The sequence below is a fragment of the Nonomuraea sp. NPDC005983 genome (assembly GCF_040614375.1).
Classification (GTDB): Bacteria; Actinomycetota; Actinomycetes; order Streptosporangiales; family Streptosporangiaceae; genus Nonomuraea.
In genome coordinates this window covers 1-115343 of record NZ_JBEXUP010000008.1, presented here as the reverse complement: position 1 = coordinate 115343, position 115343 = coordinate 1, and the positions used below count along the sequence as shown (strand labels likewise).

The window sequence follows — 115343 nt, the reverse complement described above, 5'->3', positions numbered from 1 at the left end:
ACGGCGAACGCGGCGAGATCCGCACGGTGCAGATCCCTCCCAGCGACGCGGAGGTGCACTGACAGAAGATGTCAGTGAACCTCCGGACACTGGTGCCATGATCCTCAGCCGCCACCCCCGCCGGGCCGAGGGGCTGCTCGTGTCCGCTGCCTTCGCGACCGCCCTTGGGAACAATGTCCAGCTCATCGTCGGTGCGCTGCTCATGATCAGGGAGCAGCAGACCATGATGGCCGTCGGCTGGCTCTTCATCGCCGTCGCAGGTCCGCAGGCGCTGCTGTCGCCCTTCTTCGGACGGCTGGCCGACCGCTTCGACCGGCGGACCCTGTGGATCGGCTGCGATGTCACCAGTGCGGCGCTGGCCCTCGGGCTGCCGCTGTGGCTGGCCTTCGGTGGTGCCCCGGGGCCCGGGATCTACAGCGCCAATCTGGGGCTGGCCATCGTCAGCGCCCTGTTCTTTCCGGCCAGCTCCGCGCTGATCAAGGAACGGGTTCCGGCGGACCGGCTGCGGCGGTTCAACGCCCGCTACGAGATGGGGACCCAGGCGGGGATGCTGCTGTCGGCGACGGTCGGCGGGCTGTCCGCCCAGGCGTTCGGCGCCGTGCCGCTGCTGGTGTTCAACGCCGGGACCTTCATGGTCTCGGCGCTCTGCGTCGCCGCGATGGGGCGCCGCCCGTACCGGGCGCCGGCCGCCGCCGGGGAGCAGGCGCCGGTCCCGGCAGCGCCGCGCGGGCCGCTGCGTGTGCGCCGCTTCATCCTGCTCTACGCCCAGGGGAGCGTGGTCGTCACGGTCTTCAACGCGCTGCTGCCCACTGCCGTCATCGGCGAACTCCACCTGGGTGCGGCAACGTTCGGCGCCGTGGACGCCCTCGGGTGCCTCGGCTTCCTGGCGGCCACCGGCGCCTACCGGATCGTCAGCAGACGCAATCCGGACCTTCGCATCGCCGTCGTGGGCTTTCTGCTGTGCAATGTGGGCCTGGTGCTGCAGAGCCAGTTCGGGATCGCCGGCTACCTCGTCGGGGTGCCGCTGGGTGCGTTCTTCTTCGGGCAGGCCAGGATCGCCTCCCGCACCATGCTGATGGCCTCGGTCGACGATGCCTCGGTGGGCAGGGCCTTCGGGCTCGCGAACGGTGGCGGGCTGGCGGCCACGGTCGGGGGGATGTTCCTGGTCGCGACGGTCACCGACCACAGTGACACGCGCTACGGCTTCGCGGTCCTCGCCGCCCTTGCGCTGCTGGCGACCCTGTCCGCCGGGCTGCTGCTGAGGGCGCCGGCCTCCGCCCGGCCGTACGCATCCGCCGGCGCTGCAGAGGCTTCGAGGACGCGGACCCGTGCCGCGTCCAGGCGATCTGGCAGCGCGGACAGCAGCGCCGGAGCAGTCCGGACGGAGGCTTGAAGCCGCGGCCTGCGGGCGTCGTGGGCGGTGAGGTGGTTCCGCCAGTGGGCCGCCAGGTCGAAGCCGTCCTCCCCGACGACCGAGCGGAGGATCGACGAGGCCCGGTGAGCCGGTCATTCCAGGGCCGGGTTCGGGCTTCGGGACCCTATCGGCGTTCCTGATTGACGCAGTCCACGAACACCGTCGTCAGGCCTCGGGAATGCCGAACTCGGCACGGTCGGCTTCGATCAGGTCGTCCAGAAGTGCGACGGTGGCGGCGGCCAGATCGCCGACGGCGGCGTCGGAGGCTTGGGACTCGCCCTCGAACGCGCGCTGGACGGTTCGCGCGAGAAGGTCCGCCCGCTGCTCGGCGCCGTCCACGGGCGAAGCGTCCTCGGCCCCCAGGAAGCCCTCGAAGGTCGCCTGGTAGGCGTAGCCGACCTCATCGACGCTCAGGTCGTCGCGCAGCAGACCGTGCTGGGCGAGCAACCGGAGGTATCCGTTCAGCATCGTGCTGTGCCGGTCATCGCGGCCGGTGTCGGGCGAGCTGGTCAGCTTGCCGAGCAGATCGGGGTCACCCAGCAGGAAGCTGCGCAGCAGCGGTCGGTTCGCGATCGCCAGGAAGTAGGCGTGCGCGAAGCGATGCAGCAGGCACACCCGCGGATCCTGTCGCAATGCCTGGCGTAGCTCGTCCATCGCGTAGAGGACCTCGCGCGCGAACACCACGCTGAACAGCTGCTCGCGGGTCCTCCAGTGCAGGTAGACGGTGCCCTTGCCGATGCCGGCCCCGGCGGCCACGTCGTCGATGGTCACCCGCCGGTAGCCGTGGCCCTTCCGGGCGCGTTCGCGCCGCGCTTGGCGGCGCTCGTCGCGTGCCGGTGCGGACCCACGGGACGTTCAGGCGCCGCCCAGGTAGTCCTCGATCCGGTCGCGTCCCCAGGCTCCGGTGGCGATGACGAGCCGGTAGCTGCGCGAGATGCTCTCCCCGCGGCCGAGGGTGAACTCCCGGTGGAAGGCCCACGACGGGTTCACCGCAGCGAACTGGTTGCTGCGGACGAACCAGTCGCAGTCCTCCGTGGGCACGAACACCAGCGTCGAGTCCCGGTCCACCTCGTCGTGCCGGCCGTGGAAGGCCAGCCACCGCGCCTTGGCGCCCATCAGATCCTCCCCGCCGCGCCCATCGGGCGCCAGGACCTCGCCCCCGGTGAACGAGCGCGGGCCGCGCCAGAACAGCCCGCTGTACCCGGCCAGCGGGCGCCCGTGCGTGGTCGGGCTGCCGAAGGCCAGCGGCTCCTCCCGCAGGCCGGTCAGCTCGGTGTGCCAGTGCAGCTCCCACGAACCGTTCTCCGGGTCAACCGCGCGGACGGCGATCTCCCGCAGCTCCCGCACCCACTCCTCGCCGCCGGAGCTGCGCCAGGTCAGCGTGCCCCGCAGCCCGTCGGAGCGCACCGACAGGTCGTCGTGGCGCATCGTGCCGTTGTTGTCGAGTTGCACGTACCCCTGCTCGTGCAGGTAGGTGCCGCCGCCCCAGAAGTTCTGCCCCGACACGTGCGAGGCGGTCATCTGCAGCCCCTTGTGCCAGCGGTGGTCGTGCGGCCGGTAGACCGTCACCACGTCGCCGGCCAGCGTCCGCAGCGGGTGGATGTAGGGCTTGGGCGACTCGGTGGGTTCGGGGTCCGGCTCGTCGACGTAGCGCAGCAGCTCGACGCCGTACCGGTCAAAGGAGATCACTGCGGCCTCCGTGCATGCTCTCGTAGAAGGGGTCGCCAGGGCCGATCTCCCCAGACCGTACGCTCTGCCCGGTCAGCGCCGCCTTGTACATCGCGGTGATCAGCTCCAGCGACCGGCGGCCGTCCTGTCCGCTCGCCCGCGGCCGCCGCCCGGCCCGCAGGTCCGCCACCAGCCCGCGTAGCTGTACCAGGTGTGAACTGGGCACGTCCTCGGCCGGCGGTACCCACGCCTTCTCGCTCGCGTGCGGCGCCGGGGTGAACGTCCAGTCCGCGTTGGCGTAGCCGTACAGGTGCGACAGCTCCAGCGTGCCGTCGGCCAGGTCGATGCGGATGTGGCTGACCTGGCGCGGCGCCAGCGAGGTGTTGACCACGGTGGCCATCGCCCCGCTCGCGAAGCGCACCAGCGCTGTGGTCACGTCGTCGGTGTCGATGTCGCGCGCGAGCCTGCCCGCCATCGCGCGCACCTCGGTCCACTCGCCCAGCAGCTCCAGCATCAGATCCATCTGATGGATGCCGAGCCCCATGGCCGGCCCGCCGCCCTCGGTGGCCCACTTGCCGCGCCAGGGCACCGCGTAGTAGTCCGGGTCGCGGTACCAGGTCGTCTGGCAGTGCGCCACGTACGGCGTGCCGAGCGCCCCCGTGGAGATCAGCTGCCGCGCGTGCCGCGCCGCCGAGCCGAAGCGCTGCTGGAAGACGATCGCCGCGTACGGCCCGCCGTCCCGCTCGCCCGCGGTCATCGCGTCGTACTCGGCCAGCGACAGGCACGGCGGCTTCTCGCACCACACCCACGCCCCGCTCCGCAGCGCCGCCGCCACCTGCGTGGCGTGCAGCGCCGGCGGGCTGGCGATCGCCACCAGATCCGGCCTGACCTCGGCCAGTGCCCCCTCCAGGTCGGCCGAGTGGTACGGCAGGCCCCAGCTCTCCGCGAACGCGGCGGCGAGCTCGGCCGTGGCGTCGACCACGGCCACCACCTCCATCTGGCCGGACAGCTGGCGGAAGGCGGGCATGTGGGCGACGCGGGCGATCTGTCCGCCGCCGACGATGGCGACGCGCAGGGGAGATGACACACTGCCTCCAGTGACGGAAAGCGCTTACCGGGCACGTTAACCCGTCAGGGGAAGGGTGGGCAAGGGAGGGCTCAGGCGGACTCGGCCGCGACCACGCGAAGGTAGGCCGAGGCGCTCTCCCGCGTCCTGATCTCGATGGGGAGCACCACGTGCTCGACCTCGAGGGGCTGCCCCGCCCGGTCGATGCGCTCAGCCAGCAGGCGCATCGCCCGCTCGCCCATCTCCCTGGACGGCAGGTGGGCGGCGGCCACGGTCAGGGGGAGCAGGTCGAAGGGGCCGGCGTCGTCCATGCCGGCCAGCTCGACCTGCCCGGGCACCTCGACGCCCATCGCGGTCAGGTCCGTCGCCGCGTGCGCCAGCACGTAACCGTTGGCGCACAGCAGCACGGTCGGCGGCTGCGCCCGGTCGAGCAGCCCGGCCAGCATCTCGCGGCGGCGCTCGTCGGGCAGGCGCAGGTAGGTGGTCAACGCGGTCAGCTCGGGCGCGATCGGGATACCGTGCTCGCGCAGCGACTGCACGTGCCCGGTGAGGCGCTCCTGCACGCTGGTGCAGTCGGTGGCGTCCCACAGCGCGGTGATCCGCCGGTGCCCCTGCCCGATCAGGTACTCCGTCAGCCGGTAGCCGACCGCGTAGTTGTCGAACAGGACCGCGTCGCTGGGGACCTCCGGGTAGTAGCGGTCGAGCATGACCACCGGCACCCCGCGCGACCTCAGCTCGGACAGCGCCGGGGAGTCGGGGTGGGAGTCCACCGGGTAGAGGGCGACGCCGCCGGCATGGGTGTCGAGCGCCTGGCGCAGCGCCTTCTCCTGCAGGGCGGCAGAGCCCTTGGTGTTCGACAGGAACATCCGGTAGCCCAGCTCGGCGCAGACCGACTCGATGCCGTCGATGATGTCGGAGTTGTGCGGGCCGTGACCGTGCATGATGTAGGCGATCGAGCGCTCCCTGGCCGCCGGAGGGGAAGCCTGCCGCTCGGCCACGAACGTGCCGCGGCCGCGCTGCCGTACCAGATAGCCCTCGGTGACGAGCTCGTTGAGCGCGCGGACCGCGGTCGTGGTGCTCACGCCGAAGCGCTCGCAGACCTCGCGCTGGCTGATGAACGGCTCGTCGGGGACGTACTCCCCGCGCGAGATCGCGGCGACCAGATCCCGCTTCACCTGCTGGTAGAGCGGCTCCTGGATGTCGCCCGTCTCGGTCATCGCGCCCCCTGTGTCCAAGTGTGTAATCGTTGACACGTTAACACGCTAAGACTAACGTCGGGCGACATTCGGCGAAAGGAACCGTTCAGGTGAACCTTGAGACGTTCTTGAGAACGCAGGACGAGCGCTACGACCTTGACGTGGGGCTGCCCTGGCGCCTCTCGCGAACCAACGGATACCACACCAGGCTCCCGGCGGGCACCCGCGTCCACGACACGCGCGAGTCGACCGACTACGCGCTCGCGCTGCTGCAGGCCGGGCGCGAGGATCGGGCCAGGCAGGTGCTGGGCGCGATCGTCGACCTCCAGGTGGCCGACCCGCTCGACGAGCACTACGGCCTGTGGGGCTATTTCCTGGAGGAGCCCCCCGCGCACATGGGCCCCGCCGACTGGAACTGGGCCGACTTCATCGGCGTACGGCTGGCCCAGGTGCTGGCCGTGCACGGTGACGTGCTGGAGGGCCGGGTGGCCGAGGCGCTGCGGCACGCGGCGATGTCGATCTTCCGGCGGAACGTGGGTCCCCGTTACACCAACATCGCCATGCTCGGTGCGGTGACCGCGGCGGCGGCGGGGGAGCTGCTGGGCGAGGAGTTCCTGCTGGACTACGCGCGGCGCAGGCTGGTGGCGCTGGAGGGGCAGGGCCGCTTCGCCGAGTACAACTCGCCCGCCTACAGCCCCTTCCTGCTGGAGATCGCCGAGCGGGCGGCGCTGATCGTGCGGGATCCCGAGGTGCGGGCGATCGTCGAGCGGCTGCGCGTGCGAGTGTGGGAAACGCTGGCCGAGCGCTTCCACCCGGGCACCGGGCAGCTGGCCGGGCCGCACGCCAGGGCCTACGACGACTGGTTGCGCCCGGCGCTGGTGTCCTACCTGGCGCAGCAGACCGGGGCGCCGCTGGCCGTCAGGCCGGGGGTGGCGGACTCCGACGAGACGCCGAGGCTGTTTCCGCCGCTGCCCTGCCCGCCGGAGATCGCCGCGCGGTTCAACACGCTGAGGTCGGATCCGGCCGAGGTGGTGACCACCTTCGACGACGGCGTCACCGGGACCACGTGGCTCACCCGGGAGGCCTGCCTGGGCAGCGTGAACGAGGAGTTCGCGTGGACGCAGCGGCGACCCCTGCTGGGGTACTGGCGCACGGCCGAGGATCCGGCCGTGGTGCTGCGCGTCCGGATGCTGCACAACGGGCACGACCTGTCGGCCGCCTGGTGCCGCCAGGCCCAGGACGGGCCGCGGGCGCTGTCGGGGTGGTGGCTCAGCTACGACTCCGGCGACTTCCATCCAAACCTGGACAAGCCCGTCGACTCCCTCTTTGAGATGGAGGAGCTGCGGCTGCGGGTGTCGTTGAAGGGGGTCGGCGTGACCGGCAAGTCCCTGGGCGACGGGGCCTTCGCGCTGTCGGCGGGGGAGCGGAGCGCGCTCGTGCACACCGCGCCCGCGTCGTTTCTGGGCGTCGAGGCCGAGTGGAACCTGGTCGAGGAGGTCGGCGAGGTCGCCGCCGAGGCGGTGCTCTACCGCGGGCCGCGCCGGCCGGTCGACTTCCACGAGGCAGTGCTGAAGGCCGCCCTGGCGGTCGAGCTCGTCACCGGCCCCGCAGCCGCCCGGAGCCGCCTGACGGCCGAGCCGGTGCCCGGCGGCATCCGCTGGAGCTGGGACGGTCTGGCCGTGACAACCCCCGACCACCCGACGAGGTTCCCCGCATGACCGCTCTCACGACACCGCGTGAGCCGTACGCCGTGATGCTCGAGACCCAGGCCCCCTGGGCCGCGCGGGACGGGCTGCGCATCACCCGGGTACGGCCTGTCGTCACGGCCCCGGAGGGCATCCCGCTGGTGGTCGTGCGGGTCGACACCTCCGACGACGGCCTCTACGGGCTGGGGTGCGCCACGTTCACCCAGCGCTTCCACGCCGTGGCCGCCGCCGTCGAACACCACGTGGCGCCCATGCTGGTCGGCAGGCACCCGGCCGACATCGAGGACATCACCCGGATGATCCACCTGTCGTCCTACTGGCGCGGCGGCCCGGTACTCAACAACGCGCTGTCCGGCGTGGACATGGCGCTGTGGGACATCGCGGGCAAGCGCGCGGGTATGCCGGTCTACGAGCTGCTCGGCGGCCAGGTGAGAGCCGCCGCCCCGCTCTACATCCACGCCGGCCAGGCCACGGTCGAGGAGACCCTCGACCAGGCCGGGCAGTTGATGCGGGAGGGGTACCGCAACATCCGGCTCCAGGTCGGCCAGCCGGGCATCGGCACGTACGGCGCGCCGGGGAGACGCGGGGGTTACCCGGAGTCCCCCCACCCCGACGGGTGGGACGTCGGGCACTACCTCCGCACGACGCCCGAGCTGTTCGCCCGGGCCAGGCAGGAGCTCGGCGGCGAGGTCGGCCTGTTGCACGACGTGCACAGCCGCCTCACGCCCAAGGAGGCGATCCTGCTGGCGAGGTCGCTCGAGGAGCACCGGCTGTTCTTCCTGGAGGACGTGGTCGCCCCCGAGCACTACGACCGCCTGCCCGAGGTGCGGGCCGCCTCGCCGGTGCCTATCGCGGTCGGTGAGCTGCTCGTCAGCGTCCAGGACGCGGCCAGGCTCGTCCTCAACCAGAGCGTGGACCTGCTGCGCTGCCACATCTCGGCCATCGGGGGCCTCACCCCGGCCCGCAAGCTGGCGGCCCTGTGCGAGCTGACCGGCGTACGCACCGCCTGGCACTCCCCGGGCGACGTCTCGCCCGTGGGCGTGGCGGCCAACCTCGCCCTGGACCTCACCACGCCCGCCTTCGGCATTCAGGAGGCGCACGTGTACCCGGACGCGGTGTGCGAGGTGTTCCCCGGTACGCCCAACCCGGTCAACGGGCACCTCCACCCCTCCGGCGCCCCCGGCTGGGGCGTCGACCTCGACGAGCGCCTGGCGGCGAAGTATCCGCCTGTCACGCACCTGCACGAGCGCTGGGCCGCCGGCGTCCGGCGCCCCGACGGCGGCCTGGAGGCACCATAGTTGACGCGTTAACTCGGCGGATTTCATCCACGTTACCGATCCGTGCTTTACACGTTAACGCGTTATATATAGCGTTCGTTTCGACTCGCATGGACCCCCCGGCATGAATGGAGTCCCGATGAAGGCAACCCTGGCGAAAGGCACCGCGGGACTGCTCCTGCTGGCAGCCGCGGCCTGCGGCGCAGACGCCAAGAGTGGCGACGGCAAGATCGAGATCACCGTCTCCGGCATGCCGCCGAGTACCCAGGCGGCAAGCCAGAAGGACTTCCTGAAGTACGTGGCCGAGTTCGAGAAGGCCAACCCCAACATCAAGCTCAAGCCGACCGACGCGCAGTACGACGTCAAGACGTTCGCCGCGCGCCTGGCCGCCGGGCAGCTGGAGACGGTCTTCCGCGTCCCGCTCACCGACCCGCAGGCGCTGCTCAAGCGCCGCCAGATCGCGGACATCACCGGCGAGATGAACTCCGTCCAGCACGGCTCGGACTTCGACAAGCGCATCCTGGCCCCCGCGACAGGCCCCGACGGCAAGATCTACGGCCTGCCGACCGAGGCCTACGCCGCAGGGCTGGTCTACAACCGCAAGCTGTTCGACGAGGCCGGGCTCGACCCCGACAAGCCGCCCACCACCTGGGACGAGGTCAGGAAGGACGCCAAGATCATCGCCGAGAAGACCGGCGTGCCCGGCTTCGGCATGCACTCCACGACCAACACCGGCGGCTGGATGCTCACCACGCTCACCTACGCCTTCGGCGGCCGGATGGAGAAGCCCGAAGGCGACAGGCAGGTGGTGGCCTTCCAGGAAGGGCCCACGCTGCAGGCGCTCAGCCTGCTCAAGGCCATGCGCTGGGAAGACGACTCGATGGGCGCCCAGCAGCTGCGCAACCAGGACGACCTGCTGCGCGACTTCGCGGGCGGCAAGGTCGCGATGATGATGGGCGCGCCCAACCTGTTCTCCAGCTTCAAGACCAAGTTCGGCGGCGACGCCGAGATCTATGGCCAGGCCGCGCTCCCGCTCGGCCCCGGCGGCGGCACGCTGCTCGGCGGCACCGTGGCCGTCGTCAGCCCGAAGGCCACCCCGGAGCAGCGGGCGGCCGCGGTCAAGTGGATCGACTACTACTACCTGCGGCCCAAGTACGATCCGGCGCCGGCCTCCGAGCGGACCAAGAAGAAGGCGGCCGACAATCTGCCCGCGGGCGTGCCCCAGCTGCCCTTCTACGACGAGGCCATCTCCGGCCCCGTCATCCAGGCCGAGCGCGCCGACTCCAACGTGCCGCTGAAGAACTTCGACTCCTACGTCACCACCGTCGGCAAGCAGGAGTTCGTCGTCGAGCCGCCGGTCGCCGGGCAGGAGCTCTACGCCGCGCTGGACTCCGTGGTGCAGGCCGTACTGACCAGGAAGGACGCCGACCCGGCGACGGAGCTGAAGGCGGCGGCGGAGAAGGTGACGCCGATCCTCGACAGGTCCCAGCGGTGACGGCGGTCCTGGAACGACCTGCCACGAGCAGCAGGAGCAGCAGGAGCAAGGCGAGGAGGAAGCGGTCGTTCGCCACGGCGTTCTTCCTGGCGCCGATGGTGCTCGTGTTCGCCTGCTTCTCCTGGTGGCCGATCATCAAGAGCGCACTCCTGGCCTTTCAGCAGACGAACCTGGTCGACCCGGCGCAGTTCGTGGCGCTGGAGAACTTCTCCAACCTGTTCGCCGACCCGCTGCTGGGCATCGCGGTGCGCAACACGATCTGGTTCACCGCGCTGGCGCTGATCTTCGGTTTCCCCGTGCCGGTGTTCCTGGCGGTGGTGATGTCGGAACTGCGCCGCGGCGGCGGGCTCTTCCGGGTACTGGTCTACCTGCCGGTCGCGGTGCCGCCCGTGGTGGCGGTGCTGCTGTGGAAGTGGTTCTACAACGCCGACTACGGCCTGTTCAACAGCGTCCTCGGCGTGAAGCTGCCCTGGCTGCAGGACACGAACTGGGCGATGCCGTCGCTGGTGCTCGAAGCCACCTGGGCGGGTGCCGGCGGCACCGTGCTGATCTACATCGCGGCACTCACCGCGGTGCCGAACGAGCTGTACGAGGCGGCCGAGAGCGACGGCGCGTCCATCTGGCGGCGCATCTGGCACATCACGCTGCCACAGCTGCGCGGGGTGCTGCTGCTCATGCTGCTGCTGCAGATCATCGGCACCTTCCAGGTGTTCACCGAGCCGTTCGTGATGACCGACGGCGGCCCGGAGGACTCTACGGTGACCGTTCTGCTGCTGATCTACCGCTACGCGTTCGTCTACGGCGACTACGGCATGGCAGCCGCGCTGTCGGTGCTGCTGGCCGTTGTGCTGGGCGTGCTGTCGGCGGTGTACCTGCGGGCGACGAGGACCTGGAGCGCGTCATGAGCCTGATCTCGGAGTTCGACCGCAAGCGTCCCGTGGTCCGGGCCGCGCTGGGCTCGACCCAGTTCGCGGTCTTCGTCGGCGTCGTCATCGTCGGCCTCGGGCCGATCCTGTGGACGATCAAGGGCGCGCTGTCGCCCACCCAGGAGCTGATCAAGGACCCGCTCCGGCCGTGGCCCTCGAACCCGGCCTGGCCGGTGCTCGGCAAGGCCTGGAGCGAGCTGCGCATCGGCCACTTCCTGCTCAACACCGTGATCCTGGCCGGCGGGTCGTGGCTGGTACAGCTCGTGGTCTGCCTCATGGGCGCCTACGCGCTGTCGGTGCTGCGGCCCAGGGCGGGCCGGATCATCTACGGCGCGGTGCTGGCCACGCTGTTCCTGCCGGGCAGCGTGTCGCTGGTCGCGCTCTACCTGACCGTGCTCGACCTGCACATCGACAACACCTTGTGGTCCGTGTGGCTGCCCGCCGGCGCCCACGCCTTCACCGTGCTGCTGATGAAGCGCTTCTTCGACGGCATCCCGCGCGAGCTGTTCGGGGCGGCCCAGGTCGACGGCGCAGGACCGTGGCGGCTGTTCTGGCAGATCCTGCTGCCCATGTCCAAGCCGATCATCGCGGTCGTGTCGCTGCTGACGCTGATGGGTGCGTGGAAGGAGTTCCTGTGGCCGATGGTGGCCCTCTCCGACACCGAAGCCCATCCCATATCCGTGGCGCTGCCCAGGCTGGCCGAGTTCGCCGAGGAGAACACGGTCATCGCCGGGATGTTCATGGCGCTGATGCCACCCGTGCTGGTGTTCATCGTCTTCCAGAAGTACATCGTGCGCGGCGTGGGATTCACAGGAGTCAAGGGTTGAAACGCATTCTCGTCACCGGCGCGAGCGGGCTCATCGGCCGGGCGGTCCTCGCCCACTGCGCGCAGCAGGGCGTGCCCGTCACGGCGCTGGTCATGGACGACCCCGGCGACCTCAAGGCCGACAGGGTCGTGGTGGGCGACGCCGGGGATCCCCAGGTCGTACGGCTGGCGCTGCGCGACGTGGAGGCCGTCATCCACCTGGCCGCCATCCCGAGCCCCACCGACCACCCACCCCTGGAGGTGTACGGCAACAACACCCGCGCCACGTTCACCGTCCTGCAGGAGGCCGGCAGGGCCGGCGTCCGGCGGGCCGTCACGGCCAGCAGCCTGTGCGTCCTCGGCCTGCCGTTCTCCCCGCACCCGGTGGCCCCCGTCTACGTCCCGGTCGACGAGCTCCATCCGCTGCAGATCGCCGACCCCTACGGGCTGTCGAAGGAGGCCGACGAGGCCACCGCCCGGATGGCGGCCAGGCTGTTCGGGATGACCGTGGTGGCGCTGCGGCTGCCGTTCGTGGGCGATCCCGGCGACCGGCTGCACGACCGCGCCGCCGAGTTCGCCGCCGACCCGTCCGACGGCGCCAGGGAGCTGTGGGCCTACCTCGACTCTCGCGACGCCGCCCGCGCCTTCTGGCTGTCGATCACCCGCCCGCTGACCGGCGCCTCCGTGATGTTCGTGGCGGCGCCCGACACCCTGGCCCTCCAGCCCACCGAAGATCTGCTGGACCGCTACTTTCCCGGCCTTCCCCGGCGCTCCGTGCTGCCGGGCCGTGCCGTACCGCTCGATCTGACATTCGCCCGGCTGGTGCTGGGCTTCGAGGCGGCACACCCTTACCCGGTCTGATGACCTCCGGCAGAGAGGATCACCGCCCATGCGATCCCGCCTGTTACTACTCTTCGCAATCTTCGCATCACTGTTCGTCGCGACGCCCGCGCGTGCCACCGATCTGGTCATCGACCAGACGGCGGCTCCCGCCTCGGCCGTCGCCGTCTTCGGCAAGACCCTGGAGAAGTCCGGCATCGCGGCCGTCGACGCCAGCCCCGGCAGCGACGACCCCGCCGTCAACGTCAAGACATACGGCGGGCGGGACTGCTGGGAGATCGGCCCCGGCCGCCCGAGCCAGTACATCTACCTCACCCTCGATCCCGCCTTCAAGAAGCCGTACGCCGCCGTGGACATCGACTACTTCGACGGCCCGAGCGGCAAGTTCGCCCTCGTCTACGACGCCGGTGGGTCCGACATCTGGCGCGAGACCAACAGCGTCCCGCTGACCGGCAGCAACACCTGGAAGACCGCGCACTTCTTCATCACCGACGGCGCCTTCGCCGGCGGGCAGTACGGCCGGGACATGCGGATCGCCACCTGGGCCAACGGCATGGGCGGCAGCCCGGCGCCGATCTGCGCGGCCCGCCTGGCCTTCACCCCTTCGCCCTTCGCCACCGAGGACACCCAGGTCAAGGTCACCACCACGGGCAACCTGTTCAAGCCCGGCACCCGGGCCACCTTCGGCGTGCTCAGCGCCAAGGACGACACGGTGCCTTGGACCGTACGCGGCTACGACGGTGCGAGGGTCGCCGACGGGGAGGTCACCGTGGACGCCGCCACCCGCGAAGGCGCGATCGACGCGGGCACGCTGCCCGCCGGCTACTACACGATCGCCGTCGGCCGGCGCACCACGGGCTTCGCCGTCGCCGGCGACGTCGAGGCCGACGCGGGATCGATGTTCGGCGTCAACCACCACCCCAGGCTCGCCGCCGGCGTCGCCTGGGATGACACCGCCTCCCTGGCCGCCCGCGCGGGCATCGGGAACGTCCGCGTCGACCTGGTCTACTGGAACACCGTCGAGAGGCCCAAGGGCGAGTACCACTTCAACGAGACCCACGACCGCTACATCGCCGACCTGAACACCCGTGGCCAGCGCCCGCTGCTCTTCCTCGGCCTCGGCAACGGCGACTACGGCGGCATCCCCAGCCGGTCCGAGCACTACGAAGCCTTCCGCAAGTACGCCGAGGCCGTCGCCGAGCACGTCAAGGGCAAGGTCAGCGCGCTGGAGCTGTGGAACGAGTACTACGGCGGCTTCAGCAGCGGCGTCTGCTCCCAGAGCGCCAAGTGCTACGCCAAGCTCCTGGAGGCCGCCTGGAACGGCGTACGCGTCGCCGACCCCGACGTGCCCGTCATCGGCGGATCCTCCTTCAAGGTGCCGCTCGACTGGTGGGAGGAGCTCTTCCAGCTCGGGGGGCTCAAGCACATGAACGCCGTCGCCGTCCACCCCTACCGGGCGCCCGGCGCCCCCGAGGGGCTCGGCCTCGACCTCGACGGGCTCAAGGCGCTGATGCGCAAGTACAACGACGGCAAGGAGATCCCGATCTGGGTCACCGAGCAGGGCTGGAGCTCGGCCACCGCCAAGGGCGTCGGCGTCAGCGAGAACACCCAGGCCGAGTCCGTCGCCCGCGCCCTCATCGAGGCCAAGGCCAACGGGGTCGCCAAGTACTTCCTCTACGACCTGGTCAACGACGGCACCTCGTCCGATAACAGCGAGCACAACTTCGGCCTGCTGCGCGCCCCCGACCCCGCGGCCACCGGACTGACCGTCAAGCCGTCCTACCTGGCCTACGCCACCGCGGCCCGCGAGCTGGCCGGCGCCTACCGCGACGCGCTCGACACCGGCGACCCGGCCCTGCACGCGGCCCGCTTCGACGCCAGCACGGCGCTGTGGACCAGCGACCGCACGGCCAGGCAGGTCAAGCTGCGCGCCGACGGCCCGGTCACGGTCGCCGACATGCTCGGCGCCGAGCACACGCTGACGCCCGTGGGCGGCTGGATCCACCTCACGCTCACCGGCGCGCCGCTCTACGTCCGCGCCGACGTCCGCAAGGTCCACCCCGACCCCCTTGTACGGCTCTCCGCCCCCGCCCGGGTCGCCGCGGGCACCACGATCCCGGTCGAGGTCACCGCCGACGGGGGCGCCAAGGTGTCCTTCGACGGCGGCACCCTCGCGGAGGTCCCGGGCACCCGTACCCTGACCGGAAAGATCACGATCCGCGGGGTCGTGGCCGGTCTGGCGACCGTCCAGGTCGAGGTGGTCCCCGCGCCCGTCGAGGTCAACGTCCGGCCCGGCGACGGCACCCTGCGCATCGAGGTCGCCAACCGCTCCGGACGGCCTGCCACGGTGTCGGCCGTGGACTGGACGTTCGGCGACGCCCGCGGCACCGTGGACGCGGACGCACCCCTGGACCCGCTGACCTCGAAGACCTTCGAAGCCGACGTGCCCGGCCAGACGCCCTTCGCGGTCAAGCCGGTCACCGTCACCGCCCGCCTCGGCGACGGCACCACCGCCCAGGACGCCGACGCCTTCGGCATCAGCCCGATCAAGCGCGCCACGCCGCGCCTGCGCGGCGGCAGGCTCGAAGGCCTCGACGACGTCCCGGTCGTCGACCTGGCCACGGTCGGCACGTACAACAAGATCAACGCGGACGTGGCCGACGGCGACCTGTGGGCCACGTGGGACCGGCGCAACCTCTACGTCTCGGCCGTGGTCCACGAGCCCACCCACAAGGTGGCGGCCCGCAACGAGTGGCTGCCCGCGGGAGACAGCATCGGCATCGGCCTGCAACCCGGGCAGCCCGGCGAGGGCCTGGGCAGGTGGGGCGCCGAGTGGTACATGCTCTACGCCGGTGAGCAGGGCGTGTTCGTCGAGTCGCTGCCCCGCGAGTACGGCGTCGGGCCGATGCCGGGCGCCAAGGTCGAGGTGGCCCGCGACGAGGCCGCCAAGACCACCACGTACCTGATCGCCATCCCGTGGGACAAGGTCAGGCCGCTCTCACCCGACCGGCCCGACTTCTCCCTCACTCTTACGGTCAACAAGAACGACGGGCAGCCCAGGGACAACTACCGCTCGCTCGGCCTGGCGGGATGGCAGAGCTGGGGCGACGGCCTCAACAACTGGAAGCTCGTCCAGTACCAGCAGGTGAGGCTGGTCCGGTGATCCGCGTCCTGGCGGCCCTGCTGCCCCTCGTGCTCTGTTCCGCTCCTGCGCCCTACCTCTCGTATCCCGAAATGTCCGGAGATGTTCGGCATGCCATGCCGGACATCTCCGGACGGCACGCCGCCTCCAGCGGCTACCTGGGGGCGGCGGGTACGGGGCGCATGGCGGCCGGGCCGTTCACCCTCGTGGTGACGTCGCCGAGCCTGGTGTTCACACGCGGGACGGGGCCGATAGCGATCGGCTCCACCGCGGCCTCGATCAGCTACCGCATCGCCGACGAGAAGAACGCCACCGTCCGGACCGGCACCCGATGGATGTCGTCCAGCAGCTCCACAATCCCCATCGACGACCTCGAACCCGGCTACTACACCTTGTCCATGCACGCGGGCGCCGCCGACCCGACCGACATGACCACGTCGTTCGCGGTGATCGAGCCGGTGCCCGCCATGGGCGCGGAGGCGCCCTACGGAGCGTCCGTGCACATCGGCCGGGCCGGCTGGCCGTTGGCCGTACTCGAGGACGCCCGCAAGGCGGGGATCAGCCACATCAGGGAGGACGCTTGGTGGAACAGGTTCGAGACCGGCAAGGGCGTCTACACCTTCCCGGCGAGCTTCACCGCAGAGGTGGAGCGGGCGCAGGCGCTCGGGCTGACGCCGCTGTTCATCGCCGACGGCGCCAACCCCCTCTACGACGCAGGGCGCACCCCCAGCAGCCCGGAGGGCATCGCGGCGTTCGGCAAGTTCGCCGCCGCGCTGCTGGCCCGCTACGGTGAGGACAACGTCGAGGTGCTCAACGAGTACAACGCCCGCACGTTCAACACCAGCGCGTGCGGCACCACCCCGGTCTGCTACCTCGACGTGCTCAAAGGCGTCGCGGCAGCGGTCGGGCCGGAGGCCAACGTGGTCGCCCCTGCCACGATCGGCATCTCCAACTGCTCGGGCTGCTTCGCGCCGACCCTGGCCGGGCTCGGCGGCCTCGACAACCTCGACGCCTACAGTGTCCACCCCTACCACTACCCCGGCGGGCCGGAGTGGATGGCCGGGTCAGGCGACACGATCGCCGGGCTCCGACAGACCGTCCAGGGCAAGCCGATCTACCTCACCGAGATGGGCTGGCCCACCGACACCGGCCACGGCACCACCGAGCTGCAGCAGGCAGACAACCTCATCCGGTTGTACGCGGTGACCGGGGCCCTCGGCGTCACACGCATCTACTGGTACGACCTGGTCAACGACGGATCCGACCCGGCCAACCCCGAGCACAACTTCGGCATGATGCGCCAGCCGGTCGCCACCGACCTGGTCACCGTCACGGCCAACGCCCCGAAACCGGCGCTGGTCGCCCAGGCGGTGACCGCCCGGATGATCGGCGCCAAACCCTACCTCGGCAACGACGGTGTCGCGCTGCCGGTCCGGTCGGCCCGCTTCGGCGACACCCGGGTGCTGTGGTCCACCACCTCGGCCACGATCACGCTCACCGGGGACGGTCCGATCACCGTGGTCGACGCCTACGGCAGGGCGTCCACGCACGCCTCGCCGTACACGCTGACGCTCGGCCCTACACCCGTCTTCGTCCGCACCTAGAGGAGCCCCGTGCTGCGTCTCAAACGCTGGAACACCCCGACCGTCTACAACGGCTGGGAACAGATCACCGGCCACGACATCGCCTTCCACCAGGAGGAGAGCCGCGACTTCATGCCTCAGATGGGCTCCATGGTGGGGCGGGCCGTGACGGTGGTCGTCGAGCCGAGCAACCCGGCGCACCCGGCGGGAGTGTGGACCGAGTACCGCCGGTACGTGGCCTCCGTCGACGGACCCAAGATCGTGGTCGTCCAGGACCTGGACAAGCCCCGCACGGTCGGCTCCTTCTGGGGGGAGGTCAACAGCAACGCCCACCGCGCGCTCGGCTGCGTCGGCACGATCACCGACGGCGCGATCCGCGACCTCGACGAGATGACCGACGCCGGGTTCAAGGCCCTGGCCAGGCGGCTGTGCGTCGGCCACGCCCACGTCAGGCCCGTCCGCTGGGGTGTGCCCGTCGAGGTGTTCGGCCAGACGATCCGGCCGGGTCAGCTGGTCCACGCCGACAAGCATGGCTTCCTCGCGATCCCGTCCGAGGACGAGGAGCGCCTACTGGAGGCGGCCGCCTTCATGGACGCCAACGAGTGCCAGACCGTCATCCCCGCTGCCCGGCGGGCCGGCAGGTCGATCGAGGAGGTGATCGAGGACCTGGACAGGGCCGGCAAGGCCTTCGCCGAGGCCGCCCGCGAGCGGTTCGGCGGGACGGGCGAATGGTGACACGGACACCGCGGGCCGCCCGCGCGACGACGAAGAGGGCGGGCGGCCCGCGCACGAGAAGGGATCTCGTATGAGCAACACTGTAAAACGGGCACTGGCCGGTGGGTTACGCCGGATCGTCGTGCTCGCCGCGATCGCGCTGACGAGCGGGCTGGTGAGCGCGGTACCCGCGTACGCCGCCGCCCCGGCGGCCAGCGCCACGCTCGGCGCCGACCCCGTCTACACGGGCATCGTCAAGGCCTGGCCGGGCGACGCCGACAAGAGCCCCGCCACGGTCACGACCGAGAAGGCCGGCGTGTCGTGCTGGCAGACCATGGGCACGCCGTACGACCGCTATGTCTACGTGGACGTGGCCGACGCCTCGATCCCGGCGGGCGCGACTACGGCCTGGGTCGTGGTCCGCTACTACGACGCCGGACCCGTCGGCGTGGACATTCACTACGACGCGACCAACGGCGCCTTCCAGGGCAGCGCCAACCTCGCGCTGACCGGGACGAACGCCTGGAAGACCGGCGAGTTCCAGCTCAACAACATCAACTTCAAGAACCGGACCAACGGCGCCGACCTCCGCCTCAACGTCAAGGCGGACGCCACGGCCATGCCCAGCATCTGCTTCTCCAAGGTCGAGGTCTACTTCACCGACCCCGGCCAGCTCACCGTGACCAACCAGTCGCTGGTGTTCACCCAGGGGCAGAACGCCCTGACCTTCGCCTCCGGGGCCGACCAGATCGCCTGGACGATCGGCGACCCGGCCGGGGTGCCGATCCGCTCCGGCACGCTGCCCGTCAACGACGGCAAGGCGAGCCTGGACATCTCCACGCTCAGTCCGGGCTACTACACGCTGACCGCCTCGACCGAGCTGACCACCAGGACGACCTCCTTCGGCGTGGTCACGCCGCTGGCAGCCAAGGACCCCTGGTTCGCCGTCGCCATGCACTACGGCTGGCAGGCCGCCACCGAGGCCGCCATGCTCGAGACCGCGAGCCGCATCGGGTGGAGCGAGACCCGCTCCGACTCCGGCTGGAGCGCGGTGGAGAAGCAGCCGGGGGTCTACGACTTCACGGCCTACGCCTTCGACAAGGGGCACGCCACGGCCGCGCGGTACGGGATAACCTCGATGCCGATCCTCGGCTACCGCAACACGCTCTACGACGGCGGCAAGACGCCGAGCACCCCCGAGGGCCTGGCGGCCTTCGGCAGGTACGGCGCGGCCACGTCGCAGAAGTACGGCGGCGACATCTCCGTCTACAACGAGTTCAACTCCACCGGGTTCAACGACGGGGCCTGCGGCATCACCGCGCAGTGCTACTACAACATGGTCAAGGCCGTCTATCCGCTCATCCACCAGGCCAACCCGTCCGCCAACGTGGTCGGTCCCACCTCGGCCGGTACCCAGCCGGCCTGGCACGACGACTTCATCGCCAAGGGAGGGCTGGACTACCTCGACACCTTCAGCGTGAACTTCTACGGCTACACCAACAACGGGCCGGGCACGCCGCCGGAGCAGACCGTCCTGGTCACCGAGTTCCCGCAGCTCGTGCAGAAGGTCAAGGCCAAGAAGAACATGCCGGTGTGGGTGAGCGAGAACGGCTGGCCCACCCACACCGCCGGGTCCACCGAGGCCCAGCAGGCCGACTTCGTCATCAGGGCGCAGGTCCTGGCAAGGATCGCGGGCGCGTCGAAGTACTTCTGGTACGACATCCTCGACGACGGCGACAACCCTGGCGAGCGCGAGCACCGCTTCGGCCAGTTCCGGCGGCCCGTCTCCGGCGTCGCGGCCCCGTCGCCCAAGCCCGCGGCGATCTCCCAGGCCGTGCTCATCCGCCAGCTGGCCGGCCACACCCTGGGCGCCCGGCAGGACCTGGGCGACGCCGAGGTGTACTCCTACCCGATCAGCGGCGGCAGCCGCGTGCTGTGGGCCACCCAGGCGCGCTCGGTCACGCTGAACGCCACTGGCAACATCACGCTCACCGACCAGTTCGGCGCGGCGACCACGCTCAGCCCGCAGGCCGGCAAGGTCCGCCTCGACCTCGACGGCAGCCCCGTCTTCGTCGCCGGGCCTGTCACGTCGGTCAAGGTCGAGGCTTCGCCGCTGTCGGTGGGCACGCCCGAGCAGTCGGTCACGGGCGAGAAGCTGTCGGTCACCGTCACCGCCGACCGCACCACGGGCGCCAAGCTGCCCGGCACCGTGGACGTCGCGGCCGGTGACGTCCATGCCATACTCACCACGCGGAAGGGGCAGAAGACCTCCGTCACGCTGGAGCTCCCGGCCGCCCCCGTAACCGGCAAGCGGGCGGTGACCGCCACCGTGGCCTCCGACGGGGGCAAGCTGGCCCGGCTCAGAACCGAGACCAGCGTGGTCAGGCCGTACACCGTCAAGGGCCGCCCGGCCATCGAGGGCAAGAAGCTCAAGATCACGATCACCAACAACAGCCCGGCCACGGCCTTCAAGCCGGGCCCGGTGGGCTGGCGGCTCGGCTCCTGGCAGGGCACGATCGCCGATCCGCCCGAGGTCGCCCCGAAGTCCTCGGCCGATGTGGAGGCTGCGGTGCCGGACGTCAAGCCGTACGTCTCCTACGCCTACACCGTCGCGACCGGGAACGCGCTGGAGAGCGGGTCGATGAGCTACACCCAGATCGAGCCCGCGAACGCCGCCACTCTCGACCCCGTCGACCTCAGCACGCTGGGGAACTGGGTGAGCCTGCGCGGTGGCACCCGCACAGGCCCGGACGACCTGTCGGGCACCGTCCGCTTCACCCACACGCCAGAGGCGCTGGTGCTGGACGCCGTGATCATCGACGACGTCCACAACGCCAACCGCACCGACCCGGCGCTGGCCTGGCAGGTGGACTCGATCCAGTTCGACATCTATTCGGCCTTCCCCAGCGAGCTGACCGGCACCCGTGTGGAGGTCGGCGCCGCCCTACTGCCGAGCGGCCCTATCGCCTACACCTGGAGTCCGCCGCCGGGCCAGCAGACGGGCTCCACCCCCGGTGCCAACATCGCGATAAATCGCGATGAAACAGCGAAAACTACGAAATATCACCTAGCGGTGCCGTGGCGGTCGCTCGGCTTCGACGCCCCGCCCAAGCAGGTCATCGGCCTGTCGTTCCTGGTGAACGACGCCGACGCGGCGACCGGCAGCGACGCCCGCGACGGCTACCTGGAGTGGGGGAGCGGCGTCGGCGGCGCCCCCAAGAACCCTGCCCTGTTCCGCTCGGCCCAGCTGATAGGAGTCTGATGTCCACGGGCACGCACCTGACCTACCCGCACGCCAACGGCTTCCACGACGGCCGCCTCGTGCTCTCGCGCTACCGGACGGGCGCGGGCGCCACCGCCATCGTGGTCCGGGAGGGAACTGGCGAGCACCTCGTCGCGGAGGTCGCGCCGCGCCGGGACGGTCAGGTGCGGCCCGTCTACCCCGACGTGGCCCGCCACACCGGCCGCGTGGCGTGGATCTGGGACGACGCCCTGTACGTCGCCGACGAGCCGGGCTGCGCCGAGCGCGTCTTCACACCGGACACGCTCGGGCTCGTCACGCGAGGGCCGGGTCTTGCCTTGCAAGACCTCACGAGCATCAGCGCCGACGGCGCTCACGTCCTGCTCATGGTCGAGCACGGTGACCAGCGCACCTGCCTGCGTTTCGACCTGGCGACCGGCACCACCACCGAGCTGTTCACCAAGCCCTGGTTCGCCAACCACCCGCACCACAGCCCCTTCGACGAATCCTGGGTGGCTTTCGCCCACGAGGGCCCGGCGACCGCGACGCCCGACCGGGTGTGGGCGTGGCACGACGGCCAGACCAGGCAGATCCTGGACCAGCACGAGATCTCCGACCTGCCAGGACAGTTCGTCGCCGTCGGCCACGAACGCTGGCTCCACCACGACCTCGGCGCCGCCGTGATCGCCTACGGCGAGAGCAAGGCCGGCCCCCGCGGCCTCTACCTGGTCTATCCCGACAGGCCGCCCCGGCTGGTCGCCCGGGGCGAGCGGCACTGGCACTGCGACGTCAGTCGCGACGGCCGCTGGGCGGTCGTGGACACCACCGGCCCCGCCGACCGCCCCGGCCGGGGCTGGCAGGACGCGGGCGACGTCTCCGACGTGCTGCTGATCGCGGTTGCCACCGGCGAGCAGGTACGGCTGGCCAGGACACGAGCCGCCTCCCACCCCTTCCATCCGCATCCCGTCTTCACCCCCGAGGGTGACGCCGTCCTGTTCAACCACCTGGACGCGGACGGCACGATCTCCGTTTCGAGGAGCCCCGTCCCATGAAACGCCGCACGTTCCAGTGATCACCAGGTCAGGCGTGCCCGGCTACTCCAGCGTCGAGCTCGTCAAAGCCCCGGCAGGGGAGGCCGAGCTCGGCAGCCTGAGCCAGGATCGCCTCCACTCGCGCGGGCGCGGTGTGGTTGGCCTCATGGCGGTCCGCAACGGCGTGGCCGTACAGCGTCAGGCACTCCTGCCGGTCGGCCGCGCGCCGCAGGGCGGCCGAGACGGAGGCGTCGCCGACACCGGCGGGCCGGAAGGCCTTGCCGGTGTCGATCGAGGCGCCCAGCAGCACCCGCCGGGAGGGGACCTCCGCGAGTGGGACGAACAGGTCGTCCAGCGTCGACAGGTCAACGGCCGGCTTCACCGGGACTCCGCCGCGCAACCGGCTGAACACGCCGCCCAGCACCTGGTCGCTCTTCTCGCAGTGGCGGCTGACCGGGTAGGCGAAGGAGCGCGGCGCGAACCCCTGGGCGCGCAGCAGCTCCACGCAGGGGGTGACGTCCTCGGCCAAGTAGCCGTCGCCGCCCAGTTCGGCGATGCGGTCGGGCGCCCAGCGGTGACGCCAGCCGTGCGCGCCCACCGTGTGGCCGTCGGCGGCCAGGTCGCGCAGCATCCGCCACTCCTCGGCGTCGAGGCGGTCCGGCTCGCTGATGAAGAACGACACCCGCGCGTCGTAGGCGGTGAACAGCCCGCGGACCGCGCTCCACGTGCGGACGAAGTAGTCGTCGAAGGTGAGCAGCAGCATCCGGCCAGCGTAGCGGAAAGCGCTTTCCCTGAGTAGTGTCACGCTCATCACCTGATCGGCGGTGTCGGCCGGCAGCGCGTCGATCTCGAGGGGCAGCCCGCCGACAAGACCTGGCAAACCCCGGCAATCCCGCAGACCGGCTGGCTCTCAGCCGCCCTCTGTGACTGAGAGCCGCAAGCATCTGTTCAGTCGAGGATCGCGGTGGCTTCGATCTCGACCAGATGGTCGGGGAGGTCCAGTGCCGCAACGCCCAGCAGTGTGGCCGGTGGGACCGGAGTGACCCCCAGCTTCGCGGCCGCCCGGGAGATCCCCTCCAGGAGTGAGGGCATCTTGTCAGGGGTCCAGTCGACGACGTGGACGGTCAGTTTCGCCACGTCGTCGAAGGAGCCGCCGACCTCGGCCAGCGCGGTGCCGATGTTGAGGTAGCACTGCTCGACCTGCGCGGCGAGGTCACCTTCGCCGACCGTGACTCCATCGGCGTCCCAGGCGACCTGCCCGGCGATGAAGACCAGCTTCGACCCTGATGCGATCGACACCTGCCGGTAGACATCGATTTTGGGCAGTTCTTTGGGGTTTACCAGGGTGATGGCCATGCTGTCTGCCTCCTTGTCCGGGCTCCGGTGAGCCCGCGTCCGTCAAACCAGGACGCTCGTAGTCTCTTGTGGTTACTCAGGAACTGTAGGAGAGTGTTCGCTGACATGGAAGAACGCACTTTTCAGCGACTGGGGAACCTGATGGTGACCAAGCAGTTCAAGGGCTCACTCGAGGAAGCGGACCTGAGGCGCGCGGACTCCTTGGCGCGGGAGATCTTCTCGGACGTCGCCAACAAGTGGGCGTTCCTGATCATCGAGTCCATCGGTGACCGCACCCTGCGCTTCAGCGAGTTGCGGAACGAGATCGAGGGCATCAGCCACAAGATGCTCACCCAGAACCTGCGCATGCTGGAGCGCAACGGCCTGGTCGAGCGAGAGGTGTACCCCACCGTGCCGCCGCGGGTCGAGTACACCCTCACCGAGCCGGGCCAAGGCCTGCGGGCAACGGTCGATGGCATGTGCGGCTGGACCCACCAGTACCTCGGTCACATCGAGGCCTCCCGCCGCCGCTTCGACGCCTGAAGGCTGGAGCACGCGCACGCGCCGCCTGCGTCGCCTGGGCGACGGCGAGAGAAGTCATCGATGTCGATCACAGGGTGCCGGTTGAGTGACGGACGTGGAACTAGACTCCCGCCGTGTTCGATTCGCCTGACTTCGATGTGGCGCCCTATGCCGATATCGACATGGCACAGTACGTGCGGCGCAGCTACTGCAGCTGGGATGACGCCAACTGGCGTTCGCTGCTCGTGCAACGTTTTGTGCACGCACGCCAGGTCGAGCATCTGCTGCTGCCCGGAACGTCCGACCTGCATCTCGTGCTGTGCACGGCCGGAGAGGCCACAATGCAGGTCAGCTCTGACGGGTCATCGGCCAAGCGCCGTTGGACGGCCGGCCGGCTGGAACTCATGGTGCCGGGTCGGTCAACAGTGCGCAGCTACAAAGCGACATCGGCCCTGTCCACCATCCAGGTGCATATTCCGCAGGCTGTCATCAAGCGGACTGCAGCTCAACTGGGCGGTGCCGAGCCGGACTTCGAGGCGCTGTCCGCCAGACTGGGCACGGGCGACCCGGTCGTCGAACACCTCGTCCGGTCCCTGCCGGCCAACCGGGAGGTGGGTGACTTGTATGCCGAATCAGCTGCGGCGTTCCTCGCGGTCCACCTCCTGTCTCAGGGCCGGGAACCGCGCGTGCCGAAGAGTGAGCACGCTGCCGTCCGCAAAGGCATCGCCGTCATGCAGGACCGCCTGGCCGAGCCGCTCACTCTCGCCGACATCGCAGCTGAGGCGCACTTGAGTGTCTACCACTTCGTGCGTGTCTTCCGAGACGCCACTGGTGAGACACCGCATCGGTTTCTCACCCGGCTTCGGATCGAGCTGGCACAACGACTGCTGTCGGGTACCACCCTCACCGTCGAGCAGATCGCCGAGCGCTGCGGCTTCTCCGGACCCGGCGCCTTGTCGTCGGCGTTCCTGCGCCACGTCGGTGTGCGGCCGTCGGTCTACCGCAAGATCTGATCGCCATGTGGGCAATCTGCCGCATGCCCTCGGATAACAACGCAGCCCTACGTTTGACGGATGACGTACACCTATACCGTGACGGCGCACTCACAAGCCAACCCCGACGTCGTCTTCTCAGCCCTGATCCGCGCGGGTACTTGGCCCCTGTGGTCGCGGATCGACGTCGCAGAGGTTGAAGTCGGCGATCCGGGTGATCCCCAGCGGGTGGGTGACACCAGAGTCTTTCGTACTGGCGGAGCCGTCTCACATGAGCGAATCGTCGAGCTGATCAACGACAGGCGGTTCGTGTACGAGAATCTGAACGGACCGTTCCTGTTTTACCAAGGTGCCGTCGAACTGGCACAGCCACGTGATGGCGGCACGGACATAGTCTGGTCCGCACGCTTTGCACCTAAGTTGCCGCTGTCTGGCCCCTTTTGGCGTTGGTACCTGACCCGTTTCATGCAACGCATGGTCGATGGGCTCGCCAGGCATGCGGAGGACAGCAGATACTGACGCGCCGACCTGCGTCCCGGCACGCCGCACAGGCGTCCTGTAGATCTCCATCCCACAGGGCCACGTCGCTGGCTGGTAGAGCGGAGGTTCGCCTGGCTGGGACGGTGCCACCGTCTGTCCAGGGGCTACGAACACCTCCGCATCAACGCGGAGAACGTCGTCTACCTCGCCGTGGCCATGCTGTTCCTACGTCGACTCCCAAGAACGCCCCGCGTCATAAGGGTGTGGCGTGGCGGTGCCGGCCCGGGGCCATGAGGGTCAGGGAGTCAGGACGACCTTGCCGGTGACGGTGCCGGACTCCGCCAGGCGCAGGGCTTCGGCGGCCCTGGTGAGCGGCAGCTGGGTGGCGATGCGGGCGGTGACGTCGCCGCGGCGGACTGCGGTGAAGACCTCGGTCAGGTCGTTGCGCAGCCGGGCGCGGAAGCGGTCCTTGTTCAGCGTCCGGCCGGCCCAGATGTTGTAGAAGTGGGCGCGGCGGCCGTTGGGCAGGATGTTCCAGAGCCAGGTGCGGGCGAGGATCTTCAGCACGGGCCACTGCTTGGAGCCGGTGTCGTCGCGGGTGGAGGCGCTGCCGTAGGCGACGAGGGTGCCGCCGGGGGCGAGCAGGTGCCAGGAGTCGATGACGCTGCGTCCGCCGACGTGGTCGAAGACGGCGTCCACTCCGCCGGGGGCCAGCTTGCGGACCTGGGTCGGCACGTTTCCGGTGCGGTAGTCGACCGGGGTGACGCCCAACTCCCGCAGAGCGTCATGGTGCCGGGTGGAGGCCGTGCCGATCACCTTCACGCCGGCTGCGCGGGCGAGTTGGACCAGTACCAGGCCCACGCCGCCGCCGGCGCCGTGCACCAGGACGGTCTGCCCGGCGCGCACGCGGGCCTTGCGGTGCAGCATCTGCCAGGCGGTGACGCCGTTGACCACGACGGTCTCGGCCGTGGCCGCGGTCAGGCCGTCGGGGACCTCGACCGCGTCCTTCGCGTCGACGAGCACGTGGCTGGCCCAGCCGCCGACCTTGACCAGCGCAGCCACTCGCCGTCCGGCCAGGCCTGGGTCGACTCCCTGGCCGGTCGACAGCACCCGGCCCACCAGGTCGTAGCCGGGCACGAACGGGAACGGCGGCTGGTCGTAGTACCGCCCGCGGCGCATCTGCTGCTCGGCGAAGGAGACACCGGTCGCCTCCATGGCGATCACGATCTGTCCCGGGCCGGGGTCCGGCACGGTCGTGTGTCGGATCTGCAGGCCTTCCGGGGCCACGATGCCCGGCAGAACGACCTGGACGAGGGGATGACTGTTCACGGCTGCTTTCTTTCTCTATGAGTTATCGCGTTCGTTAGAAGTTATAACCCAACGAAGCGTGATGGTCAATCGCGCACGTGATACCTTCTAACTGAATGATCGGGTAAGAGAGCGATAGGTGCAGGTCAGGGACCCTCTTCCAAGCTGTTCTCGAAGGTCCTCGCGGAGGCTCTGACCTGCATGTCCGTTGAGAATTTCGCCGATGCCACCGAGACCCCCTGAAGGCGCGGTTCGGGCCGAAGGCGTCCGGAGATTTGGGCATTTCCGAGATCGTGTTGATCGCCCGGTCGTGGGACGCGGCTCTATCGTGAGGGCATGTTGACGGTCGGCATCGACCTGGCCGCGGAGGCGGTGCGGACCGCGGTGGCGTGGCTGGACTGGTCGGCCGGCCGTGTCCGGCTGGTCAGGGTGGTGGTCGGGGCGGACGATGATCTGATCGTTGAGGCGGTGATGGGCGCCGGCAAGGCGGGGATCGACTGCCCGCTCGGCTGGCCCGACAAGTTCGTGGACTTCGTCACAGCCCATCGCGCCGGGCATGTTGAGGTGCCGAAGGAGGTGGCGGGCCGGGCGTGGCGGCGGGATCTGGCGTTGCGGGTCACCGATCAGGCGGTGTACGAGCAGACGGGGCTGACGCCGTTGAGCGTGTCGGCCGACCGTATCGGGCATGCCACCATGCGCTGCGCCGCTGTGCTGGCCGAGCTCGCACGGCGGGGGCGGCCGGTGGATCGGCGTGGTGGAGGGGCTGTTGTGGAGGTGTATCCGGCCGCTTGCTTGAAGGGGTGGGGGTTGCCGTACCGGGGGTACAAGCGCACGGCCAACCTCACCGAGTTGGGGCGGCTTGTGGACCGGATGCTGGAGGTGGCGCCGTGGCTGGAGCTGGGAGAGTACGAGCCGCTCTGCCGGGCCTCTGACGACGCCACGGATGCTGTCGTGTCCGCGCTCGCCGCACGCGCGTCGGCCCTCGGCCTCGTGACCGTGCCGACGAGCGAGCAGGAAGGTGTGGCGGGCACAGAAGGCTGGATCGCGCTGCCCACCGCGCCTCTGGACCGCCTCCTCACGGGCGGGTGAGGTTGTCGCAAGCGTCACCGCGACTCGCCCGGCGCCGCCCTGGGGCTGCCGAAAACCGATGGGAATCTGTCGGTGGCCGATGGTAGAAACCAGGTTCGACGATCGCAGCTCGCGGCCAGGGGAGGGTCTGCCTGTGACCACCAGCAGTTCGGAGTTCTCCACCTCCGGCCCGCGCTACAACCGGCGTGGCCCGGTGCGCTGGCTCTGGTCCCATCTGCGCCGCCATCCGGTCCACCTCGTCGGGTTCCTCGGCGGGTCGCTGGTCATGGTGGTGCTCAACGCCATGGTGCCGCAGTTCACCGGTGACGCCTTCGACGCCGTGCTCGGCCACCGGGGCGAGCCGCTCGACGCGCTCGGGCTGATCGCGCTGGCGTTGCTGGCGATCGTGCTGGCCAGGGGGGTGTTCGACCTCGTGGCCCGGCTGTCGAGCGAGGTGCTGGCCAAGCGGCTGGAGCGGGATACGCGCGACGAGCTGTACGTGAGCCTGCTCGGCAAGAGCCAGACCTTCCACAACCGGCAGCGGGTCGGCGACCTGATGGCCAGGGCCGCCAACGACGTCCGGCAGCTTTCCATCATGATCACACCCGGCGTCGACCTGATCGTCGACTCGGGGCTCAGCGGGCTGGTGCCGCTCTTCTTCATCGCTGCTATCGACCCGCGGCTGCTGCTGGCGCCGGGGGTGTTCGCGGTCGTGTTCGCGATCGCGCTCTGGCACTACATGAAGCAGCTCAACCCCGTGGCGACGCGCATGCGCGAGCAGTTCGGCGACCTCAACGCGGGGCTCAACCAGGCCGTGCGCGGCATCGAGGTAATCAAGGTGACCGCGCAGGAGGGGCAGGAGCGGCGGCGGTTCCGGGCCAACGCGCGGCGCTATCGTGACTCGTTCGTACATAACGGGCTGGTCCAGGCACGCTACCTGCCCACCCTGCTGTTCTCCTTCGCCATGGCGGGGGCGCTGTGGCACGGCCTCTATCTCCAGAGCGTCGGGGCGATCACCATCGGTGAGCTCGTGGCGTTCATGGGGCTCATGGGCATGCTCGCGTTCCCGACGCAGATGTCGATCTTCACGTTCTCGCTGATCCAGATCGGCATCGTGTCCTCGCGGAGGATCCTCGGCGTCATGACCTCAGACAGCGAGATCGAGCAGCGGGCGGACGGGCACGCCGCGCCGATCAGCGGGGAGATCGTCTTCGACGACGTGACGTTCGGCTACGAGGACGACGAGGGGCCGGTGCTGCGCGGGATGACGTTCACCGTGCAGCCGGGGGAGACGGTGGCGATCGTCGGCGAGACCGGGTCGGGCAAGAGCACGCTGACCAAGCTGGTGCCGCGGATCTACGACGTCACGTCCGGGCGGATCCTCGTCGACGGAGTCGACGTGCGCGAGTGGGACCTCGACTCGTTGCGGTCGCAGATCTCCACCATCGAACAGGACATCGTGCTGTTCTCCCGGTCCGTAACCGAGAACATCGCCTTCAGCCTGGGGCAGCGGGCCGACCACGAGGCCGTGGTGCAGGCAGCGGAGGACGCCCAGGCCGCCGAGTTCATCGCCGAGATGGACGACGGCTACGACACCGTGATCGGGGAGCGCGGCGTCACGCTCTCCGGAGGGCAGCGGCAGCGTCTGGCCATCGCGCGGGCGTTGCTGACCGACCCGGCGATCCTCGTGCTCGACGACTCGACCAGCGCCATCGACTCCGCGACCGAAGACCTGATCCAGCAGGCGATCGGGCGCATCCTCGAAGGGCGCACCACCTTGTTGATCACTCACCGCCTGTCCCAGATCCGGTGGGCGGACAAGGTCCTGCTGCTGCGGCGGGGCGAGCTGGTCGACTTCGGCACGCACGACGAGCTGATCGCGCGTAGCCGCCTCTACCGCCGGATCTTCGCGCACTACGACGAGGTGGAGACGGGCGCGGGCAGCGCCGAAGGCGGCGTGCTGAGAGGGGTGCGCTGATGGGCTTCATCATGGACGGTCTCGACGCCGAGGACTACGACCGCACCTACAGCGACCGTGACCTGCTACGCAGGATCGTCTCGTACTTTCGGCCGAAGCTGGGGGCGATGCTCCTGGTCGCCACCATGATCGTGCTGATGTCGGCGAGCCAGGCGGCGATCCCGACGCTGGGCAGCCTGGCCGTCGACGCGATCGCCGACGGGACGATCGGCCAGGTGGGCTGGTTGATCACGGCGGGCATTCTGGTCACCGGCGGGCTGTCGTGGGTGTTCAACTTCATCCGGCAGAAATACAGCGCCCGGGTCACCGGCGACGTGGTGCTGCGGCTGCGGGAGGACGCGTTCGACGCAGTGCTGGAGCGCGACCTGTCGTTCTACGACGAGACGCCGTCCGGCAAGATCGTCAGCCGGGTGACGTCCGACACCGACGACTTCGCCACCGTGTCCTCGCTGACCATGGACCTGATCAGCCAGGTGTTGATGGTCGGTTTCGTCACGGTCCTGCTGTTCCTGCGCAGTGTCGAGCTGGCCCTGCTGACCCTGCTGGTGGTGCCGATCGTGGTGGGGCTCGCGCTGCTCTTCCGGCGGCTGGCCAGGGTCAGCACGCGCAGGGCGCAGCGCTCGCTCAGCCGGGTCAACGCCAACCTGCAGGAGACCATCGGCGGCATCGCGGTGGCGAAGAACTTCCGCCAGGAACAGCAAGTCCACGACGAGTTCCGGCCTGTCAATCGGCAGAGCTACCAGGTGACACTCCGGCAGGGGTTCGTCTTCTCCACCATCTTCCCCGTGCTGTTCCTCGTGGCCGGGCTCGCGACGGTGGGCCTCGTCCAGCTGGGCGGCGTGGCGGTGCTCGACGGCGGCCTGTCCGCGGGCGACTGGTATCTGTTCCTGCAAGGGGTGTCGCTGTTCTGGTTCCCGCTGACGTCCATCGCCGCGTTCTGGTCGCAGTTCCAGCAGGGGCTGTCCGCGTCCGAGCGGGTCTTCGCGCTGATCGACGCCCCGCCGCGGGTGGTGCAGAGCGCGGCCGAGCCTCCGGGGCGGCTGGCCGGCCGCATCGAGTTCCAGAGCGTCACGTTCGGGTACGTCCCCGACCACCCCGTGCTGCGCGACTTCGACCTGTGCATCGAGGCGGGGGAGACCGTGGCGCTCGTCGGCCACACCGGCGCCGGGAAGTCGACGCTCAGCAAGCTGATCACCCGGTTCTACGAGTTCCAGGAGGGGCGGCTGCTGATCGACGGCCGTGACATCCGCACTCTGGAGCTGGGCGCGTACCGCAGCCAGATCGGCGCCGTGCCGCAGGCCCCGTTCCTGTTCAGCGGCACGGTCGCCGACAACATCCGCTATCCGAGACCGGAGGCGGGCGACGACGAGGTGCTCGCGGCGGCGGCCGCGGTCGGCGGCGGCGACTGGATCGACGCCCTGCCCCACGGGCTGGAGACGGACGTGGGCGAGCACGGCCGCGCGCTGTCGATGGGCCAGCGGCAGTTGGTCGCGCTGGCCCGGCTGCTGATCCAGGATCCGGCGATCGTGGTCCTGGACGAGGCGACGGCGAGCGTCGACCCGCTGACCGAGGCGCAGATCCAGGAAGGCCTGGATGTGGTGTTGGCCGGGCGGACCTCGATCGTCATCGCGCACCGGCTGTCCACGATCGAGCACGTCGACCGCATCATCGTGTTGGATCACGGGCGGATCGTGGAGGAAGGCGACCACCCGACCCTGCTGGCCCGCGGGGGTCGCTACTGCGAGGTGTACAACACCTACTTCCGGCACCAGTCCCCGAACTACCGGGCCGGGACGGGGTTCGTCTCCGTCGGAGGCGCCGGGACAGTGCCGGGGCTCGGCGACGGACCAATCAGCGGGTGAACCGGCCAGAAGGCCGCGCGCATGGTGGGCGCTGCGCGCGGCCTTTGGCGGAGCGCGCTGTGGGTGCCGGATATTCGTCCGCGCAGGTCACGGGGTGAGGGTGATCGTGTGCTCCCGTCCTGAGAGTCGCGAGGGCTTCGCCGGAACGGCATGGTGATCGATTCACGGCGTCCTCACGCTCAGTGTGATCCTCGCCGCCGCTCTGCGCCGCACTCCGATGCGCCGCACACGGCATTCGATCAGGTGCCGACCTCGAAGACGACGTCGTAGAAGTCGCCACGGTAGACGGAGCGTCCCCACTCGACCACGGTGCCGAGCCGGTCCCAGGCCTGCCTGACCACCAGGAAGGAGGGCAGGGCCGGCGCGGCGCCGAGCAGGCTCGCCTCCTCCTCGCCCAGGGCGATGGCGGAGACCTGATGCACGGCACGCTCGACCTGAACGTTCCAGCGCTCGCTCAGCGTCGCGTACAACGACATGTCATCGCGAAGCACGCGCGTCAGGTCGGGGAAGCGCCGCGCGGACAGGTAGGTGTGCTCGATGGCGATCGGCGTGCCGTCCGCCGAACGAAGCCTGCGCAGCTCGATGACGCGTCCTCCCGCGTCGATGCAGAGCCGCTCGGCGAGTGCGGCGCCGGCCCTGTGGGTGCGCGCCGACAGGATGTGGGCCGCCGGCCTCTTCCCCCGGGCCCGCATCTCCTCGCTGAAGGAGGCCATGGTGGTGCCCTGCTGCAACTTCGGCTCGGCGACGAACGTGCCCGACCCGCTGGAGCGCCGGATCAGCCCCAGCATGACCAGCTCAGAGACCTTCTGCCTGACCGTTCCCCGGGCCACCTGGTAGCGCTCGGCGATCGACCGCTCGGACGGCAGCAGTGCGCCGGGCGGCAGGGCGCGCACCATGAGTTCCAGGATCTCCCTGATCTGGTCACCCTTGTTTCGGTCTGCTTCGAGCGACTCCGGCAACGCGAGATCGTGGAAGCTGTCATGAGGCGTGCGCGCCATGGCCCGACTCTAGCCTCAGCTGGTCAGGTCCGGGACGGTCAGCGGAAGTCGGTGATGCGGAGCACCGCCATCATGTCCGCCGCACGCGAACCGGTCGAGAACGAGGCTTCGGCGCCGACCCACCCCCGGAAGACGCCCTTGTCGTCGATGATCTGCATGAGCGGTTTGACGTGGGAGTTGCCGGTGTAGCAGAACTCGCCGCGCTCCATCGCCAGGCAGGTGCACCAGTGCCACAGCGTGTCGCGGCGGTCGGAGTTGGAGATCTTCGTGAGGTAGTACTGGATGGAGCTCACGTTGGAGCGCGTTCCGCCGCCGTACTTGGGGCAGCCGCCGGACTTCTGGCACGCACCGCGGGAGGACGGCTGCAGATAGGTCAGGCACGAGGTGCTGGTGGCGCAGGTTCGGAAGGCTGCATGGGCGAACGGCTGGCCGCTGGATGTGACGAGTTTGCCGCCGGCCCAGCTCGTCAGATCCTGCCTGAGTGAGCCGGGGAACGCCTTCACCGAACTCATCGCGCGCCGGGTGGCGAGCGTGGCGTTGCTGCCGTAGCCGTACCCGTGGGTGGCCAGCGTGCTGTGCTTGAGGTCCAGACGGGCCAGGCTCCCGTCGGGGGAGGGCCGTACGTACCACTGCTCCGTCCAGGTCTGGGCGATCTTCCAGCGGATGCTCACCACGTTTCCGGACACGGTGTAGGTTCCGGTGCGGCTCTCGTCGGGAGCGCCGGTGAAGCCTCCGGCGGTGAGCACCTCGCAGGTACGGGGGCGCGATCCGGAACCGCCTGCTTTGGTGGTGCAGCCCGAGTCGGGGGTGGTGCCGGTGCGCTGCCTGGCCTCGGGGTGACGTTGCCACCACAGGTACAGGGCCGCGGTGACCGTGCCGTCGGGGGCGAAGCGGTAGCTGCCCAGGCGGACCCAGTTCTGTTGGGAGGCGGCCTCGAGGTGGCCTTGTGAGACGACATAGGTGGCTTTGCCGCCCGGTAGGGCGGCAACCGAGGCGTCAGCCGGCCCGGAAGGCGCGACGGTGAGGAGGAGAAGAAGGGACAGGGCTGCCGCTGCCCCGATGGAAGGAACGGTACGCATGGAGGACTCCGATGGCTTACGGGATTCGCCGATTGTCCACGGGTCACCGTATCCGGTCTATACCAGATATGTCTCCGAAACGGGCGACCGGCCTGAACGCCGAGGTCGGGGCGTTGTGGATCTCTGTTGGCTGGGCCTGTTGCGCAAGCATGCACAGGCTCTGTTGAGGCTTGGGCAGACTGTGATCTTGGAGTTTGGCTTCTGGGCGCGTTCTGAGCGGGATGAGAAGCGTTTGGGAGCGCGCGCACTCGGCCTTCCTGTCGAACTGCACTACCTGGCTGCGCCGATCGATGAGCTGTGCCGCCGCCTCGAAGCCCGCAACGGGGTGGGGGAGCCGGGGACGGTTCCGGCCAGCCGCGAGTTGCTTGAGGAGTATGTGAAGTTCTTCCAGGCCCCCGACGATGATGAGCTTGGTCTTTTCGACGAACCGCCTCCGGGCCGACGCGGATGACTGAGTGCGCCGGCCGGGGGTCCGGCAGGTTCTGTGCGTCGGCGATGGTGAACTGGTTGACGTAGTAGCCCTGCCGGTTGGCGGGCCTGCGCGCCAGCGGGCGGCCTGGGCACTGGTCCGTAAACAGTTCAGCTGGGGCGGACGGACAAGGCGTGACGGAAGACGTTGTGCGGGTCCCAGCGGCGCTTGACCTGCTGGAGCCGCGCATAGATGTCCTTGTAGTACAGCGTGTGCCATGCGGTGTCCGAGGCGTTCCACTGGGGATCGGCCAGGTCCGTGTCCGCGTAGTTGATGAAGCTGCCGTCGTCTGCTTCACCGGCCGGAACCCCGCCGCTGTCGGCGTAGATGTCTCGGTACAGGTCTCTGATCCAGCTCAGGTGCCGGGTGTCTTCGGTCGTGCCCTGCCAGCCGACGAGGTAGCCGACGAGGAAGACCGAGTCGCGATGGGGTACGGCGGTCGCAGTCGGCGAAACGGCGTTGACCTGTCCTCCGTAGGTGTTGATGAAGAGGTTCGCGTACGGATAGTTGTAGTCGGACCGGGTCAGATGCCGATAGGCGGTGGCGATCTGCTGGTCGGTCAGGCGCCGCCGCCGATATCCCGATTTGATCTTGAAGCGGAGGTCGGATGCGCCCGACTCGTATCCGAAGGCCTGCGTGGCGGCGAGCCAGGGAAGGGTGGACGACTGGCGCGCGGGCTGTATGGGGACGCCCTGTCCGAGCGCGTTCAGCAGGTCGTCCAGCAGGGCCTGCGCGCCGGTGTCGGTGGCCACCTGCCCGGACAGGGTAATGGTCTCGCTGGGCCGGCTGGGCAGGGCCAATTCGCCGTACAGGGCGGCCGCGGGTGAGCCGGGCGCCGAGTTCCGCTCGCCCCATTCTCCGAAGTTTCGGATCAGCCGGACGAACGAGTCTTGGTCGAGCTGCGACCAGGGCCACTCCACGGAGTAGTGCAACACCGTGGACGGAGGCCGGGGCAGCAAGGTGGCGGGTTCGCCGCCGTGAGCGTCGGGGGACCGGAACCAGTACCGGGTGACGATTCCGAAGTTGCCGCCGCCGCCTCCCGTGTGAGCCCACCAGAGCTCCCGGTTGGGATCCGACGGTTCTCGGGTCGCCACCACCCTCGTGGCCTCTCCCGAGGATCCCACCACGACCACTTCCACCGCGTACAGGTGGTCGACGATCAGGCCGTGCAGCCGGCACAGGGCTCCGTATCCGCCGCCACAGACATGTCCGCCTATCCCCACGTCGGGGCAGGTTCCGCCGGGAATGGTGACACCCCAGCCCAGGAACAGCTTCCGGTACGCCTCGCCCAGCGTGGTACCCGCCTCGACCATGAAGGCGCCGCGGCGCCAGTCGTACTGGACCGCGTTCATCGTTGACAGGTCAATGAGGGTTTGCACGGACGGATCGTCCACCAAGTTCTCGAAGCCGTGACCGCCGCTGCGGACCGCGATCCGCCGACCTGTCCGTACCGCTTCGTCGACCGCCTCTAGGACGTCCTCGGTGGAGACGGCCGGGCGCACGTGTTCGGGCGCGCACCGGAATCGCTGGTTGTAGCCTCTTGACACCAGCCAGCGATAGCGAGGATCGCCCGGGGCGGGATCTGGATCAGTGGCACCAGGGCGAACGGTCCCTTCGGTGGCTTGGCTCACAGTCGGCCTTCTCACGCTCAGCCGCGGTCGGGTGAAGTCGCACAGACTTGCTATTCGACCGCGATTCGAAATATGGCACGTCCAAGCTATGGGGCGGCAGGATGCAAGCCGATCACGCTTACCCCCTAGTGACGGTAGGGTTAACAGGATTGTCAGTAGCCGTCACGGCCGCCGCGACGACGACGAGCGCCGAGACCCCCGCCGTCCGGCAGCGGGCCGGCACATAGAGCGGCGCCGCCGCGAGCAGCAGCGCCGGCGGCACGTATCCCCCCACGGCGATCCCCGTCGCAGATGCGAGGCTAAGAGACCCGCGCCCGCTCCCAGACGCCGCAGCACGGAATGACGAACCACGCCGCGAGGGCACCGGGGATCAGGTCGATGGCGATGACCGCGGGCGGCCTGCGTGGGGATAGGCCCATCGTGCTCCCCGTGAGGGGAGGTTGCCGCATTTCAGAGGACGCGGCGGACGCCGGGGAGCCGGCGGATCGGGCCGGCGAGTGCGAAACAGGCCGGGAGCACCACGACAGCCGCGATCGCGAACTTCGCCGGCGTCGGGAGGTCCAGCATGCTGAGGGCGTAACCCGCCGCCGTCACCACGAACGCGTGGATCACGTACACGGTGAACACATGACCGGACAGGTACCGGCGCAGCGGCCCCTGGGTGTTGAGCCTGCGGCGGAAGAAGGTGAGCAGCGCGAGAACGATGCCGACCGCGAAGGTGGAGTCCCACAGCGCGTAGAACAGCGAGCTCAGCGTGCCGTACCCCAACATCGCGTCGGTCCCGCCGGTCAACGCGAGCGGGAGGAGCACCAGGGTGGCGCCGATGGCCATGCCGAGCCCGACCCTGCCCATCCGAGCGGTGGTGGCGTGGAACCAGCCGCGCCGGTATGCCACCGTCCCCAGGACGAAGAAGCTGACGTACTGCGGAAGGTAGGCGCTGCTCGGGAAGTTGATGACCGGCACCTCGAAACCCAGCGGGAGCGCGATCCGCAGCACGTATGTCACCAGGGCCAGTGCCGGCACGAACCCGATCACCGTCGGGTAGGTGGGCGGCTGGGGGGTTCGGTTGCGAGAGCGGCGTTCCCCGGTCACGAGGCGGAACACGGCGTAGGACCCGTCGAGGACGAGGAGCGCGAGCACGAACCACAACGGCCCGGTGCCGATGGTGTGCAGGTAGGCGTCGAGCAGCGAGCCGCCATGGTAGGAGCCGGCGTACAGGATCGGGTTGAGCACGAAGGAGAACGTCACCAGCGGGATCCCCAGGCGGACCAGCCGGTCGCGCAGGAAGGCACGCGGGCCCTTGCGGTCGTACGACCTGGGTGTGAAGTAGCCGGAGAGCAGGAAGAACGCGCCCATGAACCATGCCTGGTCGACGAGCAGGAAGACCGTCAGTCCGACCCCGACGGCTCCGCTGGTCGGCTTCTCGGTGTAGTACCAGGCCGGGAGCCCGCTGTAGGTGCCCGCGACGTGGTGCAGGACCACCAGCGAGATCAGCAGGATCCGGAGATTGTCCACGAACCACAGCCGCGGCGGGGACGCGGTGCTCTGGCCGGGCGACGCGCCAGAAAGCACGGCTGCGGTCGTGTGATCGATGGTTGCCATGTCTTGCTCTTTCTTCGTGTCGCCGGTCGTGATGCCGACGTTAGGAAGCGAACGAGCGGCGCGGTATGGGGCAGGACGTACGAGCGGGGTGGGTCCAGACCCACTTCGGAGCCGGTCCGATGGGAATCCGGCTCCAGGTTGCAGAGCTACGTCAACCCATGGTTGACGAACATGCGATCGATAAGTCCCATCAAGAGGGGGTCCCCGACTGGCGAGCTCGCGTATTCGACTACTACAGTTTGATTGGACCTGTCGCAGCTACATCCAGGGCGTTTCCGGGATGATGAGCTTGAGAGCGTGGCATCACTGCTCCGTCAAAACCCGTGTGACCACCGTGGCGAGCGCCGTCATGGCGCTGGTCTGCGTCTCCGTCACCCTGCTGCTGTTGATGGCCGCTCCCCAGCCTCCGCTCTACGGCAGTCCGGCCGTACTTGCTGAACTCATCAGTGGTTCGCTCCTGCTGATCGCGGCCACCGCGCTCGGGACGTACTGGATGATGAGCAAGACCCTGCAGCCGGTGCGCGCCATCAGCGGGAAGCTCGCCACGATCCGGCCTTCTCATCTCAGTGAGCGGGTTCCGCTGCCAAGTCATGATGACGAGTTCAAGGAGCTCGCGCAGGCCACCAACCAGACGTTGGAGCGAGCCCAGGCGGCGATCCAGGCTCAGGTGAGGTTCGCCTCGGACGCCTCCCATGACCTGCGCAACCCGCTCGCGGCGATGCGTACCGAGATCGAGGAAGCGCTCATGCGGCGAGAGGAGACCGACTGGGCGGAAACCGCCGACAGGCTGCTGGAGTCTGTTGAGCGGCTGCAGGACTTGGTGACCAACCTGCTGGAGATCTCCCGACTTGACGCGGGTGTCATCGGCCAGTACGACCTCCTCAACCTCGCCGTCCTGGTGGACGGCGAGCTCGACCACCGGCAAAGCAAGATCCGGGTGGTCAGGAGGTTCAGTAGCGGCGTGATGGTCTACGGAGAGCGGATCGGTCTCACCCGACTGCTGCACAACCTCATGGACAACGCCGAACGCCACGCCCACTCCATGGTCATGGTCACCGTCGAGCACCGGGGCGACGCTGCGGTGCTGGAGGTCTACGACGACGGGAGCGGGGTGCCGCCCGAGCAGCGGGAGGTCATCTTCGAGCGCTTCGCCCGCCTGCCAGACGCGCGTGCCAAGGACACTGGCGGCAGCGGCCTGGGCCTGCCGATCGGCCGGCAGATCGTCGAAGACCATGGTGGCACCCTCACCATCGAAGACAGCCGATCCGGGGCACGGTTCGTCGCACGCTTCCCCCGGCCAGCCGTGTGAGCGACGCAGACGAAGCCTCGACGTCGGCCCGTGCGCCCATGGGGGCGCTGTCGTTTGACACCCTTTATAGGTAACCGCTATCTATTGGCTAACCGTTAGGGGATGGAGTGCAAGACGCAGTGCTGGCGATGCTCGCCAAGGAGCCGACGCATGGGTACGGCCTACGCGCCCGGCTACGGCAGAGTCTCGGCCCGCTGGGCGAGTCGATGAACCCCGGTCAGATCTATGTGACCTTGGCCCGGCTGGAAAAGGCGGGCCTTGTGGTCTGCGAGCGGGCCGATGGCCTGCCCGAGCGGCCGGAGCGCAAGGTCTATGCGCTGACGCCGGCCGGGCAGCAGCGGGTGGCCGCCTGGCTGGCCGAGGTGGGCTGGCCGAAACCGGACCTGGCGGAGTTCCATCTCAAGCTCGTCGCGGCCGCCGCCGCCCGGCTCGCCGACCCGGTCGAACTCGTGGCAGCGCAGCGCCGTGAGCTGCTGCGCCGCCTGCGTGAGGCGCAACACGCAGCACTGGCCGAGCCGGAGGGATCGGCCGCCGTCCTGCTGCTGGAGGGTGTCGTGCTGCGGCTGCGGGCTGATCTGCGCTGGTTGGAAGCCTGTGAGCGGGCCTGGTCCAAGATCGATGACAAATCTGAGGATGCATGAACGAGTCGAGTGCTGTGGTCCGGGCCCGCGGCTTGGTGAAGGAGCATGGTCAGGGGCAGAGCCGCATCCGCGCGGTTGACGAGGTCGACCTGGAGGTGCCCCAGGGGCAGATGCTGGCGGTGATGGGCCCAAGCGGCTGCGGAAAGTCGACCCTGCTGCACCTGCTGGGCGGCCTGGAGCGGCCCTCTGGCGGGGAGGTGTGGCTGGCCGGGCGGCGCGTCGACGCCCTCAGCGAGCGGGCTCTTGCACGGTTGCGGCGCCGGTCGCTGGGCTTCATCTTCCAGGCCTTCCATCTGGTGGAGGAGCTGTCGGCGACCGAGAACGTGGAGCTGCCCGCGCTGCTGGCCGGGCGCTCGCGGCGCGAGGCCAGGCGGCGCGCGAGCCTCCTGCTGGAACGGGTCGGGCTCGCCGGCCGCGCCCGGCATCTGCCTTCGGAGCTGTCGGGCGGGCAGCGTCAGCGGGTCGCCATCGCCCGCGCGCTGGCCAACGAGCCGCTGATCGTCCTGGCCGACGAGCCGACCGGCAACCTCGATACCGCGGCGACGCTCGACGTGCTGAGGATCTTCGAGGACCTGCGTACGGCGGGGCAGACCTTCGTGATCGTCACGCACGACGAGCGGGTCGCGGCCACCGCGGACCGGCTGGTGTCGATGCGCGACGGGATGTTCGTCGACGACATCCGGCTGGCCGGCACCGGCACCGGGCGGCTCGGCGGCCTGATCGGGCTGGAGGGCTGAACCCCATGGGCCGTACTGTGCTCATCTTCCGCCTCGTGCTGGCTGACGTCCGCCGGCACAAGGCCCAGGCCGCGATGCTCCTGCTCGCGGTGGCCGTGGCCACCGCCACGCTGGCCCTGGGCCTGTCCCTGCGCGGCGTGAGCGACGCGCTGTACGAGCAGACCCGCGCGGCCACCGCCGGGCCGGACGTGGTGGCACTCTCCGGCGACACGGGCCCCGCTGTGACCTCGGCCCTGGCCTCGCTGGCGAACGAGCCCGAAGTCATCGCCCACCATGGCCCCTATCGCATCGTCTACGCCGACCTCACCACGCGCGATTCCACCGCGTCCCCGGTGGTGGTGCAAGGCTTCGCCGAGACGCCCGGCGCGGTCAACCGGCCGCTGCTGACCTCGGGGCAGTGGGTACGCTCCGGCGGCACGGTCCTCGAACGCGGCTTCGCCACAGCGCTGGGCGTCAGCGTCGGCGACCGTGTCACCATCGCCGGCCGGTCGTACCCCGTCGTCGGGATCGCCGTCACCGCGGCCACCTCCATCTACCCCTGGGCGGCGCAGATCGGGCCGGGCGGTGGTCCCAGCGACTACAGCGGCCTGGCCTGGATGACCCGATCAGATGCCCGGGCCCTGGCGTCGTCCCAAGACCTCTCGGTGACCTTGGCCCTGGACGTCAAGCTGCGTGACCCCGCCGTGGCCGAGGCCTTCCTGGACGCCCACCGCGCCTCCACCCTCAGGGTGAACTTCCATACCTGGCAGTTCACGGCCGAGCAGGACATGGTCATCCTCAGGGACAGCCAGCCGATCCTGGTCGTCGGTAGCTGGCTGCTCAGCTTCCTGGCCATCACCGGAGCGGCGGCGCTGGCCGCGGGGCGCGCCGTCGAGCAGACGCGCCGGGCCGGGCTGCTCAAGGCCGTCGGCGCCACCCCGGGTCTGATCGCCACCGTCCTGCTCACCGAGTACCTGGCGCTGGCGCTGGTCGGCGACGCGCTGGGGCTGGTGATCGCCCGCCTGGCCGTGCCCGCCATCGCCAGCCCCACGGCCAGCCGGATCGGCGACGCGGTCGGGCCGACCGGCGCCACCGTTGCCGCGGCGACCGTCCTCGCCGTGGCGGTGGCGGTGCTGTCCACGCTGCCTCCCACGCTGCGGGCCATGCGTACGGCGACCGTCACGGCGCTGGCCACCACCGCGCACCAGCCCCGCCACCGACCCTGGCTCACCGCACTGTCCGCGCTGCTGCCCACGCCGCTGCTGCTCGGGCTGCGGCTGACCGCCCGCCGGCCGGGCCGCGCCGTGCTGCAGGCGTGCTCCACCGCCACCACGGTGATCGCGATCGTCGCCCTGCTGACCCTCTACGCCCAGCCGGAGAGGGGCTACGGCCTGAATGGCTCCTCCGCCCTGCCCAACCTGCGCGGCGAGCACGACCGTCAGCTGATGCTCGCCGTCGCCATCCTGCTCATCGCGCTCGCCGTCGTGAACACCATCACGCTCACCTGGACCACCGCCATGGAGGCCCGGGTGAACATGGCCATCGCACGTACCCTCGGGGCCACCCCCGGACAGATCACCGCAGGCCTGTCCACCGCCCAGCTCCTGCCCAGCCTGCCCGGCGCCCTCATCGGCGTCCCTCTGGGCATCGGCCTGTGCTCGCTCTTCGCCGCCGGGAATTCGACGAACCCCCCCTCCTCCTGGCTGCTCGGCGCCGCACTCGCGACTCTCCTGGCGACGGCGGCGCTCACCGCCCTGCCGGCACGCCTGGCGGCCCGGCGGCCTGTGGCACAGACCCTCAGCGCCGAAACGGCCTGACCGATCCAGCTCAGCAGGCAATGGCAGGACCCGCAGAGACCTCATCCGTCTCACGAGCGTTCGCCGACAGCCGCCCGTGCCACCTCGGCGGTGGTGAGGCCGCCGACGGCGCGCAGCGTGAGCGCCACCTGGGAGGCGGGCGTCAGCGCCGGGTGGCAGCACAGGAACAGCAGCGTGAGGGTGTTGTCGTGGTCGCCCGGGCTTTCGTCGCCGGGGGCTGGCGCGAGGCCGGCGTCCGGCGCCTCCCGTACCGCCGCGGTGGCCTCCCGGCGACGGCGGGCCCGCTCGCTGCGTACCTGGTCGATCAGGCGGCGGGAGGCGACGGTCACCAGCCAGGACCGCGGGCTTTCCGGGACGCCCTCGGCAGGCCACTGCGTCGCCGCCGCGAGCAGCGCCTCCTGCACCGCGTCCTCGCACTCCTCGAACCCGCCGTACCGGTGCAGGAGCACGCCGAGGACCTGCGGCGCCAGTTCACGCAGCAGGTCCCCGAGGCGTTCGGACGCGCTCACATCTCCATACCGGCCGAGTCCATCAGCGGCCGCACCTCCACGCCGCCGACCTGACCGCTCGATATCAGGATGGCCAGTTCCACGGCACGCTCCCGGCTCTCGCAGTCCACCACGTACTGGCCGGCGACGTGATCCGAGGTCTGTAGGTACGGGCCGTCGGTCACCGTCACCACGCCGCCCCTGACCTTTATGACGGCGCTGATGGAAGGGTCGGCGAACACGTGGGCACTGATCAGTTCGCCTGCCTGCCCGGCCGCGGCCAGGAACTCCTCGTGGTCGAACCCTTCTCCCGACAGGTCCGCCGCGCTCAGGTAGAGATTCAGCAGGAACCTCACCGCGTGCTCAGTCGTCCGCCGTGCCCGCGAAGACCACCGGACGCACCTCGATGCCCAGGCCCTCGACGCCGGCGTCCGGAATGAGCGCGGCCAGCTCCAGGGCACGCTCCCTGCTGTCGCACTCCACCAGGTAGTAGCCGCCGAGGTACTCCTTGGCCTCAAGGTAGGGCCCGTCCGTCACCGCCGGGACGCCGCCCCGGACTCTGACCACAGCGCTCTGCGACCGGTCGGCCAGCGCGACGGTACTGATCATCTCCCCGGACTTCTTGACGGTCTCCATGAACGCGCCGTGGCCCCTCATCACCTCGTTGCGCTCCTCCTCGGTCAGCGCGTCCCAGATCTGCGGGTTGTTGTGCATGATCAACAAGAATTTCATCTCGTCTCCTTCGACGGTCGGGCGCCACCCTGAGGCGCCGTTCACCATGGAGTCGACGCCGGTGCCGCATTCTTGCGGTATCGGACCGCAAGAATCTCCCCACCGTTCCGACAGCTTGCACACGATGTCGGAGACGTCCCGCGCCGGACGCCGGGCCGCCGAGTGTTCCGCGCCGTCCATGCCGAGCATCGACGACGGCCGGCTGCGGAACAGCCGCTGCTGGACGGCGAGCGGTGGAAGGCCATCGCCGAGGACGTGCTGCACGGCCTGAGCCTGGACGAACCGGTCGAGGAACACCTGGCCGGCAGGTGAGGGCGCTGAACGCGGCGGCATCACGGTACGCGGCGCGTCACCGCTTCGGGAGGAGCTCGTCCGTTCACAGCGGACGACAAAAGGCAAAGGCAAGGAGATTACCCACTCCCTGTCACTTCCAAGCTATAGCGCACCGGGGGGCTTGCGGCAAGACCCGGGTCGTGCTGCAGAATCGTCGGCCGAGGCCAGAACCTGCGGAAATCACTCGATGTATGGGCACGCGGGACGCCGAACCGCCGGTGGAACTCGCGGTGCGGTTGCGGGAACTCGGCGCGGAGGTGCGAGTGTGCGCGCCGCCGGACTGCGTGGAGCAGCTGGCCGCAGTCCAACTTGTTGAATGGGGGGTTTCATGATTGACGTGATCATTGCCGGCGGCGGACCGACCGGCTTGATGCTGGCCGGCGAGTTGCGGCTGCACGGCGTGCACACGCTCGTGCTGGAGAAGGACGCGGAGCCGACCAGGTATGTCCGCGCACTCGGCCTGCACGTGCGCAGCATCGAGGTGATGGACCAGCGCGGTCTGCTGGAGCGGTTCCTCGCCCACGGCCGGCAGTACGAGGTCGGTGGTTTCTTCGCCGGCATCACCAAGCCCTCTCCCAACAGGCTGGACACCGCGCACGGCTACGTCCTCGGCATTCCGCAGACCATCACCGAGCGCCTGCTGGCCGAGCGCGCGGCCGAGCTCGGCGCCGAGATCCGGCGCGGCTGCGAGCTGGTCGGGCTGGGCCAGGACGAGCATGGGGTGACCGCCGAGCTGGCCGACGGCACGCAGCTGCGCTCGCGCTACCTCGTCGGCTGCGACGGAGGCCGCAGCACGGTGCGCAAGCTGCTCGGCGTCGGCTTCCCCGGCGAGCCCACCAAGGTCGAGACACTGCTGGGCGAGATGGAGCTGACCGAGGATCCGGCGACGGTCGCCGCCATCGTCGCGGAGGTCCGCAAGACCCAGCTGAGATTCGGCGCCGGGCCCCTCGGGAACGGGGCGTACCGCGTCGTCGTGCCCGCCGCTGGGGTGGCTGAGGACCGCACGGTCCCGCCGACCCTGGAGGAGTTCAAACAGCAGCTGCGGGTGACCGCGGGTACCGACTTCGGTGTGCACTCGCCGCGTTGGCTGTCCCGCTTCGGCGACGCCACCCGGCTGGCCGAGCGCTACCGGGTCGGCCGGGTGCTGCTGGCCGGCGACGCGGCGCACGTCCACCCGCCGACGGGCGGGCAGGGCCTCAACCTCGGTATCCAGGACGCGTTCAACCTCGGCTGGAAACTGGCCGCCGAGGTGAACGGCTGGGCTCCGGAGGGGCTGCTGGACAGCTACCGCACCGAACGGCACCCGGTGGCCGCCGACGTGCTGGACAACACCCGCGCACAGATGGTGCTGCTGTCCACCGAGCCGGGGCCGCAGGCAGTGCGCCGGCTGCTGGCGGAGCTGATGGAGTTCGAGGAGGTGAACCGGTACCTGATCGAGAAGATCGTCGCGATCGGGGTCCGCTACGACTTCGGCGAGGGGCATGAACTGCTCGGACGGCGGATGCGGGACGTGGCGCTGAAGCGAGGGCGCCTCTACGAGCTGATGCACGGCGGCCGCGGACTGCTGCTCGACCAGACCGGCCGGCTCTCGGTGGCGGGCTGGGCAGATCGGGTCGACCACGTCGTCGGCGGCAGCGAGGAACTGGACATACCCGCGGCGCTGCTACGGCCTGACGGCCACGTGGCCTGGGTCGGTGAAGACCAGCAGGAGCTGCTCGGCCAGCTGCCCAAGTGGTTCGGCGCCGCCGTCAGCTGAGCGCGCAGCTCCTGACCGGCCCGCTCACCGGCACCTCCGACCCCAACGGCATGGGCGCGATGTTCTTCGCCGTGCTCGCCGTCGCCGGGCAGATCGAGCGCACGACATCCGGGAGAAGGGTTATCCCTACCATGAGTTGACGTGCTGACGGGATAATCCGGCCATTCTTGGACGGATAGCGTGATTACGTCTTAATTAACCACTGAAAGGGTTAATCCCGTTGTTCGGCAAAAAATCGTTCCGTCGCGCTATGTCACGTTCCACCATCGTCGCCCTGGCGGGCGTGGCCTGTCTCGCCGCCACCGCCGGCAGCGCCGGAGCGATCATCAACGGCAAGGACGCCACGCAGTCATACTCGTTCATGGCGTCGATCCCGTTGTCGGCGCCGGGCCTTGACCTCAAGGACGGCGTGTGCGGGGCGGCGTTGATCGACCCGCAGTGGGTGGTGACCGCGGCTCACTGTCTCGACATGGAGGTCGGGTCGATTCCAGCTGGAAAGGTCCGTATCGGCAGCGATCAGCGGAAGTCAGGCGGAACGGTCCGTAAGATCGCGCAGGCGGTGGTCCACCCCCGCTACGCCCAGGGGTCGCCCAACAAGAACGACATCGCGCTGGTCCGCCTGGACCGTCCCGTCTCCTACAAGCCCATCCGGATCGCCGAACGGCCAGGACGGCCCGGCACTCCGACCCGGATCATCGGCTTCGGCATCACCGAGTTCGAGCGCAACCCGGCCGACTGGAAGATGTCCAAGCGGCTTCGGCAACTCGACACCCGCCGAGGCGCGATCTCCGAGTGCGGCCCCGGCTTCGCGAGCAGCACCCGCCTGTGCACGGTCAGCCAGGTACCCAAAGCCATGGCATGCAACGGCGACTCCGGCTCACCGCAGATCCAGCGTGGCCGGGATGGCCGGTGGGAGCTCATCGGCGCCACCTCGGGCCCCGGTGCCAAGAGCCCGTCCTGCGCGGAAGGTCCCGGCCTCTACACCAATGTGCCCGCTTACGCGGACTGGATCAACAAGACGATCCGCAAGTACAGCTGACCCCTGCCCCTGACACGACCAGCGGAGGCAGGTGGGCCAGCGTCGTGACAAGGGAAGCCGGGCGGGGCGGGGGCGCGGCAGGATCCCCGCCTCCTCATAGTTGCGCACCGCCTGCATGGACAGGCCGTGCTCGCGCGCCAGATCGACGGGGCCGCAACCGTATTTTGAAGGTATAGCCTCGTCGGCACCAGGAAATGCCGCCAAAGTCTACACCGAGGGTTCAACGATACCGTTGAAGGTATGACGGCCTCGTTCCGGGACGCCGCCCGTCCCGGCCGATCCGGACCTCGTTAAGACTTCAACCCCTGTGCAGAAGGATGGCGCCATGGCGGATGACTCCACAACGATCGAACTCAGCCTGTCCGAACTCCGCGAGGTCGCCGGCTACGCGGTGGCGTGCGCGCGGCCCGCATTGGCGATCTTCGAACGTGAACGCCCTGACGATCGGCGCCCGCGAGCCGCGATCGACACTGCGCAGGCGTTCGCGGACGGAGCCAAGCGGAGCAAGGCACTACGCGACAACGCCTGGGCGGCGCACCGGGCGGCTCAGGAGACCCGCGATGCGGGGCAGGCTGCGGCGAGCGACGCTGCGCGCGCGGCCGGTCACGCGTGCGGTGCGGCGTTCCTCCACCCCCTGGCAAAAGCGACTCAGGTCAAGCACATCCTCGGATCGGCCGCTCATGCCGCACGAGCGTTCGAACTCTCCGCCGGAGACGACCCCGCCGTCGGAGCCGACCACATCGCGCAGTCGCGGATCCTTGCGCATCCCGTCGTGGTGGACGTCCTGAGCCGCTACCCGGTCGCCCCGCCTGACGGTGGACGGGTCGGAGAACTGATCCGCCAGTTGGACGCATCTCTCCGGGCCGGTGTAGCCAGCTCGAACCTTCGCATTTGCTCACCGCAGTCTGTCGACTACTGAAACGTAGGACGTGCGGGCTGGCTGTCGGAGGAAGAGCCGGCACGTCAGTACATGGGACTGCGGTGGACGGCATACCGATCTAGGATCGAGCCATGATCGGCTTTCCGGAGATGCTGCTCCTCCTCGTGGTCATCGCCGTCGTCGCCGGCGTCATCGTGGTGGCGATCGTCAGGGCGAGCACCCGAGGCAGCCGGCAGCCCGTCTTCCTGTCGCCGGACGAGCTGAACCACCAGCTACGCAGCCTGGTCGCCCAGGGCAAGCCCATTTACGCGATCAAGCTGCTGCGCCAGCACACCGGCATGCGCCTCAAGGAGGCCAAAGACGCCGTGGACGGCCTGGCGGCGGGGCGTCCCATCAACCATCCGGCACTCCACCGCCCGCCGACCGCATCTGCCGCCGTACCCCAGGCCGACCTGGCCACCGGGTCCGGCAGCTCAAGGAGACCGGACGCACCGAACAGGCCGTCCAGCTGGTGCGCGGTGAAACCGGCATGACGGAGGACGAGGCGGCGGCCACCGCGCACAGCGACGCCCGGCTGCGGACCGCGGCAAGCTGGCAGGAGGCCCGTGCCATCCTGTCGGCCGCCGAGGCCGGCGACTTCGGCACGGTAGTCAGGGAAGGCTGGTCGGCCGAGGTCGCCTTGATGAGCGGCGCCGCGTGGATGGGAGACGCGGCGCTGCTGGAGCGGGCCATGGATGGCGATCTGTCCGCCGGGGTGCGTCAGCGGCCGGTGAACGTGGCCGCCGGGCGGTCTCTGGCCGTGTGGGAGATGGACATCGTCAACCCGGCGGACAGCCCCGGCCACTGCCCGCCGTCGGTCGCATGGATCATGACGCTCAGCGGTGGCCGGGTGGCGCAGCTGCGCTTGTTCCACCCGATCCCGTTGAAGACCTCCGCCGTGCCCCCGGAGCTGCACGGCACCTGGCCCCAGTGATTCCACCCCATCCAATGTGATGCAGGTCACAGCTCTGGGATCGAACTTCGGCTCCGCTTCCACATCTTGCCGGTGTCATCCGCACCTTAAGATCGGGAGATTCGGCAGAAATGACGACGGTGGAAGCGTGGTATCAGCCGGTCAGCATGGAGCCGCCTGCAGCACGAAACGACAAGGAGCGACCCATCAGCGCCCCGTCCAGCTTCGCGGAGTTGCTGCGCCGGCATCGGCACGCGGCACGTCTGACGCTGGAGCAGCTCGCCGAAGCGTCCGGGGTCAGCGCCCGGAGCCTGTCGGACATGGAGCGCGGGCGCAGCACCGGACCGCAGCATCGGACCGTCACCGCCCTGGCGCAGGCGCTCTCGCTGGGGGAGGAGGAGCGTCAGCTGTTCATCGAGCTGGCGCGAGAGGGCCGGCTGCGCGATCACTGGACGCGTCCGGCTGGTCTGTGCGAGCTGCCGCGTTCGGTGGACGACTTCACCGGCCGTGCCGCCGAGCTGGCCTGGGCGGACGACTTCGTGCACGCCACAGATGAGCCGGGAGCCGCCGGTGTCGCCTTGATCACCGGCGCGGCCGGTCTGGGCAAGACCTCGCTCGCGGTGCGCGCCGCCCACATCCTGCGGCCGAGCTTTCCCGACGGGGTGTTCTTAATCGACCTGTTCGGCATGTCCCCCCAGCCGCTCACAGTCGACGACGCCCTGATGCAGGTGCTGCGCGCGCTCGGCGCCGCCGAGCGGCATGTGCCTCCCGACACCCTGGGGCGCGCCTCGTTGTACCGGTCGCTGCTGCGGGAGCGGCGCGTTCTGGTGGTGCTCGACAACGCCAGGTCGGAGGAGCAGGTACGCCCCCTGCTGCCGGGTGGCGGCCCGAGCAGAGCGTTCGTGACGAGCCGGCGGCTGCTGGCCGGTTTGGAGGGTGTGCACCGGCTGAGTCTGGGCCCGCTGCCGTCGCCGGAAGCCGCCGAGCTGCTGACCGGGATCTTGGGCAAGCGTGGTTCCTCCGACGGCGGAGTGGCGATCGGCGAGCTTGCCCAGTTGTGCGGTGGCCTGCCGCTGGCCTTGCGGATCATCGGCAACCGGCTCCTCAGCCGGCCCGGCTGGCAGGCCACCGAGCTCGTGGCCCGGCTGGCGGATGAGGAGCAGCGCCTCGACCAGCTCCGGGCCGGCGATATCAAGATCGCCAATGCGTTCGGGATGTCTTATGAGCAGCTCGCGACCTCCGCGCGGCGGGTCTTTCGCCGGTTGGCTCTGGTGCCCGGCCGGGACTTCGACGCCGCCCTGGCCGCGGTGGTCGGCGGGACGTCGATCGAGGACGCCTGGGACGCCCTCGACGAACTCGTCGACCTCGGCCTGCTGCAGGACGGCACATCGGGCCGCTACCGCTTCCACGACCTGGTCCGGCTGTTCGCCCGCGACCGGCTGCACGCGGAGGAGACCGCGGCCGAACGGGACGCGATCACCCAGGCGATGACGTCGTGGCTGCTGCGGACGGCGACCACAGCCGGGCGCTGGTTCGAGCCCGCCTACGGCAGGCCCGACCGGCCTGACGCCGACCTCGCCGACCTGTCCACCCCGGAAGAGGCCGACCACTGGCTCCGCGCGAATGCGGACAACTGGCTGGGTGCGTTGCGGGTCGCGGCGAGCGGCGGCGGGCATGCCGCCGTCCTCGACTGCGCCGAGTCGATGGACTGGTTCTCCGACCGGTGGATGCACGCGCCGCACTGGCACGAGGTCTTCACCCTCGGTGCCGAAGCCGCCGCCGCCCTGGGCGATCCGGCCCGGCAGGCCAGGCAGCTGAACTTGCTGGCCTGGGTCCATCTGGTGCCGCGAGACGACCCGGAGGCCGCGCTGCGGTACACAGCCCAGGCGATGGACCTCGCTACCCGCAGTGGCGACACGGCGCAGATCGCGTCGGCCCACCACAACGCGGGAGGCGCGCTTCGCAGGCTCGGACGGCTCGATGAGGCCACCGCGTCGGAGACCCGAGCAGCGGAGATGTTCAGGGCCATCGGTGACATCGATTCGTACTGCCAGTGTCTCGGCTCCCTCGGCACCTGCCTTCGCGACGCCGGAAACCACACCGAGGCACTGGAGCAGTACCTCGACTTGTGGACCCTGGTGAACGACGGCCAGTCGGGGGTGACGCCGAGCATCGCGGCGTTCACCCGGCCGATCGCGCTCGCCCGCGTCGGCGAATGTCTGGGATTGCTCGGCCGCCGGTCTGAGGCGATCACCAAGCTCACCGAGGCGATCAGCCTCATGGAGCAGGCTCAGTTGCCCGCCCCGCAGGCCCGCTCCCTGGAGACACTGGCGGCCTTGCTGGCCGACGAGGGCCGGACCGGGGAGAGCCGCCGAGCGTACGCACGTGCGGCCGAGGTGTTCGAGGCGGTCGGTGATGCCGAGGCGAGCAGCCGCTGCCGCGACCTGGCGACCGCCGCACCCTGACACGCAGAAGGCGGGTGCGCGGAACTTCTGCGTGCTGTTCTGCGTGGTCTGGCGCCCTGCGCGCGACTTGCATTGAGCGCACGGGGACAGGCGTCGGGCCTGTCCAACCAGGTCAGGAGCGACCATGACCACCATCAGGAACATCGTGCTCGTGCACGGTGGCTTCGTGGACGGATCCGGCTGGCAGGGCGTCTACGACGAGCTGACCAGAGACGGCTTCCGCGTCCACGTCGTGCAGAACCCGACGCTGTCGCTGGAAGGTGACGTCGCGGTGACCCGCCGCGTGCTGGACTCGCTCGACGGCCCGGCCGTCCTGGTCGGCCACTCCTACGGCGGGGTCGTCGTCAGCGAGGCCGGAACCCACCCCAACGTGGCGGCGCTGGCGTACATCGCCGCGTTCGCCCCCGACAAGGGCGAATCGGTCAACACCCTCATCGCCGACCCGCCGCCCGGCGCGCCGGTGCCGCCGATCCTGCCGCCCGTGGACGGGTTCCTGTTCCTCGACCGCGACAAGTTCCACGGCTCGTTCGCCGCCGACCTGCCCGACCAGGTGGCCGCGTTCATGGCCGACGCGCAGGTCCCCTGGGGCGTGGACGCGCTCGGCGGTACGGTCACCGAGCCGGCCTGGCGGCACAAGCCGAGCTGGTACCTGGTCGCCACCGAGGACCGCATGATCCCGCCGCCGGCCCAGCGGGCCATGGCCGAGCGGGCCGGGGCGACCGTGGTGGAGGTCATCGGCAGCCACGCCGTCTACGTCTCCCAGCCCGCCGCGGTCGCCGGCCTCATCCGCCAGGCCGCCGCCTAACCACCTCACGTGGAGCCGGTCCTGGCCGCCGGCTAAGGACCGGCCGACCGCGACAGGAGAACCATGGACCGTCCTGCTTACTGCCGCGCCGCATTGACCAGGCTCACCGCGTTGAAGCAGGCGACGGTGACGAGCAGATGGTGTCGATGTTCGTCCAGCCGCGACCGCCTGAGCGCTGCCCCGGCAACTCCGGGCAGCACTCTCTGCTTGAGGAGCACCTGGTGAGCCCTTCCTCCGACCCGCTGATGCCCGGTACCCACACCGTGAGCATCAGGGGAGTCCTGCAGCGTTACCATGTCGCCGGCGCCGGTCCCGTGTGCCTCGTCCATCCGGGCGGACCCGGGCTCGGCTGGGAGTACCTGCGCATCCCCGACCTGGAACGGCATCTGACGCTGGTCTATCTGGAGCCGATCGGAACCGGCGCATCCGGGCACCTGCCCCGGCCGCAGGACTACCGCATCGACACCTACGCCCAGTTCCTGCACGGCCTCGTCGACCATCTGGCCGCACCGAGCGTGTTCCTGCTCGGCCACTCCCACGGCGGATTCGTCGCTCAACGCTATGCGCTGACCCACCCCACCGCCCTGACGGGGCTCATCTTGTTCGACACCTCGCCCCGCACCGGACAGGAGTTCTGGAACGAGGCGCTGGCCAACCTCGACCGTCTCCCACAGCGCCACCCCGACCAGCCGGAAGCGGCCGGCATCCCGCTGGCGTTCCGGCAGACCTTGGCGGCCACCGACAACGAATCCTGCACCCAGGGCCTGCGTGCCGTCCTGCCCGCCTACTTCGCCGACTACTGGGCCCACGAGTCCGACCTGGGCCCGCTCCGGGCCGGCTTGCGCGCGTGGGTCGATCCCATGCGCGCCGCCGAACCACCCTTCGACGTCCGCGACAAGCTGGGCGACATCGCCACGCCCACCCTGATCATCAACGGCGCCCACGACTTCATCTGCGGACCCCACTGGGGCCAGATGCTGCACCAGAGCATCCCCAACTCCCAGTTCGTCCTCCTGCACGACAGCGGGCACATGGGACACATCGAACAGCCCGCCGCCTTCACCGCCGCGATCGCCGAATTCACCCGCGAAGCCAGCAGGGCGGCATCGAGCTGAGGAAGAAGGATCCCCGGCAAGTCCACGCTGTTCGACCGGCATGGCGTCGTAGGCATCAACGCGTATTCGCCGATCGCGTCGGGGCCGCCGTGGAGGGCGACGGCCGCCGTCACGGCGTCGGGCGCGGTGAAGAACTCGACGGGAAACCAGGGGCCATAACGGTCACTCACAGGCGATCAACGAGAGCGACCCGTCACTACGTTTCCGCTGGTGACGGGCCTCTTCCAGATCAGAGGCCGAGGGCGTCGCGAAGCTGTGCGCGGGTTCCCGGCAACATCGCGCCGATCTCATCGGTGATCTTGGCTTTGCCGCCGTAACAGAAGGACGACACGTCCCAGGTCAGCCGTTATGGCGCGTGGTCAACAGGTACCGGTGAAGCGAGGTCTTGGGAATGCCAGTCTTGGCGGCGATCTGCGCCAGCGAGTCGCCTTCGGCCTTGAGCAGGCGCGCGTAGTCGATTTTCTCGACGGGGTGCGCGATGGGGCGTCCCACGTGTTCGCCCGTGGCTTCGGCCACGCTGCGGGCGTAGGCGCCGCGCTCGGCGGTGAAGGCGGCCGTCGCCGAGGGCGACCCTCACGGGCGGCCCGGTGAGGACGGGCCTCCCGGCCGGTCGTCCGTCGCGCGGACGGCGACGGCCGCGATGTCGTCGTCGAGTCGGCCGTGGCTGTAGTGGACCAGGTCCCCGTGCAGCTGCTCGAGCAGCCGGGAAGGGGAGTCCGCGTCCCACTGGCCCGCACGCTGTGTCAGCGGGAAGAACGCGCCAGTGCGGTCGCGGGTCTCGGTGACGCCGTCGGTGTACAGCAGCAGTTGGTCGCCGGCGGCGAAGGGAAGGGGGTCGATGTGATACTCCTGCCCGAGCAGGGCGCCCATGTTGATGGGCGGCGAGGGAGCCGTGGGCGTGACCTCGCGGACCGTTCCCGCGCGGAGCAGCAGCGGCGAGGGGTGGCCGCAGTTGACGATTTCGACCACCGATCCGTCGTCGGGGAACTCGGCGAGCAGGGCCGTGGCGAAGTACTCCGGGTCGTCGCCGGACACCAGCGTGACGTAGCGGTTCATGCTCACGTCCAGTCGGCGGGCCAGCCGCGCCAGGTCCGGCTCGTCGTACGCGGCCTCCCGGAAGCATCCGACGATCGCCGAGGCCATGCCGACCGCGGGGAGTCCATTGCCGCGAACGTCTCCGATGATCAGGCGTACGCCGTGGGGCGTCTCCAGCGCTTCGTAGAAGTCACCGCCGACACGGGCCTGGGCCGCGGCAGCGAGGTAGAGCGCGTCGATGTCCAACCGGCCGAGGCGGTGGGGCATGGGGCGCAGCAGGACCTTCTGTGTCGTCTCGGCGACGGAGCGGACCTGGGCGAGGGTCTCCTCGCGCTTCTGACGCACATGGCTGGCGGAGGCGGCCGCGGCGGTCACACCCGCGATCACCGCGATGGTGAACAGGTGGGTGCGCGACTCCGACGGTTGGCCAATAGTTACGGCGATCAGGACGTCGATGGCCATGGCCAGCAGGCCGAGGGCCACCGTTTCGACCACCGGCCACATCGAGGCGGCGAAAGCGGGGGCGACCACGAGAAAGCGGCTGAAGTAGAGGTGGCTCGGAGTAAGAACGGACACCACGGTAACGACGGCGGTCAGCGCCAGGGGCGCCAGGAGCACCGGCTCCTCCCAGAGAATGTCCGCGCGACGCCACAATCGACTGGAATGGTTCACCTAAGCATCGTAGGGTGACTAACCTTTACCCTACGTGATCGAATCCGGCTGTCTGGGTCGGCTGCGGCAAGGCGTCGGTCGGCGGGGCGGTGGCCGGATCAGGCAGAGTCGCGCGGTTCGCTCTCGGCCGCATCCACCGGCGCTGTCAGGCCTGGTCATAGGCCTTGCCGGTCCCCCGTGCGGCGACGCCACGCGATGAGGAGGAACGCCTCGGCGGCCAGGGCGTCGGCGGCGGCGGACAACGGCCGGATCGCCGACGAGTTCCCGGTCGACAGCCTCGCGGGCTGATGTCGTTCACCGCGTAGACGCGACGGCCCCGACGCACTTACGTCCCATTTATCCCGGTCTGGGGTAGTTTCCGGTTAACTGCTCTGGCAGGTTCCCCCCACTGACTGGTGACGGAGGGAGAAGCATGGAGATCAAGCCACAGGCAGTCGTCATTCCCAAGGAAACCGACCATCTCGAGCAGGGGAAGTACGGCCCCGTCTTTCCGAGGACCCCGGCCTGCTACGGGTTCACTGTCATCGCCAAGGTCAAGCCCGGCCGGGCCGCGGCGATCCGCGACTACGGCCACGCGCTGGCCAAGGCGCTCGAAGCCGACCAGCATCTGCTCGCGCCGCTGAAGCTGCACTACCTGCGCTGGGTGCTCTTCGACGACGACACCCGGTTCATGTACCAGGGCATCTTCGACACCGACTTCGACAAGTACACCGAAGACGCCATCGCGCTGTTCACCAAGTCGGGCGTGAGCACCGCCTTCGAGAACCTCGAAGGGTTCCCCGAGGACTGGAGGACGAACCCCGAGGCGTTCATCAGGTTCGTCCGCGAGCACCAGTGCCCGAGCTTCATCGAGTACGGCGAGTATCCGTACGTCACCTCGGACGAGGTCAAGAAGGCGCTGAAGATCAAGCGCGCTCTGTCGGAGATGCTCGACCAACTGCAGTGAGGCCGGGCCACCGCCCGCCCGCCGCCCCGTCAATGGAGACGAGATGAGTGAGTTCAGGACCGCACGTACCTACAACCAGAACCATGTGCTGCGCGAGTACACCCCCGGACGCCGACGCGTGAGCATCTACGTCGCGTGGAGCTACCCTGCCGAGGCCGGCCGGAACCCGGCCGAGCTCGACAACCGCTTCTCCACCATGACCGAGGTCCGGCGCGTGGCCTGGCCCGCGTACGAGGACCCGAAGTGGTCCGACCCGATGCGGTTCCAGCAGGGCATCGCCGGGACACTGGAGCTGTTCTTCTGGGCCTGGGTGCCGTTCCAGCAGTTCGTCGAGGAGACCACCGGACACCCGGTACCCGTGTACCAGCGCATCGATCAGGCCGGTTTCCGCACCCCGCTCGACGAGCGGGTGCTGGCGGACACCGACACCTTGTTCGTGTTCGGGCTGGATCACCTGATCACCGGGCAGGAGGCCGCGCCCGAGGAGATCGAGGCGTTGCGGCAGTTCGTCGACCGGGAAGGAACCTGCCTGGTCCTGGGGCCGCACCACGACGTCGGGGCCTCTGACGACCTCGCCGTGCGCGACATGGAGTACCACCATCACGGCGACCTTCTGGTCCCACGCCAGCAGCAGTTCGGCAGGTACACCCGCTCCTTGATGCAGGGGCTCGGTGTGCCGGTGGAGAACCGCTACGGGCTGCGCCCCGCGACGCAGGGCCCGGGCAAGATCGCCCCGCTCTCCGTCGCCCGGGATCTGGACACCAAGGGATGGCTGGAAGGGGTGACGACCTTCAACTTCCACATGCACCTGCCGCACTACGCCGTGACGACGGACGACCCGAACGCCATCCACGTGCTGGGCAGGCAGCCGATCGACCTGTCGAAGCCGCACCCGTTCACCCAGGCCGGAAACACCGAGTTCAACATGTTCCTGTGGATGCCCCCGACCGGTGACCGGGGCGGCGACGTGCTCCTGGCGGACTCCACGATCTTCAGCTCGCTGTTCGGCGGAGACGAGAGTCTGCGCAACTTCTGGAGAAACGTCGTCTCGTCCAAGTAGTGCCGCAGGGAGGTGGTTATCCATGACCGAGCAAATCCATGCCGCGCTCGAACTCGACGACATCCAGCGCGGGGTTCTCAGCCTTCGGCCGACCCCGTACGCGGCGACCTACATCCTGTTCCGGATCGACGACCGCGCGCACGGGCGGGAGCTGATGCGGCGCGCGAGCGAGGTGGTGACCGCGGCCACCGAATCGATGAGTCCGCTGGGCGAGACCTGGGTGAGCATCGCGCTCACCTGCCAGGGCCTCAGGGCGCTGGGCGTGCCGCAGAAGTCGCTTGACACGTTCGCCTGGGAGTTCCGGCAGGGGATGGCCGCACGGGCGAACGCGCTGGGCGACACCGGCGAGAGCAGCCCCGAGAGCTGGGAAACGCCGCTGGGCACGCCCGACGTCCACGTGGTGCTGGTGGCGCTTGCGCCGGACGGCGCCCAGCTCGAAGCGGCCGTCGAACGCGCCCGCCCTGCGTTCCGGCGCCTCCCCGGTGTGGTCCCGATCTGGCGGCAGGACTGCTACACGCTGCCGACCGAGGCCGAGCCCTTCGGCTACCGTGACGGCATCAGCCATCCGGCCGTCGAAGGCAGCGGCATCGCCGGGTCGAACCCGCTGGAGGTGCCGCTCAAGGCCGGCGAGTTCGTGCTGGGCTACCGCGACGAGCTCGGCGGCGTCCAGACCCCGCGGCCCGAGGTGCTGGGCCGCAACGGCACCTACGTGGCCTTCCGCAAACTCCACCAACGGGTCGCCGCCTTCCGGCGGCACCTGAAGGACAACTCCACCGGCCCCGAGGACGAGGAACTGCTCGCGGCCAAGATCATGGGACGCTGGCGCAGCGGCGCTCCATTGGCGCTCAGCCCGCTGCGCGACGACCCCGTCCTCGGCGCCGACCCACGCCGCAACAACCGTTTCCTCTACGAGCGGGACGATCCGGCGGGGTTCACGACCCCTCCCGGCTGCCACATCCGCCGGGCCAACCCTCGCGACGCCGCGGTCGCGGGGGCGCCGAGGCTGCACCGGATGATCAGGCGCGCCACCGTGTACGGCCCGCCGCTGCCCGAGGGGGTCGTGGAGGACGACGGGGCCGACCGCGGGCTGATGTTCACCTTCATCGGAGCGCACCTCGGGCGGCAGTTCGAGTTCGTCCAGTCCGAATGGATGAACGACGGCGTCTTCTTCGGCGCCGGGGACGCCAGAGATCCGATAGTCGGGGCCGGCGACGGCACCGGCGAGTTCACGATCCCCCAGCGGCCGGTACGACGGCGCCTGAACTCGCTGCCGCGGTTCGTCGTCACACGCGGCGGCGAGTACTGCTTCATGCCCGGGCTGAGCGCCCTGCGCTGGCTCGGTGATCTCGAAGACTGACGCGCTGCGGCGGACGCCGCCCGGACACGGTCGCCATCGGGGTGCACGGTCTCATCGCTACGCCGCATCTGCTGTTCAACGCGGTCACCGTGAACACCGTGATTTCTCAACATGGTTTCAACGTGCCGGGAGGCGTGGAGGGACGGTCCGGATCCCGGGGGCGAGGTGTTGCAAAGCGAACGATTTCTACCTTGCGTTCGCCCACCCCGCCCCCGCCGTCGTGTCCTTTCGATCGATGCTCACCCGTACGTACCGGTGGCATCGGCCCAACTCATTGCGTCCGGTCGAACAGACCGTAGTCGTGGCTGCCCCGATACCACAGCGGCACCGGCGGCATCTCCGTGACGGCGTTTCGCCGCGCCCCGTGACGCGGCGCCGAAGCCGAATTCGGAGGCGACGAAGCGGCAACGGGCGGCGGAGCCGGCCACGACCAGTCGCTCCAGCTCTTTTTGGGCGTGGGGGAGCAGCCATGCGGCCAGCGACGCGAAAGCCGTGGTGCGTTTGTAGCACGCAGATGGTGGATGTGCACCCCCGGACTCGATGACGCGCTGGCATCTCTGCGGTCGTCGCAGGTCATCGCTGAAGCGTCGGCGGCGTTTCCGAAACGTTACATTCTTTGAAACGATTTTTCACTTGCCTCGATCCAGGGCAGATGCCTTTAATTTGGCCAGCCATCCAAACTAATTGGAGAGCGGTGTGAACCAGAACAGGTCCGGCGGCCGCCGCATGGACTCGACGAGTCGCACCAGATCTGCGGGAACCCCCGCGGACCAGGCCAGCGTGCGCCGCTCCAACCTCGCCCTGGTCCTGCGGCACGTGAGCGATCACGGCCCCTGCGCCCGCTCGGCCGTCGCCGTCGAGACGGGGCTGAACAAGACCACCGTCACCAGCTTGGTGAGCGAGCTGCAGGCGCGCGGACTGGTCAAGGAGACCGGGCCGCAGCACGCGGGCTCAGTCGGTCGGCCGAGCCTCGCGCTCGTCCTCGACGGCTCGCGGGTGGGCGCTCTGGGCGTGGAGGTCAACGTCGACTACATCGCCGCCTTCGTCACCGACCTGGCCGGCCGGGTCCTCATCGACCGGCGCATCGGCTTCGACGCCATGGGGTCCGGCCCGGAACGCTCGCTGGACGAGCTGACCCGGGCGGTCGAGCGCGCCGTGGCCGACCTCGACCGGCTCGGTGTCGTACTGGCGGGGATCACGGTGGCCGTCCCCGGTCTGATCGACACGACCACGGGCACCGTCGTCTTCGCCCCGAATCTAGGCTGGCGCGGGGTGGAAGTAGCCGAGCGGCTGTCGCGCGCAGGCATCCCGCAGACGGTGCCCATAACGGTGGACAACGACGCCAACCTCGCCGCGCTGGCCGAGTACACCTCCGGCGTCGCCGCTGGCACGTCCGACCTGGTCTACCTCACCGGCGAGGTGGGCGTCGGTGGCGGCGTGATCTCCGGCGGCCGACTGCTGAACGGCGCCGACGGGTTCGCGGGCGAGGTGGGCCACATGATGGTCGACCCTGAGGGGGAGCGGTGCGGCTGCGGCCGCGTCGGCTGCTGGGAGACCAAGGTGGGGCTCGCCGCGCTCGTCCGCATGGCCACCCCCGACCACGCCTACGGGACGAGCCAGCACGTCGTCCGTGATCCGGAGGAACGGCTCGCCGACATCGAGCAGCGCCGGGCAGAGGGGGATCCTCGGGTCGACGCGGCCGTCACGCACATAGGCCGGTGGCTCGGCCGCGGCTCCTCCCTGCTGGTCAACCTGTTCAACCCACGGGTGATCGTGCTGGGCGGGTATTTCGCCAGGCTCGCCGACCGGCTCATCCCCGACGCCCATGCGGAGCTGGAGCGCCTCGGCGTGACCGCAGCCACAGAGCGTTGCAGGTTCGTCCCCTCCGATCTCGGCTTCGGCGCTGCCTCGCGGGGGGCGGCAGGCGTCGTCGTCGAACGAGTGCTCGCCGACCCCACCACCATCCCTATCAGCCAGCCGTGACCCTCGCCTGTCCCATCTCTCCCTGAACGTCCTGCCTGCCTGACCACCTGTCCGGAGCCACGCCTGGCGCCCTTCCCGCCCAACACGGGTGCCGTTGCGCGGTGCGGGAAGGCAGGCGGGACCCCACCCACCCCCTCTTCCCGCCCCCGCTGAACGTCCCGTCCGTCTGTTCCGCCGTCCGGGGCCGCGCAGGCATCGCCAACGCCGACCTCGGTGCGACGCGGCAGTGCCGCCGGCGCCGCTTCAGCCGGACGGGATCCACCCCCTCGGCCTGCCCCACCCCCCAGGAGGCCCCTGTGCCGCGGTCATCTTCCGACTCGGCGTCCCTCCTCGTCATGCGAGGAATCGTCAAGCAGTTCCCCGGCAAAACGCCATTCTCGACATGATCATGGAAGGGGCCCCGGCATGAGCGAGCCTTCGGCGCCCGCGGTGAGCGGGCAGAGCATCGTCAGCGCCCAGGCGGGCGCACCCGCCCCTGCCGGCAGACTGCGGACCAGGCTGACAGCGCTTCCCCACCTGGGACTGATCGCCGCGCTGGTGCTGCTGTCCGCCGTGGGGCTGGCGACGACACCCGACACCTTCGCCACCGCTTCCAACCTGGTGAGCATCCTGTCCCTGGCCGCCACGATCGGCGTCATCACGGTCGGCGCCACCTTCGTGATCATCGGCGGCGGCATCGACCTGTCGGTCGGCGCGGTCATGGCCCTGGCCTCAGTCTGGGCGACCACGCTGGCGACCCAGTCCTACGGGCCGTTCATGATGATCGTCTGCGCCGTGCTCGTGGGCACGGGGGCCGGGCTGATCAACGGCCTGCTCATCGCGTACGGGCGGCTGGTGCCGTTCATCGCCACGCTGGCGATGCTGGTGGCCGCCCGAGGACTGGCCCAGCGGATGTCCGACCGCAAGACCCAGCTCGTACAGCAGGGCAACCAGGCGATCGTGGACCTGTCGACGACCCGGCTGCTGGGCATCCCCGTGCTGGTGTACACCTTCGCGATCGTGGTGGTGCTGGGCTGGGTGCTGCTCAACCGGACCACGTTCGGCCGCCGCACGTACGCGGTCGGCGGCAACCCCGAGGCGGCCCGCCTGGCGGGCATCGACGTCCGGCGCCACACGATGCTGCTGTACGCGCTGTCCGGCCTGTGCTGCGGCATCGCCGCGGTGCTCATCATGGCGAGGACGACCACAGGCTCTTCCACCCACGGCGACCTGTACGAACTGGACGCCATCGCTGCCGTGATCATCGGCGGCACGCTCCTCACCGGCGGGCGCGGCACGATCATCGGCTCGATCCTCGGCCTGCTGATCTTCACCGTGATCACCAATCTGTTCATCCTCAACGGGCTCAACACCAGCGATCAGCTGATCGCCAAGGGTCTGATCATCGTGGCGGCCGTGCTGCTCCAGCGGCGCTCTCTGCGATCACCTGTCTGACCCGTCACCCCCTCGCAAGGAGAAATTCTCATGTCCGATTCCGTCCCACGCCGGGGACTCCTCTTCAGCGGCGCCGTCATCGGGGCCGGCGCCTTGGTGAGCGCGTGCACCAGCAACGAGCCGGCCGCCACGCCGAGCAGCGCGCCCGCGCCCGCCCCCGCGGCCACCGCCGGCAACGACGCGCCCGGCGAGAAGGTCGTCATCGGCTTCTCGGCTCCGGCCGCCGACCACGGCTGGATCGCCGCCATCGCCAAGAACGCCGAGGACGCCGCCAAGCAGTACTCCGACGTGGAGTTCAAGCCGGTCGAGCCGACCAACGACATCAACACCCAGATCAGCGCCGTCGAGTCGCTGATCGCGGCGAAGGTGAGCGCGCTGGTGATCCTGCCCAACGACGGCCAGCAACTCAACCAGATCGCCCGCCAGGCCACAGACGCCGGCATCCCCGTGATCAACCTCGATCGGGTCTTCCCCGACAAGCTGTCGTACCGGACCTGGATCGGCGGAGACAACTACGGCATGGGCGTCGCGGCCGGACACTTCATCGGCAGGCGGCTCAAGGACAAGGGCGTGTCCGATCCGGTGATCCTGGAGATCCAGGGCATCGCCACCCTGCCCCTGACGCAGGACCGCAGCAAGGGCTTCGACGACGCGCTCAAGACCTACGGCTACAAGGTGACCGCCCGGCAGGACGCCCAGTTCACCGTCGAGTCGGGCACCAAGGTCGCCACCAACCTGCTGCAGGCTCACAAGAAGATCGACGCGATCTGGAATCACGACGACGACCAGGGCATCGGCGTGCTGGCCGCGATCAAGGAGGCGGAGCGCAGCGAGTTCTTCGTGGTGGGCGGGGCCGGCTCGGCCAACGCGATGCGTGAGATCCAGGCCGACTCCGGCGTGCTGAAGGCCACCGTCACCTACAGCCCCACGATGGCCGCGTCCGCGATCAAGCTGGCCCGCCTGATCGCCCAGGGCAGGGGCATGAGCGACCTGCTGGAGAAGCAGGTGCCGCAGTCCATCACGCTGGCGTCGGAGACGGTGACCAAGGACAACGCCCCCCAGTACCTGCCCCTCGGGTTCGAATCGTGAGCGCGCGCATCGGCGTCGGCATGGTCGGGTACGCGTTCATGGGCCGCGTCCACTCCCAGGCGTGGCGCAACGTCGCGGCCTTCGACTTCGAGTCGATGAACGAGCCGTGGTTCTGCGAGGGCACGGGCGGATTCCGGCGCATCCTCGTCACCGAGCCCGACCACCCGTACGCCGGCGCCTGGTGGCCGCCCGGTCACGGCCTCGGCTACGAGCACGCCTTCACTCACGAGGTGAAGGACTTCCTGGAAGCGATCGCCGCAGGTACCGCCCCGGAGCCGTCCTTCGACGACGGCCTGCGGGTGCAGCGTGTGCTGGGCGCGGTCGAGGATAGCGCGGCTCACGGGAGCCGGCTGACCCTTACGGAGGACGCATGACCAGGCCGATCACGCTGTTCACCGGCCAGTGGGCCGACCTGCCGTTCGAGGAGGTGTGCCGCCTGGCCGCGGAGTGGGGCTACGACGGCCTGGAGATCGCCTGCTGGGGCGACCACTTCGAGGTGGACAAGGCGCTGTCCGACGACTCGTACATCGAGCGCAAACTGGAGTTGCTGGCCAAGCACCACCTGAAGGTGTGGACGATCTCCAACCACCTGGTCGGGCAGGCCGTCTGCGACAACCCCGTCGACGAGCGGCACAAGGGCATCCTGCCCGCCCGCATCTGGGGCGACGGCGAGCCCGAGGGCGTGCGCACGCGTGCGGCCGAGGAGATGAAGGACACCGCCCGCGCGGCCGCGAAGCTCGGCGTCTCCACCGTGGTCGGGTTCACCGGATCCTCCATCTGGCACACCGTGGCGATGTTCCCGCCGGTCCCGCCGTCGATGATCGAGGCCGGATACCAGGACTTCGCCGACCGGTGGAACCCGATCCTGGACGTCTTCGACGAGGTCGGCGTACGGTTCGCCCACGAGGTGCACCCCAGTGAGATCGCCTACGACTACCACACCACGGTCCGCACCCTGGAGGCGATCGGCCACCGGCCGGCCTTCGGCCTGAACTGGGACCCCTCGCACATGGTGTGGCAGGAGATTGACCCGGTCGGCTTCATCCTCGACTTCGCCGACCGGATCTATCACGTGGACTGCAAGGACGCCAAGGTACGCGTGGGCGACGGCCGCCGCGGCCGTCTCTCGTCGCACCTGCCCTGGGCCGACCTGCGCCGGGGCTGGGACTTCGTGTCCACCGGGCGGGGGGACGTGCCGTGGGAGGACTGCTTCCGCGCGCTCAACGCGATCGGTTACGACGGCCCGATCTCCATCGAGTGGGAGGACGCGGGCATGGACCGGCTGCACGGCGCTCCGGACGCGCTGGCGCTCATCCGCGCCTACAACGCGATCACCCCGCCCTCCTCGGCGTTCGACGCCGCCTTCTCCGCCGAATGAACCCGCCGACGGGCGGCTGCCGGCAGCCGCCCGTCGCCCACAAGGGAGAGAAGTATGTACGAACCCACCCCTGACGACCGCTTCGCCTTCGGCATCTGGACGGTCGGCTGGGAGGCCCGCGACCCGTTCGGCGACGCCACCCGCGCCCCGCTCGACCCCGTCGAGACCGTGCACCGGCTGGCCGAGCTGGGCGCGTACGGCGTCACCTTCCACGACGACGACCTGCTCGCCGTCGAGGCTGACAGGGACAAGGCCATCGCGGGCTTCCGCAAGGCGCTCGACGAGACCGGCATGAAGGTGCCGATGGCCACGACGAACCTGTTCACCCACCCGGTGTTCAAGGACGGCGCGTTCACCAGCAACGACCGCGACATCCGCCGTCACGCCATCCGGAAGGTCATGCGCAACCTCGACCTCGCGGTCTCGCTCGGCGCGAAGACGTACGTGTGCTGGGGCGGCCGCGAGGGCGCTGAGTCCGACGCCGCCAAGGACATCAGGGCGGCACTGGCCCGCTACAAGGAGGCCATGGACATTCTCTGCGGGTACGTCCTCGGCCAGGGCTACGACATCCGCTTCGCCGTCGAGCCCAAGCCGAACGAGCCGCGGGGCGACATCCTGCTCCCGACGATCGGCCACGCGCTCGCCTTCATCAACGAGCTGGAGCACCCCGAGATGGTCGGCCTCAATCCCGAGGTCGGCCACGAGCAGATGGCCGGGCTCAACTATGTGCATGGCGCCGCGCAGGCGCTGTGGCATGGCAAGCTGTTCCACCTCGACCTGAACGGCCAGCACGGTCCGCGATACGACCAGGACCTGATCTTCGGCCACGGGGATCTGAAGAGCGCCTTCTTCCTGGTGGACCTGCTGGAGCACGGTGGCTACGACGGCCCGCGCCACTTCGACTACAAGCCTCTGCGCACCGAGGACGCGCAGGACGTCTGGGGCTCCGCCGCGGCGAACATGCGCACGTACCTGATCCTCAAGGAGAAGGCGCGCGCCTTCCGCGCCGACCTTGAGGTACAGGAGGCGCTGCGGGCCTCCCGGGTGGACGAGTTGGCCCAGCCCACGCTCGCGCCCGGCGAGACACCGGCCGACCTCCTGAACGACGACTTCGACCTGGAGGAGGCCTCGCTCCGCGGCTACCACTTCACCCGCCTCAACCAGCTCGCCCTCGAGCATCTGATGGGAGTACGCGGGTGAGCGCCGGCGGCGGCCGCCGAGGCTCCGGGCCAGGCGCGCTGATGGTCGGCGACCGCCCGCTGCTGGTTCCGCCCGTCCGGCCTCACCCATGTCATCGGCGATCTGGCTCCGGCAGGCACATGACGCCTGGGAGACGAGAGGAGTTGTGCCACGTCAGGTAGGGCGGCGGGCGGCACCTTCCGGCCATCACGATGACGCCCGCGCGACCGCTGTGTCGCGACGGGTGGCACGCCGACATCAGCCTGTCCCATCCACCCCGATCCGATGAGTTCGCCCTCATCTCACCCCCCAGAGGAGCTGCTTTGACAGTTCACCGATTTCGCGCCTTACGACGGGTGGCCGCGACGATGGCCCTCGGCCTTGTCCTGCCCTTACTGCCGCTGTTCGCGCCGCCGGCACAGGCGGTGACGGCGGGATCCGCCGCTGCGGCCGACTCCTTCAAGGTGCTCGTCTTCTCGAAGACCACCGGATTCCGGCACGACTCGATCCCCGACGGCATCGCCGCCATCCAGAAGCTCGGCCAGGACAACGGCTTCGCCGTCGACGCCACCGAGGACTCCGCGAAGTTCACCGACGAAGACCTGGCGCAGTACCAGGCCGTCATCTTCCTCTCCACCACCGGAGACCCGCTGGGTACGCAGGAGCAGAAGGACGCTTTCCAGCGATACATCCAGACAGGCGGCGGTTTCGTGGGCGTCCACGCCGCCGCCGACAGCGGTTACAGCTGGTCGTGGTACGGCAAACTCGTCGGGGCGTACTTCAAGTCGCACCCGGCGATCCAGCAGGCCACCGTCACGGTCGAGGACCCGGCACACCCGTCCACCGCGAATCTGCCCACGTCGTGGAGCCGTACCGACGAGTGGTACGACTACCAGGCCAACCCCCGCGACACCGTGCACGTGCTGACGTCGCTGAATGAGAAGTCCTACTCCGGCGGCACCATGGGAATCGACCACCCGAACACGTGGTGCCAGGACTACGACGGCGGCCGTTCGTGGTACACGGGCCTCGGCCACACCAAGGAGAGCTTCACCGAGCCGCAGTTCCTGAACCTGCTCCTCGGTGGCATCAAGACCGCCGCGGGCGCGGTGAAGGCCGACTGCTCGGCCTCGCAGACCGGCAGCTTCGAGAAGGTCACCCTCGACGACAACACCTCGAACCCGATGATGCTGGACGTCGCGCAGGACGGCCGGGTCTTCTACATCGACCGGATGGGCGAGATAAAGATCATCAAGTCCGCCGGCGGTACGGTGTCGGCCGGCAAGCTGAGCGTGTTCACCGCCAACGAGAGCGGGTTGCTCGGGCTGGCGCTGGACCGCGACTTCGCCACCACCAACTGGGTGTACCTCCTCTACTCGCCTTCGGGCGAGAACGTCGACCGGCTGAGCCGGTTCACCGTCAAGGGGGACACCCTCGACATGTCGAGCGAGAAGAAGATCCTCGACGTTCCGGTGCAGCGGGCCGAGTGCTGCCACCACGGCGGCGGCATGCTGATAGATCACAAGAGCGGTGACCTGTGGCTGGCCACGGGCGACAACACCAACCCGTTCGCCTCCGACGGCTACGCGCCGATCGACGAGCAGTCCGGCCGGGCGGCATGGGACGCGCAGCGCACCTCGGGCAACACCAATGACCTGAGTGGCAAGCTGCTGCGGATCCACCCCGAGGCGGACGGAACCTACACGGTGCCGCAGGGCAACCTGTTCGCGCCGGGTACGGCGAAGACCAGGCCGGAGATCTACGGCATGGGATTCCGCAATCCCTTCCGTATCGGTCTCGACCCGAAGACCGGATATCCCCTGGTGGCGGATTACGGCCCCGACGCCGGGTCCGCGAGCGCGACGCGGGGCCCGCAGAACACGGTCGAGTGGAATCTGATCAGCAAGCCGGGCAACTACGGCTGGCCGTACTGCATCGGCAACAACAGCGCGTACATCGACTACGACTTCGCCACCAAGACGTCCGGGTCGGCGTTCAACTGCGCCGCGCCGGTCAACAACTCGCCCAACAACACGGGCCTGACCAATCTGCCAGCGGCGACCGCGGCGACGGTCTGGTACCACTACGCGACCGACGCGCAGAACTTCCCCGAGCTCAGCGGCGGCGCGCCGATGGCCGGCCCGGTCTACCGCTACGACCCTGACCTGCAGTCGGACGTCAAATGGCCGGGGTACTGGGACGGCAAGGCGATCTTCGCCGAGTGGAACAGCAGCAAGATGTTCTCGTTCCAGCTCAACGAGGACGCCACCAAGCTCGCCAAGATCAATCAACTCTTCAAGACCGTGGGCTTCAAGAAGCCCATGCACTTCAGGTTCGGCCCGGACGGCGCGCTGTACCTGATCGAGTGGGGATCTGGGTTCGGCGGCGACAACGCCGACTCAGGCATCTACCGCATCGAGTACATCAAGGGCAACCGGCCGCCCATCGCCCGTGCCTCGGCGGACAAGACCGACGGGCCGGTGCCGCTGGCGGTGAAGTTCTCCAGCGAGGGAACGCGGGACCCGGACGGCAAGGCACTCACCTACGCGTGGGACTTCAACAACGACGGCACCGTCGACTCGACCGACCCCAACCCCACGTACACCTACACCAAGGCGGGCCAGTACAGCGCGGTCCTGACGGTGACCAACGCCGACAAGAAAACCGCGACGGCGAGCGTGGCGGTCGTGGCGGGCAACACCCGGCCGAAGATCACCTTCGACCTGCCGCCGAACGGCGGCTTCTTCGAGTTCGGCGACCAGGTCAAGTACAAGGTCACGGTCACCGACCCCGAGGACGGCACGATCGACTGCGACAAGGTCCAGATCCAGGCGATCCTCGGCCATGACAGCCACGGCCACCCCCTCGACCAGCACAAGGGCTGCGAGGGTGTCCTGCAGACGCTCACGGACAGCGGTCATGGCACCGACGACAACCTGTTCTACGTCATCGAGGCCAGCTACACCGACAACGGCGGCTCCGACGGTGCCCAGGCGCTGACCGGGCGCGGTCAGGTCATCCTGCAGACCAAGCGCAAGCAGGCCGAGCACTTCACCGAGACCGGCCGGGTGGCGGACGGCAAGGGCACCGACGCCGCTGGCGTGCAGACGCAGCCCACGGAGGACTCGGCGGGCGGCAACCTCAACATCGGGTGGACCCAGGACGGCGACTGGTGGTCGTTCGCCCCGGTCGACCTGACCGGCATCACCGGCATCCGGCTGCGGGCCTCATCCGGCGCCTCCGGCGGGACCGTGCAGGTCCGGCTGGGCAACCCCGAGAACGGGACGCTGATCGGCTCGGTCGACGTGCCGGGCACCGGCGGCTGGCAGACCTACCAGGATGTCACGCTGAACCTGACGAACCCGCCGGCGGACACTGGACCCCTGTACTTCGTCGTGCGCAAGCCGGCGAACGCGGCCGACAACTCCTACCTGGTCAATGTCAACTGGGTCGACTTCATCGGCACCGGAGTCACGGCGAACCAGCGCCCGAAGGTGACCCTCTCGGCGAACCCGACATCGGGTGTCGCTCCGTTGAAGGTCGACTTCACGGCAGCGGCCACCGACCCCGACGGCGACACGCCGCTCACCTACAAGTGGAACTTCGGCGTGAACGGAGCCCCGGAGCCGACGACCGCGGACGCGAGCTACACCTACGCCGCGCCGGGAACCTACACCGCCACGGTGACCGTGACCGACGCCAAGGGCGCGTCGGCCAAGGGGCAGCTCTCCATCAAGGTGGACGCGCCGAACACGGCGTGTCTGTCCGGCCGCTCCGACGACTTCCTCGGGACGGAGCTCGACCGCGGCCGCTGGTCGGTCATCAGGGAGAACCAGAACCTCAAGGTCGCGGACGGCAAGCTCGTGATCCCGACGTCGAACACCGACCTTTACGGAGCAGGCGGCAACACCTCGAACATCGTCGTACAACCGGCGCCGTCGGGAGCCTGGACGGCCACGGCCAAGGTCACCCTCGACGCCCGTGACTCCTACCAGCAGGCGGGCCTGGTCCTCTACGGCGACGACGACAACTACGCCAAGATGGTGCTGCAGGCGCGCGGCGCCAACGACCACGCCAACCGCATCTTCCAGTTCATCCGAGAGGAGAACGGCAAACCGAACGAGGTGGCGGCGAGCAACACGGCCGCGCTCGGGGACGCCTACCCCGACACCGTGTACGTCCGGTTTGTCAGCGACGGCACCAACCTGACCGCCTTCTACTCGGCCGACGGCATCACGTTCACCGCGATGCCGCAGACGAAGCCGCTCGCCGGGATCCAGACCCCGAAGATCGGACTGCTCTCCCTGTCCGGCACCGGCAGCCGCCCGGTGATCGACGCGTCCTTCGACTGGTTCCAGATCACCCCCGACGACACGGCGACCACGCCGAAGCCGGACGACGAGTTCGACGGCACGGCGCTCGACGGCTGCCGCTGGAACGCGATCGTGCGGTCCGACCCCTCGGCCGTACGGGTGACCGGCGGCAACCTGGAGATCGACACCTCGAAGGGCGACATCTTCGGGACGGGCAACACCGCGCCGAAGAACTTCATCCTGCAGAAGGCGCCGGACGGTGACTGGACGCTGGAGACCAAGATCGACGCGTCGGCGTTCAACCAGGCCTACCAGCAGGGCGGGCTCATGGTGTACGCCGGTGACGACGACTACGTGAAGTTCGACTTCATCACCGACAACGCCCCGGGTTCGGCGGTGGAGCGCAGGATCGAACTGCGCAGCGAGGTCGGCGGGGTCGTACAGCAGCCGCAACCGCAGGTCACCTCGCTCCCCGGCGGCGTGTGGTGGCTGCGGCTGAAGAAGGAGGCGGACACCTTCCACGGGTACTACTCCTCCGACGGCGCCAAGTGGACCGAGATGGCTGCGAACGGAACGTCGGCGCCGGTGAAGAACGCCAAGGTGGCCAGTGGTGCGAAGGTCGGCGTATTCGCCTTCGGCGTCAACCAGACGGAGTCGAAGACGGCCACGTTCGCCTCCTTCCACCTCTCCCAGGGCGGCACCGGAACCGACGACAAGACCGCGCCGTCGACGAGCGCCACGACCGCCCCGGCGCAGCCGGGGAGCGGCTGGTTCACCGCTCCGGTCACGGTCACGCTGACGGCCGCCGACGAGGCGAACGGCAGCGGGGTCGACCGTACCGACTACCAGCTCGACAGCGGCGCCTGGACCGGCTACACCACCCCGGTCATCGTCTCCGGCGACGGCTCGCACACGCTGGCCTACCGCTCGGCGGACAAGGCGGGCAACGTCGAGAACGCCAAGACCCTCGCGGTCAAGGTGGACGCGACAGCGCCGACGACCACCGCCCAGAACGCCGCGGGGAACGACGACGGATGGCACAACCAGGCGGTGCCGGTAAGCCTCACCGCGAAGGATGAGACGTCCGGCGTGGCGGGTATCGAGTACTCCCTGGACGGCGGCTCCTGGGCGCCGTACACGGATGTGGTCACCCTCTCGGGCGAGGGGCAGCATGAGCTGCGCTACCGCTCGACCGACAAGGCGGGGAACGTCGAGACCGTCAAGGCCGTAACCGCCAAGATCGACACCAAGGCCCCGACCGTCCTGATCTCCGGTGTGGCGGCCGGCGAGAAGTACGGCGACAGCCAGGACCTCGGCATCAGCTGGGAGGCCCTCGACTCGGGGTCCGGCGTCAAGTCGGTGAACGGCACGCTGGACGGCAAGCCGTTCGAGTCGGGCAAGGCTCTGGTGCTGTACGAGCTCCCGCTGGGCGAGCACACGCTCACCGTCACCGCCACCAACAAGGCCGACAACCAGACCGAGCAGGTGGTGACGTTCTCCGTCGTCACCTCGACGGGGGACGTCGGCAACCTGATCGACCGCTTCGAGGGGGCCGGGAAGCTCACCGACAAGAACGCGCACACGCTCCGCGGCAGGCTCGCGGGCGTCCGCGACGCGGAGGCCAAGGAGAAGGACAACGCCAAGATTGTCAAGGAGCTGGAGAAGTTCAGGGAACCCGCGGGCGACACCTCGATCGTCACGGACGACCAGGTCCGAGCCGCGCTCGTCCGCGACGCCGACGCGCTGATCGCTCAGTACGGCGGCAGCTCGAAGGCCGCACGATGAGCGAGGTCAACCCCGGCGCCACCGGACGAGCCCCGGCCGCTCGCTGATTCCCTCGCGGGTGCCCCGCGACGCTCGTCGCGGGGCACCCGCCCCACTCCGCTCTGATCAGTACGCACGTCCATCGGGAGGTGGCGGCCATCAGCCGGCACAAGACAGTGATGGTGTCCCGGTCCTCGGCGCACAGCCGGGCGGCGAGACCGCCACCAACGTGGCACGCTCGAGTCTCGCCTCCGCCGTACGTCAGATCGCCACCACCGTCGACACATACGCAAGCTCGCAGGCACTCACCGGGCCGATCCGCGAGACCGTGACGGCCCTCGCCATCCGGCAACGCGCTGACGCGATCTTCACCTGGTCGATCGGCGCCACCGCCCTCGACGCGGTGAACGTCGACGCGGGCTACGGGCACCAGCACGTGTTCCTGCCGGCCTCGCCCGGCAGTGGGGCACTCACCGCCGATCCCGAACACGAGGGGAGTAATTCGTGAACACGACACTGAGGAACACCGCAGCGGCTGTCCTGCTCGCCGTGCTCGTTCTGCTGCTCGGCGCGCCTGCGGCTTCCGCGCACGGCGGAGCGATCGTCCTGGAGGTGGCCGGAGACGGCGACCATGGCGTCAACGTGGTGGCCACCTGGAAAAAGGATCGTCACCCGGTCAGGGACACCGTCATCGGGACGATGGCCGCGACCTCCGCCGACGGCCGTTCCTTCGGGCCGGTCAAGCTCGTCTCGGCGCCCGAGGGCCAGAATCTCTACCGCGCCGCCCAGCCGCTGCCGACCGGCGTGTGGCGTGTCACGGTGACCACGACCGAACCAGCCAAGACGAAGAAGACCGTGGACGTGACCGCACGAGACCTCGTCGCACCTGAGCCGTCGCAGGCCACCAACGCGCCGCCACAGCTCGCCGGGGCACCGGCGCAGGCCGCCGCAACGGACCTGGGAAGTCCGGCCGGCACGCCGCTCACCACGATCGTCGTCATCGCGGTGGGGCTCGCTGCAGCGGCGGTGGCCGGTGTCGTGGCCGGAATGCACCTGCTCCGTCGCAAGCAGCCGGACATCCGGCTCTAGGCGCGTGATCAGGTTTCGCTGAATTCGACCAACGTTCTGGCCGCCGCAGATCCGGTCGGGATGCACCTCGTTTGTGGGGTGTGAGCAGGTTCCGCACGGCTGCCCGGCGCTTTTCCCGAGTCATACTCCTTGCGGTGCTAAGCCCTGGTGAGCCAGGTGACCTGGGCGCCGTTGTCGAAGGACTCGCGCCGGGTGGGGGTGAACAGGGTGGGGCGGAACTCCCCGGAGAACACCGGGATGCCAGTGCCCGCCACCACGGGGTAGCTCTTGAGGATGATCTCGTCGATCTCCGGGAGCAGGGCGGCGGCGAGCCTGCCGCCGCCGCAGAGGTAGATGTCCATGCCGGTGTCCTCCTCCTTCAGCCGCCGGACCAGTTCGATCGCGTCGCCGGTCTCCACCTCCACCGTCGGGTCGTCGATCGTCAGCGTGCTGGAGACGACGTACTGGCGCAGGTGGGAGTAGGGGCTGGTGGTGGGGACCCGCAGGGCCGGTTCGTAGGTGCCGCGACCCATCACCAGCGTGTCGAAGACCTTGTTGGGTACACCGTCGAGGCCGACGAGCCTGCGGATGTGGGTGGGGAGCGTCTCGGGATAGCGGGCGTTGATCCAGGCGGCCATCTCGTCCGACAGCGGGTAGAAGTCGAACTCTTCGTTGGGGCCCGCGATGTAGCCGTCGAGCGAGGCTCCGACGTAGTAGACAAGCTTTCGCATGTGAATTCACCTCGGATGTAGTACTCTAGTTGAAGTGGTTTGAACGTAGTACTACAAATGGAGTGATGTCAAGTGCGGAAGAACACCGAGCGGCGGCAGGCACTGATCGACGCGGCCATCGAGGTGCTGGCCAGGGAGGGAGCGCGAGGGCTGACCTTCAGGGCCGTCGATGCGGAGGCGGCCGTGCCCACAGGCACGGCCTCCAACTACTTCGCCAACCGCGACGACCTGTTCACCCAGGTCGGCGGGCGCATCTACGAACGACTTCTGCCCGACGAGGCCACGATCGCCCGAAGCCGGGAGGGCGTACAGGACGAAGCCCGCTATGCCGAGCTCATGCACGAGGTGGTGGACAGGGTCTCCTCCTTCAACTCCGGCTACCTGGCCCTGCTCGAACTCCGGCTGGAGGCAACCCGGCGTCCCGAGCTGCGCGCCGTGCTGACCAAACGCATCCGCGAGGACATCGACGCCAACATCGGCTACCACGCCGTTTCGGGCCTGCCGGGCGACTCGACCTCGGTGGTGCTCCTCTATCTCACGCTGAACTGGCTCATCGTGGAGCGGCTGACACTCCCCGACGTCTTCACCGAACAGGAGATCCACGGGCTGGTGGACACCGCTGTGCAAAGAATGCTGAGAGCGGACGCGGCCGGACAAGCCTGAGTACGACCGCAGGCGAAGGATCCAACCCGCCTCGTAGGGGGCGTCCAGCCACGTCAGCGGCTTGTGCTTTGTCGTTATGGCTTCAGGTCTCTGCTGCCGACGATCGGGTGGCCAGGCCAAGCGAAAGATCAAGCGTTGACGGCGCAGCTCGTGTCAAGATGCTCGGCATGTCTAGTCGCGCACTGAGCTTCGGAGTGATCGCGGAAGCATACGAACAGTTCCGGCCGGGGTATCCCGTGGAGCTTTTCCACAAAGTGATGGCGTACGCGGCTCAGCCGGTTCGGACTGCCCTCGAAATTGGCGCCGGCACAGGCAAAGCAACCCGCCTGTTCGCCCAACGAGGAGTCACGGTCACCGCGACCGAGCCTGATAGCGCCATGCTGGCCGAGCTGCGCAAGCACGTCCCGGCAAACGTCAGGACCGTGCAAGCCGCGTTCGAGGACTTGCGACCAGGCGAGAGGTACGGGCTGGTTTATGCGGCAGCGGCGTTGCATTGGACAAACCCGGAGGGTCGGTGGTCACGCATGGCGGCGCTTCTGGAGCCTGGCGGCGTGTTTGCTTCGTTCGGAGGGCCGGTCCAGCTGGCTGACCCGGCTGTGGAGGAAGCCGTTCGCGTGGCACGGTCACCGTTTTTGGCGAGCGACGAGGTTCCGTCTCCGGATGGAACGCCTCCGGAGCATGACATGCAGTGGCCGGGTACGGAGCTCCAGCGGTCGGAGTGGTTCGCTGACGTTCAGCAGTCCGTGGTCGAGCGGCGCTTGACGATGAGTGCTCGCGACTACGTTGGCCATCTCTCGACGGTCTCGGCCTATCTCATGTTGCCGGCCTTGGAGCAAGAGCAGGTGCTTGGCCGGATCATGCAGGTTCTGCCCGCGACGGTGGAGATTACCGCCGACATCACCGTCCATATCGCGCGTCGGCGCTGCGAGCAGTAGTGCCTTAGTGCCCATGTACAAAACTGATCGTTAGGTCGACTTGGGAGAGGCGGATCGCGCGAGCCGTCGTCCCATGAGGATGATCAAGCAGGTCGTTGTGGAGCACGCCTCGTCCGCCTGGATGGCGCGGGCGTGGCGGTCGACTGGATTGAAACCCCCGACGGGGTGGCTGCTCTCGGCGTGGGCGTGCCATGAGCGAGGATCTGGGCGAGGGCGGACTTGACGTCCTGAAGGCCGCCGGCTCCGACGACGACGGCCCAGTGGGCCTCCAGTTCGGCGAAGTAGGTGGCGCTGATCTCGGCGGCGCGGGTCCCCCGGTCGGCGAAGATGACGACCCTGCCCCGGCCATCGGTCGGATCGGGGACGCGTCGCACGTAGTCGTGCTGTTCCAGGTAGCCCACGAGTTCACTCATCGCTTGTGGGGTCATCCCGGCTCTACGGGCCAGCGTGGTGGGCCGGGTGCCGTCGCAGTCCATCAACCGGAACACGTTCAGGTAGTGAGTGGGGCGTAGATCCTCGTACCCGTTCTCGATGAGGTGGTGGTAGAGCCCGTCGATGATCAGGTTGAACGCCTGACCGATGAGCTGCGGCAGGAACGACTCCGCGGTTGTGTGTTGTTCGGTCACCTTATAACCTATCCTTGTAAAGCTTCCTTAATACTTTTAGTGTAGCCGAAGGTGACGCGATGCCCCAGCCCCTCCCCGAACGACCAGCACCGTACCTGCCCTCACCGGAGACGGAGGGGATGAAGCCGTGAGATGGCGTAGGGCCGCGAGGACCGTCGGCGGGACGCTCCTCATCCTGCTGGGCCTCCTGTGGATCCTCCAGGGCGCCGACGTGGTACGAATCGATCCCATCTTGTGCGTCGCCGACTGCCGGCCCATCACCGGTGGGTCGCCCGGCTGGCTGGCCGCCGGGGTGGTCGCCGCGACGGTCGGGCTCGTGCTGGTGAGTGTGCGACGGCGGCCGCGCCGGGGAGGTGGCGAATCAGGACTCGAACTCCCCGTGGATGGTCATTGAGAAGCGCATGCCGCCATCCATGTGCACTGGCAGGCCCGGGGCTCGGCCTGCTCGCCGTCGGCGCCGCTCTCGTGATCCCCTCCGCTGTGCGGGACGCCCAAGGCGGGCACCCGGCTTCGGCCCCGACGACAAAGCCCGCCGTCCCCCAGAGTGACATCCTGTGACGTCGGCCAACGAAAGGAGTAGCCAGTGAGGGTCTACATCTCCATCGACATGGAGGGCGTGACCGGCATCGCGACCATGGACCAGGTGGTCCGCGGCGGCCACGGGTATCCGCGATCGCAACGGCTGATGACCGCCGAGGCCAACGCCGCCATCGAGGGCGCGTTCGCGGCCGGAGCCGACAGCGTCCTGGTCAACGACAGCCACGGCACCATGGACAACCTGCTGCACGAGGAGCTCGATCCGCGCGCCCGGCTGATCTTCGGCACTCCCAAGCTGGACTGCATGGCCGAGGGCATCTCGGCCGAGCACGACGTGGCCATGTTCCTCGGCTACCACGCCGCCGCCGGCTCGCCAGGCGTGCTCGCCCACACCTACTCCTCGCACTTCTACGAGGTGCGGCTCAACGGCAGGCCGGTGTCGGAGGCCGAGGTCAACGCGCTGCAGGCCGCCGCGGTCGGCGTCCCGGTGGGCCTGCTCACCGGCGACGACGTCATCTGCGGCGTCGCGGAGAAGGCCTTCCCCGGCGTGCGCACGGTCGCCGTCAAGGTCGCGCACGGGCACACCGCCGCCGACAGCCTCTCGCCGGCCGAGGCCAGGCGGCTGATCCGGGAGGCGGCGGCGGAGACCGTTCGGGGGGCCGGGGAGCTGGCGCCGCTCCAGCTGCCGGAGGTGCTCGAGCTCGAGATCGACATGCCGAGCACGCCGGCGGCCGAGCTGGGGGCGCAGATCCCGGGCGTGCGCAGGATCGCCGACAAGACCCTCGCCGCCACCTTCGGCACGCCCACGGAGGTGCTGGGCTGCGTGACGGTCTGCTACCACCTCGCCGCCGACGCCATGATCAGCCGGATGGCCCTGTTCGGCCGCCGCTGACCTTCACAGGGAACCCAGGCCCGGCGCCCTCTTGTGCCCGCAGGACAAAGAACGGTCCGCATCCGTCGTCGCGCACGCCAAAGGGCGGCGCCGATCGCCTGGTGATACTGGCAACATGGATCTCGAACGAGTCAAGCGTGAGGTACTCTCGCTGGTCAGCCCGCACACTCCCGGCTTGGCCGCAGGAGTGTACGCCGACGGAGCCGCGGTGCTCACGGTCGCCCAGGGAGCGGCGTGCGTGGAGTTCGGCGTGCCGGTCGACGAGCGCACCAGGTTCGACATCGCCAGCATGAGCAAGCAGTTCACGGCGGCCTGCGTGCTCCTGCTGGAGCAGGACGGGAAACTGGCGCTCGACGACGACGTGCGCGTGCACGTGCCGGAGCTGAGTCTGGAGGCGCCGGTGACATTGCGGCAGTGCCTGCAGCACACGGGCGGCCTGCCGGAGTGGTACGCGCTGCAGGCGCTGACGGGTGTGCCGCTGGCGGAGATGACCGAGCAGCGGCTGCTGGAGATGCTCGCGGGCATCCGATGGACGACGTTCCCGCCGGGCACGGATTTCGCCTACTCCAACACCGGGTACGTGCTCGCGGCTGTTGTGGTGGGCAGGGTGGCGGGTTCGTCGCTGGCGGAGTTCGCGCGGGAATGGCTCTTCGAACCGCTGGGGATGGCCGACTCGGTGTTCCGTGACGACGCGTCAGTGCCGCTGGAGAAGCTGGCGTACGGCTATGCCAACGCGCAGGGCGAGCCGCGCAGGGCCGACACACAGGAGAGCGCGGTCGGCGACGGCGGGCTGGTGACGAGCGTGGCGGAGCTGGCGCCGTGGTTCGGGTTCCTGGCGGACGGGCGGGTGCTCGGGGCCGAGCTGCGCGAGCGGCTGCTGGAGCGCGGGGTGCTGGCCGACGGCACGGTCCAGCCGTACGCGCTGGGGATCTATCACGGCGAGGGCTGGTTCGGGCACGCGGGCGGCATGCACGGGTACCGGTCGAACCTGCTGTATCTGCCCGATCCTGGGGTCGGCATCGCGGTGCTGTCCAACCAGACGGCCGTCGATCCGGTGAGCCTGTCGCACCGGCTGGCACGGCTGCTTCTCGGAAAGGAGGAGCCGCCGAAGCCCGCGCCGGGGACCATGGCGCCGCCGGAGCGGCTGCACTGGCACGATCCTGCCGGGGACGGGACGCTGACCCTCGAACCCACTGCTGAAGGCATCGCGGTCCCGGACGTGGGAGTGTTCACCGCCGGCGCCGACGGGCGCTGGCACGGAGCGGGAGCGGCCGAGGGCGCCTGGCTGGAGATCGACGGTGACCGGCTGCTGCTCCGCACCGGCCCCCTGTCACGCCCGCCTGTCGCCTTCGACGCCGCCGAGCCGCCCTCGGACGTGCCGATGCCCGACGGTGTCTTCCGCAGCCGGGAGCTCGGCGTCGACGCCACCGTGAGCGATGGCGAGGTGCGCATCGGCCGCGAGCTGAAGCTGCCGGCGGCACCAGCCCCAGGCGGAGCATGGACGGCGGGGCCGTTCACACTCCGTCTCCACGAAGGCGACCTGCTGGTGAGCGGCGGCGGCCTGCGCCGGATGCGCTTCGAAGGCTGATCGGCCCCGTCGTACTCGCGCTCGCCACCGCCTGCTCTTCCGGAGGAGCGGGTCCGGCTCTTGACCTCCGCACCCGCCACGCCCTGAGATCTCATCTTTCCGTACCTAACGCCCGCGATGGCGGGCAAGGGAGCCTAGCGCCATGCATGACCTGCTGCTTCGCGACGGGACCGGCCACGACGGGCTCGGCGGACCACCGCGGCGCGCCGATGCCGCGATCGCCGACGTGCGCCCGACCGGCGTGGAGCACGTCTTCCTGGCCGGCCGCCAGGTGATCGCCGACGGCGAGTTCACCGGTGACAGGCACGGCAGGATGCTCAGACGGGGCGCCCGGTGACGGCGCGCGGGCGCGTCACGCTCGGCGTGCTGATCGACAGCCTCGGCCACGACGTAGTGCGCCCGCTGGCGCTGCCGCAAGGCCGGGAGCCGCTGGTGGGAACGCCGGTCATCTACGACCCCGAAGGGCCGCAGGCCGGGCTCGACGGCGCGGTCCTGCTGGTGACCGGCCGCCCGTCGGCCGAGATCCTGGCCCGCGCGGGCGAGAGCGGCGTGGCCGTCGTCGTGGCCAAGCCGGGCACCTGCGACGAGCAGGCGCTGGCCACCGCGGCCGAGGCGGCGGGCACCGCGCTGCTCGCCGCACCGCCCGAGCTGTCCTGGGGGCAGCTCTACACACTCGTCGACGCCCTGCTCGCGATGGTCGCCCCGGCCGAGGACCCGGGCGCCACCCGGGCGGCCGACCTGTTCGTGCTGGCCAACGAGGTGGCGGCCCGGGTGGGTGGCGCGGTGGCCATCGAGGATCTGGCGATGCGGGTGCTGGCCTACTCCACGGTCGAGGGCCAGCGGATCGACGAGCTGCGCAAGGAGGGCATCCTGGGCCGCCGGGTGCCCGAGCACCCGACCAACGCCGAGGAGTACGCGGCCGTGCTGCGCGCCGACGGGGTGGTCTGGAGTTACGTGCCGCGCGAGTTCTACCCCCGCCTGGCCATCGCGATCCGGGCGCATGGCGAGGCGCTCGGCACGATCTGGGCGGTGCGGGCGGAGGAGCCGCTGGCTCACGACGCCGCCGCGGTGCTCGAGGAGGCGGCCGCGGCCGCGGCGCCGCACCTGGCGCGCATCAACCTGGCCACCGACGAGGCGCGGCGACGGCGGGACGAGTGCCTGGGCTGGCTGCTGCGCGGCATCGGCGCGGTCGACGAGCTGGCCACCTCCTTCGGCCTGCTGCCGAGCGAACCGGTGACGGTCGTGACGCTGGGCTCCTACGCGGGCTCGGCCGACGCCTTCGCCGCGACGCACGCCGCCGACCTGCTGCGTACCACGTTTGTGGCCTATCGAATCAGGGCCGCGACCGGCGTGGTGAACGGCCGCGCCTACGCGATCGTCGCGGCCGAGGCGTCCGCGCCGCTGCTCCGCAGAATCACCGTCGACACCCTGGCCAGGGTGAGCGAGCGGCTCGGCGGCGGCTGGCGGGCCGGCATCGGCCGTACCGTCTCCTCCGTCGCCGCCGCGCCCGCCGGCGCGCGGCAGGCGGAAGAGGCGCTGCGCGCGGTCTGCGGGCCGTTCACCCAGGAAGTGGCCGCCTCGCACGAGGAGCTGTCGGCAGCACTGTTCCTCATGGACACGGAGGCCGGGCTGCGCGCCAAACCCTCCCTGTCCGGCGAGCCGCTGGCGCTGGTCGCCGCGCACGACGCCAGGCACGGCACGCACTACGTGCACAGCCTGACCGTCTGGATCGGCGCCCACTACGACGTGCCCCGCGCGGCCGAGCTGCTGTCGCTGCACCCCAACACGCTGCGGTATCGGCTGCGCAGGATCGGCGAGCTGATCGCGCTGGACGACCCGGACACGCGCCTGGTGCTCGCCCTTCAGCTGAGGCTGAACGGCGCCACAAAGCAGACCGGGTGAACTTCGGCGTGGACGCCAACGCCCCGGGCGGCGCGCACCGCGATGCTGAGGCCCATGGCCGAACACCTCATCATCCGATCCCTCCACGGCACCAGGGCGCTGCAGCGTGCCGACCGACTGTTGCGCGAGGTCTGGGGGACCAGACGCGGTGACGACCCGCCGATAGCCCTCGACCTGATGTGCGCGTTCGCCCACGCCGGCGGGTACGTGGGCGGCGCCTTCCTCGACGACGAACTCGTCGGGGTGGCGGCAGGCTTCCGGGCGGCGGACCACAGCCTGCACTCGCACGTCGCGGGTGTCACCGCCAGGGCGCGCGGACGCGGCGTGGGCCGGGCGCTCAAGGAACACCAGCGGGCCTGGGCGGCCGAGCACGGGCTCGTCGCCGTGTCATGGACGTTCGACCCCCTGGTCCGGCGCAACGCCTTCTTCAACCTCGCCCGCCTGGGTGCCCAGGTCGGTGCCTACCTGCCCGACTTCTACGGGCCGATGAGCGACGGCATCAACGACGGCGGGCCGTCCGACCGGCTCTTCGTCACCTGGCCGATCGAGGGCGCCGCTCCTCCGCCGGTTTCGGATCGCGACGGGGTGGTCGTGGTGGACGAGACGGGGACCGTACGGGAGGCCGAGGGCGCGCCGCTGCTGCGGTGCGCGACCCCCGCGGACGTCGAGTCGCTCCGTACAGCGGATCCGGCGGCGACCCAGCGGTGGCGGGCGGCGCTGGAGAGCGGGCTCGGCGGCGCGCTCGACCGGGGATACCGGGTCACCGGGTTCACGCGCTCCGGCTGGTACCTGCTCACCTGCGGGGATGCCGCGTGAAGCTCGACGCCGTCGAACTGCGCGAGATCACGCTGCCGCTGGTCAGTCCGTTTCGCACCTCGCTCGGCACCCAGACGGTACGCACCGCGCTGCTCGTGCGAGTGCTCAGCGACGAGGGCGAGGGCTGGGGCGAGTGCGTGGCCGACGATGAGCCGACGTACTGCCCCGAATATCTCGCAGGGGCCGCCGACGTGATCAAGCGGTTCATACTGCCTGCGCTGGCCCCGCTCGACCTGGACCCGGCGACGGTCGGCCCCGCGCTGCGGCACCTGCGCGGGCACCCGATGGCCAAGGCGGCCGTGGAGATGGCGGTGCTGGACTGCTGGTTGCGGGCACGCCGCACCAGCCTCGCCGCCCACTTGGGAGGGGTACGCCGCCGCGTGCGCGTGGGCGTCTCCGTGGGCATCACCGAGACCGTCGACGCGCTGCTGGACACGGTCGACCGGCATCTGACCGCCGGCTACGCCAGGGTCAAGCTGAAGATCGAGCCCGGCTGGGACCTCGAGCCCGTCAGGGCGGTGCGTGAGACGTTCGGCGCCGGCGTGATGCTCACCGTCGACGCCAACACCGCCTACCAGCCCGGCGACCTCAGGCACCTGGCGAAACTCGACGCCTACGAGCTCGCGCTGGTCGAGCAGCCCTTCGCCCCAGACGACCTGCGCGCACACGCCGCGCTCGCCGCCCGCATGGACACGCCCGTCTGCCTGGACGAGAGCATCACCAGCGCGCGCGACGCGGCCGAGGCCATCAGACAGGACGCCTGCTCGATCATCAACATCAAGCCCGGCCGCGTCGGCGGCTATCTGGAGGCACGCCGCATCCACGACCTGGCCCAGGCGAACGGCGTGCCGGTCTGGTGCGGCGGCATGCTGGAGACCGGCCTCGGCCGGGCCGCCAACCTGGCGCTGGCCAGCCTGCCCGGGTTCACGCTGCCGGGAGACATCTCCGCCACCGAGCGCTACTACCACCGCGACATCACCCGCCCGTTCGTGCTTGACGGCGGCGAAATGCTGGTTCCGGCCGAGCCCGGCCTCGGCGTACTGCCCGATGATGCGGGCCTGGAGGCTTGCACGACGGCGGTGGAAAGGGTGAGCCGCGAACGTTGAAGCCTCGCGGTCAGTTCCGGGATGCGATGCGGTAGGCCCGGAGCTGACCACCCTTCGCCGCAGCCCTGACGCCGGCGCCGGGTGGTGCTGTAGACAACCTCGCCACCCACAACCCGCTCGGTCCGGTCACTGCCGCAGCCCCGGCACACCTGAACCTGGTCCTGCCGAACGTCTCTGTCCAGGAGCCACTGGTGCCGTTGCAGTTCTCCACGACGTTCAGGCCGCGTAGGCAGTACTCAGGCCAGCCTTCCTGACGCGGTCACGTTCACATGGCCGATCGATTTGAGGTCACGATCACGAGTTCCGCCTGTCCGCGGGGTACTCGGCCAGTTCGTGGAAGAGCCGGTCGAGCAGCAGGCGCGCCTCGTCCACGCCCTTCCGGTCGCCGGTCAGCAGCAGGTCGAAGAGGAGGCCGCGGGTGGCGGCCAGGCTCAGTCGAGCGTACGCGGGGGCCTCCTCCCGGCTCATGCCACTCCGTAGGCAGATGTCGGTCAGTGGGGGCAGCCAGACAGCGATGAGATCGTTCCGCAGGCCCTGGGCGTACGGACGGTCCTGCATGGCGTGTGCGGAGAGTTCGAAGAAGAGATGCCCGTAGATCATGGTGGCTTTGACGAGTTTGTCCCAGAAGCGTTGCCAGCTCTCCCACAGGGGCAGAGCGTCCGCGTCCAGGTCCGCGAGGGCCGCCCGCTGCTGCGCCTCGACAGCTCGTACGACCTCGGACAGCAAGCCTTCCCGTGAGCCGAAGTGGTGAATCAGCATGCGGTGACTGGTGCCGAGGCCGGTCGCGATGGAACGGAGGCTGGCGTCCCCGACCCCGTGGGAGGCGAAGTACTCGATCGCCTGGGCCAGCCACTTCTCCTTGGGTGTCACCTCTGCTCGCTGCGCGCCTTCAGGCCCTCGGCCTCCAGCGCGAGGTAGCGGGTGGTGAGCTTGCCGGTCAGCCGTGCCATGAGTGGGCCGAGCAGCCCCTCCTGGTCTATGGTCGACCGGCAGAGCGTGCCGTCCGGGGCGGCCTCCACCCAATGCCCTCCGGTGACTCGTACGCCCGGGCTCCTGCTCGCCCAGACGAAGTACTCGCCTTCCACCAGTTCGGTCACTTCCCAGAGCGCCGTCAGCAGCCTCGGCTGCCTGATCTTCGCCCGCGACCCGACCTTCAACGGCCCCGGCTCGGCGAGTTCCACAGACGTGACTGTTTCGGTCCATTCAGGCCAGCGTTCCACGTCGCTGAACACCTCCCACACGCGCTGCGGGCTGGCGGCGATCCTGATCGCGGATTCAAAACGCATGTACCAAATGGTACATCTTGGCTATGGCATCCGTGTTGCGGAGACGCATAGGTGAAGGGCGGTCCGCAGTGCGGTTCCGCCCTTCGTGGGGGAGTGGTCAGCCGGCGCCGGCGTGCGGCCCCGGCACGTGGCCGGGACCGTCCCGGCCGTTCAAAGGGCCCGCTTCAGCAGGTGAACCTGGCCGAAGCCCAGTCGGCGGTCAGGGCGGAGCAGCCGCCTCCGGTGTAGTAGGACACGACCGACGTCGCGTGCGCCCCGAGCCCCTTCGCGTGGACCGTCCCGCCGAGGCTGATCGGGTTGCCGTCACCCGCCGCGCTGTCGTTGTTGCTGCGGTCCTTTTCCACCGGTCCCCAGCCGTTCGTGGCCGACAGCCAGGGATGGTCGGACGCCCACACCTCGCCTCTGGGCGCCGGTGGCAGGGCAGCGGACGTCACGGTGGCAGCGAACACGTGCACGGCCCCGTTGTCCGGCATGGTGACGGCCACGGCCTCCTTGGCCGGGTTGATCCGTACGCGTTGTAGAAGACGCGGTAGTCCACGGTCGGGTACTGGTTCGGACCGGCGGCGGTGTTCTTGCCCTTGGTCGAGAAGGCGACCTTCGAGCCGTAGGCGGCGGGATCGAGGCAGCACCAGTTGGCGAACCCGAGAAGCCTCTTCCCGGCGGAGCCGTCCGCATAGTGCACGGTCAGCGTGCCGGTGGCCGACCCGCTGGTGCCGGTGCCGAGGAAGGGCGAGCGTGTTGCCCTGCCCGGCCAGCGCGACGGTCTGCGCGTGGCCGGAGACGTTGTCGGGACGGCCCGGCTCGGACGGCGCACGGTGCGGGCCTGTTCGATGGCGTCGGGGTAGTGCTGGGCCTTCTAGTGTTCCGCGAGGGTGCGGTAGACGCCGGCGAGGGAGGGGTTGTGACCTAGGCGCTTGCCTTCGAGCGTCGCGGAACGGGGCTAGCGGTGTGCCGTCAGGGTGTAGGCGCCCCGAGCGCAGCCGGTGATGCGCCAACCGCCCGGTGCCTGCCGGGCGGCGACGCCCGTGAGTCCGGCACTACGGACGACCGGCCGGGCGTCGCCAGGGAACCAGACGTCCAGGCCGCACCCGGCACCCTCGCCCTGGGCCGTGAGACTCGCCTGATCGGACGTGAGGCCGGTCAGGCGGCCGGGGGCGGAGCGGGGGTAGGGGCGCGAGAGCTCGGCAACGTATTCGGGGGGCGGGGGCAGGTCCTTCCCGGTGGCACAATCCTCGATCACGAGGTTGCCGCCGGTCTTGGACTCGGCTCCGGCGTGGGCGTCGCCGCAGGACTGCTTCCAGACCCAGAATGCGCCGCCGATGCGGTGCCGATCCTCATGGTCGGTGTATTTCGTGATCGGGGCTGAGGCGGGGTCGCCGAACCAACCCCACTCTCCCGACCAGAGCCCGGCGCCGTAGTACGCCGCCGCCCGGCTCGCCAGGCCGAAGCCGCGCTCGATGCTCGTGATGGTGAGGCCGGTGCCCTGGTCGATGGTGATCGACTCGTTGTAGAGGTGGGGGGCGAAGACGAGCAGTCGGTCGTCGGTGAAGTCCTTGGGCACCGAGACGTCGAAGCCGAGACCCGACCAGAGCACGGACGGCTCGAAGAAGACCAGGTGCGGGAAGCCGCGCTTCTCGCCCGCCCTGATGGCCTTGATCGCTCGGTCGTAGTAGCGCCCGAGCAGGACGCCGGAGGTGATCGGCGGGGCCTCGCCGAAGCCGGGCTCGTTCAGCAGGTCGTATCCGGCGACCATCGGCTCGCTCGCGAACCGCTCCGCCAGCATGCCCCAGGCGGCGACCAGGCGGGTCTGGATGCCGTCCCTGTCCTGGTAGAAGTTGGTGAAGGCGCGGGCGACGGCCGGGGAGATATCGCGTCCGGTGAACTCGCACTTGGGGGCGCCGTCGAAGCGGTCGGCCCAGGTGGGGGCGCCGTCCCAGCCGTGCATCGGGGAGCCGTTCTCGCAGGTGGTGCCGGGGGCGGCGTTGACGCCCTTGCTCCAGGCGTCCTGGTGCATGTCGATGACCGTGCGCAGGCCGTGCTTGGCCGCTGTCTCGACGGCCCAGGAGATCCTGGCGAGATAGGCTGGGTCGTAGTGGCCGGGCTGGGGTTCCAGGGCTGACCAGGACAGGGCGAGGCGGATGACGTTGAAGCCCATCTGCTCCATGCCGGCGAAGTCGGTCTCGGTGAGCGGCCGCGTCACCGCCCTGTCCGGAAATTTCTGGAAGTAGTCTTCGAGCTGGTTGACGTTCACGCCGCGCAGCAGCACCTCGTCGCCGTCGGCGTCGACGATCCTGCGGTCGGCTGAGAGCGTCAGGCCCTTGGTGCGTGGTGGCTGCGCGATGGTGGTGCCGGGCTGCAGGAGCGGTACGGCGAGCGCCGCCGCGGCCACGACAGCCGCCATCCGTATCGGCGCAGAAAAGACGACGCCCTTACGCGCCGGGAGAAGGGCGGTTCTTCGCGCCGGGAGAAGGGCGGGGAGGAGGGCGACGAGGGCTGCCGTTGCGGGGGCGAGCAGGGCGCCGAGGGAGAGCGCGGGGGCGAGGCGGAGCATGATCGCCGGAGCCCAGAACGTGTCGCCACCCACCAGGTCATTGGGGAGCCCGATGGCCACCTCGACCAGGCCCAGCGTCGCGGCCGCTCCCAGCGCGGAGATCCCGGCCACGACGGCTCGCGGCGAGGTGGTGGCACTGAGCCAGCGGTTTAGTACCCAGGTCATCACGCCAAGCAGGGTGACGGCGGCGAGGCAGCCCAACGGTCCCGCCTCGGGCGCCGGGGCCAGCGGGGAGTCGCCGATGGCGTACCCGACGGGTGAGCCGCCCCACCACACCCCACCGACCAGCGCACCCAAGACCACGGCCACCCCCGCCGCCACCCACCCCGGCCCCGAAGCCCGCGGGAAAAGCGCCCCCGAGGCCGCAGTGGGTCCAGCGCCCGGCCCTGGGGAGGTCGAGCTCGAAGGGGGTGGGGTGGGGCGGCGGCGTAGGAGCTGGGGGAGCCAGGTGGCTGCCAGGACCGGCAGGCCGAAGATCGCCGCTTTGACGCCGGTGAAGCCGGTCGACCACGCCAGATAGACCACATCACCGAAGGCCGTCACCAGCGACATCATCAGCTTGGCCGCCATCGCCGACCACACCACCGCGCCCCAGACCAGCAGTGCCGTGCGCAGCGGGGCACGCCCGCGCTCGACCACCCACGCCAGCACCCCAACCCCCGCCAGCAGCAGCGGCACGTAGACGGCCAGCGCGGCCACCTGCCAGAGCCCGGCGACGGGTAGCAGGTCGGCGCCCGTCCACGTGTACGGCGCGGCCAGCCCCGACGGGTCGAACGCCGCGCCCAGCCCGATGACGGCGGCCAGCACCACGACGGCGATCGGCGACAACCAGCGGTTCCTCATAATGTCGGCGACCATACATGAGCATCGTTCATATATGAAGAGCCAGATACACAACAGTGCGGAAGACCGGCCGAACCCGCTCGCGGCCCGCTCGGCCTTGGCTGCGGGGAGCGGGTTCCCCTACTTGGAACAGGCGGGCGTTGCAGCCGGTGCTGACGCCGCTGGCGACCGCCTCCGCCAGCAGGGCAGGCCCTCCCCGTCGGGTCAGCACTCATTCACGACCTCGCCACACTTAAAAATCTACTTTGTAAAGGCGGTGGGTTCGTGGAAATCTCCGCCCTTAATCCCACAAACCAAAACCCCAGCACCAACCAGCCAGCACGGCGATACAGGCCAGCAGGCGCACGTCCGACGAGTCGGTGTTGTGGGTGGTGGTCGATGAGGACTTCGGGTTGCATGTCGAGGCGTGCGCGTATGTGGCAGGGCTGCGAGCGGCGGGCCGGGGATTCAGCACCGAGAAGACCTACGCCAGCATGGTCAGGCCGCTATCGTCGCCAGATGCCTGAAACGCCTGCGAAGTTCAACACCGCGATGACCACCTGGCAGGAGTGGCAGGACGCCCCCTGGGGCCGACTGCGCTACTCGATCGCCGAGGCAAACCTGCTCCGTCACCTCGACGGCCTGGGCGGCGAACCGCTGAGAGTACTCGACCTCGCCGGCGGCGACGGCGGAGACGCCATCCGCCTCGCGGCCCGCGGGAACCATGTCACCATCGTCGACTGTGCGCCCGCCATGCTCGCCGCGGCCACCGAGCGAGCCGTGGCAGGCGGCGTGACAGAGCTGATCAGCTGCGTCGAGGCCGACGCTACCGATCTGCCCCGCGACCTCGTCAACGGGGAGTTCGATGTCGTGCTCTGCCATAACCTCCTGCAATACATGGACGACGTCCCAGGCACTCTCGCCTCGGCACTCTCCCCGCTGAAGCCCGGGGGCCTCATCTCCGTCATGGCGATCAACCGGCATTCGGCGCCCTTGAACATCGCCGTCCGGGAGATGGACCCCGCGGCCGCGCTCGCCGCTCTCGACACCGACCAGGCACGGACGCAGATGTTCAACTCGGCGCTGACACTCCACACGGCCGACGAGATCATTTCCACCCTGCGGAAGCTCGGATGCCGGGACGTCGCCCACTACGGCATCCGCAGCTTCTGCGACTACATCACCGACGACGCCCGCAAGCATGAACCGGACTTCTACGCCGCCCTCGAACGCCTCGAACTCGCCACCACCGCCCGCCCGCCCTACATGCACACTGCCCGGCTCTTCCAGCTCACCGCCTGGAAGCCATGACAGGGGCCGTCTCTCGGATCCGCGTGGCCAGGAGGTTTCCTGGATCAACTCCAGCGGTGGGCACTGCCCACCTCCTGGGTGATGCGCTCGGCGGCTCGGGCGACCCCGTCGCGGTCTCCGACGGAGAGGGTCCAGGAGAAGTGCCCGCTCATGACTCTGAGAACAGTCAGATGGCGGAGCACGGACAGCCGGGAGGGGTCGAAGGACTTGGTCAGTTCATACCCTTCGATCACCCGGCTGACGGGTGTGGCGGGAGTCTCGAAGAAGCAGTCCCACCAGCCGATGTCCAGCTCGGGAGGCCCGCTCTTGGCCGCCTCCCAGTCGATGACCGCGGTGACGCGTCCGTCTGCGGCCAGGATGTTGTCGGGGCTGAAATCGCCGTGGGCCAGGCCTGCGGGGGAGTCGTCGAGCAGGTCCCGATGCGTGTGCAGCAAGTCCATGGCCTGGTCGAGGATCGGCCCCGCGTCGGGTTCGATGCGGCGTGCCTGCGCCAGCTTGCCGTCGAGTTCGTCGATGAACCATGCTCCGAACGTGGTCGAGGGCCCTCGCAGGTCGGCGTTGAGCGAGCCGAATCCCTGGGTGGGCACGCTGTGGATGCTCGCCAGCACCTCGCCTGCCTGGCGCAGTATCGCCGCCGTGGCCTGCGGGCCGAGCCGTCCGGTGAGACTGGACAGTGTCTGACCAGCGGCCTTGTCCTGCACCATGACCGCGACCGCTTCGTGCTCGGTCTCCTCGACGCCGACATGCCGCACCACGGGGACGGGCACGCCGGCTTCCGCGCAGGGGGCGGCCAGGGCGAGTTCGAGGTCGAAGCGAGCTCGCCGCGCGTCTGCCAGGCGGACGATGGAGAGGCGCCCGTCGGAGTCCACGCATTCGTAGACCCGGTGACTGCGGCCTGGGAGCTTGTGCATGGTCACGACGGTGGCGTCGCCGAGGCGGGCCCACGCCCTGGTGATCACGGTGGCGTCAGCCGGGGCCACCGTTGCGGAGTGCTTCATGGTTCGCCATTTTCCGATGGAAGATCGCTGGATGTTGTGATCATGGCAGCAGCCGTGATCAGGATGGCCGGCTTGCGGTCGTCCTTTACTAGGCCAAGCCCGGCAGCGAGTTCGGCGAGGGCTGCCTCGACCCGCTCCTCGTCCCCGGTGGCCGGACAGCCGTGTGGCCGGAACTACCCGGTACTACCCGGCTGGGCAGATCTCGCGATAGGTGACGTCACCCAGGTGCTGCTTCCACTCTGCCGGAGTCAGCGTGCGTCCGGCTCGTCGGCATACGGCCCTGGCGATCCGATCGCCGGAGACCGGCAGCGTGGTCACGGTGCCCTGCTGGTCGGTGACGATCAGCAGGGCGCTGTCGCCGGTGAAGCCCAGCGCGGTGACGAAGTCGACGTAGAGCGGAACCGCGGCCAGGCGGCGCTTGGTGGCGACATCCCAGAGCTGGACCAGCTTGGTGGTCTCGGACTCGGTGATGGCGGCCACGAGCGCGCCGTCCGGGGAGAAGGCGAGACGGCCCGGGGTGCCGCCCGGCGTTCCGCGCAGCATCGGAGACAACGCGGTCTGTTGCCGGGAGTCCCACAGTGCCACCGTTCCGTCGACGCCGCTGACGGCCATCAGCGGCCCGGCAGGGCTGGTGGCGATGACCGAGTTCTCGTCGGTGGTGTTGAAGCCGGTGCCTACGGGGCTGCCGGTGCGTGGATCGAGGATCCTGCCGTAGACCGAGATCAGCGACTGGCCGTCTGCGGAGAAGGCGATGGCTCCTGCGTCGGTCTCCAGTGGCGCCTTGTTGGTCTGCCGCCCGCTGGCAGCGTCCAGCGTCAGCAGGTGCTGGCCGTGGCCTGACGAGTTCGGGGCGCCGATCGCCGCGACGAACGACTTGCCGTCCGGGGTGAAGGCCATTCCGGAAACCTCGCTGTCTTTGGGGATGGGACGTTTCCACCGAAGCGTGTGCGTCGCCACCTCCCACGCGCGAAATTCGCCGTTCATCTCCTGGGTGACCAGCATGTGGCCCTGTCTGTCGAAGACCGCTTCGTCTGAGGCTTTCTCGGAGCCGGGCAGCGTCCCGGTGAACCTGCGTGCCTGGACGTCCCAGATGCGGATCGGGGAGTTCTCCCCGCCTGTGGCGATCCAGCGGCCGTCGGGGCTGATCGCCTGGCCGGAACCGCTTTTCGGCATTTTGGTCGCCAAGACGTTGGGCCGCGCGTCGAGGCTGACGACAGAGTCGTCCTGGAGGTAGCGGATCGTCCGATTGTCGGGGTCGAGCCAGGCATCGGAGGCCGTGCCTTCGGTTCGGTGGGTGAACAGCACGGCGCCCGTCGTCGCGTCCCACAGTCGGATCGACTCGTCGGCGAACCCGAGAAGCAGCCTGCCGTCTCGGCTGAACCGCATACCGGTGTGCGCCGCTTCGTCGAGCTCGGCCGGCGAGCCTGTTGCCGTCCACCGCCATTCGCCGTCGGGGGAGGTCACTCTGGTGCCGCTCGCCAGGTCGTATGTGGTGATGGTGCCTCGCACGCAGAGCAGGTGCCTGCTGTCGGGGCTGAAGGCGACGATTCTGCCGCAGGTTCTGCGAAAGCGCGTGTCCTCTGTCATGTCGGGCAGCCGCAGCACGTGGAGTCTGCCCATCCGGATTGCTGCCAGTGTGCGGCCGTCGGCGGAGATGCTCATGCTCTCCACCGACTCCAGCGGGACCTTGACCGCTCTGCCGGTGCGCACGTCCCAAAGGGACTCGATCTCGCGCTCGATCGTGATTGCGACGATCCACTCGTGATCGCCGAAGGCCACTCGGATCAGTGGCGCACCCTGGTGGACCGGGTGCTGCGCGCGCTTCCTGCCTGTCATCACGTCCCACGCGGTGACCTGGCCTTGCGTGGCCGTGATGAGCAAGCTGCCGCTCGGGCTCAGCGCGGCGCCGGTCGGGAAGCCGTCATGGCCGCCCGGCCAGGCCCAGAACGCGGTCCGTCTGCGCGTGCGTACGTCGTACACCCGGACTCCGTCCTCGCTCACGCTGGCCAGCCTGCGTCCGTCGCCGCTGACCGCCCGCAGCGTGAGGCCCTTGGCGGCCGGCTGCCGGAAGGCGGCGCTTTCCGGCCGATAGAGCGAGGCCGTCATGCTGGATCTGGTCTCGGCGTCGGGCGCGAGCCGCCATCCGGCCACGCTCAGCAGCATCGCCTTGGCCGGGTCGGCGGTGCGCAACTGGTCGGCCTCGACGGCGAGTTGTCTGCCCGTCGCTCTGTCTCGTTGCTCGGCGACGACCTCGCTCTGTCGTACAGCGAGGCCGCCGGCCACGAGGGCGACGACCAGAAGTCCCGCCAGTGCTGCGATGGTCAGCCGCCTGCGGCGGGCGCGTTTCTTGGTCAGCAGCGTGCCTGCAGTGAGGAAGTCGCGCTCCTGCGGGGTCAGCGTCAGATGCCTGCGGCCTGTCGTCGCCCAGCTCAGGGCGTGTTCCAGGCGGCTTCCCTGCAGCAGGTCGCCGATCCTGCGGCCATGGTCGGCCCAGTAGCGCGCCGCTGTGGTGATCTGATTGAGGACGGGCAGGCCGTCACGGTCGGCGTCGATCCACTGCCGGAGCCGGGGCCAGGCGCGCAGCAGGGCGGGACGGGTCAGCGCGACGTCGTCGCCCTTGCGCGTGATCAGATAGGAGAACGTCTGCAAGATGTGCTCGATTATCACGGTCTCCCGCTCGGGTCGCCCCTCGAGGAGTTCCTCGATGGACACGCGACGGCCGGACTCGCGCCCGTCCTGGTCGACGGAGACGAACCGTAGGAACACTTCGGGTACGAGCTCGCGCGTCTCAGGTGTGAGCGCGCCGTAGGCGTCCTCGGCGAGTGTGCCGAGTGCCGGGTCGACCGTCTCAGGTACGTGCAAGTCCCTGGCGGTGCGGCTTCCCTTTGTCAGCAGTCCGCGCGTGTCGGCGTCGTCGCCGCTGACCAGTGCGAGCAGCAGGTCACGCGCGGACGGGCGGGTGGCCGGGTCCTTCTCCAGTGCGGCCTCGACCAGGGGGCGCAGGTTGCGCGGCATGGTGCTCAGGTCGGGATGGACGGACAGCACGCGGTGCATGACGCCGCCGAGATTGTCGGCTTTGAACGGGTCCTCTCCGGTGGCGGCGAACACCATGATCGCGCCCCAGGCGAACACGTCGGCCTTGGTGTCGGCGCGCTGGCCGGTGAACACCTCTGGCGCCATGTAGGTCGGCGTACCTGTCACCAGTCCGGTCGCCGTCAGTGACATGTCCTGGGTACGCGCGATGCCGAAGTCGATCACGCGTGGCCCGTCGGGGGAGAGCAGGACGTTGTCGGGCTTGAGGTCGCGGTGCGTGACGCCTGCGTCGTGGATGGTGGTCAGTGCGGTCGCGATCGCGGTGCCCAGGCGGTGCAGGTCGTCACCGATGAAGATCCGCTGCGCCGCTCGGAGGCTGGGGCCGGCCACGTACTCGCTGACGATGTACGGCTTGCGCGCGTCGGTCTGTACGGCCAGCACTCTGGCGGTGCAGAACGACGCGACCCGCTGGGTGACCGCCGCCTCCTTCGCCAACTGGTCGCGCATCTTCTCCTCGGAGGAGTGAAGGACTTTGATCGCGACCCTGTGGCCCTCGCCGTCGTAGGCGTCATAGACGACCCCCTGGCCGCCCGAGCCGAGACGTCCGGCCAGCCAGTACCCGTCGATGCGCTGCGGGTCTCCCGCGATCAGTTCCTGCACAGCGGGTTTGATGCCTTGGGTGTCGCTGAAGTTCTCCGGCCGTGACGTGGTCATGATCACGGCCGGGTCGTGGACGTCCTCTGCCGGATCCCGCGGTCGTCGCCTACGTCGAAGGGGGCCAGCCGCCTGTGACTCGATCAGCTCGCGTTCTCATCAGCTGGGCCGTGGCCGGCTTCGGGGCGCTCGGAGTCGGTGACGCCTCTGTCGCCTGTGGCGAAGCAGCCGAACTCCCTGGGCGTGAGGAGGTGGTGTTCCGCCATGAACGCCATGACCTCCTCCGTTGATGCGACGCCGCCTTGCGGCCCCATGACGGTGACGGACCGTGCCGCCGCGGCGTTGGCGAACCGGGCGACCAGTTCCAGGTCACCGGTGCGGCTCAGTCCATGGATGAATGAGCTGCCGAAGGTGTCTCCGGCGCCGGTGACGTCTACGGGATCCACGGTGACGCCGGGGACCTGCAGCGACCGTGACGCCGTGTGCACGGTGCATCCGCGGGCGCGGTGGGTGACGACGAGGACGTCGATGCTGAGCGCCAGGAGGTCCGCGACGGTGTCGATGTCGGAGTTCTCGCCGCGGTGTGCTCGCCGTCGACGAGCTTGACGGATGGCTCGCCCGAGGCCGCGACCTCGCCGATGGCGTCGCCGGACGGGGGTGCGCCGACCTCGTACGGGGGCGTCGGATATCCGGATAGGCGCCGATCAGCATGAGCATGCCGGGGTCGAGTGACATGTACAGGTTGCGGATGAGGGCCTGGCCGGGGGCCGGGTCGGGGATCGCGATCTCGGCGAGTTGGGAGGCGTCGGGGCTGGGGAGACCTTGAGGGCGGGGGGCGAGGCGGATCTCTCGTGCGTTCATGGCCCCCGACCGTAGACATTGACGTATACGTGAAGGTCAAGCCCGCGGGGGAGCGGCCAGGCCCGGCGCCGACCGCTGGTGGCAGCTTCGATCGCCGCCGGCGTCGACCGCAGCGATGACCTGGACGCCAACCGGCGATCCCACCTCGAACGCCAACGCCACTGCGTTCACGGCCTGGCGCGCCTGCCCTACGGCGTGTTTCCCTGCTCGACCGCGTTCCACAGGATGGCTATTGGCGTGCCATCCGGTGTGGATCGGTTCTCGAATTCGTCGAGGAGGGCGTCGATCCGCTGGTCTAGTTCCGCGCGGGCCTCGGCGTCGAGGTGCAGGATCGCGCGCCGGGTGTGCTGGTTGGGGGTCGGGCCGTTCTCGACGAGTTCGGCGCGGTGGGCGTCGACGATAGCCAGGTCGATCTGACCGGTCAGTTGGTCGGCATCTGTGCCGAGGTCGAGACGCCAGGTTGCACCGGTGGCGCGGTAGGGGCGTTCCCATGCTCCATGTTCGCCCTGACGGGGTGGCTCGACGATGAGGAAGCCGGAGTCGGTGAGGGCTCGCACTCGGCGCAGCAGTGTGGCCGGCGAGACGCCGAGCCGCTGTGCGAGTTGCTGGTTGGTCTGTGATCTCTCCAGGCAGAGGCGCAGAATGCGCCAGCTCAGCGGGTGTGTCAGGGCGCGCAGGTCTTGCGGGGTTGCCCGCCTGCGCGGTTCCGGTTCAGCCGTCGACAGCATGGATTCAGCCATTGACAGCAGTATAACCGATGTTCATCATTGAGATCGATTTCACTTTGTGGAGGCAATGGCAAGGGGCGGTGGCATGGAATCGATCGAGGACATCAAAGAATACGTGGCGCGTAACCGGGCGCGGCACGAACAGGAGCTGGCCGACTGGATCGGGGTGCCGAGCGTCAGTGCCACCGGGCAGGGCATGCCGGAGGCAGCCGAGCACGCCAAGGGATTGCTGGCCGCGAGCGGCCTCGCGCCGCGGCTCGTCGAGACGGGCGGGTGGCCGCTGGTGGCTGGTCACGCGCCGGGTCCCGAGGGCAGCCCGCACGTGGTGATCTACGGGCACTACGACGTGCAGCCCGCCGGCCCGCTCGAGCAGTGGGACAGCCCGCCGTTCGAGGCCGCGATCCGTGATGGCCGGATGTATGGGCGCGGCACAGGTGACAACAAGGGGCAGCATTTCGCGCAGCTGCTCGCCGTGCGCGCGCTGCGCGCGAGCAAGGAGGGGCTGCCCTGCTCGGTGACGGTGCTCCTCGACGGTGAGGAGGAGATCGGCAGTCCGCATCTCGCGGCCACGCTCGCAGGGATGCGCGCGGACCTCGACGCGGACGTCGCGGTGTGGAGCGACGGGCCGGTTCACGACAGCTACGAGCCGACGGTATTGCTCGGTGTGCGCGGTGTGGTGAGTTTCGAGATCACGGTCCGGGGCGCGGATAGCGCGTTGCATTCGGGGAACTGGGGCAACGTCGCGGCCAACCCGGCGTGGGAGCTGGTGTGGCTGCTGTCAACGATGCGGGCACCCGATGGGCGCACCCTCATCGAGGGTTACGACGCCGGCACCACCGAGTTGACCGCTGCCGAGCGTGCGGCACTTGACGCGCTGCCCGTGGCCCCGCAGGAGCTGCTCGCCGGGGTCGGGCTCGACCGCATGGACGCGTGCGGCGATGCCGGGGTCAACGAGCGGTTGGCGCTGCCCACCTTCACCATCAACTCGCTCACGTGCCTGGACAATCAGGAGCACCGGTCGGTGATCCCGTCGGTCGCGATCGCCCGCTGTGACATGCGGCTCGCCTGCGGCCAACGGGCCGCCACGGTCGTCGATGCGGTGCGCAAGCACGTGGCCGCCCGGCTTCCGCGCGCCGAGGTCGTCTTCAAGGCCATGATGGAGTCTTCGCGTACCTTGCTGGACGCGCCCTATGCGCAGGCGGTGCTCGACGGGGTGAGCGCCACGGCGGACAAGTCAGCGCTGTTCGCCCCTGCGATGGGAGGCAGCCTGCCGATCGCGGGCATCACCGACGGGCTCGGACTGCCCTGCTACGGCATTCCGCTGGCCAACGTCGACGAGCGCAACCACGCTCCGAACGAGAACTTCGAACTCGCCCGGTTCCATGACGGCATCGTGACCGCGGCCGCGGTCCTGCGCAGCATCGGTGGTGCAATATGACCGGCATGTGGCGGCCCGTGGCCGCAGCATCGGTCGGGAACGCGCTGGAATGGCTCAGCTTCACTGCGTACACCCTGGCTGCCAGCACCATCGCGAAACAATTCTTTCCCAGCCAGGATGAGACAAGCTCACTGCTCCTGGCATTCGGCACCGTCGCGCTAGCCTATGTCGTCCGCCCGATCGGCGCGCTCGTGCTGGGCGCCTACGCCGACCGCGCGGGCCGGATGCCCGCATTGATGGCTTCCATCCGCATCATGGTGCTCGCCACGCTGATTATCACGTTACTGCCCGGCTACAACACGATCGGTATCGCCGCACCGATCGGCATGGTGCTCGCGATGCTGCTGCAAGGCTTCTCCGCGGGCGGAGAGTTCGGCAGCGCCACGGGCTATCTCGTCGAGCAGAACGCCAACCGGCGCGGCTTCATGGCCAGCTGGCAGGGCGCCAGCCAGGCCTTCGCCACAGTTCTGGCCACCCTGCTGCTCGCGATCACCAGCAGCACCCTGACTGACGCGCAGTTCGAGGCGTGGGGCTGGCGAGTTCCCTTCGCGTTCGGTCTGCTGCTCGGCCCTGTCGGCTATTACATCCGCAAGAACCTCAGCGAGACACCGGAGTTCAGCCAGGCGCGCCGCGCTGACCAGCTGAAGCAGCCCGTGGTTCAGACACTGCGCTCACACAAGACCAGGATGGCGCTCTGCATCGGGATCCTCGCAGTGTCCACTGCCTACTCCTATCTGATCACCTACATGCCGACGTACGCCATCCGGCAATACGATCTGCCCGCGTCGACCAGCTTCACCACTGTCATCATCACCGGCTCCATCATGGTGCTGATCGCTCCGCTCGCCGGCCACGTCTCCGACGTCATCGGCCGCACCAAGATGCTCACCATCGCGGCGGCGGGCATCGCCGTCTCCGGCATCCCGCTGTTCCTGCTCTTCCAAGCCGCGCCGAGTTTTGCCACGATGGCCATCGTCATGACGCTGATGGGGCTGATCAAACCCTGGTACACCGGACCCCTCGCCGCCCGCATGGCCGAACTCTTCCCGACCACAGCCCGGGGAACCGGCCTGTCCATCAGTTATAACGTGGGCGCCGTCCTCTTCGGCGGCCTCACGCCGGTCGCCGTCACCTGGCTGCTCGCAACCCTCGACACGCCCCTCGCGCCGGCGTTCTGGCTCGTCGCACTCGCCGCACTCTCGCTCGTCGGCGTGCTGGCCAGTGGCCGATATGTCCACACGACAAGCCAGGCTAGTCCGACAAGCCAGCACGAGCAGGTGTGAAGGCGCGTCTGGTTCGCAGGTCGTCCGGAGGCGCTTGCGGTTCGCCGAAACGACTGCGCGCCGACGCGCCACGCGTGAGCAGATCCTGGCCGCCCGCGCCCAGATGGGGTGTTGGAAAGAACCGTGACACCCGCCGCCAAATAGTTGATCATGGTTTGAGGGCTGTTGCCGGGGTTGTGCCCGCCGTAATGATCTGCGGCTGTGAATCGATCCTCGTTGAATCTCGGGGACCTGGTTGAGCACTGGACGCTGGTCGGTGCTGAGCAGGACCTGGTCGCGGTCAAGCACCGCGACACGCAGCTCGGGTTCGCGCTGCTGTTGAAGTTCTACGGCCGGTTCGGGCGGTTTCCCCGGAGCCGGGTCGAACTGCATACGGCCGGTTCGGGCGGTTTCCCCGGAGCCGGGTCGAACTGCATGACGACGCCGTCGAGTTCGTCGCCCGCCAGCTCAAGGTCGACGCCGCCTCGCTGGGCTTTGACGAGTGGAGCGGCCGCACGACCGAGCGGCACCGGGCGGAGATCCGCGCCCACCACGGGTTTCGCCAGTGCACGGTCGCCGACGCGGACAAGCTGGTCGACTGGCTGGCCGGCGGCTATGCGCAGAAGGAACGCCGCTACGAGCTGGTCAGGGACGGGCTGCTGGCCGAGCTCCGGGTCCGGTCGATCGAGCCGCCGAGTGCCCTGGCCGCCGGGCTGGAATGGTGGATCCTGGGCGAGGCGCTGGCCATGCACCCCCAAGCCGCGTTCGAGGCCTACGCCAACCTGCTGGAGGGCACCCGCACCCCCCGCTCAGCAGCGCCCGGCGCTGGCGGTGGTGCGCACCGCCGGACTGATGGGCACCCACGACACCGACAGCGACTACGGCATCGACCTCGACGACCTCGATCCCGCCCACAGCCTCACCACCGACCCCACCGTGGTACGGCTGCGCGAGGCCGCGGAACTCCTCGGTGAAGAGGTCTGGATCGCGGTGAAACTGCCCGGCGCCTACGAGGGCGACGACGACCTGCCCGAGAAGGCCGCGGCCTGTCGCTGGAGCACCGTGGCGCTGTATCCGGACGAGCTGGGCTGGCTGCGCGAGGCCCTGGCCCTCAACGCCGCCGACGACCCCGACGACGAAGACAAACCGGAGCTGCTCGCCTGAGTGATGACCGGGGCGGTCAGCCAGCGCCGCCCCGGTCAGGGGCCTGAGGAACATCTGCAACCAGATCGTGCGCTAAGCCCTGTCCGGCCTGCGAGGAGGATGAGCGTAGAAATTAGCGCTGGCGACTCTCGCAAGCCTCGGGGGATCGGTCCGGATCCTGCCGCCGCTTGAGGGCTTGCATCCGGTACCCAGGTACAGGCTTACCGTCGGTTTATGACACAGAACATCGCCCTCGATCAGGGGTGGGTCCCGTCCGCGTGCACCCTGCCGACCGCCGAGCAACCGTTGCGTGTGGCAGAGTTCGACGCCTTGTTCGCCGAGGCGGTCCAGGCGGTGCAGCGCCCCGGTCGCGAACGCCTGCGCCTGGAGCTCGCCTTCAACCCCGAGCACGCCGCGCGGGCAGCCGAGCTGACCGCGCGGGAGAACGGCTGCTGCTCCTTCTTCACCTTCACCCTCACCATCGCGGGCGGCGGCCTGGCCCTGGAGGTGGCGGTGCCCGCCGAGTACGCTGACGTGCTCGACGCGCTGCAGGCCCGCGCCGCTGCGGCCGCCGGGCTTCCGGCCGGAGACAGCCGCACGGGTAGGGCCGATACGCCGACGGGTCAGCCGTCATGAGGCAGGACCTCGCACTGCCGGAGGTCGGCGGGCCGTACCTGCGCAGCGGCCAGGTAGCCGAGCAGGCCGGGGTCAACCCGCAGACGCTGCGCTACTACGAGCGGCGCGGGCTGATCGCCGAGCCAGCGCGCAGCCCCGGCGGGCACCGCGCCTACCCGCCGGAGATCGTCACGCTGTTGCGGGTGATCAAGGCCGCGCAGCGGCTCGGGTTCACTCTGGACGAGGTCGCCGAGCTGATCGACACCGGACGGCGCGGTCACCCCACGCCGGACCTGCGCGCCCGCGCCCAGGCCAAGATCTCTGAGGTGGACGAGCGGATCGCCGACCTGACCACCATCCGTTCCGCACTCACCGCGGTGGTCAGCGCCGGCTGCGACAGCCTGACCAACTGCACCTGCCCCGACTGCCCCCTGCCCTTCGCCAACCTGGCCGACGGCCACGCCCCGTCCCCGCTCAAGTCCAGGCCCGAGGAGAACTGACGACGTGAGCACCTCCCACGAGCAGCCCCACGAGCAGCCCCACGAGCATCGTCGTGGCCATGCGCCCGTCCCGGTGGCCCTGACGCGTGGACGGATGTCAGGCGAGCACGCCGCCGACGGTGGCGGGCCGCCTATGCGCAGCAAGGTCAGCGCCGCCCTCGCGGTCCTGGCCTGCGCCGCCTGCTGCGCCCTGCCCTTGTTGATCGGCGCCGGACTGCTCACCGGCGCCGGCGCCGCCATCGCCGAGCAGACGCTGCTGGCCGTGGCCGGGATGCTGATCGCCGCCGCGGCGGGTATGTGGTGGCTGCACCGCCGCCGCACTGCCCGCCCGGCCGCCGCGACCGGGAGCTGCGGCGGGAGCGGCTGCGGATGCTGAGCCCCCGCCACGCGGGGCCGGCCTCCGCGGCATCCCGGCGGCCGGTCCTTCGCCGGGATGCGCTGTACTACCAGCCATGACGATCGCCCGCTCCTTTTTGCTGTTCGCGTTGGCCGCCCTCGCCGAGATCGGCGGCGCGTGGCTGGTCTGGCAAGGCGTACGCGAGCAGCGGGGCCTGCTGTGGATCGGCGCCGGAGTCGTCGCGCTGGGCCTGTACGGGCTGGTCGCCACCCTGCAGCCGGACGCCGACTTCGGCCGCATCTTGGCCGCCTACGGCGGCGTGTTCGTCGCCGGCTCCCTGGCCTGGGGCATGATCGTCGATGGGTTCCGCCCCGACCGCTGGGACGTCATCGGCGCGTTGATCTGTCTGGCTGGCGTTGCCGTGATCATGTATGCGCCGCGCGGGTGAGCCGGAGCAAGATGGTTATCTGCGATTGGGGCTCATGAGTGTGATCACTGGGATTGCGGCTGTCCTGGAGGGGCGTGGCGGGCCAGTTTGACCGCCGAGATCAGCAGGACGGCGGCCAAGAGGGGGATGAGGACCAGGTCTGGGATCATGCCGAGCAGCAGGCCGCCCAGCACGGCGCCGGTGATTGAGCCCGCGACCATGACCGCGACGAAGCGCAGGTTGGCGCCCAGGGCGGCGAAGCTGCCGTCGCGGCTGTAGCGGGCGAAGGCCACCAGCATCGTGGGCAGCGACACCAGCAGTGACAGGCTGCCCGCGGTTTTGATGTCGACGGCGTACAGCAGCACGATCGTAGGGATCAGCAACTCCCCGCCGGCCACACCCATGATTGCGGCCACTACGCCGATGCCGAATCCGGCCACGCCCCCCGCCACCGCCTGCACCGGACCGGGCAGGACCAGCGAGCCCACCGTGGTGGTGTGGGTGAGTACCAAAGCGCCGGCCATGACCACCATCAACACCGCCAGCACCTTGTACAAGGTGGCGGTGCGCATCCGCACCGCCCAGGAAGCCCCCGCCCAAGCGCCTAGCAGGCTTCCGGCCAGCAGGTTGACCGCGATGCTCCAGTGCGCCCCCAACTCGGCCAGCGAAACGGCAGCCAGCCGTGCGGGCAGGGCGGCGAGCACCACGACCAGGCTCATCGCCTTGTTCAAGATGACCGCTGACAGCGCGGCGAAGCCAAACAACCCGATCAGCAACGGCAACCGGAACTCCGCGCCGCCTAGGCCGATCATCCCGCCCAGCACGCCCACGGCCGCACCGGCCGCGAAGGTCAGCAGCATCGAGCGCACCGCACGAGCGGGCACCGTGCTGTCGTTCACGGTCATGTCCCACCGCACTTCCCAGTACCCGATGCCCGCACCGAGTGCGCGGCCGGGAACCTCTAGGATCTCGCACCCTTGGCGCACGATCCGGCTCCGATGTTCCTCAGGCCCCGGTCAGTTCTTGGCTGCCTCCTGTCCTCCCGCCGCCCGCTCGACCGCCCGATACACCGTCGAGCGGGCCACCCCGAACAGCTCGGCCAGCTCGGCGCTGGTGTGCTCGCCCGCTTTGTGCAGTGCCACCAGGTGCGCCTCCTGCCGCGCGTTCAGTTTCGGCTTCTTACCGCGCAGCCGCCCCTTGGCCTTGGCGATCTTCATTCCCTCGCGAGTCCGCATCCGGGTCAGGTCCGCCTCGAACTCCGCGACCATCGCCAACGCGGTGAACAGCAGCTTGCCGATCGGGTCGCAGATGCAGCCGGCGCTGCGGGCGGGGCACCGGGGGACGTGGCCGAGCGGGCCGGGAGGCTGGTGCTCAAGGCTCTGGAGCAGGCGGGTGGTCTGGAGGCGCTGGCGGCCGCGCATGAGGCGGTGTCGGCCCATCATGGCAACAACTACCTACCGCTGCTGGACCCGCACTACCGCTCGCACCGCTCCGCTCTGTTCACGCTGGTGGAGTCGATCGATCTGGAGTCGACCAACGCCGACCGCAGCGTGCTGGACGCGGTGGAGTACCTGAAGGCCCAGCGGAACGCCCGCGCCGCGTTCGTCTCCGAGCGGATCACGGTGGAACAGCAAGCCCCCGACGGCACGACGGCGATGGTGACGTTGTCGGCGGACGTGGACGCGTTCGCTTCGGGGGCACGGCAACGCGGGTCGCCTGCTCCGGGTTGACGTCTTCCCGCTCGCACTGGTCGAGGTACTCGGCAAGCCCTCGTGCGTACGCGTCGATCGTCCGGGGAGAACGCCCCAGATCGGCCCACATGCGAAGCCACCCGGCCGCCCGCTCGTGTCGACCCAGGACGGGCCACTTCTCCTCCAGGACCACCGTGCCCAACGCTTCTCCTCAGTTCGTGGTGAGACCAGCGGGAGAATGATCATCCAAATGGCCTGATTCCACGTAACTGATACCTACGCCGTCGAAGAGCCCTACCGGCGCGACATCAAGGGCGTACGCAACCTGTAGGAATTCCGGCATGCCCTGGCAGGGAAGATCTTCCACGGCAGGAAGGGCGAGCTCTACCAGAGCTATCACAAGGGTATGGAAGACCAGCTCGGTGCCCTCGGCCTGGTGCTCAACTGCGTCACCCTGTGGAACACCTTCTACATGGACCGGGCTCTCGATCAGCTCAAGGCAGAGGCCTATCCGCTGGCTGAGGAAGACGTTGCGCGGCTATCGCCCTTCGTCCGCCAGCACCTCAACGTGATCGGCACCTACTCCTTTGCCCAGCCCGACCTCGGTCCCGCCGGCGTCAGGCAGTTACGCAACCCCGATGAGCCGGACTGGGAGGAGGAACTTCTGTAAAGCCGTGGTCGTACGGGGAGCGGTGCCCCGTAGCTGGGGGGTACTGGTGTACTGGCAGGAGCCGTTGATCGAGTGATCTGTATTCTTCGTCCGTCGCAGGTGTAGATCACGTTGTGTGATCACCGGGTGCGTATGTCTTCCAGGTTCCGCCGCCTTCTGCCGCCAGGTTCTCGGCATGGAAGACGTGGAAGGCTTCCTTCTCGGGGCCGTAGATGCGGCGGATGCTGGCGAGTTGCTGGTCGCGGGGCTGGTCGTGTTCACCCTTTGCGGGCCTACGGTGTCGAGCAGTTCCTCAAACGAGGCGTAGCGGGCGAAATCCGCTTGTGCGGTGTTCAGGCGGTTCGGATCGCAATCACGAAACGGGGGGCGAGCGCGTGCTCCCATGCCGTCTGCGGGGTTCGCATGGCTGAGAGCAGCAGGTGCCATTCACCACAGCCCTGCCATGGGTAGCAGTACGCGGCGCCGCCTTTGACAACGCGGGGTCCTGCGCCGCACCGTGGGATCCCGTCGGCGGGGAGGCCGTCATGGCTGGGACGGAACACGTCGGTGCAGGGCTCAGGCTGGAAGCCGAACCCGTACAATCCGAACATGTTCGCGCTGTCGACGCCGAGTGCCTCGGTCGCCTCGAACCATTCGTCGCTGTCGGGGACGCCGGGACCGCGGTAGGTGAGGCGGTGGACGAGACCGCCGCGTGCGAGGTACTCCCACTCGGCTTCGGAGGGGAGCCGTAGCGGTGACCTCTCCAGTTCGTCGGACACCTCGTGCGGTGGTAGCGGCGGGCTCGGCGCCTGCGCGACGACCATCGGGCCCACCTCCACATGTGTCAGCGGCCTCATCAGGTCCAGCTCGTCGAGGAGCGTGTAGTCCTCCTCCCACTCCTCGCGCTGGTCGGCGGCGTGGCGGATCTCGGCCTCCTCCTCAGGTGAGAGGCCGACGTCGACACCGCCGCCGGGCACGAGGCAGAACCGTACGCCCTGGCGCGACAGCACCGCGACCGGCGAGCCGCCGAACGAGCGCAGTCCGATCAGGGAGAACTCCGGCCCCAAGGCGGTGACGACGGCGTCGGTGATCTGCTCCCGGCGCCGCTCGCCGGCCGCCTCCCACGCCGCCATTGATCTCAGTTCCGGTGCCTCCACGAAGATGGCGCGCTCCCACGCACGTTCGGCGAGGGGGCCCAGGTCCGCGGCGCGGCGTTCCTCCGCGCGCTTGTCTCGCAGGTATTGGAGCGCCTTTCGGGCGGCGGGGGTCGGGCGCGGATGGAGCGGACGCGGCGTGCCGCGCGACTCCTCCGCGATGAGCGCCTGCATCCCGTCGCTTCCGGGGGCCTGGTTGATCAACCTCGTACGCGCAGCGGCGACAGCCGGTGTGTCCACCAGGTCCCGGGTGTCCAGCAGCCAGCCGAGCATGTCGGCGGCGAAGTTCATGCGGTCCATCGTCGACAGCACCAGCGCCTCGCGACGCTCCATTGGCAACGCGGCGAGCGCCGCGCGGACCACCGGCAACGGCACGATCGCCTCCACCAGCAGCCGGTCGAAACCCGGATCGAGATCATCGTCGCAGGCCAGGCGGGCCGCCGCGATTGCACCTGCCTGGTCCAGATGCCACCGTCGGGCTCCCGGCGGAACGGGAGCCCTGCCGAGGGCGATCAGGTGTTCACAGACCTCGCGGGGAACCTCGGTGCCTGATACCTCGGCGAACATCCAGGCGAGCATCTCCGTCGTCGGCCCCGGCATGTTGTATGCGAGGGAGACGGCGCGGAGGAAGACCCGCAGGATCTCGGTCGGGGTGAAACCCTCCGCAGTGAGGTCGTCCCGGATGCTCATCCACCGCGCGGTGCTTTCCAGCGTCGCCGGCGCCGGGTCGTACTCGATGAGCGCGGCACCTTCCAGCTCGTCCTCGGAAGGTGTGCCGCTGTGTACGGCGAGAATCACCGGTAGCGCACGCTCGTCGAACGACGAGTCCTCGAACACGCACGACAGCATGACACCACTCCCAACGAAGCGCTGCCGGTCGGCAGACGGCGCCCGGCCCAAGACGTGGATAGCCTTGCACACAGGACCGACACTCACCGTCCGGATGCCTCTGGAGGCCAGTGGCGCTGGGAGAGCGGGATGGGGATATCGTGGCCCTGCTCAAGCGGACCGACTGGAACGGCAACGAGATCTACTACCTCGTATCGGACCTCGTCCGCTATGAGCTGCGGCTCGCGCGGATCCGCGATGAGGTCGCCGAGGTCCGTTCCGCTGTAGAGGCCATGCGTGTGCAGAGCGGGGCGTTCCTGGAGGAGGTCGCCGACTTCCTGGAGCGTGAGGCCCTGCAACTGGAGCGCGTCAACGAGGCCGACGGCCCGGTCGAGCTGGACTCGCGGGACGACACCCGAGAGCAGAGCGGCTACGCCCCCACCAGCGCACGCCGGGCCCTGCTCATCGCCCGTGCTTTCCAACGGCCGCCCACGAGCTCACCAGGCCGTACGCCACGTGCGTCGTAGCAGCCGAGACGCCCACCCAAAGCTATGACGTGCAGAAACAGGCTTGCTAGACGCATACGAACGGAAAATCACGGTAGGAAGGTCGGCTCCACTCCGCTAACGGGACTTTTCGCTCCGATGCTCGTCATGCCCCTACACCCCTCGTTGCGAAAGTCGTTGCGCAACCCGACGTCCTGGAGCGATGTACGGCCACAGCTTCCGGAACGCCTTGTTACTGCTGGACAGCGCTAATGGCCGTCCCTGGGCATCTCAACCCCGGATCTGTCCGATCAGCCCAGCGATGCGCTCACCGTACGCAGCTCGTCCAGGGCCGCCAGGACGTACCCGGCGAGCTCGTCCTTGCCGTCACGGTCGCCCTCGGACCATTCGGCGAACCCGCGCTTGAAGGCGAGGACGCCCAGCTCGCTCGCGAGGGCCGCGGTCGGATCTGGTAGGCCGCGGGCGACCAGGGCGCTCGTCATCGCGGCCGCGAGGCTGACGGTCTTGAGGGCGTCACGCTCTTGAAGCTCAACGCTGGCGGCGACGGCCGCCTTCAGGCGCGGGGCGAGCTCGCGATTCATGGGGCCCATCGCGCTCGACGCGCGTTCAAGACCGGCAGCGACCGCCTCGAGCGGGCTGGCGTCACCAGGCGCCTCAGCGATCCCCTCGCTCAGCAGCCGACTCAGCGTCTCCTGTCCGGCCACCAGCAGCTCGCGCTTGTCGGGGAAGTGCCGGAAGAAGGTGCTCTTGGTGACCCCGGCGCGCTCGGCGATCTGCGCGACCGTCGTGGCGTCGTACCCCTGCTCGGTGAACAGGTCGACTGCCGCCACGACGAGGCGTTCGCGTGCGCCTGGTTCCCACCTACCCATGGGGCCAGCATATGTGATGGGACTCTTGTACCGTCACCCCGGTAGTATGACGGGACAAGAGTCCCATCACTTGGGGAGGTTTCCATGCGCGTCTTCGTCACCGGTGGCACCGGTCTGATCGGGTCCACCGTTGTCGCCGAACTGCTCGGCAACGGCTACACCGTCCTCGCACTCGCCCGTTCCGACGCGTCCGCGCTCGCTGCCGAGGCGGCCGGCGCCGAGCCGCTCCGGGGAGCCCTCGCCGATCTGGACGTCCTTCGTGCCGGCGTCGCTCTGGCCGACGGGGTCATCCACCTGGCATTCGGCAATGACTTCAGCAGCCCCGAGGCCCTCGCGAAGAATGTCGCCGAGGAGAGTGCCGCCCTCGCGACCCTCGGCGAGGAACTCGTCGGCAGCGACCGCCCCTTCGTGACCGTCTCGGGTACGCCCCAGATGCCTGGCCGCGTCTCCACCGAGGCCGACCCGCTGCCGACCGACGGGCCGGTCGGTGGTCGCGCTCGCGCGGTCGCGGCGGTCCTGAGCCTTGCCTCGCGCGGGGTCCGGAGCACGGCCGTACGCCTGCCACGCACGGTCCACAACCAAGGCACGGGCGGGTTCGCCGGCTTGCTGACCGGCATTGCACGCCGGACCGGGGTGTCCGGCTACCCGGGCGACGGCACACAGCGCTGGCCGGCCGTCCACGCGCTCGACGCGGCAGTCCTCTTCCGGCTCGCCCTGGAACAGGCGGAAGCCGGCAGCGTCTGGCACGCCGTGGCCGACGAGGGGGACCGGGTGCGGGACATCGCCGCGGTCATCGGCCGACGGCTGGGCCTGCCGGTCGAGTCGGTGCCGTCACAGACGTACGGCCCTCTCGGCCCGATCTTCGCGAACGACCAGCCCTCGTCCAGCGCCCACACCCGGCAGACCCTCGGCTGGGAGCCGAAGCACCCCAGCCTCCTGGAGGACCTGGAGAACATCCAGCCCTGACCGGCGACCGGAGGCCCGCTTACGGCGCTCGCGCCGACAACGACAGACCCTCACCCCTCACCTACGTCACTCGCGGTCGACCGTTCGGCGCAGCGATGTCCCGCGCCCGTCCACGCCCGGTCAACGCGGCTCCGGCTCTCGACTTGATCCCCACATCATCGCCGACGGCCAAGCCTGCTGACGCCGGACCGTCACCCGCGTGGCAGCAACACGTCCCGCACTGTCGACATGTCCGTGGCGAAAGTGGGTCTCCACGGCATCGCCGGCTGTGCAGCCATTCACGTCCACAACCAACAGGAGGTCCCGTCATGGTGGTAGTTGTCTTCGGCGCTCGCGGTAACGTCGGCCGTCACGTGGCTGATGGCCTGCTGGCCGCCGGTGAGCAGGTCAGAGCAGTCAGCAGGACCCCAGCCGCGGGCTTGACACCCGGGTGGGAAGCAGTCGCCGCCGACCTGGAGCGTCCCGAGACGCTGCCCGCAGCGCTCGACGGTGCCGACAGGGTGTTCCTTTACGGAATGCTCGACCCCCGGAAGCCCTACGACATCGAGAAGGTCGCTGCGGCGGCCACAGCCGCGGGGATCCGGCAGGTGGTTCTGCTCTCGTCGGTATCAGTCCTGAGCCCCGACGCCGACCACCCGGTCCCCCGCCTGAACCGCACGATCGAGCAGGCCATCCAACGGTCCGGCATGGACTGGACGTTCCTCAGGCCGGGGACATTCGCGACCAACACCCGCACCTGGTGGGCCGAATCGATCCGGACGGACAACGTCGTCCGTCTTCCCTATCCGCTCGCACAGTCGGCACCGGTGCACGAGAAGGACATCGCGGCGCTTGCGGTGACCGCCCTGACCGAACCGGGCCACTCGCACCAGGCATACACCATTTACGGAGCCGAGTCCCTGACCCTGCAACGGCAGGTCGAGTACATCGGCGAGGTCCTCGGCCGCCGCATCCGGATCGAACACGTCTCCGACGAGCAGGCTCGCGCGGAAATGGGCAGAACATGGCCTCCGGTCGTGGCCGAGGCAATCGTGAGTCAGTGGGCCGCCGCCAGCGGCGTCCCGGCCCTGACCTCCGTCATCGCCGAAAAGATCACCGGCACGCCGGCGCACACCTACGCCCAGTGGGCCGTCGACCACTGCGACGACTTCCGCTGAGCTCGTCGTTGACCTGCGGTGTCCGGGGTGGACATCCCGGACGCTGGGTCCCGTGCATCCCGTGGTTGAGCAGCATCAGGAACGCCTCGAACGACTGGCCCGTGACCCTGGCCAGAGGCCCGGCACCGGCCGTGACGTTCACTCACAGCCGCCCTGCTTGACAGGAACGACCTTCTCGCGGGCCGCCCGGTACGGCGTGGTCCCGAGGTAGCCGCCGACCACCACGTCCCCGCCCGGGACCAGCCCGGTGTCGCGAACTCGAATCCTTGCCTCGTCGAACCGGCCGGTCTGCCGGGCGGCGCCGGTCATGATGTCTATCGCGAAGGTGTCGCTGACGGTGGTGTCGTCCGGCCGCCGGCGTGTGACGCCCACGAGCACCTCTCGTGGGCTCAACCACCCGATCCCCCATCCTTGGGTGACATCTCCTGGCAGCTTGGGGGTGACCACCGAGAGGTTCTTCCCGGTACGGACGTCGACGGTGACCAGCTTGTCCGGGCTGATGTCGTTGCCGCACGCGGCGATGTTCCTGGCGGCAAGGACGAATGCGACACCGTCCTGGGCGATGAACCCGCTCAGGGTGCGCGGGTCGTGGAGCTGCGTTGCGGTGATGTGGCGGAGGGGGCCGCCAGTGGTCTGCAGGCCGACCCCGGCGTCCGTCGCGACCTCCGTGGTGACCCGGGGGCCGGTGTCGTCCACGTCGATCACCCCCGGCCCGTCCTCGCGGGTCTGCCCTGTCGCGACCCTGGCGAGCACCTCGCTCTCCTCTTCTTCGTCCTCGAGCGTGAGGTTGGAGATCACCAGCCATGCCCCCTTGCCCAGGAAGTCCAGGCTGGGGGCGCGGACTTCTTGCGCGATGTCCCAGGTGAAGGCGTACCGCATCGGGGTGATAGCGCCGCTGGCGAGCTCGCGCACGACCAACTGCCCGTCGCTCGCCTGGAAGTAGGCGATGCGCAGACCGTCCGGGCTGATCGCCAGCGGGGCCGTGTCACCGCCCTGACCGTCGGTCTCGTAGTCGCCGAGCGCCTCGGGGAGGTACCACTGGCCGCCGTCACGGGACAGCAGGCGCCAGTGCCCGCACGCGCCCGCCGTCCCGCCCGCGGCCTCAATGCCGCAGGTATAGGCGTAGGTGGCCGGGCCGACCCCGGAGCGCGGGAGCGCGCGCAGGCCCGGAGGAGTCTCGGCGACCGCCGTGGGCGCCTTGGCGACGGCGGCCTGCGAGGCTCGCGCCGGTTTCGGCGGCGATCCCCCTGCAACGGTTGAGGAGCAACCCGCCACCAGCGTCGCCCCGGTGAACAGCACCATGATCTTCCCCCATCGCGTCATGCTCTGTTAGACCGCGCCGGGAGGTCCGCAGATCAGCCCGCCTTGTCACGCGTACGTCACGATTGTCCGGTCGTGCCGGCACCCGAAGCCGGTGGTGAGCGGGTGCTCAGCACGGCGGCTACCCGCCGGTAACGGCGCAGTGCACCGATCATCCGGCGTAGATGGCCAACCGGGGACTCTCCTGACCTGCGCGGTGCGCCACTACCGTGGCGCCCATCGCCGCCTTGCACACCGAGGGAAGGGCCGCCATGGGCACAGCGGGCACCATCTACCAGCTGAAGGTCACCTTGCGCGGGGTTCACCCGCCGATCTGGCGGCGCGTCCACGTGCCGTCGACCGCGACCCTGGAGCAGCTGCACGAGGTGATCCAGGTCGCGATGGGCTGGGAGCAGCACCATCTGCACGTGTTCGGCAAGGGCGACCAGGAGTGACGCACAACCCGCGACACCGGACGTTCGCCGGCGTCATCGGTGCCCGACAGACGCTCGACACGCTGTCGGCCCCGGCCCGTGGCGGGTACGCGCCCGGCACGCTCGTCGCCATGGCCGACGGCGTGGGCGGCGTGGTGACCGAGGTGCAGATGGACGGAGACATCGACCGCGCCGCCGTGGCGCTGCTGCGCAAGCTCAAGCCCGAGATCCAGACCGAGTTCCTGGCCGGCCCCGAGTTCCGGCAGCTCCCGGACGCCGAACGCCGGCGGCTGTATGAGATCGACGCTGAGCTGTCGCAGACCGGCCGATCCGGCGGCGAGCTCAGTACCACTCGCCGAAGTCCCAGGTGCTGCCCTCAGTGATCCCGGCACGGGCCTGGATGTTGTCGGCGTACAGCATGGGGCTGATCCACGCCGACCCCACGCCCGTCAGGTGCCCATAGTCGTTCATGGGGTAGTCGAGGGTGCAGCCGTTGCACGGCTTACGCTGGATGCCGATCAGGAACCAGCCCGTCTCCGGGCCTTCGATGACCTGGACGACGCGGGCCCAGTTGCTCTTGCAACGCGGTGACCACCAGAGCTGGATCCTCGACAACCCCTTGGTGTCAAACCATGAGATGAACGGATATCCCACGCTCTGGCCCACCTGGTGCGAACCGGGCAGGCAGCTGGCGCCGCCGTTTCCGCAACGCCGGGCAGCGCCACCATGAAGCCGATGACGGCAAGCCGGAGCTTGCGCATCCCGAGCGAGCCCGCCGCCACCCCCACTGAGAGAGTGAGGAGTACCTGTCGACCGCACGGGTCGTCAACCCCAACACCCGCCGGGCCTACGCCTCTGCGATCGACTGCAGCCCACATAGCCGCGCGCGGCCACCTTTGTGACGTAAGGTCCCGGGTGTGGACACAACAGCCCTGGTACCCCGCGTCCTCGTGATCGGCCTTGACCCGTATCGGGTTCCCGGGCCCTGGGACCCGAAGCCGGTAGCGGACGCAATCGAGGTCGGGATGGCTCGATTCGCCGAGCACGGCGTCGGCGTCGAGACCTGCCTGTTCGGCCTCGACGGCAGCGACGACGTGGAAACGATCGTCAGCCATACCCTGCGCGCGCGGCCCTGGGAATGCGTCGTCATCGGCGGCGGCGTACGGAAATCCGAAGATCAGCTTGAGTTGTTCGAGCAGGTCATCAACCTGGTACGACGACACGCTCCCAACGCGGCGATCGCGTTCAACAGCACCCCGACGGATACCTTCGACGCAGCCGCCCGCTGGATCGACATTCCCAGATCGAGCAGTTCCGGCTGAGGGGTGCCGTCGCGGTCAGGTCGACTCGAGTGATCGCGGCCAGCACCGCGTCTCAGGGCTATTGGCGGGAGAGTGCGCGAGTGAGGCCCGCCAGGATGGTCGTGGCAAGGATCCATCCCGCAGTGATCATCGCGGCGGCGAGCCACTGGTGGAAGCCGTGCGGGCCGAAGGCGGTCTCCTGTCCGAAGCTGATGATCGGCAGGAGCAGGTCCAGGGTGTAGAGGAAGGCGTTGAAGGGAGGCGCCTCGCCTGGCTTGAAGGCCGGCGGCTGATCGACGGTGAAATCGACCGTGCCAATGAGGAGAAGAGCTGCGAGCCAGAGCGCGGCACGGAACGGCCGGTAGCCATACCCAACGGTCCAGTCCTGCAGGTGCCCCCACAGCCGTGCCCCGAGCTGTTGCCGCGTCCGGCGGCGACGCTGTTTGGCCAGCAGCACGTCCCGGGCGGCTGCATCGTGACCATGATTGCGGTAGACGGTGGCCAGCTGCTCATACGGTTGGGGCTGGTAGGCCTCCTTGGCCAGCCAGTCAAGACGCTCCTGGACTGGCAGGGGGGTCTCCAGGCTGTCGTAGGTGAAGCCATTCATCAGCAGGTGAGCAGGCCACCGGCTGGGAACGTCATCGAGCACGCCGACTCGGGTGTGGCGAAGGTCGGCGGCGCGGAGCAGTACGGTCTGTGGCCCGATCTTCAGCGCAGCCGCCTCGACGCCACGTAGGTGAAGGTCACCGTCGAGGGTGGTCTCCTCGAAGCACAGTGTGGCGGCGATCCGGGAATCCCTGATCGAGAGGGCTCCCTTGGCCGTGAAGCCTTCGCAGCAGTCGACGCCACCGCCCGCGATCACCTCCCACAGGGCCAGAGCCCGCCCCTCGGGATTGCTGAGGGCAGCACCGTGAAACTGCACGCTACCCTCGACTTTGGCGTTGATGAGCACGATCTCTCCGTCGGCGCTGAAGCCTTCGCTGCAGCTGAGCCTGCCGGTGACCCCCAGCCGCCGCAGTGAGAGCGCCGTCGCACCTGGGTTGGACAGCCTCCCGCCGTCGACGTTGACCGATCCGCGGACCTGCGTCGAGTCCAGGAAGACCTCTCCGGTCGCCACGAAGCCCGGTGTGGCTTGCAGTCCGCTGCCGAGCTCCATCAGCGGCGCGTTCAGCGCGCGTCCTCCCGGATTGACAAGGGTCGCGCGAGCGACCGAGAGCGAACCAGTCACGTGGGCTCCGCGTAGAAGGACTTCGCCTTCGGCGGCGAAGCCCTCATTGAGGAACAGCCCACCCTGGACGGTGAGTCTTTCCGCGTTCAGGGCGACGCCGTCGGGGTTGGAGAGCCGAGCTCCGCTGAACGCGCACCGGCGTCCCACCCTGGCATCCTGCAGGCTCAGCTCGCCGTAGGACAGGAAGCCGTGACCACATGTCAACCCGCCGTCGATGATGACGCCCTCGGCGGTGAGGCCGTAGCGGCCTGACCGCCCGACCTGCCCGCCATCGAGGGTCATCGTCCCGCCGATCCTGGCGCCCGCGATGCGCAACTCACCGTCGATGACGGCGTTCGCGCACAGAAGATCCCGGTCAACGGTCAGGCCGTCGGCATGGACGGCTACATCTGCATGTATCGCCGTGCCGCGGAGATCCAGCGTCCCGGACACGTGCGCTCCACCGAGCTGAACCGGGCCGTCCATCAGGCACCCTTCCAGGCGCAGGCCCCCGCCGACCACGGCGTCGGCGGCCTGCAGCCCGGGTAACCGGGACGCCGCGAGGTCGATCAGGCCGGCGCGGGCTCCGGTGAAGACCGGCGCTTGCTCGAAATCGCACTCAGTCAAGATCAGAGGGTGCTGAACCTCCGCGTACGACAGGTCCAGCCGACCGGTGATCCTGGCTCCGGACAGATGCACGCCGGGCGTCTGCCCCGGAAGGCGTTCCCGGGCGCCGAGCAGCAGTCTTGCGATGATCTCGGCCCGAACGGGGGCACCGGGAAGAGCTACAGGACGCGCTGCGGGAAAGGCCTCCCAGAGGGCGAGTTCCGGCTCGAAAAGATCATCGATGACCACAAGGCACTCCCGGAACGTCGCACGCGTCGGTAAGGAGATGCTCCAAGGTCACCACCTGCTTCGCAACCGTCATATCCCGATCGTCCTTGTGTGGCAGCGCGCATGACGATTCCGGAAGAGGGGCTCAGCGGCCTCCCCGGACGCTGGTTCGCGCATACATGCTCCAGCCGCGAGTTCTCCCGCTCCCCGTCGGGTCCAGCACCGGCACGGGTGACACCGGCCATGGGTTGCCGCGCCTTCGGGGCCGACTCCTGGTCCTCCAGGATGCGGTCGCGGATGTACTCGCGTTCCATTCCCGACAACGCGGCCGGCACAGTGAGCACGATCCCTGCACGTCGCCGGTGAGGAACTCGAGGCCGACGTCGGCCGCCTTCGGCTGCTCGGCCAGCGGGGCCAGGTCCAGGCCGCTTGTGCTCGTGGACCACCAACGTGCGCTATTGCAGAGCGTTACTTTGGAGCGGTGGCACGGGGAAGGTGACCAGTTGCTCGGGGCCACGGTCCGCAAGACTAGTGAGGAAATACGACACAAGGTGTCGGGTTTTGCACCGAGGATGGGTCCACTGGTCGGCGTCGATGACGGACGTGGACCGGTCTTACGGATAGATAAGGATCCCAATGCGCGAAACGCCAGAAGAGCTCAAAGAGCTCCAGGCCCTCCTTGAAGCCTCCCTCTCCCGCTCCACCTCGCACCTCCGCTCGATCGTCACCGAGCGCACCCTGACCGCGGAGCAACTCACCCAGGTCCTCACCGGCATGTGCACTCTCGCCCTGTCCAGTGTGACGGCGAAGGGCGAGCCGCGGATCAGCGGTGTGGACGGGCATTTCCTGCACGGCAAGTGGCATTTCGGCACGGCGCGCGGCGCCGCCAAGGCCCGCCACCTCGCCGCCCGTCCGGCCGCCAGCGTCGCGCACATGCGCGGGGAGGACCTGGGCGTGTTCACGCACGGCACGGTGGAGATCCTCAACCCCCAGGACGGCGAGTCCGCTCCAGACTGGCCAGACCTGCTCGCGTACTTCAAGGACTTCTACGGCGACGGCGCCTTCGACTGGGACAACGACGTGGTCTACTACCGGCTGCATCCGCACTGGATGGCCGTCTACGCCCCCGATATCGCGAAGCTCACAGCGGTGTCCCGGTCCTGATCCCCGGCACAGGCACTCGCGGGTCCGTGCCCCGTACCTCCGGGCCCGCACCTGATTCCGGCCGGGTGGCGACGTGGGGTCGCGACGATGGTGCGGGGCTCCCGGTTGCGAGCCACCTGACCGGAGAGCCGGGGACCACGGGGTCAGGGGATGAGGGAGACCTCGGGAAAGCGGGTGTCGGGGGCGTCGAACAGGTGGGTCGGCTTGCCTCGCAGGTGCAGGTCGAAGAAGGCTCCGATATAGACGCGCTGGGCCGCCACCGAACGGCCGGGATCGATCGTGCCCACGTAGTCCGCGAGCGGCACCGTGGGGAGCTTGGCCGCGATCTGCGGCAGCAGCGGTTGCAGGTCGGTGAACGAGCCGTGGGCCGCGCCCTTGAAGCGCAGTTCCCGCTTCCACCCGGTCGAGGCCCGCCAGAACGACTTCCAGCTCGGCTCGCTGTCACGCGTGTGGGTCTCGGCCGCCAGTTGCAGGAACGGCCTGGTCGCACCGCGTGTGGCCACCGGCCCGACATAGGCGCCGTCGAGGTTGACGCCCACGTCCACGCGGGGGTCGTCGCGGGTCAGCTGCGCGGCGACCGACCCGCCCAGCGACTGTCCCAGCACCCCCACCCGCGAGGCGTCGGGCGCGCCGAGCATCCCCTCGGGCAGCTTGCCGCCGATCGGGCGGCCGTGGGCCAGGGCGGTGACCTGGTCCAGGACGTGGCGCATGTCCGCCAAGCGCGCCCGCGCGTGCTTGGCCAGCAGCTTGGCGATGACCTTCGGCGTCAGCTTCGCGGGCAGCGGCAGGGCGCGAACCAGGCGTCGGCCGGGAAACTCCACCTGGTCGGCCTCGTAGGTGTGGTCGACGGTGACGACAAGGTAGCCGCGCGAGGCCAGGTCCTCGACCAGGGTGGTGCCCAGCGTACGCGGGCCGCCGTCCCCCGAACCGAACAGCACCACCGGCAGCTTGCCCGCACGCGGCTCGACCGGCGCGCCCACGCGGGCATGGGTGCGCGTGGCGGCCCAGGCGACGGCGCCCTTGGCGATGCCCAGGGGTGGCGCCGAGTGCCGATCCCAGTCGGCGGCGGCCAGCGGCGCCATGTGCGGCGCGAGCGGCCCGCCGCCCGCCGCCGGGTACCACAGGCTGATCATCAGTTCCCGGTACGGCTTGGCCGCCACCAGCGGATCGGGCCGCGAGCGGTCGACCAGCCGCATGACTACGGTCCCCACCGGATACGGGCCGCCGGGCGCGGGCAGGCTCACTCCGATTGGACTCCCGGCGTCGGCGTCGGCATCGGCGCCGGCCGTGGGCAGGGAGACCGCCAGCACCAGCACGGCCAGCCCCGCGACCTTGCCCGCGGCTTTCGAGACGGCGGTCGCCGGGCGTTTGGAGACAGCGGACGAACCGCTGGCCTTGGCCCCCATGGCCAGATCCGTGTTTTTCATGACAAAGGACATGCGAAAGCTCCTCAACCGGAAAGGATGTCCGACGAGGCTGGCAGCCCGGCACGCCTGCGGGCCAGCGGCGAAAGTCGCACGCCCGCATGCAACTTTCGGATGACGGTCATCCCGGGGGAGGAGCGGAAGCGAACTCGCAGGACAACTAGGGTGAAGTGCATGGACCCAGCCGACCGTCTGGCGGCCCGCCTTACCGCGCTGGGCCGATGGTCGACCGTGCCCGCCGACGCGCTGCTGGCTCAGGGCCGGTTTCGAGGGTTTCTCGCAGACAGGGTCTAGGCGCTAGACCGCTGGTAGATCGCGGATTCGGGGTCTAGGAGACCCTCTAG

Annotated in this window: 103 protein-coding genes and 6 pseudogenes; 72 read left to right on the top strand and 37 right to left on the bottom strand. The window is 69.3% G+C overall.

The window, feature by feature from the left end:
* The first annotated feature begins 97 nt into the window (after window positions 1–97).
* Entirely contained in the window at window positions 98–1393 is a 1296-nt protein-coding gene (locus ABZ297_RS06800) for an MFS transporter (protein WP_355340525.1), read from the top strand.
* 186 nt (window positions 1394–1579) lie between these two features.
* Here ABZ297_RS06800 and ABZ297_RS06795 read toward each other — a convergent pair.
* From ABZ297_RS06795 to ABZ297_RS06780, 4 genes and pseudogenes are all read right to left on the bottom strand, one after another.
* Window positions 1580–2188: pseudogene (locus ABZ297_RS06795) on the bottom strand (helix-turn-helix domain-containing protein); the annotation flags it as partial.
* 81 nt (window positions 2189–2269) lie between these two features.
* Entirely contained in the window at window positions 2270–3103 is an 834-nt protein-coding gene (locus tag ABZ297_RS06790; RefSeq protein WP_355340522.1) for a PmoA family protein, read from the bottom strand.
* The gene (locus tag ABZ297_RS06785) at window positions 3090–4169 is read right to left on the bottom strand and encodes a Gfo/Idh/MocA family oxidoreductase (RefSeq protein ID WP_355340519.1); all 1080 of its coding nucleotides are present in this window, start codon (window positions 4167–4169) and stop codon (window positions 3090–3092) included. The genes ABZ297_RS06790 and ABZ297_RS06785 overlap by 14 nt, the downstream gene beginning before the upstream one ends.
* A 71-nt stretch (window positions 4170–4240) precedes the next feature.
* Window positions 4241–5365 carry a GntR family transcriptional regulator gene (locus ABZ297_RS06780; RefSeq protein ID WP_355340516.1) on the bottom strand — a complete coding sequence of 375 codons (1125 nt, stop codon included), beginning with the start codon at window positions 5363–5365 and terminating at the stop codon, window positions 4241–4243.
* A gap of 89 nt (window positions 5366–5454) precedes the next feature.
* Between ABZ297_RS06780 and ABZ297_RS06775 the strand changes: the two genes are divergently transcribed.
* The 11 genes from ABZ297_RS06775 (at window position 5455) to ABZ297_RS06725 (ending at window position 22125) form a co-directional block, all read left to right on the top strand.
* Entirely contained in the window at window positions 5455–7062 is a 1608-nt protein-coding gene (locus ABZ297_RS06775) for a hypothetical protein (RefSeq protein WP_355340513.1), read from the top strand.
* The gene (locus tag ABZ297_RS06770) at window positions 7059–8348 is read left to right on the top strand and encodes an enolase C-terminal domain-like protein (protein ID WP_355340510.1); all 1290 of its coding nucleotides are present in this window, start codon (window positions 7059–7061) and stop codon (window positions 8346–8348) included. The genes ABZ297_RS06775 and ABZ297_RS06770 overlap by 4 nt, the downstream gene beginning before the upstream one ends.
* 118 nt (window positions 8349–8466) lie before the next feature.
* Complete coding sequence (locus tag ABZ297_RS06765; RefSeq protein ID WP_355340507.1) at window positions 8467–9822, top strand: extracellular solute-binding protein; 1356 nt, start codon at window positions 8467–8469, stop codon at window positions 9820–9822.
* Window positions 9819–10727, top strand: a complete 909-nt coding sequence (locus ABZ297_RS06760; RefSeq protein WP_355340504.1) for a sugar ABC transporter permease — start codon at window positions 9819–9821, stop codon at window positions 10725–10727. Before ABZ297_RS06765 ends, ABZ297_RS06760 begins: the two co-directional genes overlap by 4 nt.
* Window positions 10724–11575, top strand: coding sequence for a carbohydrate ABC transporter permease (locus tag ABZ297_RS06755; RefSeq protein ID WP_355340501.1), 852 nt, complete (start codon window positions 10724–10726; stop codon window positions 11573–11575). The genes ABZ297_RS06760 and ABZ297_RS06755 overlap by 4 nt, the downstream gene beginning before the upstream one ends.
* Window positions 11572–12414, top strand: coding sequence for an NAD(P)-dependent oxidoreductase (locus tag ABZ297_RS06750; protein WP_355340498.1), 843 nt, complete (start codon window positions 11572–11574; stop codon window positions 12412–12414). The genes ABZ297_RS06755 and ABZ297_RS06750 overlap by 4 nt, the downstream gene beginning before the upstream one ends.
* A 28-nt stretch (window positions 12415–12442) precedes the next feature.
* Window positions 12443–15556, top strand: a complete 3114-nt coding sequence (locus ABZ297_RS06745; RefSeq protein ID WP_355340495.1) for a glycosyl hydrolase — start codon at window positions 12443–12445, stop codon at window positions 15554–15556.
* Between the two features lie 71 nt (window positions 15557–15627).
* Window positions 15628–17139 (top strand): hypothetical protein, encoded by a 1512-nt coding sequence (locus ABZ297_RS06740; RefSeq protein ID WP_355340493.1) that lies wholly within the window; start codon window positions 15628–15630, stop codon window positions 17137–17139.
* 9 nt (window positions 17140–17148) lie between these two features.
* On the top strand, window positions 17149–17853 hold the full coding sequence (locus ABZ297_RS06735) for an RraA family protein (protein WP_355340490.1): 705 nt from the start codon (window positions 17149–17151) through the stop codon (window positions 17851–17853).
* Between the two features lie 70 nt (window positions 17854–17923).
* On the top strand, window positions 17924–21094 hold the full coding sequence (locus ABZ297_RS06730; RefSeq protein WP_355340487.1) for a hypothetical protein: 3171 nt from the start codon (window positions 17924–17926) through the stop codon (window positions 21092–21094).
* Window positions 21094–22125, top strand: coding sequence for an oligogalacturonate lyase family protein (locus tag ABZ297_RS06725; RefSeq protein ID WP_355340484.1), 1032 nt, complete (start codon window positions 21094–21096; stop codon window positions 22123–22125). Before ABZ297_RS06730 ends, ABZ297_RS06725 begins: the two co-directional genes overlap by 1 nt.
* Window positions 22126–22153: 28 nt before the next feature.
* Here ABZ297_RS06725 and ABZ297_RS06720 read toward each other — a convergent pair whose 3' ends face one another.
* On the bottom strand, window positions 22154–22984 hold the full coding sequence (locus tag ABZ297_RS06720; protein ID WP_355340481.1) for a polysaccharide deacetylase family protein: 831 nt from the start codon (window positions 22982–22984) through the stop codon (window positions 22154–22156).
* A 68-nt stretch (window positions 22985–23052) separates the two neighbouring features.
* A complete protein-coding gene (locus ABZ297_RS06715; protein ID WP_355340478.1) occupies window positions 23053–23460 on the bottom strand; it encodes a RidA family protein in 408 nt (135 codons plus the stop codon).
* A gap of 105 nt (window positions 23461–23565) precedes the next feature.
* Here ABZ297_RS06715 and ABZ297_RS06710 point away from each other — a divergent pair, with 105 nt between their 5' ends.
* The 4 genes from ABZ297_RS06710 (at window position 23566) to ABZ297_RS06695 (ending at window position 25727) form a co-directional block, all read left to right on the top strand.
* Complete coding sequence (locus tag ABZ297_RS06710; RefSeq protein WP_355340475.1) at window positions 23566–23982, top strand: helix-turn-helix domain-containing protein; 417 nt, start codon at window positions 23566–23568, stop codon at window positions 23980–23982.
* Window positions 23983–24095: 113 nt separating this feature from the next.
* Complete coding sequence (locus tag ABZ297_RS06705; RefSeq protein ID WP_355340472.1) at window positions 24096–24974, top strand: helix-turn-helix domain-containing protein; 879 nt, start codon at window positions 24096–24098, stop codon at window positions 24972–24974.
* Window positions 24975–25034: 60 nt separating this feature from the next.
* A complete protein-coding gene (locus ABZ297_RS06700; RefSeq protein WP_355340469.1) occupies window positions 25035–25472 on the top strand; it encodes an SRPBCC family protein in 438 nt (145 codons plus the stop codon).
* 9 nt (window positions 25473–25481) lie between these two features.
* Window positions 25482–25727, top strand: coding sequence for a transposase (locus ABZ297_RS06695; RefSeq protein ID WP_355340539.1), 246 nt, complete (start codon window positions 25482–25484; stop codon window positions 25725–25727).
* A 3-nt stretch (window positions 25728–25730) separates the two neighbouring features.
* On the opposite strand, the gene ABZ297_RS06690 is transcribed toward ABZ297_RS06695, so the two are convergent.
* On the bottom strand, window positions 25731–26762 hold the full coding sequence (locus tag ABZ297_RS06690) for a medium chain dehydrogenase/reductase family protein (protein ID WP_355340466.1): 1032 nt from the start codon (window positions 26760–26762) through the stop codon (window positions 25731–25733).
* A gap of 315 nt (window positions 26763–27077) precedes the next feature.
* Here ABZ297_RS06690 and ABZ297_RS06685 point away from each other — a divergent pair, with 315 nt between their 5' ends.
* The 3 genes from ABZ297_RS06685 to ABZ297_RS06675 all read left to right on the top strand — a co-directional run bounded on the left by ABZ297_RS06685 (window position 27078) and on the right by ABZ297_RS06675 (window position 31649).
* Window positions 27078–27830, top strand: a complete 753-nt coding sequence (locus tag ABZ297_RS06685) for a DUF429 domain-containing protein (protein ID WP_355340463.1) — start codon at window positions 27078–27080, stop codon at window positions 27828–27830.
* Between the two features lie 133 nt (window positions 27831–27963).
* Window positions 27964–29787 (top strand): ABC transporter ATP-binding protein, encoded by a 1824-nt coding sequence (locus tag ABZ297_RS06680; RefSeq protein ID WP_355340460.1) that lies wholly within the window; start codon window positions 27964–27966, stop codon window positions 29785–29787.
* On the top strand, window positions 29787–31649 hold the full coding sequence (locus ABZ297_RS06675) for an ABC transporter ATP-binding protein (protein WP_355340457.1): 1863 nt from the start codon (window positions 29787–29789) through the stop codon (window positions 31647–31649). Before ABZ297_RS06680 ends, ABZ297_RS06675 begins: the two co-directional genes overlap by 1 nt.
* 239 nt (window positions 31650–31888) lie before the next feature.
* On the opposite strand, the gene ABZ297_RS06670 is transcribed toward ABZ297_RS06675, so the two are convergent.
* Window positions 31889–32647 (bottom strand): GntR family transcriptional regulator, encoded by a 759-nt coding sequence (locus ABZ297_RS06670; RefSeq protein WP_355340454.1) that lies wholly within the window; start codon window positions 32645–32647, stop codon window positions 31889–31891.
* Window positions 32648–32685: 38 nt separating this feature from the next.
* Window positions 32686–33726, bottom strand: coding sequence for a hypothetical protein (locus tag ABZ297_RS06665; protein ID WP_355340451.1), 1041 nt, complete (start codon window positions 33724–33726; stop codon window positions 32686–32688).
* On the opposite strand from ABZ297_RS06665, the gene ABZ297_RS06660 reads away from it, so the two are divergent.
* The gene (locus ABZ297_RS06660; RefSeq protein ID WP_355340448.1) at window positions 33725–34177 is read left to right on the top strand and encodes an AAA family ATPase; all 453 of its coding nucleotides are present in this window, start codon (window positions 33725–33727) and stop codon (window positions 34175–34177) included. The two genes, ABZ297_RS06665 and ABZ297_RS06660, sit on opposite strands and share 2 nt — an antisense overlap.
* Window positions 34178–34305: 128 nt before the next feature.
* Here ABZ297_RS06660 and ABZ297_RS06655 read toward each other — a convergent pair whose 3' ends face one another.
* Together ABZ297_RS06655 and ABZ297_RS06650 are read right to left on the bottom strand one after the other, a co-directional pair.
* Window positions 34306–35742 (bottom strand): FAD-binding protein, encoded by a 1437-nt coding sequence (locus ABZ297_RS06655; protein ID WP_355340445.1) that lies wholly within the window; start codon window positions 35740–35742, stop codon window positions 34306–34308.
* A 534-nt stretch (window positions 35743–36276) separates the two neighbouring features.
* Window positions 36277–37428: an acyltransferase family protein gene (locus tag ABZ297_RS06650; protein WP_355340442.1), complete on the bottom strand. Its 1152-nt coding sequence runs from the start codon at window positions 37426–37428 to the stop codon at window positions 36277–36279.
* Window positions 37429–37753: 325 nt separating this feature from the next.
* On the opposite strand from ABZ297_RS06650, the gene ABZ297_RS06645 reads away from it, so the two are divergent.
* From ABZ297_RS06645 to ABZ297_RS06630, 4 genes are all read left to right on the top strand, one after another.
* Window positions 37754–38737, top strand: a complete 984-nt coding sequence (locus ABZ297_RS06645) for a HAMP domain-containing sensor histidine kinase (RefSeq protein ID WP_355340439.1) — start codon at window positions 37754–37756, stop codon at window positions 38735–38737.
* Window positions 38738–38865: 128 nt separating this feature from the next.
* Window positions 38866–39378: a PadR family transcriptional regulator gene (locus ABZ297_RS06640; RefSeq protein ID WP_355340536.1), complete on the top strand. Its 513-nt coding sequence runs from the start codon at window positions 38866–38868 to the stop codon at window positions 39376–39378.
* Window positions 39375–40115, top strand: a complete 741-nt coding sequence (locus tag ABZ297_RS06635; RefSeq protein WP_355340436.1) for an ABC transporter ATP-binding protein — start codon at window positions 39375–39377, stop codon at window positions 40113–40115. The genes ABZ297_RS06640 and ABZ297_RS06635 overlap by 4 nt, the downstream gene beginning before the upstream one ends.
* Before the next feature lie 5 nt (window positions 40116–40120).
* The gene (locus ABZ297_RS06630; RefSeq protein ID WP_355340433.1) at window positions 40121–41911 is read left to right on the top strand and encodes an FtsX-like permease family protein; all 1791 of its coding nucleotides are present in this window, start codon (window positions 40121–40123) and stop codon (window positions 41909–41911) included.
* Window positions 41912–41982: 71 nt separating this feature from the next.
* On the opposite strand, the pseudogene ABZ297_RS06625 reads toward ABZ297_RS06630, so the two are convergent.
* The 3 genes and pseudogenes from ABZ297_RS06625 to ABZ297_RS06615 form a co-directional block, all read right to left on the bottom strand.
* Window positions 41983–42420: pseudogene (locus tag ABZ297_RS06625) on the bottom strand (sigma factor); the annotation flags it as partial.
* Window positions 42417–42755, bottom strand: coding sequence for a YciI family protein (locus tag ABZ297_RS06620; protein WP_355340430.1), 339 nt, complete (start codon window positions 42753–42755; stop codon window positions 42417–42419). The pseudogene ABZ297_RS06625 and the gene ABZ297_RS06620, both read right to left, overlap by 4 nt.
* A gap of 7 nt (window positions 42756–42762) precedes the next feature.
* Window positions 42763–43131, bottom strand: a complete 369-nt coding sequence (locus tag ABZ297_RS06615) for a YciI family protein (RefSeq protein ID WP_355340427.1) — start codon at window positions 43129–43131, stop codon at window positions 42763–42765.
* 162 nt (window positions 43132–43293) lie between these two features.
* Here ABZ297_RS06615 and ABZ297_RS06610 point away from each other — a divergent pair, with 162 nt between their 5' ends.
* The 3 genes from ABZ297_RS06610 to ABZ297_RS06600 all read left to right on the top strand — a co-directional run bounded on the left by ABZ297_RS06610 (window position 43294) and on the right by ABZ297_RS06600 (window position 46259).
* Window positions 43294–43443 (top strand): hypothetical protein, encoded by a 150-nt coding sequence (locus ABZ297_RS06610; protein ID WP_355340424.1) that lies wholly within the window; start codon window positions 43294–43296, stop codon window positions 43441–43443.
* 349 nt (window positions 43444–43792) lie between these two features.
* Window positions 43793–45220, top strand: a complete 1428-nt coding sequence (rox, locus tag ABZ297_RS06605) for a rifampin monooxygenase (RefSeq protein WP_355340421.1) — start codon at window positions 43793–43795, stop codon at window positions 45218–45220.
* Between the two features lie 250 nt (window positions 45221–45470).
* Entirely contained in the window at window positions 45471–46259 is a 789-nt protein-coding gene (locus ABZ297_RS06600; protein WP_355340418.1) for a serine protease, read from the top strand.
* A 75-nt stretch (window positions 46260–46334) separates the two neighbouring features.
* Here ABZ297_RS06600 and ABZ297_RS06595 read toward each other — a convergent pair.
* Window positions 46335–46433, bottom strand: a pseudogene (locus ABZ297_RS06595) (MerR family transcriptional regulator); the annotation flags it as partial.
* Between the two features lie 151 nt (window positions 46434–46584).
* Here ABZ297_RS06595 and ABZ297_RS06590 point away from each other — a divergent pair.
* The 5 genes from ABZ297_RS06590 (at window position 46585) to ABZ297_RS06570 (ending at window position 51361) form a co-directional block, all read left to right on the top strand.
* Window positions 46585–47178 (top strand): putative immunity protein, encoded by a 594-nt coding sequence (locus tag ABZ297_RS06590; RefSeq protein ID WP_355340415.1) that lies wholly within the window; start codon window positions 46585–46587, stop codon window positions 47176–47178.
* Between the two features lie 92 nt (window positions 47179–47270).
* The gene (locus tag ABZ297_RS06585; RefSeq protein ID WP_355340412.1) at window positions 47271–47672 is read left to right on the top strand and encodes a hypothetical protein; all 402 of its coding nucleotides are present in this window, start codon (window positions 47271–47273) and stop codon (window positions 47670–47672) included.
* On the top strand, window positions 47669–48112 hold the full coding sequence (locus ABZ297_RS06580) for a hypothetical protein (protein WP_355340409.1): 444 nt from the start codon (window positions 47669–47671) through the stop codon (window positions 48110–48112). Before ABZ297_RS06585 ends, ABZ297_RS06580 begins: the two co-directional genes overlap by 4 nt.
* A gap of 110 nt (window positions 48113–48222) precedes the next feature.
* Window positions 48223–50556, top strand: a complete 2334-nt coding sequence (locus ABZ297_RS06575; RefSeq protein ID WP_355340406.1) for a tetratricopeptide repeat protein — start codon at window positions 48223–48225, stop codon at window positions 50554–50556.
* Window positions 50557–50680: 124 nt separating this feature from the next.
* Window positions 50681–51361 carry an alpha/beta hydrolase gene (locus ABZ297_RS06570; protein WP_355340403.1) on the top strand — a complete coding sequence of 227 codons (681 nt, stop codon included), beginning with the start codon at window positions 50681–50683 and terminating at the stop codon, window positions 51359–51361.
* Between the two features lie 77 nt (window positions 51362–51438).
* Here ABZ297_RS06570 and ABZ297_RS06565 read toward each other — a convergent pair whose 3' ends face one another.
* A complete protein-coding gene (locus tag ABZ297_RS06565) occupies window positions 51439–51579 on the bottom strand; it encodes a hypothetical protein (protein WP_355340400.1) in 141 nt (46 codons plus the stop codon).
* A 3-nt stretch (window positions 51580–51582) separates the two neighbouring features.
* Between ABZ297_RS06565 and ABZ297_RS06560 the strand changes: the two genes are divergently transcribed.
* Window positions 51583–52476, top strand: coding sequence for an alpha/beta hydrolase (locus tag ABZ297_RS06560; protein ID WP_355340397.1), 894 nt, complete (start codon window positions 51583–51585; stop codon window positions 52474–52476).
* Between the two features lie 339 nt (window positions 52477–52815).
* Here the strand turns inward: ABZ297_RS06560 and ABZ297_RS06555 are convergent, their stop codons facing one another.
* Together ABZ297_RS06555 and ABZ297_RS06550 are read right to left on the bottom strand one after the other, a co-directional pair.
* Window positions 52816–52992, bottom strand: coding sequence for a helix-turn-helix domain-containing protein (locus ABZ297_RS06555; protein WP_355340394.1), 177 nt, complete (start codon window positions 52990–52992; stop codon window positions 52816–52818).
* Between the two features lie 57 nt (window positions 52993–53049).
* Window positions 53050–54129, bottom strand: a complete 1080-nt coding sequence (locus ABZ297_RS06550) for a PP2C family protein-serine/threonine phosphatase (protein WP_355340391.1) — start codon at window positions 54127–54129, stop codon at window positions 53050–53052.
* A gap of 466 nt (window positions 54130–54595) precedes the next feature.
* On the opposite strand from ABZ297_RS06550, the gene ABZ297_RS06545 reads away from it, so the two are divergent.
* From ABZ297_RS06545 to ABZ297_RS06490, 12 genes are all read left to right on the top strand, one after another.
* A complete protein-coding gene (locus ABZ297_RS06545) occupies window positions 54596–55129 on the top strand; it encodes a hypothetical protein (RefSeq protein WP_355340388.1) in 534 nt (177 codons plus the stop codon).
* Window positions 55130–55172: 43 nt separating this feature from the next.
* Window positions 55173–56189 (top strand): hypothetical protein, encoded by a 1017-nt coding sequence (locus ABZ297_RS06540; RefSeq protein WP_355340385.1) that lies wholly within the window; start codon window positions 55173–55175, stop codon window positions 56187–56189.
* A gap of 22 nt (window positions 56190–56211) precedes the next feature.
* A complete protein-coding gene (locus tag ABZ297_RS06535; protein ID WP_355340382.1) occupies window positions 56212–57546 on the top strand; it encodes a peroxidase in 1335 nt (444 codons plus the stop codon).
* Between the two features lie 696 nt (window positions 57547–58242).
* Window positions 58243–59529, top strand: coding sequence for an ROK family transcriptional regulator (locus ABZ297_RS06530; protein WP_355340379.1), 1287 nt, complete (start codon window positions 58243–58245; stop codon window positions 59527–59529).
* Between the two features lie 405 nt (window positions 59530–59934).
* The gene (locus tag ABZ297_RS06525; RefSeq protein WP_355340376.1) at window positions 59935–60963 is read left to right on the top strand and encodes an ABC transporter permease; all 1029 of its coding nucleotides are present in this window, start codon (window positions 59935–59937) and stop codon (window positions 60961–60963) included.
* A gap of 30 nt (window positions 60964–60993) precedes the next feature.
* Complete coding sequence (locus ABZ297_RS06520) at window positions 60994–62052, top strand: ABC transporter substrate-binding protein (protein WP_355340373.1); 1059 nt, start codon at window positions 60994–60996, stop codon at window positions 62050–62052.
* On the top strand, window positions 62049–62426 hold the full coding sequence (locus ABZ297_RS06515) for a hypothetical protein (protein ID WP_355340370.1): 378 nt from the start codon (window positions 62049–62051) through the stop codon (window positions 62424–62426). Before ABZ297_RS06520 ends, ABZ297_RS06515 begins: the two co-directional genes overlap by 4 nt.
* Window positions 62423–63430, top strand: a complete 1008-nt coding sequence (locus tag ABZ297_RS06510) for a sugar phosphate isomerase/epimerase family protein (protein WP_355340367.1) — start codon at window positions 62423–62425, stop codon at window positions 63428–63430. The genes ABZ297_RS06515 and ABZ297_RS06510 overlap by 4 nt, the downstream gene beginning before the upstream one ends.
* A gap of 54 nt (window positions 63431–63484) precedes the next feature.
* A complete protein-coding gene (xylA, locus tag ABZ297_RS06505; RefSeq protein ID WP_355340364.1) occupies window positions 63485–64630 on the top strand; it encodes a xylose isomerase in 1146 nt (381 codons plus the stop codon).
* A 347-nt stretch (window positions 64631–64977) separates the two neighbouring features.
* A complete protein-coding gene (locus ABZ297_RS06500) occupies window positions 64978–70707 on the top strand; it encodes a ThuA domain-containing protein (protein WP_355340361.1) in 5730 nt (1909 codons plus the stop codon).
* A 208-nt stretch (window positions 70708–70915) separates the two neighbouring features.
* A complete protein-coding gene (locus tag ABZ297_RS06495) occupies window positions 70916–71194 on the top strand; it encodes a hypothetical protein (RefSeq protein WP_355340358.1) in 279 nt (92 codons plus the stop codon).
* Window positions 71191–71775, top strand: coding sequence for a hypothetical protein (locus tag ABZ297_RS06490; RefSeq protein ID WP_355340355.1), 585 nt, complete (start codon window positions 71191–71193; stop codon window positions 71773–71775). The genes ABZ297_RS06495 and ABZ297_RS06490 overlap by 4 nt, the downstream gene beginning before the upstream one ends.
* Window positions 71776–71912: 137 nt before the next feature.
* Here the strand turns inward: ABZ297_RS06490 and ABZ297_RS06485 are convergent, their stop codons facing one another.
* Complete coding sequence (locus ABZ297_RS06485) at window positions 71913–72485, bottom strand: dihydrofolate reductase family protein (protein ID WP_355340352.1); 573 nt, start codon at window positions 72483–72485, stop codon at window positions 71913–71915.
* 72 nt (window positions 72486–72557) lie between these two features.
* Here ABZ297_RS06485 and ABZ297_RS06480 point away from each other — a divergent pair, with 72 nt between their 5' ends.
* Window positions 72558–73148 carry a TetR family transcriptional regulator gene (locus ABZ297_RS06480; RefSeq protein ID WP_355340349.1) on the top strand — a complete coding sequence of 197 codons (591 nt, stop codon included), beginning with the start codon at window positions 72558–72560 and terminating at the stop codon, window positions 73146–73148.
* A 167-nt stretch (window positions 73149–73315) separates the two neighbouring features.
* Complete coding sequence (locus ABZ297_RS06475; RefSeq protein WP_355340346.1) at window positions 73316–74083, top strand: class I SAM-dependent methyltransferase; 768 nt, start codon at window positions 73316–73318, stop codon at window positions 74081–74083.
* 83 nt (window positions 74084–74166) lie between these two features.
* Here the strand turns inward: ABZ297_RS06475 and ABZ297_RS06470 are convergent, their stop codons facing one another.
* Complete coding sequence (locus ABZ297_RS06470; RefSeq protein ID WP_355340343.1) at window positions 74167–74709, bottom strand: MarR family winged helix-turn-helix transcriptional regulator; 543 nt, start codon at window positions 74707–74709, stop codon at window positions 74167–74169.
* Between the two features lie 127 nt (window positions 74710–74836).
* Here ABZ297_RS06470 and ABZ297_RS06465 point away from each other — a divergent pair, with 127 nt between their 5' ends.
* The 7 genes from ABZ297_RS06465 to menC all read left to right on the top strand — a co-directional run bounded on the left by ABZ297_RS06465 (window position 74837) and on the right by menC (window position 81550).
* Entirely contained in the window at window positions 74837–75103 is a 267-nt protein-coding gene (locus ABZ297_RS06465; RefSeq protein WP_355340340.1) for a hypothetical protein, read from the top strand.
* Between the two features lie 189 nt (window positions 75104–75292).
* Window positions 75293–76138: a M55 family metallopeptidase gene (locus ABZ297_RS06460; protein WP_355340337.1), complete on the top strand. Its 846-nt coding sequence runs from the start codon at window positions 75293–75295 to the stop codon at window positions 76136–76138.
* Window positions 76139–76253: 115 nt separating this feature from the next.
* On the top strand, window positions 76254–77726 hold the full coding sequence (locus ABZ297_RS06455; RefSeq protein ID WP_355340334.1) for a serine hydrolase domain-containing protein: 1473 nt from the start codon (window positions 76254–76256) through the stop codon (window positions 77724–77726).
* A 142-nt stretch (window positions 77727–77868) separates the two neighbouring features.
* On the top strand, window positions 77869–78063 hold the full coding sequence (locus tag ABZ297_RS06450) for a hypothetical protein (protein WP_355340331.1): 195 nt from the start codon (window positions 77869–77871) through the stop codon (window positions 78061–78063).
* On the top strand, window positions 78060–79628 hold the full coding sequence (locus ABZ297_RS06445) for a helix-turn-helix domain-containing protein (protein WP_355340328.1): 1569 nt from the start codon (window positions 78060–78062) through the stop codon (window positions 79626–79628). The genes ABZ297_RS06450 and ABZ297_RS06445 overlap by 4 nt, the downstream gene beginning before the upstream one ends.
* Before the next feature lie 54 nt (window positions 79629–79682).
* Window positions 79683–80444, top strand: coding sequence for a GNAT family N-acetyltransferase (locus tag ABZ297_RS06440; protein ID WP_355340325.1), 762 nt, complete (start codon window positions 79683–79685; stop codon window positions 80442–80444).
* Window positions 80441–81550 (top strand): o-succinylbenzoate synthase, encoded by a 1110-nt coding sequence (gene menC, locus ABZ297_RS06435; RefSeq protein ID WP_355340323.1) that lies wholly within the window; start codon window positions 80441–80443, stop codon window positions 81548–81550. The genes ABZ297_RS06440 and menC overlap by 4 nt, the downstream gene beginning before the upstream one ends.
* Window positions 81551–81844: 294 nt before the next feature.
* On the opposite strand, the gene ABZ297_RS06430 is transcribed toward menC, so the two are convergent.
* From ABZ297_RS06430 to ABZ297_RS06415, 4 genes are all read right to left on the bottom strand, one after another.
* Window positions 81845–82420 (bottom strand): TetR family transcriptional regulator, encoded by a 576-nt coding sequence (locus ABZ297_RS06430; RefSeq protein ID WP_355340320.1) that lies wholly within the window; start codon window positions 82418–82420, stop codon window positions 81845–81847.
* Window positions 82417–82836: an SRPBCC family protein gene (locus tag ABZ297_RS06425; RefSeq protein WP_355340317.1), complete on the bottom strand. Its 420-nt coding sequence runs from the start codon at window positions 82834–82836 to the stop codon at window positions 82417–82419. The genes ABZ297_RS06430 and ABZ297_RS06425 overlap by 4 nt, the downstream gene beginning before the upstream one ends.
* A 164-nt stretch (window positions 82837–83000) precedes the next feature.
* Window positions 83001–83321 (bottom strand): NPCBM/NEW2 domain-containing protein, encoded by a 321-nt coding sequence (locus ABZ297_RS06420; RefSeq protein WP_355340314.1) that lies wholly within the window; start codon window positions 83319–83321, stop codon window positions 83001–83003.
* A gap of 455 nt (window positions 83322–83776) precedes the next feature.
* A complete protein-coding gene (locus ABZ297_RS06415) occupies window positions 83777–86230 on the bottom strand; it encodes a cellulase family glycosylhydrolase (RefSeq protein ID WP_355340311.1) in 2454 nt (817 codons plus the stop codon).
* 498 nt (window positions 86231–86728) lie between these two features.
* Between ABZ297_RS06415 and ABZ297_RS06410 the strand changes: the two genes are divergently transcribed.
* Window positions 86729–87520, top strand: a complete 792-nt coding sequence (locus ABZ297_RS06410) for a methyltransferase domain-containing protein (protein ID WP_355340308.1) — start codon at window positions 86729–86731, stop codon at window positions 87518–87520.
* Window positions 87521–87564: 44 nt separating this feature from the next.
* Here the strand turns inward: ABZ297_RS06410 and ABZ297_RS06405 are convergent, their stop codons facing one another.
* The 5 genes and pseudogenes from ABZ297_RS06405 to ABZ297_RS06385 all read right to left on the bottom strand — a co-directional run bounded on the left by ABZ297_RS06405 (window position 87565) and on the right by ABZ297_RS06385 (window position 93806).
* Window positions 87565–88518: a phosphotransferase gene (locus ABZ297_RS06405; protein WP_355340305.1), complete on the bottom strand. Its 954-nt coding sequence runs from the start codon at window positions 88516–88518 to the stop codon at window positions 87565–87567.
* Window positions 88519–88701: 183 nt separating this feature from the next.
* Entirely contained in the window at window positions 88702–92265 is a 3564-nt protein-coding gene (locus ABZ297_RS06400; protein ID WP_355340302.1) for a serine/threonine-protein kinase, read from the bottom strand.
* A gap of 83 nt (window positions 92266–92348) precedes the next feature.
* A complete protein-coding gene (locus tag ABZ297_RS06395) occupies window positions 92349–92768 on the bottom strand; it encodes a carbohydrate kinase family protein (RefSeq protein WP_355340533.1) in 420 nt (139 codons plus the stop codon).
* Between the two features lie 157 nt (window positions 92769–92925).
* Window positions 92926–93066, bottom strand: a pseudogene (locus tag ABZ297_RS06390) (NADP-dependent oxidoreductase); the annotation flags it as partial.
* A gap of 188 nt (window positions 93067–93254) precedes the next feature.
* Window positions 93255–93806 (bottom strand): winged helix-turn-helix domain-containing protein, encoded by a 552-nt coding sequence (locus ABZ297_RS06385; protein WP_355340299.1) that lies wholly within the window; start codon window positions 93804–93806, stop codon window positions 93255–93257.
* Window positions 93807–93879: 73 nt separating this feature from the next.
* Between ABZ297_RS06385 and ABZ297_RS06380 the strand changes: the two genes are divergently transcribed.
* The 8 genes and pseudogenes from ABZ297_RS06380 to ABZ297_RS06345 all read left to right on the top strand — a co-directional run bounded on the left by ABZ297_RS06380 (window position 93880) and on the right by ABZ297_RS06345 (window position 99537).
* Window positions 93880–95232 (top strand): M20/M25/M40 family metallo-hydrolase, encoded by a 1353-nt coding sequence (locus tag ABZ297_RS06380; protein ID WP_355340296.1) that lies wholly within the window; start codon window positions 93880–93882, stop codon window positions 95230–95232.
* Complete coding sequence (locus ABZ297_RS06375) at window positions 95229–96515, top strand: MFS transporter (RefSeq protein ID WP_355340293.1); 1287 nt, start codon at window positions 95229–95231, stop codon at window positions 96513–96515. The genes ABZ297_RS06380 and ABZ297_RS06375 overlap by 4 nt, the downstream gene beginning before the upstream one ends.
* 395 nt (window positions 96516–96910) lie before the next feature.
* Window positions 96911–97183 (top strand): annotated as a pseudogene (locus ABZ297_RS06370) (DUF4158 domain-containing protein); the annotation flags it as partial.
* Window positions 97184–97328: 145 nt separating this feature from the next.
* On the top strand, window positions 97329–97658 hold the full coding sequence (locus ABZ297_RS06365; protein ID WP_355340290.1) for a hypothetical protein: 330 nt from the start codon (window positions 97329–97331) through the stop codon (window positions 97656–97658).
* A 213-nt stretch (window positions 97659–97871) separates the two neighbouring features.
* On the top strand, window positions 97872–98273 hold the full coding sequence (locus ABZ297_RS06360) for a hypothetical protein (RefSeq protein ID WP_355340287.1): 402 nt from the start codon (window positions 97872–97874) through the stop codon (window positions 98271–98273).
* Window positions 98270–98752, top strand: a complete 483-nt coding sequence (locus ABZ297_RS06355; protein WP_355340284.1) for a MerR family transcriptional regulator — start codon at window positions 98270–98272, stop codon at window positions 98750–98752. The genes ABZ297_RS06360 and ABZ297_RS06355 overlap by 4 nt, the downstream gene beginning before the upstream one ends.
* 4 nt (window positions 98753–98756) lie before the next feature.
* Window positions 98757–99128 carry a hypothetical protein gene (locus tag ABZ297_RS06350; protein ID WP_355340281.1) on the top strand — a complete coding sequence of 124 codons (372 nt, stop codon included), beginning with the start codon at window positions 98757–98759 and terminating at the stop codon, window positions 99126–99128.
* Window positions 99129–99204: 76 nt separating this feature from the next.
* Window positions 99205–99537 carry a YnfA family protein gene (locus tag ABZ297_RS06345; protein WP_355340278.1) on the top strand — a complete coding sequence of 111 codons (333 nt, stop codon included), beginning with the start codon at window positions 99205–99207 and terminating at the stop codon, window positions 99535–99537.
* A 44-nt stretch (window positions 99538–99581) separates the two neighbouring features.
* Here ABZ297_RS06345 and ABZ297_RS06340 read toward each other — a convergent pair whose 3' ends face one another.
* A complete protein-coding gene (locus tag ABZ297_RS06340) occupies window positions 99582–100421 on the bottom strand; it encodes a sulfite exporter TauE/SafE family protein (protein ID WP_355340275.1) in 840 nt (279 codons plus the stop codon).
* A gap of 111 nt (window positions 100422–100532) precedes the next feature.
* Window positions 100533–100958, bottom strand: coding sequence for a helix-turn-helix domain-containing protein (locus ABZ297_RS06335; RefSeq protein WP_355340272.1), 426 nt, complete (start codon window positions 100956–100958; stop codon window positions 100533–100535).
* Between ABZ297_RS06335 and ABZ297_RS06330 the strand changes: the two genes are divergently transcribed.
* Window positions 100944–101246, top strand: a complete 303-nt coding sequence (locus ABZ297_RS06330; protein ID WP_355340269.1) for a hypothetical protein — start codon at window positions 100944–100946, stop codon at window positions 101244–101246. The two genes, ABZ297_RS06335 and ABZ297_RS06330, sit on opposite strands and share 15 nt — an antisense overlap.
* 304 nt (window positions 101247–101550) lie before the next feature.
* Window positions 101551–101877, top strand: a pseudogene (locus ABZ297_RS06325) (Tn3 family transposase); the annotation flags it as partial.
* A gap of 332 nt (window positions 101878–102209) precedes the next feature.
* On the opposite strand, the gene ABZ297_RS06320 reads toward ABZ297_RS06325, so the two are convergent.
* Window positions 102210–103859: a hypothetical protein gene (locus ABZ297_RS06320; RefSeq protein WP_355340267.1), complete on the bottom strand. Its 1650-nt coding sequence runs from the start codon at window positions 103857–103859 to the stop codon at window positions 102210–102212.
* Window positions 103860–103999: 140 nt separating this feature from the next.
* Between ABZ297_RS06320 and ABZ297_RS06315 the strand changes: the two genes are divergently transcribed.
* On the top strand, window positions 104000–104365 hold the full coding sequence (locus ABZ297_RS06315; protein ID WP_355340264.1) for a hypothetical protein: 366 nt from the start codon (window positions 104000–104002) through the stop codon (window positions 104363–104365).
* Window positions 104366–104634: 269 nt separating this feature from the next.
* Here the strand turns inward: ABZ297_RS06315 and ABZ297_RS06310 are convergent, their stop codons facing one another.
* Window positions 104635–105213, bottom strand: a complete 579-nt coding sequence (locus ABZ297_RS06310) for a TetR/AcrR family transcriptional regulator (protein WP_355340261.1) — start codon at window positions 105211–105213, stop codon at window positions 104635–104637.
* 84 nt (window positions 105214–105297) lie between these two features.
* On the opposite strand from ABZ297_RS06310, the gene ABZ297_RS06305 reads away from it, so the two are divergent.
* Window positions 105298–106179 carry an SDR family oxidoreductase gene (locus tag ABZ297_RS06305; RefSeq protein ID WP_355340258.1) on the top strand — a complete coding sequence of 294 codons (882 nt, stop codon included), beginning with the start codon at window positions 105298–105300 and terminating at the stop codon, window positions 106177–106179.
* A gap of 308 nt (window positions 106180–106487) precedes the next feature.
* Complete coding sequence (locus tag ABZ297_RS06300) at window positions 106488–107336, top strand: NAD(P)H-binding protein (protein ID WP_355340255.1); 849 nt, start codon at window positions 106488–106490, stop codon at window positions 107334–107336.
* Window positions 107337–107474: 138 nt separating this feature from the next.
* Here the strand turns inward: ABZ297_RS06300 and ABZ297_RS06295 are convergent, their stop codons facing one another.
* Window positions 107475–108659, bottom strand: a complete 1185-nt coding sequence (locus ABZ297_RS06295; protein WP_355340252.1) for a hypothetical protein — start codon at window positions 108657–108659, stop codon at window positions 107475–107477.
* Window positions 108660–108907: 248 nt separating this feature from the next.
* On the opposite strand from ABZ297_RS06295, the gene ABZ297_RS06290 reads away from it, so the two are divergent.
* Window positions 108908–109090 (top strand): plasmid pRiA4b ORF-3 family protein, encoded by a 183-nt coding sequence (locus tag ABZ297_RS06290; RefSeq protein WP_355340249.1) that lies wholly within the window; start codon window positions 108908–108910, stop codon window positions 109088–109090.
* On the top strand, window positions 109087–109452 hold the full coding sequence (locus ABZ297_RS06285) for a hypothetical protein (RefSeq protein WP_355340246.1): 366 nt from the start codon (window positions 109087–109089) through the stop codon (window positions 109450–109452). Before ABZ297_RS06290 ends, ABZ297_RS06285 begins: the two co-directional genes overlap by 4 nt.
* On the opposite strand, the gene ABZ297_RS06280 is transcribed toward ABZ297_RS06285, so the two are convergent.
* On the bottom strand, window positions 109412–109723 hold the full coding sequence (locus ABZ297_RS06280; RefSeq protein ID WP_355340243.1) for a hypothetical protein: 312 nt from the start codon (window positions 109721–109723) through the stop codon (window positions 109412–109414). The two genes, ABZ297_RS06285 and ABZ297_RS06280, sit on opposite strands and share 41 nt — an antisense overlap.
* 263 nt (window positions 109724–109986) lie before the next feature.
* Between ABZ297_RS06280 and ABZ297_RS06275 the strand changes: the two genes are divergently transcribed.
* On the top strand, window positions 109987–110391 hold the full coding sequence (locus tag ABZ297_RS06275; protein ID WP_355340241.1) for a hypothetical protein: 405 nt from the start codon (window positions 109987–109989) through the stop codon (window positions 110389–110391).
* Between the two features lie 58 nt (window positions 110392–110449).
* Here the strand turns inward: ABZ297_RS06275 and ABZ297_RS06270 are convergent, their stop codons facing one another.
* The gene (locus ABZ297_RS06270) at window positions 110450–112432 is read right to left on the bottom strand and encodes a hypothetical protein (protein ID WP_355340238.1); all 1983 of its coding nucleotides are present in this window, start codon (window positions 112430–112432) and stop codon (window positions 110450–110452) included.
* A 615-nt stretch (window positions 112433–113047) separates the two neighbouring features.
* On the opposite strand from ABZ297_RS06270, the gene ABZ297_RS06265 reads away from it, so the two are divergent.
* On the top strand, window positions 113048–113575 hold the full coding sequence (locus ABZ297_RS06265; protein WP_355340235.1) for a pyridoxamine 5'-phosphate oxidase family protein: 528 nt from the start codon (window positions 113048–113050) through the stop codon (window positions 113573–113575).
* Window positions 113576–113718: 143 nt separating this feature from the next.
* On the opposite strand, the gene ABZ297_RS06260 is transcribed toward ABZ297_RS06265, so the two are convergent.
* On the bottom strand, window positions 113719–115014 hold the full coding sequence (locus ABZ297_RS06260; RefSeq protein WP_355340232.1) for a lipase: 1296 nt from the start codon (window positions 115012–115014) through the stop codon (window positions 113719–113721).
* Between the last annotated feature and the right edge of the window lie 329 nt (window positions 115015–115343).

Excerpts from the sequence above, each read along its gene's own strand:
- ABZ297_RS06755 (WP_355340501.1), top strand. The coding sequence starts at position 10,724 with ATGAGCCTGATCTCGGAGTTCGACCGCAAGCGTCCCGTGGTCCGGGCC.
- ABZ297_RS06500 (WP_355340361.1), top strand. The coding sequence starts at position 64,978 with ATGGCCCTCGGCCTTGTCCTGCCCTTACTGCCGCTGTTCGCGCCGCCG.
- ABZ297_RS06355 (WP_355340284.1), top strand. The coding sequence starts at position 98,270 with ATGAGGCAGGACCTCGCACTGCCGGAGGTCGGCGGGCCGTACCTGCGC.
- ABZ297_RS06335 (WP_355340272.1), bottom strand. The coding sequence starts at position 100,958 with ATGATGGGCCGACACCGCCTCATGCGCGGCCGCCAGCGCCTCCAGACC.
- ABZ297_RS06535 (WP_355340382.1), top strand. The coding sequence starts at position 56,212 with ATGACCGAGCAAATCCATGCCGCGCTCGAACTCGACGACATCCAGCGC.
- ABZ297_RS06290 (WP_355340249.1), top strand. The coding sequence starts at position 108,908 with ATGGGCACAGCGGGCACCATCTACCAGCTGAAGGTCACCTTGCGCGGG.
- ABZ297_RS06410 (WP_355340308.1), top strand. The coding sequence starts at position 86,729 with ATGCCTGAAACGCCTGCGAAGTTCAACACCGCGATGACCACCTGGCAG.
- ABZ297_RS06570 (WP_355340403.1), top strand. The coding sequence starts at position 50,681 with ATGACCACCATCAGGAACATCGTGCTCGTGCACGGTGGCTTCGTGGAC.
- ABZ297_RS06585 (WP_355340412.1), top strand. The coding sequence starts at position 47,271 with ATGATCGGCTTTCCGGAGATGCTGCTCCTCCTCGTGGTCATCGCCGTC.
- ABZ297_RS06405 (WP_355340305.1), bottom strand. The coding sequence starts at position 88,518 with ATGAAGCACTCCGCAACGGTGGCCCCGGCTGACGCCACCGTGATCACC.
- ABZ297_RS06300 (WP_355340255.1), top strand. The coding sequence starts at position 106,488 with ATGGTGGTAGTTGTCTTCGGCGCTCGCGGTAACGTCGGCCGTCACGTG.
- ABZ297_RS06305 (WP_355340258.1), top strand. The coding sequence starts at position 105,298 with ATGCGCGTCTTCGTCACCGGTGGCACCGGTCTGATCGGGTCCACCGTT.
- ABZ297_RS06725 (WP_355340484.1), top strand. The coding sequence starts at position 21,094 with ATGTCCACGGGCACGCACCTGACCTACCCGCACGCCAACGGCTTCCAC.
- ABZ297_RS06510 (WP_355340367.1), top strand. The coding sequence starts at position 62,423 with ATGACCAGGCCGATCACGCTGTTCACCGGCCAGTGGGCCGACCTGCCG.
- ABZ297_RS06375 (WP_355340293.1), top strand. The coding sequence starts at position 95,229 with ATGACCGGCATGTGGCGGCCCGTGGCCGCAGCATCGGTCGGGAACGCG.
- ABZ297_RS06780 (WP_355340516.1), bottom strand. The coding sequence starts at position 5,365 with ATGACCGAGACGGGCGACATCCAGGAGCCGCTCTACCAGCAGGTGAAG.
- ABZ297_RS06295 (WP_355340252.1), bottom strand. The coding sequence starts at position 108,659 with ATGACGCGATGGGGGAAGATCATGGTGCTGTTCACCGGGGCGACGCTG.
- ABZ297_RS06450 (WP_355340331.1), top strand. The coding sequence starts at position 77,869 with ATGCATGACCTGCTGCTTCGCGACGGGACCGGCCACGACGGGCTCGGC.
- ABZ297_RS06710 (WP_355340475.1), top strand. The coding sequence starts at position 23,566 with ATGGAAGAACGCACTTTTCAGCGACTGGGGAACCTGATGGTGACCAAG.
- ABZ297_RS06590 (WP_355340415.1), top strand. The coding sequence starts at position 46,585 with ATGGCGGATGACTCCACAACGATCGAACTCAGCCTGTCCGAACTCCGC.
- ABZ297_RS06765 (WP_355340507.1), top strand. The coding sequence starts at position 8,467 with ATGAAGGCAACCCTGGCGAAAGGCACCGCGGGACTGCTCCTGCTGGCA.
- ABZ297_RS06730 (WP_355340487.1), top strand. The coding sequence starts at position 17,924 with ATGAGCAACACTGTAAAACGGGCACTGGCCGGTGGGTTACGCCGGATC.
- ABZ297_RS06800 (WP_355340525.1), top strand. The coding sequence starts at position 98 with ATGATCCTCAGCCGCCACCCCCGCCGGGCCGAGGGGCTGCTCGTGTCC.
- ABZ297_RS06385 (WP_355340299.1), bottom strand. The coding sequence starts at position 93,806 with ATGGCTGAATCCATGCTGTCGACGGCTGAACCGGAACCGCGCAGGCGG.
- ABZ297_RS06260 (WP_355340232.1), bottom strand. The coding sequence starts at position 115,014 with ATGTCCTTTGTCATGAAAAACACGGATCTGGCCATGGGGGCCAAGGCC.
- ABZ297_RS06640 (WP_355340536.1), top strand. The coding sequence starts at position 38,866 with ATGCTCGCCAAGGAGCCGACGCATGGGTACGGCCTACGCGCCCGGCTA.
- ABZ297_RS06265 (WP_355340235.1), top strand. The coding sequence starts at position 113,048 with ATGCGCGAAACGCCAGAAGAGCTCAAAGAGCTCCAGGCCCTCCTTGAA.
- xylA (WP_355340364.1), top strand. The coding sequence starts at position 63,485 with ATGTACGAACCCACCCCTGACGACCGCTTCGCCTTCGGCATCTGGACG.
- ABZ297_RS06540 (WP_355340385.1), top strand. The coding sequence starts at position 55,173 with ATGAGTGAGTTCAGGACCGCACGTACCTACAACCAGAACCATGTGCTG.
- ABZ297_RS06345 (WP_355340278.1), top strand. The coding sequence starts at position 99,205 with ATGACGATCGCCCGCTCCTTTTTGCTGTTCGCGTTGGCCGCCCTCGCC.
- ABZ297_RS06485 (WP_355340352.1), bottom strand. The coding sequence starts at position 72,485 with ATGCGAAAGCTTGTCTACTACGTCGGAGCCTCGCTCGACGGCTACATC.
- ABZ297_RS06310 (WP_355340261.1), bottom strand. The coding sequence starts at position 105,213 with ATGGGTAGGTGGGAACCAGGCGCACGCGAACGCCTCGTCGTGGCGGCA.
- ABZ297_RS06700 (WP_355340469.1), top strand. The coding sequence starts at position 25,035 with ATGACGTACACCTATACCGTGACGGCGCACTCACAAGCCAACCCCGAC.
- ABZ297_RS06665 (WP_355340451.1), bottom strand. The coding sequence starts at position 33,726 with ATGCGTACCGTTCCTTCCATCGGGGCAGCGGCAGCCCTGTCCCTTCTT.
- ABZ297_RS06545 (WP_355340388.1), top strand. The coding sequence starts at position 54,596 with ATGGAGATCAAGCCACAGGCAGTCGTCATTCCCAAGGAAACCGACCAT.
- ABZ297_RS06650 (WP_355340442.1), bottom strand. The coding sequence starts at position 37,428 with ATGGCAACCATCGATCACACGACCGCAGCCGTGCTTTCTGGCGCGTCG.
- ABZ297_RS06475 (WP_355340346.1), top strand. The coding sequence starts at position 73,316 with ATGTCTAGTCGCGCACTGAGCTTCGGAGTGATCGCGGAAGCATACGAA.
- ABZ297_RS06520 (WP_355340373.1), top strand. The coding sequence starts at position 60,994 with ATGTCCGATTCCGTCCCACGCCGGGGACTCCTCTTCAGCGGCGCCGTC.
- ABZ297_RS06525 (WP_355340376.1), top strand. The coding sequence starts at position 59,935 with ATGAGCGAGCCTTCGGCGCCCGCGGTGAGCGGGCAGAGCATCGTCAGC.
- ABZ297_RS06630 (WP_355340433.1), top strand. The coding sequence starts at position 40,121 with ATGGGCCGTACTGTGCTCATCTTCCGCCTCGTGCTGGCTGACGTCCGC.
- ABZ297_RS06425 (WP_355340317.1), bottom strand. The coding sequence starts at position 82,836 with ATGCGTTTTGAATCCGCGATCAGGATCGCCGCCAGCCCGCAGCGCGTG.
- ABZ297_RS06360 (WP_355340287.1), top strand. The coding sequence starts at position 97,872 with ATGACACAGAACATCGCCCTCGATCAGGGGTGGGTCCCGTCCGCGTGC.
- rox (WP_355340421.1), top strand. The coding sequence starts at position 43,793 with ATGATTGACGTGATCATTGCCGGCGGCGGACCGACCGGCTTGATGCTG.
- ABZ297_RS06320 (WP_355340267.1), bottom strand. The coding sequence starts at position 103,859 with ATGCTGTCGTGCGTGTTCGAGGACTCGTCGTTCGACGAGCGTGCGCTA.
- ABZ297_RS06770 (WP_355340510.1), top strand. The coding sequence starts at position 7,059 with ATGACCGCTCTCACGACACCGCGTGAGCCGTACGCCGTGATGCTCGAG.
- ABZ297_RS06615 (WP_355340427.1), bottom strand. The coding sequence starts at position 43,131 with ATGAAATTCTTGTTGATCATGCACAACAACCCGCAGATCTGGGACGCG.
- ABZ297_RS06440 (WP_355340325.1), top strand. The coding sequence starts at position 79,683 with ATGGCCGAACACCTCATCATCCGATCCCTCCACGGCACCAGGGCGCTG.
- ABZ297_RS06580 (WP_355340409.1), top strand. The coding sequence starts at position 47,669 with ATGACGGAGGACGAGGCGGCGGCCACCGCGCACAGCGACGCCCGGCTG.
- ABZ297_RS06675 (WP_355340457.1), top strand. The coding sequence starts at position 29,787 with ATGGGCTTCATCATGGACGGTCTCGACGCCGAGGACTACGACCGCACC.
- ABZ297_RS06635 (WP_355340436.1), top strand. The coding sequence starts at position 39,375 with ATGAACGAGTCGAGTGCTGTGGTCCGGGCCCGCGGCTTGGTGAAGGAG.
- ABZ297_RS06685 (WP_355340463.1), top strand. The coding sequence starts at position 27,078 with ATGTTGACGGTCGGCATCGACCTGGCCGCGGAGGCGGTGCGGACCGCG.
- ABZ297_RS06745 (WP_355340495.1), top strand. The coding sequence starts at position 12,443 with ATGCGATCCCGCCTGTTACTACTCTTCGCAATCTTCGCATCACTGTTC.
- ABZ297_RS06715 (WP_355340478.1), bottom strand. The coding sequence starts at position 23,460 with ATGGCCATCACCCTGGTAAACCCCAAAGAACTGCCCAAAATCGATGTC.
- ABZ297_RS06600 (WP_355340418.1), top strand. The coding sequence starts at position 45,471 with ATGTCACGTTCCACCATCGTCGCCCTGGCGGGCGTGGCCTGTCTCGCC.
- ABZ297_RS06340 (WP_355340275.1), bottom strand. The coding sequence starts at position 100,421 with ATGACCGTGAACGACAGCACGGTGCCCGCTCGTGCGGTGCGCTCGATG.
- ABZ297_RS06575 (WP_355340406.1), top strand. The coding sequence starts at position 48,223 with ATGACGACGGTGGAAGCGTGGTATCAGCCGGTCAGCATGGAGCCGCCT.
- ABZ297_RS06400 (WP_355340302.1), bottom strand. The coding sequence starts at position 92,265 with ATGACCACGTCACGGCCGGAGAACTTCAGCGACACCCAAGGCATCAAA.
- ABZ297_RS06455 (WP_355340334.1), top strand. The coding sequence starts at position 76,254 with ATGGATCTCGAACGAGTCAAGCGTGAGGTACTCTCGCTGGTCAGCCCG.
- ABZ297_RS06380 (WP_355340296.1), top strand. The coding sequence starts at position 93,880 with ATGGAATCGATCGAGGACATCAAAGAATACGTGGCGCGTAACCGGGCG.
- ABZ297_RS06670 (WP_355340454.1), bottom strand. The coding sequence starts at position 32,647 with ATGGCGCGCACGCCTCATGACAGCTTCCACGATCTCGCGTTGCCGGAG.
- ABZ297_RS06415 (WP_355340311.1), bottom strand. The coding sequence starts at position 86,230 with ATGAGGAACCGCTGGTTGTCGCCGATCGCCGTCGTGGTGCTGGCCGCC.
- ABZ297_RS06740 (WP_355340493.1), top strand. The coding sequence starts at position 15,628 with ATGTCCGGAGATGTTCGGCATGCCATGCCGGACATCTCCGGACGGCAC.
- ABZ297_RS06660 (WP_355340448.1), top strand. The coding sequence starts at position 33,725 with ATGGAGGACTCCGATGGCTTACGGGATTCGCCGATTGTCCACGGGTCA.